The following is a 113813-nucleotide window of genomic DNA, read 5'->3' as shown; positions in this document are numbered from 1 at the left end:
TTCTCTGCGAAAAAGAGCGCGATGAGAGACAGGGGCGTTCGTCGAAAGACGGGCTGAGAAGCACCCTTCGAACCTGAACCGGATAATGCCGGCGGAGGGAGTCGCTCGGGGTCGCGGCTTAGCCCGCACGAACCGCCCCGTGCCCGCCCCCGCCTGAAAGGGGCCATATGCAGACCAGGACCACACCAGGAGCGATGCTGAAGGCGATGCGGGAAAAGCCGCCGCTCGTTCAGTGCATCACCAATTACGTCGCCATGAACATTGCCGCAAATGTTCTGCTTGCATCCGGCGCCTCGCCCGCCATGGTGCACGCCGCTGAGGAAGCCGGCGAATTCGCCGGGATCGCCAGCGCGCTGACAATCAATATCGGCACGCTGTCGACGCAATGGATCGACGGCATGCAGGCGGCGGCGAAGGCCGCGACATCAGCCGGCAAGCCCTGGGTGCTCGATCCGGTCGCGCATTATGCGACGGCTTTCCGCCGCAACGCGGTCGCCGACCTCCTGGCGCTGCGTCCGACCATCATCCGCGGCAACGCCTCCGAAATCATCGCCCTGGCTGGCGGAGAGAGCCGCGGCCAGGGCGTCGACAGCCGCGACCCGGTCGAACAGGCGGAAGGTTCTGCGCGATGGCTGGCTGAGCGTCAGCGGGCGGTCGTCGCCGTCACCGGTGCGGTGGATTTCGTCACCGACGGCGAGAAGGCCGTGCGCATCGAAGGCGGATCGGCGCTGATGCCGCAAGTCACCGCGCTCGGTTGCTCGCTCACCTGCCTCGTCGGCGCCTTTGCCGCGACGGCACCCGAAGACATCTTCGGCGCGACGGTTGCGACACTAGCAACCTTCGCCATCGCCGGCGAAGAGGCCGCACTTGGGGCGGCCGGCCCCGGTTCATTCTCATGGCGTTTCCTCGATGCGTTAGCTGCGCTCGACCCCGAAACGCTTGACGCCAGGGCGAGGATATCGGCGGCATGAAAGCTTTCGACCTTTCGCTCTATCTCGTCCTCGACCCCGATCTGTGCGCCGGGATCGGCATGGTCGAAACGGCGCGACTTGCCGTTGCCGGCGGCGCGACCATGGTGCAACTGCGTGACAAACATGCCGCCACCATCGGGATGATCGAGACCGGCCGCGCCTTGAAACAGGCATTGGAGGGGACCGGCGCCCTGCTCATCGTCAACGACGATGTCGAGGCGGCAATCGCCATCGGCGCCGACGGTCTGCATATCGGCCAGGAAGACATGGATGCACACAAAGCGCGGACGATGATCGGCCCCGACATGATCCTTGGCCTCTCGGTCGAGACCGCGCCGCTCGCCGCCGCCGTTGATCCTGGTCTGGTCGATTATACCGGCGTCGGACCGGTGTTTGCGACACCGACCAAGGCCGACCACAAGCAGCCGATCGGTTTTGACGGTCTTGCCAAGCTGGTGAAGGCCTCGCCGGTGCCATCGGTCGCGATCGGCGGGCTCAAGGCGGATCATGTCGCCCAAGTCTTCGCCGCGGGCGCGAAAGGGCTTGCCGTCGTTTCCGCCATCTGCGGCACGCCAGACCCTGAAGCTGCCACGCGCCGCATCGCCGCAGAAATCCGAAAGGCCCGTGCATGATCCGCAACGTTCTCTCGATCGCCGGCTCCGATCCCTCCGGTGGCGCCGGCATCCAGGCCGATCTCAAGGCCTTTTCCGCCCGCGGCGTCTACGGCATGGCGGTGCTGACCGCGTTGACGGCGCAGAACACGCAAGGTGTCAGCGGTGTGCATCTGGTGCCGCCGCAATTCGTCGCCGACCAGATCAATGCCGTCTTTGCCGATGTCCGCGTCGATGCCGTCAAGATCGGCATGATCGCCAATGCCGGCATCGCCGACGCCGTTGCCGGTGCGCTGACTGACCACCGCGACATTCCGATCGTCATCGATCCTGTCATGATCGCCAAGGGTGGAGCCGCCCTGCTCGCGCCTGAAGCGGTCGACGTGCTGACCCATCGGCTGCTGCCGCTTGCCACGCTGCTGACCCCGAACCTGCCCGAAGCCGCCGCGCTGCTGCACCAGCCGGTCGCGACAAATCGCGCTGACATGGCGGCGCAGGCCGAACGCCTGCGCGCGCTTGGCCCGGCCGCAGTGCTGGTCAAGGGCGGCCATCTCGACAGCGACGAGAGCCCTGACGTGCTTGCCACCGCCGCCGGCCTGCACTGGTTCGAAGCCAGGCGCGTGCCGACCAAGAACACCCACGGCACCGGCTGCACGCTCTCCAGCGCCCTGGCGGCCGAGCTCGCCAAGGGCGCCTCGGCGCGGGAGGCGGTCGCCATCGCGAAGGAATACCTTGCCGGCGCGGTCGCGGCTGCCGGACACCTCACCGTCGGCTCCGGCCACGGTCCGGTGCAGCATTTTCATGCGCTCTGGAAAGACGATATATAAGCACTCGCTCAGCGAACATGCCGCCAATCGAAAACGGCCCGGCCTCCCGGGCCTTTTTTCGTTCGGCACCTACTTTGCGTTGAAACCGCAGCGACCGCGGCGGGGCGTCCCTTTCTCTCGTTGAAAAACCTTGTTGACAAGCCCTGCCAGATGGCCAAATCTATGACACTAAAAGGGGATACATTCCGCAATAACGGAATAACTGGAGGAGTGACAGGTGCCAGACCTGCTTGTGAGCCTGTATTCCACTGAGCTCGCCGACCTGAGACAGAAGGCCGGCGATGTCGGCGTCTCCATCCGCCCGGCCCTCCCCCCGGAACTGCATCTTATCGTCAGCTGGGTTCGCGAACAGTTCAGCGAGAACTGGGCAAGCGAAGTCACAGTCTCATTCTCCCGTCAGCCCGTTGCCTGCCTGATCGCCGTCGACGGCGGCAAGCTGCTGGGCTTTGCCTGCTATGACACGACGGCGCGCGGCTTCTTCGGCCCGACCGGCGTCGACCCCGAAGCGCGTGGCAGGGGCATCGGGCTCGCCCTCTTTTCCGCCTGCCTTCAGGCCATGAAGACGCTCGGTCACGCCTATGCCTTCATCGGCGATGCCGGCCCGGTCGATTTCTACGCCAAGACGGCAGGCGCAATCGTCATCCCCGCCCCCGACAAGGGCATCTACGAAGGCATGCTGAGAAGCACGCCGAAATGACCATCTGATCCGGAGTTACAGAATTGTCCTCGACCCCGCTCGCCCTTTTCGTCGGCCTCCCGAATCCCACTATTTCCGATGATGAATTCGCCCTCTTTCGCGAAACCAATCCGCTCGGCCTGTTCGTCGGCCGGCGCAATCAGCGCGAGCCGGAACAGACGAAGCGGCTGATCGACCGCTTCCGCGAGGCCGTCGGCCGCGACGACGCGCCCGTCTTCACCGACCAGGAAGGCGGCCGCGTTCAGCATCTCGATGCCGGCCCCTGGCCGCTCTTCCGCAGTTTCGGCCAGTTTGCCGAACTTGCGCGCCGCGATTTCGATCTCGGCAAAAAAGCACTGCGCCTTTCCTCCCAGGCCATGGGCGCGATGATGACGGAACTCGGCCTTTCCAGCGGCTGCTCGCCCGTTCTCGACCTCGTCTTCGAGACGACGAGTGCGGTCATCGGCGCCCGCTCCTTCGGCCCAGATCCCGATTTCATCGCTGCCCTCGGCCGCGAGGTGGTCGATGGCCTGCTCGAGACCGGCAACATGCCCGTCATCAAGCATATTCCCGGCCATGGCCGCGCGACGCTCGACTCCCACAAGGAGCGTCCGGTGGTCGACGCCAGCCGCGAGACGCTCACCGCGACCGATTTCAAGCCCTTCGTGGCGCTGAAGGATACGCCCTGGGCCATGGTCGCCCATGTCGTCTATTCGGCCTATGACGCCGAGCTGCCGGCGTCCGTCTCGCCTGTTATGCACGACGTGATCCGCAAGGAGATGGACTATGAGGGCGTGCTGATATCAGACTGCATCTTCATGGAGTCGCTCTCCGGTACCTTGCCGGAACGCGTCAAGCAGGTGCTCGACGCAGGCTTCGACATTGCGCTCCACAGCCATGGCGACATTCCGGAAAGCGAAGCCGCCGCCAAAGCCGCCCGTCCGCTGACGGAAGCCGCCCTGCAGCGGATCGCCGCCGGCAAGGCCCGCCTCGGCAATCTCAAGGTCGATGTCCGCGCCGCCCACGCAGACGTCGAAGACATGTTTGCAAGCGCGCTGGTCTCCTGACCGGCACGTCATCTCTCACCACATAAGAAAAGGGGAATAACACATGAAAAAATATCTTCTCGCCGCCGCCGCCCTGACGCTGCTTTCGGGATCTGCCGTGGCGCAGACGATCCTGACGGCGAATATCGAGCCGGCGACGACCTGGGTTCGCAACTTCAATCCGTTCAACCAGACCTCGTCGCGCCAGTCCACGCTCGACTTCATCTACGAGCCGTTGGTCATCTTCAACCGCTTCGACAGCAACAAGCCGGTCTATCGCCTGGCCGAAAGCTTCAAACTCTCCGACGACCTGAAGAGCATCGATTTCAAGCTGCGCCCGAACCTGAAATGGTCGGACGGCAAGCCGTTGACCGCAGCCGACGTCAAGTTCACCTATGATTACCTGAAGAAGTTTCCGGCGCTCGACTTCGTCAGCATCTGGACCTTCATCACCGATATCAAGGCGGTCGACGCCCAGACGGTGCGCTTCACGCTCGCCAACCCGAGCTCGCTTGCCGCCGAGCAGATCTCGCAGCTGCCGATCGTTCCGGAACATGTCTGGAAGGATGTCGCCGATCCGGTCACCTTCGCCAACGAGACCCCTGTTGGCAGCGGCCCGCTGACGGAAGTGCCGCGTTTCACCGGCCAGACCTACGACCAGTGCCGCAACCCGAACTATTGGGATAACGAGCATCTGAAGGTCGATTGCATGCGCTTCCCGCAGCTTGCCGACAACAACCAGATGCTGACCGCAACGGCCGACGGCACGCTCGACTGGGGTGTCTCCTTCATTCCCGATATCGACAATGTCTACGTGTCCAAAGATCCGGCGCATTTCCACTACTGGTATTCGCCAAGCAGCATGGTCGCCTTCCTGTTCAACTTGGAAACGGCGAACGAGAACAACAAGAAGGCCTTCAACGACCTGAAGTTCCGCCGCGCCGTCTCGATGGCGCTCGACCGCAAGACGATGATCGACGTCGCCGGCTACGGCTATCCGACGCTGAACGAAGACCCCGGCCTGATGGGCGAGCTCTACAAGAGCTGGGCGGACCCATCCGTCAAGGCCGACTTCGGCAAGTTCGCAACCTATAATGCCGACGCCGCCAAGGCCCTGCTCGACGAGGCGGGCTACAAGGACAAGGACGGCGACGGTTTCCGCGACAATCCCGACGGTACCAAGATCTCCTTCTCGATCATCGTCCCCAGCGCCTGGACCGACTGGATCGATACCGTCAACCTCGCCGTCGAAGGCATGCAGGCGGTCGGCATCGACGCCAAGATCGAAACGCCGGAGGAAGCCGTCTGGACCGGCAACCTCATCAACGGCACCTTCGATGCGGCGATCAACAGCCTGCCGGCATCGGCCTCGCCCTATTACCCCTACAAGCGCGCCTTCAGCGCTTCGGACAAGGGCAAGACCCGCTTCACCGCGCAGCGCTGGTTCAACCCGGAGGTCGAGAAACTCGTCACCGAGTTCACCCAGACCGCCGATCTTGCCAAGCAGAAGGACGCGATGAACAAGGCGCAACGCATCGTCGCCGAAAACATGCCGATGATTCCGGTGTTCAACAATCCGAACTGGTATCAGTACAACACCAAGCGCTTCACCGGCTGGTCGACCAAGGAAAACCCCTTCGTCAATCCGTCGATCTCGCGGACCAATCCGGCACGCCTGCTGAATCTGCTCGCTCTCGAGCCGGTCAAGTAAGCATCACGATCTCCGGAAGCGGCGTAGGAAATGCCGCTTCCGTCACGACGGAGTCCCCATGGCTTTCCTGCTTCGCCGCCTCGTCTTCTACATGGCAGCCTTCATCGCGGCAGCGACGATCAATTTCTTCCTGCCGCGGCTGATGCCGGGCGATCCGGTGCAGATCATGTTCTCCAGCGCCGGCACCGAATTGCCGCCGGAAAGCCTGCAGGCGTTGAAGCTCACCTTCGGCTTCGTCGACGGTCCGCTCTGGCAACAATATCTCACCTATCTCGGCAGCATCTTCACCGGCGATCTCGGCCGCTCGATCAAGTATTTCCCGCTGCCCGTCACCTCGGTGCTCGGCCATGCGCTCATCTGGACGGTGGGGCTGATGGGCACGGCCACCATCGTGAGCTTCGCGCTCGGCACCTTCCTCGGCATCGTCGCCGCCTGGCGTCGCGGCAGCAAGTTCGATGTCGTCGTCTCCGTCGGCGCGATCTTTGCCACCTCGGTGCCGGCCGTCGTCACCTCGCTGATCGTGCTCTTCATCTTCGGCTTCACGCTCGGCTGGTTTCCGAACGGTTATGCCGCCGACCCATCACTCGATCCGGCCTTCAGCCTGCAATATATCGGCAGCCTCGCCTATCATGGCATCCTGCCGATGGTGACGCTCTGCACCGTGCTGATCGGCGGCTTCACCGTCACCATGCGCAACAACATGATCAACCTGCTCGGCGAGGACTATATCGTCATGGCCCGCGCCAAGGGCCTTTCCGACCGGCATGTGATGCTCTGGTATGCGGCGCGCAACGCCCTGCTGCCGACCGTCTCCAGCCTTGCCATCGCCATCGGCACCATCCTCGGCGGTTCGCTGGTGACGGAGGTCGTCTATAACTATCCCGGCCTCGGCAATATTCTCTATCAGGCGATCCTCGCCCGCGACTATCCCGTCATCCAGGGCCAGCTCCTCATCATGACCGCGACCATGCTGATCGCCAATTTTATCGTCGACGTCAGCTATGTGCTGCTCGACCCGCGGCTGAAGGGAGCATGAGATGAAGACCCTGCTTCAAAACCGCAAGGCGCTGATCGGCCTCGTCATCATCGCTTTCATCGTCCTCGTCGCGATCGCAGCGCCCCTCCTGACGCAATACGACCCGGCCGCCCGCACCGGACGACCGCACCAGGCGCCGTCACTCGACCATATCCTCGGCACCACGCGCATCGGCCAGGATGTCTTTGCCCGGCTGATCTACGGTGCCCGCACCTCGCTTGCCGTCGGCTTCGGCGCCGGCCTGCTAATCACGCTCGTCGGCACGGCACTCGGCATCATCTCCGGCTATCGCGGCGGCAAGACCGACGAGATCATCAGCTTCTTCACCAATATGGTGCTGGTCGTTCCGAACCTGCCGCTGCTCTTGGTGCTTGCCGCCTTCATCGGCCAGGCAAGTCCCCTCGTCATCGCGCTCATCCTCGGCGCCACCTCCTGGGCCTGGGGCGCACGCGTCACCCGTGCCGAAACGCTCTCCGTCAAGCAGAAGGATTTCGTCAAATCGGCCGAGATGATGGGCGAGCCGCAATGGCGCATCATGACATTCGAGATCTTTCCCAACGTGATTTCTATCGTCGGCATCAATTTCATCGGCAGCGTCATCTTCGCGATCATCACCGAAGCGACGCTGGAATTCCTCGGCCTCGGCGATCCGAGAGCGATCTCCTGGGGCACCATGCTCTACAACGCGCAGAAGGCCTCGGCCCTTTCGGTCGGCGCCTGGTGGGATATTCTCACCCCCTGCTTCGCGCTCGCCTTCCTCGGCATCGGCATGTCATTGCTGAACTTCGCCGTCGACGAGATCGCCAATCCACGGCTGCGCACCGGCAATCATCTGAAGCGCTGGTCCCTGCTCGTCCGTTCCGGGGAGGGCCGCCTGTGACGCAGCCGCTGCTCTCGGTGAGAAATCTCACCATCGATTATATCGGCGAGGAAAAGGATTTCCGCGCCGTCAAGGATGTCAGCTTCGATGTCGCACCCGGCGAGGTTTTCGGCCTCGCCGGCGAATCCGGCTGCGGCAAGAGCACCATCGCTTTTGCCATCAGCCGCCTGCACAAGCCACCGGCGCTGATCCGCAAGGAAAGCCGCATCCTGCTCGATGGCCGCGACGTGCTCAGCCTCGACCGGCAGGCGCTCAGTGCGTTCCGCTGGCGCGAGGTCGCCATGGTCTTCCAGAGCGCCATGAACTCGCTGAACCCGGTGCTGCGCATCGAGACGCAATTCTACGACATGCTACGCACTCACAAGAACATGAGCCGCGCGGAAGCCCGCGAGCGCACCGCCGAGATGCTGACGCTCGTCGATATCGCGCCGGATCGCATGCGAGACTATCCGCACCAGTTTTCCGGCGGCATGCGCCAGCGCATCGTCATCGCCATCTGCATGGCGCTCGATCCGAAGCTCGTCGTCATGGATGAGCCGACGACGGCGCTCGACGTCGTCGTCCAGCGCGAAATCCTGCAGCGCATCAACGAACTGCGTCGCAGCTTCGGCTTTTCCGTGCTGTTCATCACCCATGATCTCGGGCTGATGGTGCAGTTCTGCGACCGCATCGGTATCATGCTCGCCGGCAAGCTGGTGGAGCAGAACACGGCCGAGGCGATCTACAGGACGCCCAAGCATGACTACACGAAAAAGCTCTGGGCCTCCTTCCCCTCACTGCACGGAGGAGTGCTGCTATGACAGACGCCATTCTCGCACTCGACCGGGTGACGAAGACCTTCGGCCATGGTTCCGGAGCCGTGCATGCGGCACGCGCCATCTCGTTTTCGCTGCATGCCGGGCGGGCGCTGGCGCTCGTCGGCGAATCCGGCAGCGGCAAGACCACCTGCGCCCGCATGGCGATGCGCGAATATCTGCCAACATCCGGCCGGATTCTCTACAAGGGCCGGCCTGTCGAGGCGGCGAAATCCGCTGAGATCGCCCGTTACCGCCGCTCGGTGCAAATGATCTTCCAGGACCCCTTCGCCTCGCTGAACCCTGCCCACACCATCGCCCATCATCTCCGGCGGCCACTGAAGCTGCATCGTCCGGAGATCAAGGGGGCCGAGATCGACGTCGCGGTCCGCGAACTGCTGCAGCGCGTCAGGCTCGATCCCGATCTCGTCGCGCCAAAATATCCGCATGAACTCTCCGGCGGCCAGCGCCAGCGCGTCAACATCGCTCGCGCCTTGGCCGTCAAGCCGGAGGTGATCGTCGCCGACGAACCGACCTCGATGCTCGACGTCTCGGTGCGCCTCGGCGTGCTGAACCTATTGAACGAGATGAAGCAGGAGATGAATCTCGGTCTGCTCTACATCACCCATGATATCGCCACCGCCCGTTACGTCGCCGAGGACATCGCCGTGATGTATGCCGGCCAGATTGTCGAATGGGGCAGCGTCGCCAAGGTGATCGATAATCCGCTGCACCCCTATACCCGTCTGCTGCTCTCGGCCGTACCCGATCCGGATGTCCGCTTCGACGACCCGAAGGCCCGGCTGAGGCCCGACGAGGTGGAGGACATCCGCCGCCGTTCGGCCGTGCCGCAGGACGACATCGTCGAATTCGAGCAGGATCATTTCATGCGGATGATCTGAGGCCGGCTTGCTGGCCTCCTCGCGTGCCCTATGCTAGGGGACGGTCTCTTTCATATGAGGCAAAACCGCATGCTGCCCTGGATCCAGCTCGATTCCGCGACCATTCCCGGTGAAGGCGGCGAACTCAGGCTGAAGCAGCGCGGCAGCGAATTTTCGATCATGCTCGGCGCCAACGAGCTGATGAACAGTCGTCTCAGCGGCTCGGAAGAAGCGCTGGCGACGCTTTCCTGGGAACGAATCAAGCCGCACCCGAAGCCAAGGATATTGATCGGCGGGCTCGGCATGGGCTTTACCCTGCGCGCCGCCCTCACCGTCCTTCCCGAAGATGCCGGCGTCACCGTCGCCGAACTGGTGCCTGCCGTGATCGCCTGGGCACGCGGACCGATGGCCGAGGTTTTCCAGGGCTGCCTCGACGACCCGCGCGTCGGCATCCATCAGGGCGATGTCGGCGAGGCGATCCGTTCCGGTAAAGGCGCCTATGATGCGATCCTGCTCGATGTCGACAACGGCCCTGATGGCCTGACCCGCAAATCCAACGACCGGCTTTACGATTTCGCCGGCCTTCGCGCCGCCCGCGAGGCGTTGCGCGCCGGCGGCGTGCTCGCCGTCTGGTCGTCCGGTCCGGACCCCGATTTCACGCGGCGTCTCAAGGACAGCGGTTTTTCCGTCGATGCGGTCAACACACGTGCCAACGGCAAACGCGGCGGCGCCCGCCACGTCATCTGGCTGGCCGTCAAACCGGCGAAATGAAGTTCAAGCAGAAGCAATCCTCCGGGCGGCATTGATGGCACGGCGAGCGCCGGAGCGCAGCTGCGCTGTCTCGGCACCGGCAATGACCAGATCGAAGCCGAATTTCAGCAGCTCGCCGGCCCGCTCGCCGTCCCCGGCGAAGGCGCAGGCGAATTTGCCGTGGGCGCGGCAGCGCGAAACCGCATGCTGCATGGCGCTGTCGATCTCGGCGGCGTTCGGCGCAACCTGGTCGCCGTTCGACAGGGCGATCGAAAGATCGGAGGGACCGATGAAGATGCCATCGATGCCGGCAACGCCGAGAATGTCGTCGATCGCCTCGAGTGCTGCCCGGGTCTCGACCATGGCGATGGCGACGGTGAGCGCGTTGGCGTTTTTCAGATAATCATCGGCCGACAGGCCGGTATGGTTCAGCGCCAGCGACGGTCCCCAGCTGCGGTCACCAAGAGGCGGGTATTTGGTGGTCTTGACAAAGGCTTGCGCGTCTTCGGCCGAATTGATCATCGGGGCGATGATGCCGGAGGCTCCGGCATCGAGCAGGCGCGAGGCGGAAGCGAAATCACCGACCGGTATGCGGGCCAGCGCTGGTTTGCCGGCAAGCCGCACCTGGGCGACGGCGTTCGCTGCCGAGGGCATGTCCCACATGCCGTGCTGCATATCCAGCACGATGGTGTCGAAGGCCTCCTGCGCCAGGTGATTGGCGAGCGTGGCGTCGGGAATACCAATCCAGGCGGAGATCATCCCGCCCTGGTGTTGCCTGATCCGGTCCGCAAAGCCGTCGATTTCACCTGCGCTCATGCCATTCTCCTCAAGTCGACAGGCCGCCAGCGGCCAGATATTTCACCTCGGGGAACTCTTCGATGTCGAATTCCCTCAAAGCCAGGCACGGGTTGCCGGCTCATCCTCTCCGGCGCAGCCGTGAAATGATGACCGTCACGGCGAGCCCCGCGACAGCCATGATGCTTCCCCAGAGAACCCAGATGCTTTGGTTGATCATGAAGCTGGATGAGGGATAGGGAAAATAACCGCTTCCCTGCGCGATCCAGATCAGTCCCAAGAGGATCATGAGCAGTCCAACGACGTATCCGACGGTTCGCGACATGCTTCGGCCCTTCCCTATGAATCGATGCCACAATGTCGGTCGGCGTCGGTCATGACAAGACTTCTCTCCTGAACGCGAACATATTCCGGATGCAATGACGGGCCGGCCTCGGTCTGAATGTCAGGTCCTGCCGACTTCATCCACAAGCCAGGTGCTGAGCCTCTCGCTATGAATATTTGCCGATCGCGGCGGTATCAGCCAGTAACCGCGGTCGCGTGCCTCGAGCGGCGGCCCGGCTTCCACCAGCATATGTTTAGTGAGAAGCGTATCGACCAGCCCCATCCAGCCGATCGCCACGCCCTGCTCGCTGAGAGCGGCCTGGACGACTAGCGAATAGGTGTTGAAGCTGACATCGCCGCGGCCGGCATGGAGATCGCGAGTAACGGAGAATTCGGCAAGATAACTTCGCCAATCGAACCAGGGCGATGGCGTCGGCGAATCGAGATGGATCAGGATCGCCCTGGCAACCTGCTGCGGATCATCGAACGGGCCGTTGCGATCGAGAAATCCTCGAGTGCAGACGGGCACGACCTTTTCCTGCAGCAGAAGCGATCCGATGGCGCTGAATTCGGCCCGCGTGCCGAAAACCACCACCACATCTCCATCGTCACGAAAGCCAGGCTCAAGCCTCTGGGTCGCGACGATCTGTATATCCGTTTCCGGGTGAAGCTGGCGAAAGCCATGCATGCGCGGAATCAGCCAAAGCGCTGAAAAGGCATAGTCGGTTCTCAGTCTGACGACCGGCCTTTGAGCCTCAGTGCGGAAGCTGCGCGCCAGGGCATCGATGTCACCGACCGCCTTGGCGGCGACCTGGAAAAGTCGCTCGCCCTCCCCGGTCAGTTCCACGCCGCGATGCTGGCGGCGCAGCAGGTTGACGCCGAACTGCTCTTCCAGCCGCCGGATCTGATAGCTGACGGCAGGCTGCGTAAGGCCGAGAGCTGCCGCCGCGGCCGAGAAGCTGCCGAGCCTTGCGACCTCCGCGAAGATGCGCATCCACCCAAGCTCAGGCCGGCGGTCTGACATAAAAATTCCTTTAGGCAACGATCGAAAAAAGCCAGCTTTACAAGCATGATGATACTGGCTTTGATAAGATCTGCAAATAGCAAGGGGCACCTCTCAGCAGGACCTTTCCCGACCTTTGAGATCCCAGGAGACAATGTCACATGGCGCGTCCGAATATCCTCATCCTGATGGTCGATCAGTTGAATGGCACTTTCTTTCCCGATGGCCCGGCCGATTTTCTTCATGCACCGCATCTGAAATCATTGGCCGAGCGTTCCGTGCGTTTCACCAACGCCTATACGGCAAGCCCGCTCTGCGCACCGGCGCGGGCCTCCTTCATGTCCGGACAATTGCCGAGCCGAACGCGCGTCTATGACAATGCGGCGGAATTCGCCTCTGACATTCCGACCTATGCGCATCATCTGCGCGCTGCCGGATACCAGACGGCGCTTTCCGGCAAGATGCATTTCGTCGGCCCCGACCAGTTGCATGGCTTCGAGGAGCGCCTGACGACCGACATCTACCCGGCCGATTTCGGCTGGACGCCGGACTATAGCAAACCCGGCGAACGCATAGACTGGTGGTATCACAATCTGGGTTCAGTCACCGGTGCCGGGATTGCCGAGATCACCAACCAGATGGAGTATGACGACGAGGTCGCCTACCACGCCGCCCGCAAGCTGTTCGATCTCTCGCGCGGACACGACGAGCGCCCCTGGTGCCTGACCGTCAGCTTCACCCATCCGCATGACCCTTATGTCGCGCGCCGCAAATTCTGGGACCTCTATGAGGATTGCCCGGCACTTGACCCTACGGTTGCTCCGATTGCCTTCGAGCAGCAGGACCCGCACTCGCAGCGTTTGATGAAAGCCTGCGATCACGATGCTTTCGACATCAGCGATGAGCAGATCAGGCGGGCAAGGCGCGGCTATTTCGCCAATATCTCCTATGTCGACGAGAAGATCGGCGACATTCTCGGCGTCCTGGAACGGACCCGCATGGCCGAAAACACGATCATCCTGTTCGCGTCCGACCATGGCGACATGCTCGGCGATCGCGGCCTCTGGTTCAAAATGAACTTCTTCGAAGGATCGGCCCGCGTTCCGCTGATGATCGCGGCACCCGGCTGGAAGCCCAAACGGATCGACCAGCCCGTCTCCACCCTCGACGTGACGCCGACGCTGGCGGGTCTTGCCGGGATCGATATCGCCTCGCTGAAGCCATGGACCGAGGGCGAGGATCTCGCAGCGCTTGCCGAAGGCACCGGCAGCCGCAGCCCTGTGCCGATGGAATATGCCGCGGAGGGTTCCGAAGCGCCGCTCGTCTGTATCCGGGACGGACGATACAAGCTCTCGCTCTGCGAGAAGGATCCGCCGATGCTGTTCGATCTCGAGGCCGATCCCCGGGAGCTCGACAATCTGGCAGGAAAGCCGGCGCACGCCGACACCCTGGCACGGCTTATCGAACAGGCACGTCGGCGCTGGAACCTTGCTGATTTCGACGCCGCCGTGCGCGAAAGCCAGGCGCGCCGCTGGGTGGTCTATGCGGCGCTGCGCAATGGAGCCTATTATCCGTGGGACTATCAGCCGCTGCAGAAGGCCTCGGAGCGCTACATGCGCAACCACATGGATCTGAACGTGCTGGAGGAAAACCAAAGGTTCCCTCGCCAGGAATGAGCAAGAATCGCTTCTGATTTAAGCCGTCTTGCGCGCCCGCGCCTCGCCCAGGAAATCCTCGATGAACGCCTTCTGCAGCAGGATGCCATCCCATTCATCCGGGAAGAAGGGCGAGTCGTAGATCAGCGTGAAGGGACCGGCGTAACCGGCCCTCTCGCACATCTCCAGGCACGTGCGGTAATCGTCGGCATCGAGGCCGGTAGCGCCGTAATCGGCCTTGGCATGGCAGATTTCCGCCCGGCCCATGATGTCGGCAAGGCCTTCATATTTGGCCGGCGCCGGCCAGTTGCCGAGGTCGCCGTTGAGGCCGACCTTGTCGTCCAGCCGGTCCAGCAGCCAGTTCATTTCGACCGGCGACGGCAGCAGATCGAACCAGTTCTCGACGACGATGCGCACGCCGCTGCCTTCCGCCTTTCCGGCCAGCCAGTTGAGATGATGGGCGGCGCGGGCAAGATTTTCTTCCGTCGGCTTCTGCTTGCCGGCAATGACGCGCATCCTCTGCGCCCCGAGGGCTGCGGCGATGTCAATCCACTCCTCCATCCATTTGACGTCGCGTTCGGCCGTCTCCGGATGGCTCGGGTCGCCATCTTCGACGAGCAGCGTCTGGAACAGCACGTTCGAGGCCGCCATTGCGTCACGCAATTCGCTTATATAGGCGGCATCGAGGCTCGGTAGATGGAAGGAACAGACCTCCAGCCGGTTGACGCCGCGTGCCGAGAGCGCCGCCGGCACGTCGATCAGCGCCGCCGCACCGGGGCCATAGGGTTCTTTCGCCGCAGCACTTTTGTCAGGATCGGGGCTATAGGCATAAACGGCGCCGAGCAGCCGATGCAGCGACCATGTCGAAACCGCGAACCGTCCGTTTTGCAAAACCTGCACTTGCTTTCCTCCGGGATCTCCTCATGCCATCAATGGCAACTAAATCCGGCCGGTTCAATTGCCAATTCAGGCAAAATCGTCGCGGATGACCGGCTCGGCGGCAAGGGCAATCCCCAGCAGCGCTTCATCGCGATGGGCGGTGGCCGAAAGCAGCAGGCCGACCGGCATGCCAGCCTCGCCGGTGCCGCAGGGAATGGAAACGCCGCACCAGTCGAGGAAATTGCCGAGCGCAGTGTTGCGCAACGTCTTGTTGTTCGTCGCGAAGAACAGCTCGTCATCCTGCTCCAGCGGTCCGATCGGTGGAGCGACATGGGCAACAGTGGGAAAGGCGAGCAGCCGGTCGCCGACCAGGCGCTCGACATCGGCGATCAGGCGGCGGCGCGCCTCGAGGATCGCCAAGTAATCCGGCAGCGTCGTCTTGCTTCCGAGACGGGTACGCATGACGACACGATGATCCATCCTGTCCGCGTCCGGTCCGGCCAAGCGTTCGCGGTGAAGTGCGAAAGCCTCCGCCGTCACCAGCGGACCATATCTCGTCATCAGATCGAATATCTCGTTAAAGGCGGGGATGACGGTGCGGGCGACTTGGGCGCCGGCCTTTTGAAGACGTGCCAAAGCTGCCTCGAACGCAGCGGCGACGCCGGCTTCCGCTCCGTCGAAGACGACGTTTTCGGGCACGATGAGTTCCAGCCCTTGCAGGGGACGCGCAACAACATCAGGCGCCGTCAAGCCGCGCATCGCCGCATCGATCCAGACCGCGTCCCTGACGCTGCGGCAGAGCGGTCCCAGCGAATCCAGGCTCTTTGCCAGCGGATAGACGCCTGCCATCGCGTGGCGGCCGCGCGTCGCCTTATAGCCGACGATGCCGTTGAAGGCGGCGGGAATACGCACCGAGCCGCCGGTATCGGTGCCCATGGCGACCGGAACCAACCCGGCCGCGACGACGACGCCGGCACCCGAGGACGAGCCGCCCGGAATGCGTGGGAGATCGGTGCCGCGCGGATTTACGGGCGTGCCGTAATGCGGATTGATGCCGAGGCCGGAAAAGGCGAATTCGCTCATATTGGTGCGCCCGACAGCGACCATGCCCGCCTGCTTGAGCAAAGCGACAACAGCCGCATCGCGCTTGGCCGGCATGTCCTTTGCCAGAACGACGGAACCCGCCGTCGTCGGCAAGTCTTCGATGTCGAAAAGATCTTTCCAGGCGATCGGAATGCCGTCCAGCAATCCAAGCGAGCGCCCTTCCCGCAGACGACGCGAAGAAGCGCGCGCCTCCTCCATCCCCCGGCTTTCGAGCAGAGTGGTGAAAACCGCCTTGTAGGCAGGGTTTGCGATGGAATCGAAAACCGCCTCGGCCACCTCGACCGGGTCGGCCGCGCCACCTTGAATGAGGACCGAAAGTTGCGCGACCGACATCGCGCCGAAGGATTTGCTCATGGGACTATCCAGAAGAAAGATGTTCCTCTCTGGACTACCCCGGATCATTCCGGTGAACCAGAGCTTCACGATATTTTGCGTTTATTGGTACGATTTTTTGAACACTGCGTTTGAATATCGCCCCTTCAATTGCCACGATCGAAGACACACATGCTGCACGCATGCGGAAGCGGTTCGGCACGAGGGTGAGAGTTTGCTCTAGAGAGACCGGCGCCGCATGTGTTGCAGGAGTAATTAAAATGACAGATTGTGAAACTTTAAGCCGTCGCCAGGATATGGTGACCCTTCATGTAAAAGAGGACGAAACCGCCGGTTTAGGCGAGCGCGATTATGTGGAACATGTCCGCGCACAGAAACTTTCGGCCTTCGAACGCATTGTCGTGGTCGGAGCGCTGGTTCTCTTGAGCTTTGCGGGTTTTGCCGCATATTCTTCCGGCAATACAGACCCGATGACGACATCGGCCATTGCCGCCCCGGCCGGCGATAACATGCCGCAGCATCCGGCCTACGGCCATTGCCGCGACAGCAGCCCCTACGCTGAGAGGGTCTGCTAACAGGAAAGCCACCGCATAATTCCTAAAATTATGCGGTAATTTAAAGTGCTACAGCGTCCTTTGCGCGTCTCAAAAGACGCACGGCGCTGTAGATCGCCGGGCATGGAGACCTTGAGCCCAGGCTGCATTGACAGCGGGAAGGGAAAAGAACCATGGCCGGTGATGTCGATTATAATCTCGATCGCTTCATCGATGCTCAGAATGGCGTCTATGAACAGGCGCTTTCAGAGCTGAAAGCCGGGCGCAAGACCTCCCATTGGATGTGGTTCATCTTCCCGCAAATCGCCGGCCTCGGCACGTCGGCGATGGCCGAAAAATATGCGATCCGCTCGGCCGAGGAAGCCGGCGCCTATCTCGCCGATCCCATTCTCTCAAGCCGGCTGCTGCGCTGTGTCGAGGCGATTCTGTCCGTCGGCGGCCGCTCGGCGCATGAAATTCTGGGCTCACCCGACGACCTCAAGCTACGCTCGTCGATGACCTTGTTTGCCGCGATCAGCGACCATGGTTCGCCCTTCCACCGGGCGATCGAGCATTTCTATCAGGGAAAATTCGACGAGCGGACGATAGAGATCCTTGGCGCGGATTAACGGCCCGGCCTGCTCTCCAGCGTAGCAATCTCCTCGGAGATCTCGCTCAACCGCTGACGTAGATCGATGTCGGTGCCATCATCGACCTCTTCCTCGCCGAAGCAATAGCGCGCATCATGAAGCTCCAGCTTGGCTTCAAGCTCGGCGCGTTTGTCATATAGGCGCTTGAGATAGACGTAGTTCATCTCCCTGCCTCCACATCGCCCCGGTGAGGGGAAAACGGCATGGAAGCGGTAAGGTTCCCCCCGCTGATAATTCAGCGATTGAAAGTGCTACTGCGTCCTTTGCGCGTCTGAAAAGACGCGCGGCGCTGTAGAGAGGGCGGTCAGGCGAAAGAAGCGATCGCCGCGTGGCAGGCCTTGGCGAAATGACCGCAGCAGCCGGCAGCGCCCATGGCCTGGCGGCTGACGCGGGCACCCTCGAGCAGCAGCGTCAACGTATCGGCAAGAAGCTGGGGTTCGCGCGCGCCGGCCGCCGAACAGAGCGCGGCCAAGCGATCACGCTGTTCGGCCTTGTGCCGCTCGATCATTTCGTGGGCGGGATGGCCCTCGCCCTTCAGCTCGATGGCGGCATTGGCGAGATCGCAGCCGGCGGGCTCGCCGTTCAGACACTGCGCCCGCAGTTCCACCCAGGCGTCCAGCTGGGCGCGCGGATTGCCGGGATAGGCCGCATCCAGATCGCGCCAGATGGTACCCGCCTTTTCGGAGGCGCGGCGCAGCGTTTCGCAGACGAGTTCGTCCTTAGAGCCGAAATGCCGATAGAGCGTCATCTTGTTGGTCAGAGCCGCGTCGGCAATGGCGTCGACGCCGATGCCGCGGATGCCGCGCTCGCGGAAAAGCTCCGAGGCGGTCGAGACGATACGCTCCCGCGGCGGGATGCGATCTTCTGGAACGGCTGCGGAGATTTCATTCGAAGTTTCTGATTTTTTTGCGGACGTAGTCCTTGACATCAATGTGACCGATCGGTAACAAATGCATTGTTACTTACCGGTAACACCACCTAACGCGAAAGTCAATGCCGAGGGCATGGCAGCGGAAAGTGGAACACGGGCGACCGCCCACGAAAGGAGGACAACCATGACAAAGACCAGAGATGACCTGACGATATCCGAAGCCCTTCGCGACCCCCTGATTGCCATGGTGTTGCGCGCCGACGGCGTGAAGCTTGAAGATTTCAAGCAACTCCTGGAGACGGCCGCCCGCAAGCGCGAACCGCGCTCGACTTCGGTGGGCAATATGATCGGAGCACTCGCAAACCGCGCCAATCTGCCGGCCATGCCCTGCTTCGGCTGACAAGCCGCCTGAATAGCTTGGGGATCTCTCCCTGCCCCCGTCAAGGGCTGCCGTCATAACCCGACGGCGGCCCTTGCCGCTTTAGAGGATCGGCTTGCCGCCGGTGACCGCGATTGTCGTGCCGGAGACGTAGCTCGATAAGGGATCGGCCAGCATCACATAAGCCGTCGCCAGCTCGGCCGGCTGGCCGGGCCGTTTCATCGGCACCTGCTTGCCGAAATTGCTGACGCTTTCTTCGGGCAGTGTCGAAGGGATGAGCGGCGTCCAGATCGGCCCCGGCGCCACCGCATTGGCGCGAATGCCTTTATCGGCCAGAAGTTGGGCAAGGCCGGCGGTGAAATTCTGGATCGCGCCCTTGGTCGTCGCATAGGCAAGCAGCGTCGGGTTTGGACTGTCCGAATTGATCGAGGCCGTGTTGATGATGGCGCTGCCGGGTTTCATATGGGCGACGGCTGCCTTGGTCAGGTAGAACATCGAATGGATGTTGACCTTGAAGGTCAGCTCCCATTCCTCGTCGCTGATCTCGTCAATGCTCTTGAAGCTTGCCTGATGCGCGGCGTTGTTGACCAGAATGTCGATACCGCCAAGTTCCTTGACCGCCGTCTCGACGATCTGCCGGCAGTGGGCCGGATCCTGGATGTCGCCGCTGACGAGGATAGCCTTGCGTCCGGCCTGCTCGACGAGCCGTTTTGTCTCATCGGCATCCTCATCCTCGTCGAGATAGGAGATCACCAGATCGGCACCTTCCCTGGCGTAAGCGATTGCCACCGCGCGGCCGATGCCGCTATCGCCGCCGGTGATGATCGCCCGCTTGCCTTTCAACCTGTCGGCGCCGCGATAACTCTCCTCGCCGTGATCGGGAATAGGGTCCATCTGCGTGGTAAAACCAGGCATCGGCTGTTTCTGGGATGGAAAAGGGGGTGTCGGGTAATTTGGCATCATGACCTCCTGCGTTCAGGGGGCAAACTCAGGCTAAGACTTGTTGTTCCAGCGGTCTTGCGGCAGTTTTGCTTTCGGACTAAAATGACTAGAAAATTGGTCATCAAGAGGGTGTCATGGCGAGTGTTAATTTAGCGGAAGCCAAGGCCCATCTCAGCGAATTGCTCAATCGCGTCGAAGCTGGCGAAACCGTCGAGATTTTGCGCCATGGCAAGCCGGTGGCGCAACTCGTGCCCGTCAAGACGCGCAAAAAACCGGTCGATGTCGCGCGGCTGAAGGCATTGACCGCCTCGATGAAGCCGCCGGCCAAGCCGGTCGATTCCGCGACCTTCATCCGCGACATGCGCGACAATGATCGCTACTGATGCTTTATATCGACACATCAGTCCTCGTCGCCGCCTGGACGATCGAAACCCGCACGGACGACGTGCAGCAATGGCTGGCAGCGCGTCAATTCGAGGAGATCGCGGTCAGCGGCTGGACGATCACCGAATTTTCGAGCGCCATCGCGCTTAAGGCGAGAAACGGACAACTCGATCCGGACGATCGCAGCAAGGCTTTGGCGCTGTTCAAGGAGCTATGTTCGACGTCCTTCGAGCTCCTGCCCATATCGCGGTCGCACTTCATCGAAGCGGCACGAATGACCGATCAATTTAATATCGGTCTTCGCGCCGGTGATGCTCTGCATCTCGCTGTCGCGATCGGCAACGACGCCACGCTCGTCTCGCTGGACAAGGGGCTGGCAAAAGCTTGCAGCATCGTAGGTGCGCATTATCGGCTGTTATGAAGTGGACGATATCGTGGGTATCACTCAGCCTCCCATACGATCAACCTGCAAAATGTTGCGATTTGCCATAGCGACCGCTATGCCATAGTAATGTAACATGATCGCAGTTTTCATGAGGTGCGTGGAATTGGACGGAAAAACATCATCCGCAGTTTACTCCGAAGATGAGGGCGTTGCCAGCGAGGCCCATGGCAAGGGGGCACGCCGCGCGCGTGTCAGCGGCATCGACCGGGCGCTTCAGGTGATCGATCATCTTTATGAGACCGGATCGCCCGCCGGCGTCTATGCGATCGCCAAGGCTGTGAAGGCGCCGCTTTCGACCGTTTACGTCATCGTCGACGATCTCGTCGAGAAGAACATGCTGACGCGGCAGACGGACGGCTCGATCTGGCTCGGCGCGCGGCTCTACCACTACGGCCTTGCCTACGCACGGTCATTGGATTTCATGAGCATCGCCACCCACGAAATGCACGATCTCTGCCGCCAGGCCGGCGAAACCGTGCAGGTCTGCGGTCGCGACGGCGACTATATGCTGGTGCTCGCCATGGCCGACGGCCCGAGCCACTTCCAGGTCGCGTCCCGCGTTGGCACCCGGGTGCCGCTCAACTGGACGGCCTCCGGCCGCCTGCTCGTCGGCCACCTGCCCGAGCAGGAGCGCATCGAACTGTTCAAGCGCTGCGCCCGCTCTTCACCGACCGGCCGCGCCGAGATCGATCCGGGTACGCTGTCGGAAGCCGCCGGCAAAGCCTTCGAGTCGCGCTTGTCGATCCAGGCGGGGGAATCCGATTATGCGGTTGCCTGCATCGCCTCGCCGATCTGCGATCGCGATGGCCAGTGCGTCGCCACCATTTCCATCGTGCTGCCGGAACAGAAGGCCTTTTCCGACGAGAACCACTATACGGCCCATGTGCGTAGTTCAGCGGAACGGATCGAAAAGCTGATGGGCTGGCGCAACCGCTGAGCATTGCGCTTTTCAGCGGATCCTACCTGTAGGAATAGCCGTGGCTGTGGCGCACCAGCTTGCGCGCCCGCGGCACATAGCGGCTGGCGGCAAAGGCATCGGCGCCCATCACGGCATAGCGCGGCTCGAACAGCTTGGTGAGGACCGAGACGTCGCCGTTGGAATCCGTCGCCTCGAGATCGGAATCGACCAGATCGAAAACGGTGAATTCCGCTTGCGAGCCGACCGAAAGCCGGTTCTCCATCGACAGCTTGATGACGGATGCCGGCGCATGGGTGACGGCTTCCACCACCTTGTCGAAAGGCATGCCGACGCTGAGCAGCTTCGACATCGTCGTCGCCAGGTCCCAGACCGGGAAGTTCATCGAATGGCCGTGCAGGTCGGTCGAGATCGAGAACGGCAGAAGCCCGCGCGCAATCGCCGCCTCGGCGACCTTGAAGGAGAAGGAGGCGCCGCCATGGCCGATGTCGAGACGGATGCCCTCGGAGGCGCAGCGCTCGGCGAGATTGAAGAGGTCCTCGTCTTCCATGATGCTCGACCCGGCCTTGCCGTTGAAGCAGTGGGTGACGACGTCGCCGGGGCCGAGGATCTCGAGCACTTCGTCATAAAGCGCCGGCGGCTCGCCGACATGCACCATCATCGGCACTTTCAAAATCTTGGCGATCTTCTTGCCAAGCTTGACCGGCGTGACGCCCCAGGATCCGGTGATGACATGGCTGGCGCGCACCTTGATGCCGACGATGTGCTCGCTGTTTTCGGCATAAACTTCGAGGATGCGGTCGAGATCGATATCGCGGATATCCCGCAATTCCGCAACGCGGTTGCAGGCCACAAGACCGATCGAGCCGAGATTGAGGAAGGCCTTGATGCGCTCGCGCGAGGGCTCGATGATATATTCGCGGAAGCCATGAAAATTTGCCTCACCGGCCGAACCGGCATCGACCAGCGTGGTGACGCCGCGCTCGACGCCGCATTCGGACGGACGGATGGAAATATCAGTGCCGCCATGCCAGATATGCACGTGCAGGTCGACCCAGCCGGGCGAAATGAAGGCGCCCTTGCCGTCGATGCGCGTCACATCCTGCGAGACTGAAAGGGACGAACCGATCTCGGCGATCCTGCCGCCGGCATTGACGAGAATGTCGATTGCCCCCTCGGATGTGCCCGCACCGAAAGCGATCGGTTTGACATTGGTGAGGAGAAGCGGCTTCTTCGCCTGGTCGCCGGGCATGACATGCATTCCTTTCGAAGTCTCGGACCGGGATCGCTCCTCGGTCATCCGTCTGCGGGTTGCTCTGGAAGAGTAATGAGGAAGCTAGAGATGGCGCCTCAGGGCACCGCATTGCCATAATTCCATAATAATGCTATATAAGTCTTTATAATAGAATAAAGCTGAGGACGCCGCTGTCAAGAAAAATGACGTGGCCGTCACCACTGAGGAAACGTAAGCGGTGCGCTCCTTCCGAAGCACGCCCGTTTCGAAGATCCGATAAATTCGCGTTTGTTTTCAATCTCGAAGGATGGAATAGTCAAGCCGTTCCAGGTGATCCGGATCGGCGATGGCGTCGATCGCGGCGATCCTGCCATCGGCGATCGTCAGCGCCACCACCACGCGGAGCTGGCCCTGGATCTCCACGACGAATCCGAGTTCGCCGTCGACAATGGCGATTTCTGCCGCCTGCGCCCGACCCTTGAAGGCTTCAGCCACCTGAGCTGCGCCGCGCATTTGGCCAATGGTGCCGAAGCGGGCCGCCGTGGCATCCGGCCGGAAGACGACGTCAGGGGCAAGCACCGCGATTAACGCCTCCAGATCGCCGTTGCGCGACGCCGTCAGAAAGGCCTCGGCGATCGTCCGCTTGCGGCCGAGATCCACATCAGGTGCCTCGTCCAAACCCCGCACCCGGCGGCGTGCGCGGCTCGCGAGCTGGCGGGCGGCCGCGGACGAGCGACCGATGATCGGCGCGATCTCGTCGAAGGGCAGGTCGAACATGTCGTGCAGCACGAAGGCGACGCGTTCGGCGGGCGCCAGCGTCTGCAGCACGACGAGCAGTGCCAGACCGACCGAATCGGCAAAGGCGGCTTCGCGCTCGGGATCGTCCGTCGGATCGGCGATCCCGCCATGGACGGGCACCTCCAGCGGTTCCTCGCGCCGGGTCTTGCGGGCGCGCAGCATGTCGAGGCAGATGCGCGCCACCACCGTCGTCAGCCAGCCGCCGAGATTGCCGACCCCTGTCGTATCCGTGCGGCTGAGCCGCAGCCAGGCCTCCTGAACGGCATCATCAGCCTCGCTGCGTGAGCCGAGCATGCGATAGGCTGCGGCCCTCAGATGCGCTCTGTTCGCCTCGAACTCATCGGCCAGCCATTTTTTCTCGTCCATTTGTCACATTCCTCCGCTGCGTTCCGTCAAAGCCATGACGAATGAAACCCGGCCGATGTGACAGCGCCGGCGGATCGTCGAACAACAGTAAACGCATCAAGGAGACATACCATGCAGGAGAGAATGGGAAACCCCGCCCTCGTCCTTCCCGCGGCCATGCAGGCGCTCAATGCGCTCAGCAAGGTGCCGGTCGAAACCGGCCTTTCGCCGAAGCTGCTCGAACTCGTCAACCTGCGCGCCAGCCAGATCAACGGCTGCAGCGTCTGTGTCGACGGGCATCCCCGCATTGCAAAGAAGCTCGGCGAAACCGACGAAAGGCTCTTCGCCATCGGCGCCTGGCGCGACTCGCCCTATTTCAGCGACGCCGAGCGGGCAGCCCTTGCGCTGACCGAGGCAGTCACCCGTGTCAGCGACCGCGCCGACCCTGTGCCGGACGATGTCTGGGACGAAGCGACCCGGCATTATGACGGCAGGAGCCTTGCGGCACTCGTCATCGCCATCGCCAACATCAATGTCTGGAACCGGCTGAACATCGCCACCCGCCAGATCGCCGGGGCCTGGAAGCCGTAAACGGCGGGACGCCGGCAGCGCGTCACCCCTGCGCTGCCGGCAACCATCATCCCTAATCAGCATGGCTTCAGGCCATGCGAAACAATCGGTCGTTCAGATGATGCCGCCGCCGCCGGCAGCGGATGCCGGGCGCTCGGCCGCCACTTGTCTGCGATAGCCGCTGGCGCGATAGACGGCGATCGGGTCGATCGCGCCGCCGGCCCTGCGTCGGGCTTCGGCGAGGATCGGCTCGACATCGGCGCGATAGGCGCGCTTCAACGTTTCCGATGCCATCAGCGCGTCGTTGTCGTCCTGGTAACCGGAGAGCGCCTTGCGGTCGACGAGCAGCGCCTGTGCATAAGCACGGCGGATTTCGTTGGCGCTGTTGATCAGGCTTTCGATCGGGTCGGTGACATTGTGCGACTGGTCGATCATATGGGCCGGGTTGAAGTCATTGACGCCGCGCTGCTCGGCATCGACCAGTTCGTTGAAGACGAGGAACAGCCGGTAGGGATCGATCGCGCCGGCGTCGAGATCGTCGTCGCCATATTTCGAATCATTGAAGTGGAAACCGCCGAGCTTGCCGAACTGGATCAGGCGGGCGACGATCATCTCGATATTGGTGTTCGGCGCATGGTGACCGAGATCGACGAGGCAATAGGCCTTGGGGCCGAGCGTCTGGGCGATCAGATAGTTGGTGCCCCAATCCTGCACGATGGTGGAATAGAAGGCCGGCTCGTACATCTTGTGCTCGGAGAACAGCTTCCAATCATCAGGCAGCGCCTTGTAGATATCCGCCATCGAGGCGAGATAACGCTCGAAAGCCTTGGTGAAATGGCTCTGGCCGGGGAAGTTCGAACCGTCGCCGATCCACACCGTCAATGCCTTGGAGCCGAGCGCCTTGCCGATTTCGATGCATTCGAGATTGTGCTCGACCGCTTGCGCCCGTGTTGCCGCATCGGTGTGGCTGAGCGAGCCGTATTTATAGGAATGGGCCTGGCCGGGCGCATCGGAAAAGGTGTTGGAATTCATCGCATCGAAGCCGAGGCCGAGCGCATCACCCTTGGCCTTCAACTCCCTGGCGTCTGCCTTGTCCCAGGGAATATGCAGCGAGACATTCGGCGTCGCCTGCGTCAGTTGGTTGATGACGGCGCAATCGTCGAGCTTGTCGAAGATGCCGCGCGGCTCGCCGGTGCCGGGGAAACGGGCAAAACGCGTGCCACCGGTGCCGACGCCCCAAGAGGGAACGGCGACGAAGAATTCCGCAACCTTCCGGGTGACTGCTGCGATATCGACGCCACGGCGGACAAGCGTCGCGCCCAGTGCCTCGTAATCGGCTTTCAGCGCTGTTGCCCGCTTGTCATTATCCGTCGCAACCAGATCCTGCGCGATCCTGAATTCGGCCATTTCTTCCTCCCGATTGTTTCTTTCTCCCCTTCTCCCCAGCGGGGAGAAGGTGGCCCGAAGGGTCGGATGAGGGGGCGGCCGGGTAGGACATTAATGGTCCTTCGCTGCCCTGCCCGGAACACGCATCGCTTCGCTCTGCGCCCCCCTTCATCTGCCTGCCGGCATCTTCCCCCCGCCGGGGAGAAGAGCGTCCCTCTTACCGCGTAAAACTCTGCACATTGCCGGCATCGACATTGATGATGTTGCCGGTCGATTTTGCAGAAAGGTCCGATGCGAGGAAATAGATCGCCTCGGCGATATCTTCCGGAAACACGTTGAGTTTCAGCATCGACCGCTTGCGGTAATGTTCCTCGAGATCGTCCACCTCGATCTTGGACGAGGCGGCGCGCTGCTCGCGCCATTCTCCGCTCCAGATCTTCGAGCCGCGCAGGACGGCATCCGGATTGACGGTGTTGACGCGGATGCCGGCATCCGCGCCTTCGAGCGCCAGGCAGCGGGCGAGATGGATTTCGGCAGCCTTGGCGGTGCAATAGGCAGCCGCATTCGGCGAAGCGGCAAGACCGTTCTTCGAAGCGACGAAGACGACGTTGCCACCGAGCGCCTGGCGGCGGAACAGGCGGAAGGCTTCGCGCGAGACGAGGAAATAGCCGGTCGCCAGAATATCGATATTGCGGTTCCACGTCGACAGCTCGGTGGCTTCGATCGGCGCGGACGAGGCAATGCCGGCGTTCGAGACGAGGATATCGATGCCGCCGAATTCAACGCAGGCTTCCGCGAAGGAGGCGATCACGGCATCTTCCTTGGTGACGTCAAGCCGGACGCTGCGTACGGCGTCAGCGCCATATCTCTTGACGAAATCGGCTTCGGTGCCCTCGAGTGCTGCCTGGTCAATATCGGCAAGCACCACGCAGGCGCCTTCACCGACGAGGCGCGCGGCCGTCGCCCGGCCGATGCCGCCGGCGCCGCCGGTGACGAAGGCGACGCGGCCGGCAAGGCTCTTCGGCTTCGGCATGCGCTGCAGCTTGGCCTCTTCGAGCAGCCAGTATTCGATGTCGAAGGCTTCCTGCTCGGGCAGGCCCTGATATTCCGAGACCGTCGAGGCGCCGCGCATGACGTTGATTGCGTTGACGTAGAATTCGCTGGCAATACGAGCCGTCGCCTTGTCGCGGGCAAAGGACAGCATGCCGACGCCAGGAACGAGGAAGATGACGGGATTGGCATCGCGGATGGCAGGCGAATTGTCATGCTTGCAGTCGTTGTAATAGCGGGCGTAATCGGCGCGGTAATCCTCCAGCGCCTTGTCGAGACCGGCAACGATCGCGTCGACATCCGGCTTGGCCGGGTCGAAATCGACGATCAGCGGGCGGATCTTGGTGCGCAGGAAATGATCCGGGCAGCTGGTGCCGAGCGCGCCGAGCGGGCGCAAATCCCGGGAATTGACGAATTCGAGCACCGCGCCCTGATCGTCGAAATGTCCGAGCTTGCGCTCCTGCTTGCCGATGCGGCCCCGGATCTCCGGCATCAGCCGGGCGGCGATGGCGCGGCGTTCGGCGGCGGCCAGGCTCTCAGTGAGCGCACCGCCGAAAATCGTCTTTCCCTCGGTCTTTTCGGCAAACCAGACGATCGCCTTGTTGATGATATCGAGCGTCAGCTCGTAGCAGGCCTTGGCGTCATCAGCCCAGGTAAAGAGGCCGTGGCTTTCGAGCACGACACCCTTGGCATTCGGGTTTGCGGCGACGAAAGCACCGAGGTCGAGGCCGAGCTGGAAGCCCGGACGACGCCAGGGCAGCCAGCCTATCTCGTCGCCGAAGATCTGCTGCGTCAATTCCTTCGAATTCTTCGACGCGGCGATCGCGATGATCGCATCAGGATGCATGTGGTCGACATGGGTGAAAGGCACGAAACCGTGCAGCGGCGTATCGATCGAGGCGGCGCGGGCGTTCAGGTTGAAGGTGCAGTGCGGCAGGAAGCCGACCATGCGGTCCTCGTCCTCGACGCCCTTGTAGATGCTCTTCAGCGATTCCAGCTTGTCCTGGTAGAGCGTCGCGAAACCGTCGAGCTTGATCGTGCCGACATCGCCGCCCGATCCCTTGACCCAGAGTACCTTGACCTTGCCGCCGGTCAGCGGATCGGTTTCCAGCACCTTCGCCGAGGTGTTGCCGCCGCCATAATTGGTGATGCGCTTGTCGGCGCCGAGCAGGTTGGAGCGATAGAGCAGCTTGCCAGGCTCATCGAGGCCTGCCGCGTAAGCATCATCCCACCGGTTTTCCAGAAGCCGGACGTTCGCCGCCATGTCATCCTCCCATATGAAATCTTCATCGGGACGCAAAGTTCGCGCCCTTTTCGCTGACGGTATCGCTCATCAAAACGCAGCTTGTCAATCGAAAACGATCAAATTCGATTATTGTGCAGCGCAATATGAAAATTTATGATCGTTTTTGATTGACACATTGTCATATGTGCGAAATAAACGATTAAAGGAGGAGCCCCATGCACGAACGCGAACGCCATCGCATCATTCTGAGCGCCGTTCAGGAAAAGTCCGTCGTGACGGTTCAGGATATTTCCGAACTGACCGAGGCTTCCGAGGCGACGATCCGGCGCGACATCGCGGCTCTTCATGTTCAGGGCAAGATCCGGCGCGTGCGCGGCGGCGCCGAGGCGGTGCATCCGCCGCAGCTCGGCAATCTCGCCGGGCGTCCCTTCCGGGTGTCGGAATCGGTCAATATCGACAAGAAACGCGCAATCGCCCGCCAGGCAGTCGAGCTTTGCGATCCCGGCGACGCGATCATCATCAACGGTGGCACGACCACCTTCCAGATGGTGCATTTCATGGCGGCCCACCGCCTGCAGGTGATGACCAATTCCTTCGCGATTGCCGAACATCTGGTCAAGCATTCGAAGAACACGGTGACGGTGCCGGGCGGCGCGATCTATCGCGAGCAGAGCCTGATCCTCTCCCCCTTCGACAACGACGCGATCCGCAATTTCTACGCCCGCCGTTTCTTCATCGGTGCGCAGGGCGTCGGCCCGCTCGGCATCATGGAAGCCGACGCGCTGATCATCCAGAGCGAGCAGAAGCTGATGCATCAGGCCGACGAACTGGTCGTCATGGCCGATTCCAGCAAGTTCCATCGCCGCTCGAGCCTCATTCTGTGCCCGCTCGAGCGTGTGTCTACGATCATCACCGATGACGGCATTCCAGAGGAAGCCGTCAGGATGATCGAGAATGCCGGCATCAGGCTCATTGTCGCGAGCCCGGTCGCCCAGGCAATCAAGGAGGATTCCTCGTCGGTCGCATAAGGCGCCGGCCAGGTGTGAAGAGTGTCAATCAAGTGGGAGGATGAAAGCATGAAACTCGCAAAGAAACTCGCAATCGGCGTGGCATTTGCCGTCGCCATGATGGCCGGCACGGCAAGTGCCGCCGACATCAAGATCGGTCTCGTCGTCAAGTCGCTCGGCAACGGCTTCTTCGATGCTGCCAACAAGGGCGCGCAGGAAGCGGCCAAGGAACTCGGCGGCGTCGAGGTCATCTATACGGGTCCGACGACGACGACGGCCGAAGGCCAGATCGAAGTCATCAACTCGCTGATCGCCCAGGGCGTCAGCGCCATCGCCGTTTCGGCCAACGATCCCGACGCGCTCGTTCCGGCGCTGAAGAAGGCTACACAGCGCGGCATCAAGGTCATCTCCTGGGATTCCGGCGTCGCGCCTGAAGGCCGTATCCTTCAGCTCAACCCGTCGTCCAACGAGTTGATCGGCAAAATGTGCCTGACCCTCGTCAAGGACCATCTCGACGGCGGCAAGGGTGACTTCGCGATCCTGTCGGCAACGACCACCTCGACCAACCAGAACATCTGGATCGACCAGATGAAGAAGCAGCTCAAGGATTTCCCGGGCCTCAACCTCGTCACCACGGTCTATGGCGACGACCTCTCGGACAAGTCCTACCGTGAAGCCGAGGGCCTGCTGAAGGCGAACCCGAACATCAAGGTCATCGTCGCTCCGACGACGGTCGGCGTTCTCGCCGCGTCGAAGGTCGTCGAAGACAAGGGCCTTGTCGGCAAGGTCTACGTCACCGGTCTTGGCCTGCCGTCCGAAATGGCCGGCGCGATCAAGTCGGGCGCGACGAAGGAATTCGCCATCTGGAACCCGATCGATCTCGGCTACTCCGCAACGCAGATCGCCTATCGCCTCGTCAAGGGCGAGACCGACGGCAAGCCGGGCAGCGAGATCGAGGCCGGCCGCATGGGCAAGATCAAGGTCGGCGACAACGGCGAAGCCGCCATGGCCGATCCCTTCGTCTACAACGCTACGAACATCGACCAGTTCTCCAAGGTCTTCTGATCCAAGCCGACGCATAAAAGCCCGGCGGCCTGATGGCCGCCGGGATTCTCATTCGACACTGGTAGAAGCTCGATGAACGCTGCCTTTCAACAAACCGCCACGGACAGCAAAACCGGTGATGCGCCCGCCATTCTGGAAATGCGCGGCATCTCCCAGATCTTCCCGGGCGTGAAGGCGCTCGACAATGTCAGCATCGCGCTGCATCCCGGCACGGTGACCGCGCTGATCGGCGAAAACGGCGCCGGCAAATCGACGCTGGTCAAGATCCTGACCGGCATCTACAGGCCGAATGAAGGCGAGATCCTCGTCGACGGCCAGCCGGTGACCTTTGCCAGCGCCCAAGCCGCAATCGATGCCGGCGTCACCGCCATCCATCAGGAAACCGTGCTGTTCGACGAGCTGACGGTTGCCGAAAACATTTTCCTCGGCCATGCGCCGCGCACGCGTTTGCGCACCATCGACTGGCAGGCGATGAACAGCCGCGCGAAGGCGCTGTTGACCGCGCTCGAAAGCAATATCGATCCGACGATCCGGCTGAAGGACCTCTCGATCGCGCAGCGCCATCTGGTGGCGATTGCGCGCGCTCTGTCGATCGAGGCCCGCATCGTCATCATGGACGAACCGACGGCAGCCCTTTCCCGCAAGGAGATCGACGATCTCTTCCGCATCGTCCGGGGCCTGAAGGAAAAGGGCAAGGCGATCCTCTTCATCAGCCACAAGTTCGACGAGGTGTACGAGATCGCCGACGATTTCGTCGTCTTCCGCGACGGCCGCGCCGTCGGCCAGGGCCGGCTCAAGGAAACGCCGCAGGACGAGATCGTCCGCATGATGGTCGGCCGCGACGTCGAGAATGCCTTTCCGAAGGTCGATGTCGCCATCGGCGGCCCGGTTCTCGAGATCCGCAATTACAGCCACCGCACCGAATTCCGCGACATCTCCTTCACCCTGCGCCAGGGCGAGATTCTCGGCATTTACGGCCTGATCGGCGCCGGGCGTTCGGAACTGTCCCAATCGCTCTTCGGCATCACCAGGCCGCTCTCGGGCACCATGATGCTCGAGGGCCGCGAGATCACCATCCATTCGCCGCAGGATGCGATCCGGGCCGGCATCGTCTATGTGCCGGAGGAACGCGGCCGCCACGGGCTGGCGCTGCCGATGCCGATCTTCCAGAACATGACGCTGCCCTCGCTCGCCCGCACCTCGCGCCGAGGCTTCCTTAGGGCGGCCAACGAATTCGCGCTCGCGCGCAAATATGCCGAGCGGCTGGACTTACGCGCCGCTGCCCTTTCCGTCCCGGTCGGCACGCTCTCCGGCGGCAATCAGCAGAAGGTCGTCATCGGCAAATGGCTGGCGACGGCGCCGAAGGTCATCATCCTCGATGAACCCACAAAAGGCATCGACATCGGTTCGAAGGCGGCCGTGCACGGCTTCATCAGCGAACTCGCCGCCGAGGGCCTGTCGATCATCATGGTCTCGTCCGAACTGCCCGAAATCATCGGGATGTCGGATCGCGTCCTGGTGATGAAGGAAGGTCTCGCCGCCGGAATTTTCGACCGCGCCGAGCTGTCGCCGGAAGCGCTGGTGCGCGCCGCCACCGGCAATACATGAGGCCCGCAATGCATAAGGCCCAGCAATTCATAAGGTAAGAGCATGGTAAGACTGATCAGAAAACGCGAAACCCTGCTGTTCCTCATCATCGTCGTGATGATCGCGATCTTTTCGACGCGCGCTGCCGATTTCGCAACGCCGGAGAATCTCGCCGGCATTTTCAACGATACCTCCATCCTGATCATCCTGGCGCTCGCGCAGATGACGGTCATCCTGACGAAATCGATCGACCTGTCGGTTGCCGCCAACCTCGCCTTCACCGGCATGGCGATCGCGATGATGAATGCCGCCTATCCCAATCTGCCGCTCGTCGTGCTCATCCTTGCCGCGATCGTCATCGGCGCCTGCCTCGGCGCCATCAACGGCCTTCTCGTCTGGGCGCTCGAAATTCCGCCGATCGTCGTGACACTCGGCACGCTCACCATCTATCGCGGCATGGCCTTCGTGCTGTCGGGCGGGGCGTGGGTCAACGCCCACCAGATGACGCCGGTCTTTCTGTCGGTGCCGCGCACGCCGATCCTCGGCCTGCCCGTTCTCGGCTGGGTGGGCATCATAATCGTGCTCCTGATGTATGTCCTGCTCCGATACACCCAGTTCGGCCGCTCGGCCTATGCGACCGGCGGCAATCCGACCGCGGCCGTCTATGCCGGCATCGATACGGGCTGGACGAAATTCCTGGCCTTCGCCCTGTCGGGCGCGCTCGCCGGCCTTGCGAGCTATCTCTGGGTGTCGCGTTATGCTGTTGCCTATGTCGATATCGCCAACGGCTTCGAACTCGACAGCGTCGCGGCCTGCGTCATCGGCGGCATCTCGATTGCCGGCGGCGTCGGCTCGGTCGCCGGCACCGTGCTCGGCGCGCTCTTCCTCGGCGTCATCAAGAATGCATTGCCGGTGATCGGCATTTCACCCTTCACGCAGATGGCGATCTCCGGAACCGTCATCATTCTCGCCGTCGCCTTCAACGCCAGGCGCGAGCGCAACCGCGGCCGCATCATCCTGCGCGACCGCGCCGCGGCCGAGATCAGAACGGAGGCCGCAGCATGAGCACCGTGTCCACACACGAAAAGCGGGTCATTCCCGACCGCCTCGGCACACCCTTCCGCCGCATCCTCGCGAGCTGGGAAGTGCTGCTCTTTGCCGTCGCCGTGCTGATCTTCATCTTCAATTCGCTCGCCTCGCCCTATTTCCTCGATGCCTGGAATCTCTCGGACGCCACCTTTAACTTCACCGAAAAGGCAATGATCGCCTTTGCCATGGCGCTGCTCGTCATATCAGGCGAGATCGACCTCTCGGTCGCTGCGATCATCGCGCTCGCCTCGACGGCAATGGGCGCGGCAGCGCAGGTCGGCATCGGCACACCGGGCCTGGTCGCGATCGGCATCGGCACCGGCCTTGCCTGCGGCATCTTCAACGGCGTTCTGGTCTCGGTGCTGAAACTGCCGTCGATCGTCGTCACCATCGGCACGATGAGCCTTTTCCGCGGCATTTCCTATATCGTCCTCGGTGATCAGGCCTATGGCAAATACCCGGCTGATTTCGCCTATTTCGGCCAGGGCTATGTCGTCTGGGTATTCTCCTTCGAATTCGTGCTCTTCATCGTGCTGGCGATCCTCTTCGCCATCCTCCTGCATGCGACGAATTTCGGCCGGCAGGTCTATGCGATCGGCAACAACGACTTCGCCGCCCGCTTCTCCGGCATTCCGGTCGAGCGCGTCAAATTCATCCTCTTCCTGTTGACCGGCGTCATGAGCGGCGTTGCCGCCGTCTGCTTGACCTCACGCCTCGGCTCGACCCGGCCGTCAATCGCCCAGGGCTGGGAACTTGAGGTCGTCACCATGGTCGTGCTCGGCGGCATCTCGATCCTCGGCGGCTCCGGCACCATCGTCGGCGTCGTCATCGCCGCCTTCGTCATGGGTCTCGTCACCTTCGGCCTCGGCCTGCTGAACGTGCCAGGCATCGTCATGTCGATCTTCATCGGCCTGCTTCTGATCATCACCATCGCCATCCCGATCATCGCCCGCCGCATCAAGGTCATGAGCTCCCGATGACTTTAGAAAAACACGCCTTCAAAATGCAGCTCAATCCGGGCATGGAAGCCGAATACCGCAAGCGGCATGACGAGATCTGGCCGGAACTGGTCGATCTCCTGCACAAGTCAGGCGCCAGCGACTATTCCATTCATCTCGACCGCGAGACCAACACGCTGTTCGGCGTGTTGACGCGGCCCGCCGACCATAGGATGGCAAGCCTGCCGGACCATCCGGTCATGAAAAAATGGTGGGCGCACATGGCCGATATCATGGCGACCAATCCCGATAATTCGCCGGTCCAGAGCGACCTGGTCACCGTCTTCCATATGCCATGAACGCCACCTCTTATCGCCGCATCGCCGTCCTCGACATCGGCAAGACCAATGCCAAGGTGGTCGTGCTCGACAGCGAGACGGGCGCCGAGGTCGCCGTCCTGAAACGGCCGAATATCGCGATCAAAACCGGTCTCTATCCGCATTACGACGTAGAGGCCCTCTGGTCCTTTGCGCGCGATGCGCTGAAGAGCCTTGCGCGCGAGCCCGGCTTCGACGCCATTTCGATCACCACCCATGGCGCCTCCGCAGCACTCCTTGCCCGGGACGGCACGCTTGCCATGCCTGTCATCGACTATGAACATGAATATCCGCAGGAAATCCGCGACGCCTATACGCGGCTGCGCCCCTCCTTCGACGAAACCTTCTCGCCGCACCTCGCGATGGGCCTCAACGTCGGCGCGCAGCTGCACTACCAGAAGACCGCCTTTCCCGAGGAATTCGCCGAGGTTGCGACCATCCTCACATATGCGCAATATTGGACGGCGCGGCTGACGGGTGTTGCCGCCAATGAGCTGACCTCGCTCGGCTGTCATACCGACCTCTGGAACCCGAGGGCCGGCAGCTATTCCTCGCTCGTCGACAGGCTTGGCATTCGCGACCTCATGGCGCCGATCCGATCCGCCTTCGATGCGCTTGGCCCGGTTCTTCCCGACATCGCCGCAGAGCTCGGCCTTACCGCACCCGTGCCGGTCTATTGCGGCATTCACGATTCCAATGCCTCGCTGCTGCCGCATCTGGTGCGTCGCGAAGCGCCCTTTGCGGTCGTCTCCACCGGCACATGGGTCATCAATTTTGGCGTCGGCGGCGATCTCGATCATCTCGACCCGAAACGCGATGCGCTCGCCAATGTCGATGCCTATGGCCGGGCCGTCCCCTCCTCGCGTTTCATGGGCGGGCGGGAATTCGAAATTCTTTCTGCCGAGATCGGCCCTATCGACGAAAAAGCCGTCGAGGCGGCAATCGGCCCGGTCATCGACAAAGGCATGATGCTCCTGCCGAATATCGCGCCGGGTTCCGGGCCTTTTCCCGGAAAGGTAAGCCGCTGGATCGGTGCTGAAGAGGCAAGCCGCGAGGAGCGCTCTGCCGCTGCCTGCCTCTATCTCGCCTTGATGACCGATGCCTGCCTCGGACTGATCGGCGCCAAAGGCCCTGTTATCGTCGAAGGCCCATTTGCCCTGAATGGGACCTATCTCACGCTGCTGGCCGCCCTAACCGGCCGCGAGGTCATGGCCCTTCCTGGCACAACCGGCACCAGCCAGGGGGCCGCTCTTCTCACCGGCATCCGGCCGGTGTCGGGTGCCGAGACGCATGTTCCGCCGACTGATATCCCGGGGCTGGCCGCCTATCGCACCCGCTGGTACGCGGCGATGGAATAGGAGTCTTTCCAAAAGCGGCCTTGTTCGTCCCTGCCTTCTCGCTAGAACAGGATGATTTTAGGCCGGGTCGGCCTAAAATCTGAATCCTGTTCTACATTATATAGTTAGAGCATGATGTCGTCCGAAAACCGCTCACACTTTTCGGCATCATGCTCTAGTGTGGCACCTCGAAAATCAGGTCGAGGAGATAGCATGACAGAGACATTCGATCCGCGCACGGTTGCAGCCACGCTTCACAGCCTGCGCCAGGCCGGCAGGCAGGAGGCAACGGACACTTTCCCGCTGCCAGCCGATCTCCATCAGGCGATGGAGGCGCAGAAGTTGCTCACCGCTGCAGACAGTATTTCAAGCAACGCCTGGAAGGTGACGGTCTCGCCGCAGGGCCAGGCGGTCACCGCTCCGCTGCATCCCTATGCCGAAGCCGTCTCGGGCGCTGACATTCCCTGGTATCCGGGCCTGAAATTCGAAACCGAGATCGCCGTCCGTCTCGGCAGTGATCTGCCGGTCCGCACAGGCGTTCCCTACAGCCGCGCCGACGTGGTCAAGGCGATCTCCGCTGTCCATCTCGGCGCCGAGCTGCTGGTGAGCGCGGTTAGGGAAAGCGGCAGCGTTTCCTTTCTACTGTTCGTCGCCGACCGCCTCGGCAATAGCGGCTATGTGCTCGGTCCGAAGCTCGAAAAAAGCGTTGTCGACACCGTCGGGGGAACGCCGCTCAAGGTCACTCATGCCGGCCGCACGATCTATGATGGTCCGGCACAGCATCCGAAGGGCGACGTTCTCACCTGGCTCGTCGATTACGCCAATGATGGCTTGCGCCCCGAGACATCGCTGAAGACGGGTGCGCTCATCACCACAGGCACGTTGAGCGGCGCGATCGAACTGACCGAACCCGGCGAGATCGACATCGAACTCGGCAATAGCAGGCTCAGCTTCTCGGTATCGAAGGGTTGACTTGACCCCGTGGCGCTTAAGCCTTCTCGCGGAACATCTCGATGATGGCGGAAAAGTCCCTTCCGCCATTACCCTGCTTCTCGAAGAGCGCGAAAAGCTGCGCTGCTTCCGCGCCGAGCGGCGTGGACGCGCCACTCGCCAGCGCCGCCTCCTGCGAAAGCCTGAGATCCTTCAGCATCAGGGCTGCGGCAAAGCCCGGCCTGTAGTCATTATTCGCAGGCGAAGTCGGCACTGGTCCGGGCACCGGGCAATAGGTATTGATCGACCAGCACTGGCCCGACGAGGTCGAGGCAACGTCGAACAGCGCCTGATGCGAGAGCCCAAGTTTCTCGGCGAGTACGAAGGCCTCGCAGACGCCGATCATCGAAATGCCGAGGATCATGTTGTTGCAGATCTTCGCCGCCTGGCCGGCGCCGGCCTCGCCGCAATGGACGATCTTCTTTCCCATCGCCTCGAGGATCGGTTTTGCCTTGGCGAAGGCCTCTTCCGAGCCGCCGGCCATGAAGGTCAGCGTGCCCGCGGTTGCCCCGCCCGTGCCGCCGGAGACGGGGGCGTCGAGCGACAGGCAGCTCGCGGCCTTGGCCATCTCATGCGCCTTGCGGCTGCTGTCGACATCGATGGTCGAACAATCGATGACCAGCGTGCCTTGCGCGGCCGACTGCAGGATATCGGTCCAGGCCGTCAGCACGTGCCTGCCCTGCGGCAGCATGGTAATGATGATCTCCGCGTCCTTGACCGCCTGGCTGGCATGACTTGCCGGTTTGACGCCGCTCTCCTCGGCCGCCTTCAGCACCGAAGCCGCAAGATCGAAGCCAAAGACTTCATGACCTGATTTGACCAGATTGGCCGCCATCGGCCCGCCCATATTGCCAAGCCCGATGAATGCGATCCTTGCCATGGTCTTCTCCAATGAAAGAACGCAAGGGGCAGAACACCAGCATTTGGCGGCTTTTCCTTGGGTTCGGTTAAGTTTTGACCGGCATTCGTACCGATCGGCAAAGTCTCTCTTTCCGCCGGACAGATCGCTTTGCTGTCCTTCGGTTCTTGAACCAGTCTCCAATGCGTGACCTGATGCCTGGGGCTTCGGTCACAGAGTGGCGTTCGGCTCCCGGTTTCCCATTCTCCTAGAGGAGCGCAGCCCAGTCCTGCCGAGCTCGCTAAACGACCATCAGGACAACCGGGATATCGTCGACGCGCCTTCCATGGTGGCGGTGCCGCGCGGCTCGTAGGCGCGCTGGTCACGCAGGATCTGGAAGGCGATCGTCAGAAGCTTGCGCGCGATGGCAACCCGCGCCTTGTTTATTCCTTTGATCTTCAGATGCTCGTATTGGGCGCGCAGCTGTGGATCGCTGGCGATGGCAGGTGTTACCGCCTCGACGAAGGCCCAGCGCAGCCACTTGTTGCCCTGCTTGATGATCTTGCCGTGGAAGGTCTTGCCGCCGGAGGAATAGGTCGAGGGCACAAGCCCGGCATAGGCGGCAAGCTTCTTCGGTTGGCGGAACCGCGATATGTCGTCGATCTCCGCATCGATCAGCCGGGCGAAGAACTCGCCGATGCCGGGGATCGTCTTCAACAGCTTGACGTTGGCATTGGCCTTGGTCATCGCCCGGATCGTTGCTTCCGACTGTTTGATCCGCATGTCGATGTCGCCGATGAAGGCGAGACCACGATCAATCTGGATGCGGTCGATCTCAGAGACGTTCACTTGAGCCAGCTGGACGCGGCCGGCCTTGCCAAACAGGTCGCCAAGCTTCTTCAATTGCGCCGTCTGCTCCGGATAGCGGTCGAACACCGTGACGATGCGGTTCTTGGTCATCGTGCGCAGCCGCACGTAAAACATCCGTTCGCGTAGCGCGACGCGAAGGTCCCGCGATCTCTCGCTTGGCGCCCAGGCTTCGGGTACCAGATCGGCTCTGAGCAGATGTGCCAGCACCGTCGCGTCGATCTTGTCGGTCTTGATCTTGGCGTCGGCGATCGCCTTAACCTTCAGCGGATGGGCGAGAACGACATCATCACAAATGTCGTCGAGCCAGTCGTAGATCACCATCCAGTTGCGCGTCGCCTCGACAACCGCATGCGAGTTCTCCCGATAGCGTTCGAGAAACCCGCCGAGCGACTGTCGGTCGTTCTTCACCCGGCCGGATCTCAGCGTCTTGCCGCTGCTGTCCTGAACCACCAGGTGGCTGTAGGATTTGTGGTAGTCGACCCCGATATGGTATTCATAAGAGGCAGTCATGCTTCCAACTCCCTTATTGAGATCTTCGAAACCCCAATAAGATAAGCCGAAAGGCTGGAAGTGTGACTGTCCCTCGATCATCATCTGCATCTCAGTGATCCGTTCTCTCAACGGCCGCGGCCTCTTTCATGCCACCTCCTATCGATTGTCTTCGAGGATCATTGCTGCCGCCTTTTCGGCGATCATGATCGTCGGCGAATTGGTGTTGCCCGAGGTGATCAACGGCATCACCGAGGCGTCGGCGATCCTCAGCTTGCCGAGCGCCCGGAATCTCAGCCTGGGATCGACGACGCTGTCCCTGTCGGCGCCCATGCGGCAGGTGCCGACGGGATGGAAGATCGTCGTGCCGATATCGCCCGCCACCCGCTCCAGATCGGCCTCCGTCTGATAGGCGGGTCCCGGCTTGAATTCCTCCGGCTTGAAACGGGCAAAGGAAGGCTGCGCGACGATCTTGCGCGTCAATCGTATTGAACGGACAGCTATGTCACGATCGCGCTGCGTCGAGAGGTATTTCGGGCTGATCGTCGGCTGGGCGGCAAAATCCGGGCTCGACAGGTGCACCGAACCCCGGCTTTCCGGCCTGAGATTGCAGACGCTCGCCGTGATCGCCGGGAAAGGATGGACGGGATCGCCGAACTTCTCCAGCGATACCGGTTGCACGTGATATTGCAGATCAGGCGTTTCCCGGTCCGGGCCTGAGCGGGTGAAGATGCCGAGCTGGCTCGGCGCCATTGCCATCGGCCCGGAGCGGCGGACGAGATATTCGAGCCCGATCGCCGCCTTGCCGATCAGCTTCGTCGCCTTCTCGTTCAGCGTCGGAACGCCTGTGACCTTATAGGCCAGACGCAGCTGCAGATGGTCCTGCAGGTTCTCGCCGACACCCTTCACCTCGGTGACGACATCGACACCCGCCCGCTGGAGAACCTCGCCCCTGCCGATGCCTGACAGTTCCAGGATATGCGGCGAGCCGATCGAACCGGCCGAAAGGACGGTTTCTTTCGCAGCATAGGCGCGTTTCGCCACGCCACCATGCTGGAATTCGACGCCGGCAACGGCGCCCTCCTCCACCAGCAGCCGCCGGACCTGCGCTTTGGTCAGGACGGTCAGGTTGGAGCGCTTCATCGCCGGGCGCAGGAAGGCCTTCGAGGTGTTCCAGCGAATGCCGGAACGCTGGTTGACGTCGAAATAGCCGGAACCTTCGTTGCTGCCGCGGTTGAAATCCGCGGTCTCAGGGATGCCTGCTTCCCTGGCCGCCTGCTGAAAGGCATCGAGCACGGCCCAGCGCACACGCGCCTTCTCAATGCGCCATTCGCCGCCGGCACCATGCATCTCGTCTTCGCCGCGATAAAAATCCTCGGACTTGCGGAAGAAGGGCAGAACATCGTCCCAACCCCAGCCGGTGCAGCCCATCTGCCGCCAGAGGTCGTAATCGCGCGCCTGGCCGCGCATGTAGATCATGCCGTTGATCGACGAACAGCCGCCAAGCACCTTGCCGCGCGGATAGCTCAACGCCCGGCCGTTCAATCCCGCTTCCGGCGCTGTGGTGAAGCACCAGTCGGTGCGCGGATTGTTGATGCAATAGAGATAACCGACCGGAATATGGATCCAGTGATAATTGTCGCTGCCGCCAGCCTCGAGCAGCAGCACGCGGCTCCTGCCATCGGCGGACAGCCGGTTGGCAAGCACGCAGCCGGCGCTGCCTGCCCCGATGATGATGTAGTCGTAACGATCCATGCCCCGCACGAGACTCCAGATGCTTGCCGCTTCCCTCTCCCCGCAGCACGGGGAGAGGAAGAGTCGCAGCGCCGCCGCCCGTCTCTTTTCCCGGGAAAGAGGGATTCTTTCCGGAAAGAGAGAGGTCCGCCCGTTCAGCGGCGATAGACGAAGCCCAGTTTCCGCCCCAGCCGCGAGGCGTAGAATTCGCCGATGATGCCCCGGCGGAAGATCAGCACGCAGACCATGAAGACGATGCCGGTGATGATCGTCACCGGGAATTCCGAGGTGGCGAGGTAGTTTTCCAGCGCCACCACCAGCCCGGCTCCGAAGAGCGGGCCGATCAGCGTGCCGATGCCGCCGAGCAGCGTCATCAGGATCACTTCGCCCGACATCTGCCAGGCGACGTCGGTCAGCGTCGCAAACTGGAAAACGATCGATTTCACAGCACCCGCGAGCCCGGCAAGCGCGGCCGACATGACGAAAGCGCCGAGCTTGTAGCGGGCTACGGAATAACCGAGCGAGATTGCCCGCTGCTCATTTTCGCGGATCGATTTCAGGATCATGCCGAAGGGCGAATTGATGAAGCGCCAGATGATCAGCACGCCGATGATGAAAACAGCCAGCACGAAATAATACATGTTGGTCGAGCTGTTCAGATCGATAAAGCCGAAGAGATGGCCGCGCGGCACCGACTGGATGCCGTCCTCGCCTTCGGTGAACTCCGCCTGCAGGCAGAAGAAGAAGAACATCTGCGACAGCGCCAGCGTGATCATCGCGAAATAGATGCCCTGACGGCGGATGGCGAAGAAACCCATGACGAGGCCGAGAAACGCCGCGCCCACCACCCCAATCAGGATGCCGAGTTCCGGCGGCAGGCCCCATGCCTTCACCGTGTAGGCGGTGAAATAGGCCGCTCCACCGAAGAAGGTGGCATGGCCGAAGGAAAGCAAGCCGGTATAGCCGAGCAGCAGGTTGAAGGCGCAGGCAAAGAGCGCGAAGCAGAGCAGCTTCATCAGGAAGATTGGATAGAAGAAAAACGGCGCCAGCAGCAGGAGCAGCAGCCCCGCCAGCAGAAAACCCGCCTGCACCGAAAGGGCGGTTCGGCTTTTTTCCGTTTGGATGGTTTCGGTGATGTCAGCCATGTCACGCATCCCGTCCGAAGAGGCCCGCGGGCCTGATAAGAAGCACGATCGCCATGATGACGAAGATCACGATGTTGGAAGCCTCGGGATAGAAGACCTTGGTCAGGCCCTCGGCGATGCCGAGCACATAACCGGTGATGATCGCGCCCATGATCGATCCCATGCCGCCGACGACGACCACGGCGAAGACGACGATGATCATGTTCGAGCCCATCAGCGGCGAGACCTGGTAGATCGGCGCCGCCAGCACACCGGCAAAGGCGGCGAGACCCGCCCCGAGCGCGTAAGTGAGCGTCAAGAGCACCGGCACGTTGACGCCGAAGACCTGCACCAGCACGGCGTTTTCCGTGGCAGCGCGCAGATAAGCGCCGAGCTTGGTCTTCTCGATCAGCAGCCAGGTGCCGAGGCAGACGACGAGCGACACGACGACCACCCAGCCGCGATAGATCGGCAGGAACATGAAGCCGAGGTTGGCGCCGCCGGCAAGCGCAGCCGGCGTCGCATAGGGCTGGCCGGAAGAGCCGTAGAGATAGCGGAAGGTGCCCTCGACCGCGAGCGCCAGGCCGAAGGTGAAGAGCAGGCCGTAGAGCGGATCGAGATCGTAGAGCCGGCGCAGGAACAGCCGCTCGATGATAGCGCCGGCAAGGCCGACGATCACGGGCGCCAGGATCAGCGTCGGCCAGTAGCCGATGCCGGCATAGGTCAGCAGCAGGTAGGCGACGAAGGCGCCGAGCATATATTGCGCGCCATGGGCGAAGTTGATCACCCGGAGCAGGCCGAAGATGATGGCGAGGCCGAGGCTGAGCAGCGCATAGAACGAACCGTTGATCAGGCCGATCAGCAGCTGGCCGAACAGCGCCTGCAGGGGAATGCCGAAGATCATCGTCATCTGGTCACACTCCCAGAACTTTGTGCAGCGTATCCATGCGCTGCGGCAGTTCACCGACCGGGAATTCCGACACCATCTGCCCATGATCCATCAGATAGAAGCGATCGGCAATACGGCTGGCGAAACGGAAATTCTGCTCGACGAGCAGGATTGTCATGCCGCGCTCCTTCAGTGTCTTCAGCACCTCGCCGATGCGCTGGACGATCACGGGGGCAAGCCCTTCCGTCGGTTCGTCGAGAATGAGCAGCCTGACGCCGGTGCGCAGGATTCGGGCGATCGCCAACATCTGCTGCTCGCCGCCGGAAAGCTTGGTGCCCGGGCTACCGCGGCGCTCGTAGAGATTGGGGAAGAGCTCGTAGATCTCGTCGAGAGTCATCCCACCTCCTGCCACGACCGGCGGCAGCAGCAGGTTTTCCGAAACCGTGAGCGTCGAGAAGATGCCGCGCTCCTCCGGGACGAAGCCGATGCCACGATGCGCCGTCTTGTGCAGCGGCACCTGCATCATGTCGCTGCCGGCAAAGCTGATCTTGCCCTTCCGGGACCGCACGATGCCGGTGATGGTGCGTAGCGTCGTCGTCTTGCCGACGCCATTGCGGCCGAGAATGGTGATCGTCTCGCCTTCACCGACGCGCATATCGACGCCGTGCAGGACATGGCTTTCGCCGTACCAGGCATTGAGCCCCTGGACCTCGAGGAGAGCGGCCATCAATGCTCCTCCGTACCCATATAGGCCACGCGTACGCGCTCGTCCTGGCTGACGGTGGCATAATCGCCCTCGGCGAGGATCTCGCCACGCTGCAGCACCGTGACATGCTGGCAGATATTGGCGACGACGGAGAGATTGTGCTCGACCATCAGCACCGCCCGCTCGCGGGCGACCTCGCGGATGATCGATGAGACGACGCCGACATCCTCCAGCCCCATGCCGGCCATCGGTTCGTCCAGTAGGAGCACCTTCGGATCCAGCGCCAGTGTGGTGGCGATCTCCAGCACGCGCTTGCGGCCATAGGAAAGATCGGCGGCGATATGATCGCGCTCCTTGGAAAGCCCAACGCTGGCCAGCAGTTGCTCGGCGCGCTCGTTCAGCCGGTCGAGCGCCGAGAGCGGCCGCCAGAACTGCGTGGAAAGATTGTTCGGCCGCTGCAGCGCCACACGCACATTGTCGAGAACGCTCAGGTGCGGGAAGACCGCGGAGATCTGGAAAGAGCGCACCAGTCCCATGCGCGCCACCTTGTCGGGCGGCGTCTTCGTGATGTCAACGCCCATCAGGGTGATCGTGCCCGCCGTCGGCTGCAGGAACTTGGTCAGCAGGTTGAAGACTGTCGTCTTGCCGGCGCCGTTCGGGCCGATCAGTGCATGCACGCTTGCGTCATGCACATCGAGATCGACGTTCTTGACGGCGGTGAAGCCGCCGAAATCGCGACGCAGTCCGCGGGCGGACAATACCACCCGCGGCTTTTCCTGAGTTTCAATTGCGGAAACCGCCATCGTGCTTACTTCACCAGATCGCAGCCGCTCTTGGCGGGATCGATATAGGCTTCCTTGCCGGGAATGGTGGCGAGCACATTGAAGTAATCCCACGGCTCCTTGCTTTCGGAAGGCTTCTTGACCTGCAGCAGGTACATGTCATGGATCATGCGGCCATTGGCGCCGACCGTGCCGCCGCGGCCGAAGACGTCATCGACCGGCATTTCATGCAGCTGCTTGGCGACGGCTTCCGTCTCGTCGGTGCCGGCCTTCTCCACCGCCTTCAGATATTGCGTCACTGCCGAATAGGTGCCGGTGTGGATCATGTTCGGCATCTTGCCGGTGCGAGCGAAGAACTTCTTGGCGAAGGCGCGGCTTTCGTCGTCGCGATTCCAGTAAAAACCTTCCGTCAGGGTCAACCCTTGAGCCGCTTCGAGGCCGAGGCCGTGGACTTCGGCGAGCGTGAAGAGCAGCGCAGCCAGATGCTGGCCGCCCTGGGTGATCCCGAATTCGGCCGCCTGCTTGATGGCATTCGAGGTGTCGAGGCCGGCATTGGCAAGGCCGATCACCTTGGCGCCGGATGATTGCGCCTGCAGCAGGAAGGACGAGAAATCCTGGGTCGAGAGCGGATGGCGGACAGCGCCGACGACCTTGCCGCCGCTTGCCTTGACATAATCGCTGGTCTGCTGTTCCAGCGAATAGCCGAAGGCATAGTCAGCGGTGAGGAAGAACCAGCTGTCGCCGCCCTGCTTGACGAGTGCGCCGCCGGTGCCGACGGCCAGTGCATGTGTGTCATAGGCCCAATGGAAGCCGTAGGGCGAGCAGGCCTTGCCGGTGAGATCCGTCGTCGCCGCACCGGTGACGATGTCGATCTTCTTCTTTTCCTTGCCGATCGCCTGCACGGCGAGCGCCACCGACGAGGTCGTCAGTTCCATGATCGCATCCACCTGCTCGGTGTCATACCACTGGCGAGCGATGTTGGAGGCGATATCAGGCTTGTTCTGGTGGTCGGCATCGACGATCTCGACTGGAACACCCAGGACCTTGCCGCCGAAATCCTCGACCGCCATCTTGGCAGCTTCGACGGAGGACTTGCCGCCAAAATCGGCATAGACACCCGACTGGTCGTTCAGGATGCCGATCTTGACCTTGCCGTCGGTCGCGCTCTGCGCGAGCACCGCTGTGCTGCTTGCAAGCAGAAATGCAACTGATGCAATGAGATTCTTTCGCATATGATCTCCTCCCAGAGATTGGCCAGATTGCGGATCTGTTCAAATTTGGCCAGCCGCACTCCTCAGAACGACGGACCCTCACCTTACGATCACGGAAATTCCGCCCTGAGGCAACGGGTGATTTACAACTAATTCCAAACAGTATCTGTTCGTTTTTGAACAGAGGGGATCGCGATGAACAATCCACCGCAGTTTACTTGGGACGATCTGCAGTTTTTTCTAGCCGTCGCCCGCACTGGACAGCTGTCGACGGCAGCGCGCCAGATGCGCTCGAGCCATGCCACCGTCTCGCGCCGCATCGACCGGCTGGAGTTCACCCTCAAGGTCAAGCTGTTCGAGCGCAATCCGCGCGGCTACGTGCTGACTGCCATGGGCACGCGCTTCGTCGAGACCGCCGAAAGGATGGAGCAGGAGACCGAGCGGCTGCGAGCCGACCTCGCCGACGGCTCGATGGCGCAACGCGGCCTCGTGCGGCTCAGCGCGCCGGAGGGTTTTGCCAATTTCTTCTTCGCGACCGTGCTGCCGCAGTTCGCCGCCCAGCATCCGCATCTGGCGCTCGAACTCGTGACGATCCAGCAGATCATGTCGCTGTCGCGCAAGGAGGCCGATCTCTCCGTCGTGCTCGATGAACCGAAGGGCGGCCCGTATTTCGCCGAGAAGCTGACCGACTACCATCTGCAGATCTATGGCTCGCGCGACTATCTGGCAAAGGCGCCTGCCATCACCTGCCGTGAAGACCTGCTTGAGCATCCCTTCGTCAGCTATATCGAGGAAATGATCTTTGCGCCGGGCTTGGACTATCTGGGCGATGTGCACCCGCGCATCAAGCCGCAGTTCCAGAGCTCCAGCATCTTCGCGCAGCTGACCGCCACGAGAAACGGCCTCGGCCTCTGCATCCTGCCCTATTTCTTCGCCAGCCGTTATCCCGAACTCGTGCGCGTGCTGCCCGAGGAGATCGACCTCAAGCGCCATTACTGGATCACCTGTCATCGCGACCTGAAACAGGCGCCGCGCGTGCGCGCCGTCATCGATTTCCTGCGCGAGGCGGTGCGCGGCGAGGATGCTCGTTTCGTGCCGCCCTATGTCACCGCCGCCGGCCCGGCGCGCCGGACAAGGGCGGATGTTTGATTAGAGCATGATGTCGTCCGAAAACCGCTGACAGTTTTCGGCATCATGCTCTGGTTACTTCAGGAATTCGGCGCGGTGCGGGGTGAATGCATCGATCAGCCGGCCCTTTTCCAGCGCCTTGACGCCGTGGATCAGATTGGGGGGCACGATGAAACTGCCGCCCTGCTTGAGCACCTCGGTCCGGCCGTCGATCGTCACTTCGAAACTGCCTTCGGCGACGTAGCTGGCCTGGATGTGCGGATGCGAATGGGCCGCACCCACGGCGCCGCTTTCGAAAGCCACTTCCACCATCATCATCTCGGGCAGATAGGTCATGATGCGCCTGACAACGCCGGGCTCGGGATTGATCCATTCGGCGCCTTCGGCCGATACGAACAGCTCGCTTGACGACATTTCCGCCTCCTCGTTCCAGAATCGATCGCGGGCAAAGTGGATCATCCCGACGCTTTTGAAAAGATGGCGCGGCCGGTCTTTTCGAGACTGCCGCCTTCTGTTGACGCGGTGAGCTGGCGGGTCTATGGCCAACTTGAGTGAGGCAAGCCAGAACCGGGATGAGGAGACGCCGCCATGCAGCATACGCGCGAAGTTTTCGACTGGGCCGATCCGTTTCGGCTGGTGGAGCAACTGACCAGCGAAGAGCGCATGGTGCAGGACACCGCCCATGCCTATGCGCAGGAAAAGCTCGCTCCCCGCGTTCTCGACGCCTTCCGCAATGAAAAAACCGATCCCGAGATCTTCCGCGAAATGGGCGAACTCGGCCTGCTCGGCCCGACGATCTCGCCGGATTATGGCGGCGCCGGCCTCGGTTACGTCGCCTACGGCCTGATCGCCCGCGAGGTCGAACGGGTCGACAGCGGTTACCGCTCGATGATGAGCGTCCAGTCCTCACTCGTGATGGTGCCGATCGACACCTTCGGCTCCGAGGCGCAGAAGCTGAAATACTTGCCGAAACTTGCCACCGGCGAATGGATCGGCTGCTTCGGCCTGACCGAACCCGATCACGGCTCCGACCCCGGCTCGATGGCGACACGCGCCAAAAAGGTCGACGGCGGCTACAGCCTGACCGGCTCGAAGACCTGGATCTCCAACGCGCCGATCGCCGATGTCTTCGTCGTCTGGGCAAAGACCGAGGATGGCCTCATCCGCGGCTTCATCCTCGAAAAGGGCTGGAAAGGGCTTTCGGCGCCTGCCATCCACGGCAAGGTGGGACTGCGCGCCTCGATCACCGGCGAAGTGGTGATGGACGGGGTCTTCGTGCCTGAGGAAAACCTTCTGCCTGGTGTCACCGGCCTCAAGGGACCGTTTACCTGCCTCAACTCGGCCCGTTTCGGCATCGCCTGGGGCGCGCTCGGTGCTGCCGAGGATTGTTATGCGAGAGCCCGGCAATACACGCTCGAGCGCAAGCAGTTCAGCCGGCCGCTCGCCGCCAACCAGTTGATCCAGAAGAAGCTCGCCGACATGACGGCGGAGATCTCGCTCGGTCTTCAGGGCTGCCTGCGGCTCGGCCGCATGAAGGAGGAAGGCCATCCGCCGGTGGAGCTGACCTCGATCCTCAAGCGCAACAGCTGCGGCAAAGCGCTGGAGATTGCGCGGGCGGCCCGCGACATGCTCGGCGGTAACGGCATCTCCGACGAATTCGGCATCGCCCGTCATCTCGTCAACCTCGAAGTGGTCAACACCTATGAGGGCACACACGACATCCACGCGTTGATCATCGGCCGGGCGATTACCGGCATTGCCGCCTTTGCAAACTAGATTCTGTCCAAGGCGGTCATGCGTGATCCACACCGTCCATAGGCTTGCAAAGACGCTTCTTACGCTTCACGATTAGCTCACACTTCTAGACCGTGTCAGCAAACCGTGTTTCAAATGATATACAATCGCGCGATGGAATTTCACTGGGACGATGAACAGAAGACTGGCATCCTCTTGTGGAAAGGCCGAACGTTCATAATTGAAGGCTACATCGATCCTTTCAATGCCCGGAAGCGCGCAGAGCAGATGGCAGAGCAGCGAGGATGGAAAAGGCCACGCGACAAGATCTACAATAGGACCTCCAACTAATCCGGGTATCTCGTCAAGGAAGCTCCGCTCATAACGTTTTTTCTGCGGGCGCAGGGTTGCGGGTCGGGGCATCGGAGAAACGTGCTTCCATCGGCGACAAGCCGTGCGGATTGGGTTCTGTCAAGCAGCCGTAGAGTTCCGGGCGACGGCCACGAATCCAGCGTTGGCCCGTACATTTGTCGAGCAATGCCAGATCGAGTTCTGTGCTGACGATTGCGTCGGCAGCCTGCCAGGTCTCCACCAGAATCCGGCCATAGGGGTCGAGAATCATCGCGTTGCCGGTGCGCACTTCATCCTCGTCCTGACCGACGCCGTTGCTGAATACCAGAAACATGCCATTGTCATGCGCGCGAGACGGCAGCCAACGCAGAAACCATTCGCGACCATTGGGACCTCTGATTTCGGCTTCAATAGCCTCAGGATCTTCATGGCGGCGGATCCATTTTTCGACAGGTATCCGCTTCATTCCATGTGGACTGACGGACGCCCCTCCTCCCGCCTGATGGGGGGCGATCAGGATTTCCGCGCCCAACAAGGCGGTTGCCCGCGCGTTTTCGATCAGGTTGTTGTCCCAGCAGATCAAAATGCCTGCGCGGATTCCCCAAGGCGTATCGAAGACCGTAAAACTATCGCCGCTGGAGATGAGGCGATGTTCCCACGCATGCAGCTTGCGATGGCAATGAACCTGTCCGTCCGGCATGCACACGGCGTAGGAGTTATAGAGGGCGCCGTTTTCCGCGAGCTCCAGAAATCCGGCGCCGATGGCAATGCTATGCTCCCGCGCCAGCCGGGCAACATACGAGACGGATGGGCCTGACAAGGGCTCGGCAAGAGCGTGCAGCGCTGCACCGTCCAGCTTCGGGACGTGCCAGTAGCCGCAGAGGCACATCTCAGGGAAGGCCACAAGTTGGCTGCCGGCCTGGACGGCTTGCAGTGTGAGGGATTCGATGCGCCCAAGATTATAGGCTTTGTCGTTTGCCCGATGCTGAAACTGTACGGAGGAAACCTTGAACGCCATGACTATTGCTCCTGATGCCTTGAACAATTTGACATGCGAGCATTATTTCGTAAAATGACATTTTTGATGAAAATAAGTCGGATTTTGAATGGAAATCAGGTTGCTGCGCTCCTTTGTCGAGCTGACCGACACTGGCCATTACGGCAAGGCCGCGTCAAAGTTGTTCGTCACCCAGTCGACCCTGTCCAAGCAAATTCAGGCGTTGGAGGCGATGGTCGGCGGACCGCTATTTGAACGTGGCCGACATGGAGCAAGGCTGACGCCGCTGGGGAATCTGCTGCAGCAGGAAGCACGCGTGCTCTTGCGGCTGAGCGATGAAATCGACGTCAAGATGCATCGTGCAAATGCCGGCCTGACCGGTCAGCTCGACATCGGATTTGGCATCTCGGCGCTCATCACCGCGCCCCAAATAGTCGCGACCTTCCGGGTGACGACTCCCGATAGCCAGATTACGCTTAACGACCTGCCATCAAGAGAGCAGCACCAACGACTGCTTGGCGGCCGGCTCGATGTCGGCTTTTGCCGGGCGCCTGAGGAGACCGATGAGCTATCCTTCATGCCAGTCATCGAGGAGCGGCTGGCGCTGGTACTTCCCTCCGGCATGGAGATTCCGCCCATGAACCGATTGTCGACATTGAACCGTCTGGGCTTTGTCGCCCTTTCGTCATCGCGCGGGCCGGGACTGGATGCGCAGATCAGCCAATGGTGCACATCGGCCCGCTTCAAGCCGCGCATCGTCCAGCACGCTGACGACATCTTGACCGTTCATGCCGTTGTTGCTGCCGGGTTGGGGGCCGCATTCCTGCCGTGGCACGGCGTTGAGGCGCTCGGCGATCGCACGCACCAAAAGCCCTTATCGGGTTCGGCGTCAAAGTGGGCCGTTGGAATTTGCTGGCGGAGCGCCGACAGCAATCCCCTTCTGCTGCGGTTCATCGACTACGTTTCGAAGCATCGACGCGCACCCACGTCCTCAAGGCCGCTGGCGCACCACGACGAATTGCCACGCGCCTGACAATGTGCAACCTTCCCTGACGACGGCAAGAGCCGGCAAAAAGGGGATCATGCATGTTTCTGCTTCTTGCATTGCTGATTGGTGTCATATCAGGGCTTCGCGCCATGACCGCGCCGGCCGCCGTCGCCTGGGGCGCAGCGCTCGGCTGGTTCGATGTCTCGCAGACGCCGCTTGCCTTCATGGGTTACCAGTGGACGCCGTGGATCTTCACGCTTCTCGCCGTCGTCGAACTGATCACCGACCAGCTGCCGTCCACGCCGTCGCGCAAGGTGCCGGTGCAATTCGGCGCCCGCATCGTCATGGGCGCGCTGGCCGGCACCACGATCGGTGCCGCCAGCGGCCTGCTCTTCGGCGGGCTGATTGCCGGGGTGATCGGCGCCGTCATCGGCACATATGGTGGCGCCGCCGTCCGCGGCAGGCTTGCCGCCTCCTTCGGTAAGGATCTGCCGGCCGCTCTCATCGAAGATGCCGTCGCCGTCATCGGCGCGCTGCTGATCGTGGTCGTGTCATGAAGAGCTTCGACGCCATCGTCATCGGGGGCGGCCAGGCCGGCCCCTTCCTCGCCGCCCGCATGGTCGAAAAGGGCATGAAGGTGGCGCTGATCGAGCGCAAATTCCTCGGCGGCACCTGCGTCAATGCCGGCTGCATGCCGACGAAGACGCTTGTCGCCAGCGCCCGCGCCGCCTATGTCGCGAGAAACAGCGCCGTTTACGGCGTCAATATTCCGGGCGAGATCGCCATCGACATGAAGGTGGTCAGGGCCCGTGCCGAAACCGTGACCATGAATGCCCGCAACGGCCTGATCGGCTGGTTCGCCGGGATGGACGGCATGACCGTGATCTACGGCCATGCCCGTTTCGAGGACCCGAAGACCGTCAGCGTCAACGGCGAGACGCTGACCGCACCGCGCATCTTCCTCAACGTCGGCGCGCGCCCCGTCATCCCCGACCTGCCCGGCATCAACGATATCGACTATCTCACCAGCACCTCGATCATCCATCTCGACACGCTGCCACGGCATCTGGCCGTGATCGGCGGCAGTTATATCGGGCTGGAATTCGCGCAGATGTATCGCCGCTTCGGCACCGAAGTCAGCGTCATCGAGCATGGCCCGAAGCTCGCGTCGCGCGAGGACGAGGATATATCCGACGCGATCGCCGATGTCCTGCGCTCGGAGGGCATCGACATTCATACCGGTGTCAGCGACATCGCCTTCGCCAGGAGCAGCGACGGAATAACGGTCGCCACCGATTCAGCGAGGATCGATGCGAGCCATGTGCTGATCGCCACCGGCCGCAAGCCGAACACAGACGATCTCGGCCTCGATGCCGCCGGCGTCATCAGCGACAAGCACGGCTACATCACCGTCGACGACAGGCTTGCCACCAATGTCGACGGCATCTGGGCGCTCGGCGATTGCAACGGCCACGGCGCCTTCACCCACACCTCCTACAATGATTTCGAGATCGCCGCCGCCAATCTTCTCGACGGCGCCGATCGCAAGCTCTCGAGCCGCATCCTGGCCTATGCGCTTTATATCGACCCGCCGCTCGGCCGTGTCGGCATGACGGAAAAGCAGGCGCGCGCCTCGGGACGCAAGATCATGATCTCGACCCGGCCGATGAGCCGCGTCGGCCGCGCCAACGAGCGCGGCGAGACCAAGGGCTTCATGAAGGTGATCGCCGACGCCGAGACCAAAAAAATTCTCGGCGCGGCGATCCTGGGCATCGAAGGTGACGAGGTGATCCACGGCATCATAGACGCGATGAATGCAGGAACGACCTATCCCGCATTGCAATGGTCGGTGCCGATCCATCCGACGGTGTCGGAGCTGATCCCGACGGTGCTTGGGGATTTGAAGCCGGTTTAGCTATCGAAACCCCGGGCCGAGGACAGCTGAGTGTCTATCGAACTGCTGATCGAGCACTACGGACTATTGGCGATATTTCTGGGTGCAGCCTTCGAGGGCGAAACAGCCGCCTTCCTCGGCGGCGTCATTTCCCACCGCGGGCTGCTGACCTATTGGTCGGCGTCGCTAGCGGCAACGGCAGGATCCTTCGCCGGCGATCAGTTCTGGTTCTTCGCCGGCCGTTATGCGGCTCGATGGGGTCTCGTCCGCCGGCTGATGGAAAGACCGGCGCTGGCGCGCGCAACCCGACTTCTGGAAAGATATCCGACCGGCTTCATCCTTGCGTTTCGTTTTCTGGTGGGGTTGCGGACAATCAGCCCGATCGTCATCGGGACAACACGCATAGCGACCGGTAAATTCATCATCCTGAATGCTGTGGCCGCGCTGGTGTGGGGGCAGCTTTTCACGGCGCTCGGTTACGTGTTCGGGCACGGCATCCAACAGACATTGGGCCACCTTCCGCTTCATCGCCATCTGCTGATCGCAGCCGGAGCCGCGGCGGTCGTGGCGGCCGCGGCTCTTGCCTTTCGCAGGATGAAACTGAGCGCCAGGCACTCGTAGCGGTATGGCGCCCTATTCCATCACGATCTGCAGCTTCACGTCGCTCGGCCGCGCCTCGACGGCGCGATCAAACGCCTTGATCGAATCTTCGAATGTGAAGGTCTCAGAAATCAGTGGCTTCAGATCGACGCGACCCGAGCCGAGCAGCGCGATCGACCGCTCATACTGGTGCGCGTAGCGGAACACCGTTTCGATGCGGATTTCCTTGGTGGATGCCGTCGAGACGTCGAAACCGATCGGGTTGACCGGCAGGCCGACGACGACAATGACGCCACCCGGGCGCGGCAGCGCCATAATCGTCTCCCAGGCCTTCGGCGAACCGGAGCATTCGAAGACGACATCGGCGCCCCAGCCGTCGGTCAGCCGGCCGACCTCTTCGACCAGGTTCTTCTCGCGAATATTGACCGGAATGACACCCTGGTACTGCGCGGCGATATCGAGCTTCGGCTGGGCGAGATCGGCGACGATCGCGCGGGCGCAGCCGCCGGCAAGGGCCGCGATCGCCACCATCGTGCCGATCGGCCCGGCGCCGAGGACGACGGCAGTGTCGCCCGGCGTAATCTTCGCCTTGGCGGCCGCCTGCATGCCGACGGCGAAGGGCTCGACCATCGCGCCTTCGGCAAAGCTGACATTGTCGGGTAGCTTGAAGGTGTAATTGGCGGGATGCACGACCTCTGGCGTCAGCACGCCGTGGATCGGCGGGGTCGCCCAGAAGGTCACGGCCGGGTCGATATTGTACAGGCCAAGCCGGCTTGCCTTGGAATTCGGATTGGGGATGCCGGGCTCCATGCAGACGCGGTCGCCGACTTTCAGATGCGTGACGCCAGCGCCGACCTCGACCACCGTGCCCGCCGCCTCATGGCCGAGCACCATCGGCGCGTTGACGACGAAGGGGCCGATCTTGCCATGGGTGTAATAATGCACGTCCGAACCGCAGACGCCGACGGTGTGGATCCTGATCTTCACCTCGCCGGGGCGAGTTTCAAGCGGCAGATCGATATCGCGAAGCGCAAGCTCATGCTGGCGCTCGAGGACAAGCGCGCGGACTTTGGTCATCGTCGGTTTCCTTCCCTTATGGCTTGCCCATGACTCCATCGGGCAGCGTCGAAGGCGACTATAAGGCCCGAAGCCCTCCCAATTCAACCAGATTGCGAAGGCTTTTGCTCAACAAATGAAAAAATGCTCACTCGGACTTGCCGAGGCTCCGTACCGGCTGCGGCCCGTCGGGAAACTGCGCCAGCCTGGTCCGATGGCGAGCGGCCTCGGAAGGGCATTTATAAGATTTTTATATAGATGGCCTGTCGTCCGTCTCGAACCTTTATGCGCTTCGGCTCCATATTGATGCCGAGAGATCGAAAAGATTATCTCCACGCCAGAAAGCATGAAAGGCGGCCTCCCAGCGCCCTTTGTCTTGTCTGACTCCAAGAAGAACAACAGGAGTCACGATCATGATGGATATCATTCTACTCGGCACCGCGATCATATTCTTCGCGCTGTGCTTTGCCTACACCCGAGCCTGCGACAGGCTTTGACAGGAGAAGCGACGATGACCCTCGATTATGTCTTGAGCGGTGCCGTAACCGTGTTTCTCACCGTTTACCTCACCTACGCTCTCCTTCGCCCAGAACGCTTTTAAAGAGAACTGGCGCTTCTGAGGTCGCGCATGCGCGCCCAGAAGCAGCCGGGTATTGAAAGTTTACCTCCATGACCCTCAACGGATGGCTTCAGATCCTGCTTTACTGCGGGATCGTCCTCGTGCTCGTCAAACCGCTCGGCGGCTATATGACGCGTGTCTTCAGCGGCGAGCGCACTTTCCTGTCACCGGTCCTCGTTCCGATCGAACGGGGACTTTACCGCATTGCCGGCACCAGCGAACGCGAGGAACAGCATTGGACCTCCTATGCCTTCGCCATGCTAATGTTCAACCTGCTCGGCGTCATCGTGCTTTACGCGCTGCAGCGCCTGCAGGCCGGTCTTCCCTATAATCCGGCCGGCATGGCAGCCATCCCGCCGGAGCTTTCCTTCAACACGGCCGTCAGCTTCGTCAGCAACACCAACTGGCAGAACTACGGCGGCGAAAGCACGATGTCGTATCTGACGCAGATGGCCGGCTTCACCGTCCAGAACTTCGTCTCGGCGGCGACCGGCATTGCCATCGCGCTCGCCTTCATCCGCGCCTTCTCGCGCGCCTCGGGCAAGGCGATCGGCAATTTCTGGGTCGATATGACGAGGGCCACTTTCTATGTGCTCTTGCCGATCTGCATCGTCCTGACGCTGGTCTTTGTCTATCTCGGCGTGCCGCAGACGCTCGGCTACTACGTCAATGCGACGACGCTCGAAGGCGCACAGCAGACGATCGCCGTCGGCCCCGTCGCCTCGCAGCTGGCCATCAAGATGCTTGGCACCAACGGCGGCGGCTTCTTCAACGCCAACTCCGCCCATCCGTTCGAAAACCCCGATGCGATCTCCAACCTCATCCAGATGGTGTCGATCTTCGCGATCGGCGCGGCACTGACCAACGTCTTCGGCCGCATGGTCGGCAATCAGCGCCAGGGCTGGGCGATCCTCGCCACGATGGGCGTCCTGTTCGTCGCCGGCGTCATCGTCACCTATTGGGCGGAAGCCGCCGGCAATCCGCTGATGCATGCCTTCGGTCTTGGCGGCGGCAACATGGAAGGCAAGGAAGTCCGCTTCGGCGTCGCCCTATCCTCGCTCTTTGCGGTCATCACCACGGCGGCCTCCTGCGGCGCGGTCAATGCCATGCATGGCAGCTTCACGGCACTCGGTGGCCTCGTTCCGCTGATCAACATGCAGCTCGGCGAAGTCATTGTCGGCGGTGTCGGCGCTGGCTTTTACGGCATCCTGCTCTTCATCATCGTCGCCGTCTTCGTCGCCGGCCTGATGGTCGGCCGCACGCCGGAATATCTCGGCAAGAAGATCGAGGCGAAGGAAATGAAGATGGCCGTTCTCGCCATTCTCTGCCTGCCGCTCGCCATGCTGGTCTTCACCGCAATTGCAAGCGTCCTTCCGAGTGCGGTTGCATCGGTCGGGACCGCCGGCCCGCACGGCTTCTCCGAAATCCTCTATGCCTATACATCAGCGGCAGCGAACAACGGCTCGGCTTTCGGCGGCCTGACGGGCAATACGCCCTGGTACAACATAACCCTTGGCCTCGGTATGCTGATGGGCCGCTTCCTGGTCATCATCCCGGCGCTTGCAATCGCCGGCTCGCTGATCGCCAAGAAGTCGGTTCCGGCCTCGGCGGGCACCTTCCCGACGGATGGTCCGCTCTTCGTCGGCCTGCTCGTCGGCACGATCCTGATCGTCGGCGGCCTGACCTTCTTCCCGGCGTTGGCCCTTGGCCCCGTCGTCGAGCACCTGGTCATGATCGCCGGCCAGACCTTTTGAGGTGATGCCATGATCCTCCGACACAGGCTTCGCAACGCCTACCACTCACGTCCTGGTGCGCCGGGACGTGGGAATGGCCCGAGACCCCAAGCCTCCGACATCATTCTGGTGATGATGGCAGGCCTCCTCGTCATCGCCGCCATATTCAAAATCTTACAGGGCTGACCGGCTTCCGGTTCGCCATCCTCGTTTCAAAGCTGGAGTCTCTTATGAGCCAGGCAAAATCCGCGAGCATCATGGATTCTCGCATCCTCATTCCGGCCGTGGGTGCCGCTTTCAAGAAGCTCAACCCCCGGGCACTCGCCAGAAACCCGGTCATGTTCGTCGTGGCCACGGTCTCGGTGCTGACCACCATCCTCTTCCTGCGCGATCTCGTGGCGGGCAACGGCAACCTCGGCTTCTCGTTCCAGATCAATCTTTGGCTCTGGTTCACCGTGCTGTTTGCCAATTTCGCCGAGGCCGTTGCCGAAGGTCGCGGCAAGGCGCAGGCGGATTCGCTGCGCAAGGCGCGCACCGAAACCCAGGCGAAGCTGCTCACCGCCAATAATGGCAGCGGCTACCGCATGGTGCCGGGCACCAGCCTCAAGGTCGGCGACCTCGTGCTCGTCGAGGCCGGCGACATCATCCCGTCGGACGGTGAAGTCATCGAAGGTGTGGCCTCCGTCAACGAAGCGGCGATCACAGGCGAATCCGCGCCGGTCATCCGCGAATCCGGCGGCGACCGCTCGGCGGTAACAGGCGGCACGCAGGTGCTGTCCGACTGGATCCGCGTCCGCATCACCGCCGCTGCCGGCTCAACCTTCCTCGACCGGATGATCGCGCTCGTCGAAGGTGCCGAACGCCAGAAGACTCCGAACGAGATCGCGCTCAACATCCTGCTTGCCGGTATGACGCTGATCTTCGTGCTCGCCACCGCGACGATCCCGAGCTTTGCCATCTATGCCGGCGGCTCGATCCCGATCATCGTGCTCGTCGCCCTTTTCGTTACGCTGATCCCGACGACGATCGGTGCGCTGCTGTCGGCGATCGGCATCGCCGGCATGGACCGCCTCGTCCGCTTCAACGTGCTCGCCATGTCCGGCCGTGCGGTCGAAGCCGCCGGCGACGTCGATACGCTACTGCTCGACAAGACCGGCACGATCACCCTCGGCAATCGACAGGCGACAACCTTCCGCCCGGTTCGCGGCGTTTCCGAACAGGATCTCGCCGACGCCGCCCAGCTCGCCTCGCTTGCCGACGAAACCCCGGAAGGCCGCTCCATCGTCGTGCTCGCCAAGGAAAAATATGCGATCCGCGGCCGCGACATGGCGAGCCTGAAGGCGACCTTCGTGCCCTTCACGGCCCAGACCCGCATGAGCGGCGTCGATCTCGAAGGCGCTTCGATCCGCAAAGGCGCAGTCGATGCCGTGCTGGCCTATGTCAACGGGGACGCATCCTCGAAGAACGGCAGCGAGGTCGTGCGCGAACTGCAGTCGATATCAGACGAGGTCGCCAAGGCTGGCGGCACGCCGCTCGCCGTTGCCCGCGACGGCAAGCTGCTTGGCGTCATCCAGCTGAAGGACATCGTCAAGGGCGGCATCCGCGAACGCTTCACCGAGCTGCGCCGCATGGGCATCCGCACCGTGATGATCACTGGCGACAACCCGCTGACGGCAGCCGCCATCGCCGCCGAAGCCGGCGTCGACGACTTCCTCGCCCAGGCAACGCCGGAGATGAAGCTGGCGCTGATGCGCGAGGAACAGTCGAAGGGCAAGCTCGTCGCCATGTGCGGCGACGGCACCAACGATGCGCCGGCGCTCGCCCAGGCCGATGTCGGCGTCGCCATGAACACCGGCACGGTCGCCGCCCGCGAGGCCGGCAACATGGTCGACCTCGACAGCGACCCGACGAAGCTCATCGAGATCGTCGAAATCGGCAAACAGCTGTTGATGACGCGCGGCGCGCTGACGACCTTCTCGATCGCCAATGACATCGCCAAGTACTTCGCCATCATCCCGGCGATGTTCCTGACCTTTTACCCGCAGCTCGGCGTCCTGAACATCATGGGGCTTTCGACGCCGCAAAGCGCCATCCTTTCGGCGATCATCTTCAACGCGCTGATCATCATCGCACTGATCCCGCTGTCGCTGAAAGGTGTCCGCTACCGTCCGATCGGCGCCGGCGCGCTGCTGTCGCGCAACCTGCTGATCTACGGCGCCGGCGGCATCATCGTTCCCTTCATCGGCATCAAGGCGATCGACATGGCTGTCGCAGCCCTCGGCCTCGCCTAACGGATCCCGTCTGAACACTCGAAGGAGTAAGACAATGTTGAAAGAACTTCGTCCGGCGGTCGTCATGATCGTCGCCACCACCGCCATCACCGGCCTGCTTTATCCGCTCGCCATGACGGGTGCTGCCCAGGCCCTGTTCCCGGCTCAGGCGAACGGCAGCCTGATCGAGAAGAACGGCCAGGTGATCGGCTCGACGCTGATCGGCCAGGCCTTCACCAGCGACAAGTATTTCCACGGCCGTCCCTCGGCCGCCGGCGACGGCTACAATGCGGCCGCCTCCAGCGGCTCGAACCTCGGCCCGACCAGCCAGAAGCTGATCGACCGCGTCAAGGGCGACTACGACGCGGCCAAGGCGGCAAACCCGAATGCGGAGGTGCCCGCCGACCTGGTCACCGCTTCGGGCAGCGGCCTCGATCCCCATATCTCGCCGGAGGCCGCTTACTTCCAGGTGCAGCGCGTCGCCAAAGCGCGTGCTATCGACGAGGCCAAGGTCAAGGCGTTGGTCGACGGTGCCGTTCAAGGCCGCGAACTCGGCATTCTCGGCGAACCTACAGTCAATGTTCTGGCGTTGAACCAGAGCCTTGATGCTTCTATGACTCAGTGACCCTGGCAGGCTGGGCGCCCCTTTCCTTCCCTCATCCCTGCGCTCGTCACAGGGGCGAGGGATAGGGTGATGTAGCCCGCCCTCGCCAGCCATCTGCAGAAAGACCATACGCATGCCAGACGACAATCGCGACCAGGCCGGCAGGCCCTCGCCCGATGCGCTTCTCGAAAAAGCCCGGGCGGAGACACGCGGCCGTCTGAAGATCTTTCTGGGTGCCGCGCCCGGCGTCGGCAAGACCTACGAGATGCTCGTCTCCGGCCGTGCCAAGATCGCCGACAGTCTCGATGTCGTCATCGGCGTCGTCGAGACCCACGGCCGCAAGGAGACCGAGGCGCTCCTTGCCGGCTTCGAGATCATCCCCCGCGTCGAAATCAGCTACAAGGGCCGGCCGCTCGAGGAAATGGATCTCGACGGCATCCTCGCCCGCCGGCCTGATCTGGTGCTGGTCGACGAACTCGCCCATACCAATGCCGAGGGCAGCCGTCATCCGAAGCGCTATCTCGACGTCAAGGAATTGCTCGATCGCGGCATCGATGTCTATACGACGCTGAACATCCAGCATGTCGAGAGCCTGAACGACGTCGTCTCGCAGATCACCCGCATCCGTGTGCGCGAGACAGTGCCGGACTCGATCATCGACCTCGCTGACGACATCGAGATCATCGACCTGACGCCGGATGATCTGATCAAGCGCCTGCATGACGGCAAGGTCTACATGCCGCGGACGGCCGAGCGGGCGCTGACCAACTACTTCACCCCGGGCAACCTGACGGCGCTGCGAGAGCTTGCGCTGCGTAAGACCGCACAGCGCGTCGACGACCAGTTGCTCACGCATATGCAGGCCCATGCCATATCCGGCCCCTGGGCGGCGGGCGAACGCGTTCTCGTCTCGGTTGACCACCATCCGCGCTCCGCCTCGCTGGTGCGTTATGCTGCCCGTATGGCCTCGCGGCTGCGCGCGCCCTGGGCTGCCGTCTATATCGAGACCAACCGATCGATCAATCTGAACGAAGCCGAGCGCGATACCGTCGCCGCCACGCTGCGACTTGCCGAGCAGCTCGGCGGCGAAGCGATCACCCTTCCCGGCCGCGAAGTCGCCGAAGAACTTGTCCGCCACGCCACCGCCAACAACGTCACCCATATCGTCATCGGCGCCCCGAAGAAGCCGACATGGCGCGACTGGTGGAGCCGCTCGATCACCGACGAGCTGATCCGCAAGACCGGCGAGATCAGCGTCCATGTGATTTCAGGCAGTGAGAAGGACGGCACCACCGCGCGCGGCGTCAGAGCGGCGGCCACCGCGCCGCAACTGGATTTCAGGGCCTACCTGCTGGCAACCTTTTATGTTGCCATCGCGCTCGGCGTCAGCGTCGTGCTCGACCAGGTGCTCGACGTACGCAACCTCGCCCTCGTCTTCCTGATGGCCGTGCTGACCTCAGCCGTCCTCCACGGCCTGCGGCCGGCCCTTTACAGCTGCATCCTCAGCGCGCTGTCCTTCAATTTCTTCTTCCTGCCGCCGCGCTACACGCTGACGATCAGCGATCCGGAAAGCGTGCTTGCGCTCTTCTTCTTCCTGGGCGTCGCCATCATCGCCAGCAACCTGACCGCGACCGTACAGCGCCAGGCCGCCGCTGCCCGCCAGCGGGCGCGGACGACGGAAGATCTCTATCTCTTCTCGAAAAAGCTCGCCGGCACCGGCACGCTCGACGACGTGCTCTGGGCGACCGCCTTCCAGCTCGCCTCGATGCTGAAGGTCCGCGTCGTGCTGCTGCTGCCGGAAGACGGTACCATCGCCGTCAAGGCCGGTTATCCGCCCGACGACACGCTCGACTACGCCGATATCGCCGCCGCCCGCTGGGCCTGGGAGCACAATCACGCCGCCGGCCGCGGCGCCGACACACTGCCCGGCGCCAAGCGCCTCTATGTGCCGCTGAGAACCGGGCGCACCGCCGTTGGTGTCATCGGCCTCGACAGTGACCGCCGCGACGGACCGTTGCTGACGCCCGAACAGCAGCGGCTGCTCGATGCGCTGGCCGACCAGGCGGCCCTTGCCATCGAACGCGTCCAGCTCGTCGCTGATGTCGACCGGGCAAGACTTGGGGCCGAAGCAGACCGGCTGCGCTCGGCCCTACTGACTTCGATCTCGCACGACCTGAAGACACCGCTTGCCGCCATCCTCGGCGCCGCCGGCACGCTGCGCGACTATTTCGCCTCGATGCCGGAGGAGGACCGCAGCGACCTGCTGTCGACCGTCGTCGACGAATCCGAACGCCTCAACCGCTTCATCGCCAACCTGCTCGACATGACCAAGATCGAATCCGGTGCGATGGAGCCGAACTATGCGCTGCATTATGCCGGCGATATCGTCGGCAGCGCGCTGCGCCGTGCCGCCAAGATCCTCGACGGCCACAAGACCGAGATGAACATTCCCGCCGACCTGCCGATGGTGCGCGTCGATCCTGTCCTGTTCGAGCAGGTGATCTTCAACCTGCTCGACAATGCCGCGAAATACGCGCCCGAGGGATCGGTGATCCATATCGAGGGCTGGGCCGATGCCGACAACGTCGTCGTGCAGATTTCGGACGAAGGCCCAGGCATTCCGCCGGCCGATCTTAACCGCGTCTTCGATACCTTCTACCGCGTGCGCAAGGGCGATCAGGTGCGCGCCGGCACCGGGCTTGGCCTTTCCATCTGCCGCGGCTTCATCGAGGCGATGGGTGGCACGATCACCGCCGGCAACCGGACGGGCCGTCCGGGCGCCGTCTTCACCATCCGCCTGCCGAAACCCAACGACATTCCGAAACTGGATGAACTCCGATGACCGGTTCAGCCGTTAAAATCCTCGTCGTCGACGACGAGCCTCCGATCCGCAAGCTGCTCCGCGTCGGCCTGACCGCGCAGGGCTACGAGGTGCGTGAGGCGCCAAACGCCAGCGCCGCCCGGCAGTCGGTCGCCGATGACATGCCCGATCTCATCGTGCTCGACCTCGGCCTCCCCGACACCCCCGGCCATGACCTTCTACAGGCGTGGCGCGACGAAGGGCTTTCCATGCCGGTGGTCATTCTGTCCAGCCGCACCGACGAGGCCGGTATCGTCAAGGCGCTGGAAAGCGGCGCCGACGATTACGTCACCAAGCCCTTCGGCATCAACGAGCTCGGCGCCCGCATCCGCGTGGCGCTGCGCCACCGCCTGCAGCAGCAGGGCGAAAAGGCGATCTTCCAGACCGGCGGGCTGTCGATCGATCTCGTCAAGCGCATCGTCAAGGTCGACGGCCAGGAAATAAAACTGTCGCCGAAGGAATATGACATCCTGCGCGTGCTCGCCCAGCATGCCGGCAAGGTGCTGACACACCAGTTTCTTCTAAAGCAGGTATGGGGGCCGGCGGCGGATGTGCAGTATCTGCGCGTCTACGTCCGGCAACTGCGGCAAAAGGTCGAACAGATTCCGGACCAGCCGCACTATATCACCACGGAGACCGGCGTCGGCTACCGGCTCAGGGAACCGGATTGACCTCCCTTCCCTCCCGCTGCCCGAACAGTATCGAGAATGACATGAACCTTCCCAACATCATCCGGCCGGAACACACCTTCATCGGCGTGTCGGCGCCGACCAAATGGCGCGCGCTGCAGACCATAGCCGACAAGGCCGCCAAGGCTTTCTCCGTCGATGGCCAGACCATCCTGAAGGCGCTCGAAGCGCGTGAGAAGCTCGGCTCCACCGGCATTGGCAACGGCATTGCCATCCCGCATGCGGCGATCGACGGCATGACCAGCCCGCGCGGCCTTCTCCTCCGCTTCGCCCAACCATTGGATTTCGAGGCGATCGACGATATCCCGACTGACATCGCCTTCGTGCTGCTCTTCGGAGAAAATAATCGTGGCGAATATCTGAACGTGCTATCGGCCATTGCCAGGCGGCTGCAAACGGACGGCGCGCTCGCCGCCATGCGCAAGGCAAGAACGGTCGACGAATTTTATTCCGATTTCATCGCCGATTCACGGGTGTGATGACATTGTTCTAAATTAAAAAAGGCGCGGCCTGAAGGTCGCGCCCACTCGTCTGCAAAGAGACGATCTTAGAAATCGCGCTGGAAGCGCAGGAAGCCGAACACTTCGTCGTCGCCTTCGTCCTCATCGTGATATTGCACGCTGAGCTTCGTACGCAGATCCTCGACGATGCGGTAGTCGATGGTGACACCGGTCGTGTAGGCGCTGCCGCCGGTGAAGCCGTTACCGTCAGCCTCGAGAGCGATGTTTTCGAAGTACTGGAAGCCGGGGGTGACCGACCACTTGTCGTTGATCTTCAAGGCATACTCTGCTGCGATCGTCCATTCGGACTCTTCGTAGTAGTAGTTGGCGCCGCTTGCCCATACGCCGGCAATGCCGAGCGTGCCCGGGCCGATGTCGGCATAAACGATGCCGCGGACCGCGACTTCGCTGGTGTCGGTGTCATAACCGGCAAGCAGGTAAGCGCTGATGGCGCCGGCCTTGTAGGAAACCTGGCCTGCGACACCGAAGTTGTTCGGGCCGTCGCCCGGCTTGGTGGCGTAGTCTTCTTCCAGCTCGTCGACCGAAATGCCGGCCGCGAAAGCGCCATTCTCGTACTGATAACGGATCGAGTTGTGGGTCGTCTCGTTGCTGGCGAGCGTATCGGTCTCGCCGCTCATGTCGTCATCCCACCAGCTATACAGCTTACCGACGCGGAAACCGGCAATGTCGATGTAGCCTTCATCGAGCAATGCTTCCTGGTCAGAAGCGTTGTCGACATTGTAACGCAGCGTGATGACGCCGGTGAGCGTGCCGTACTCGGTGTCGTTCTTGGCCTGGAAGGTGACCTGACCGCGGGTCCAGAAGTCTACGTCGGAGTCGCCGGAAATATGGTCACCGAAACGCACTTCGGTACGGATGTAACCGCCGATCGAAAGGCATGTTTCCGTCCCCGGAATATAAAAATAGCCGGTTCCGTAGGCGTCGCAAACGCGAACATATTCCACGGGCTCGGGTTCCGCCGCCACGATGGCGTCGGCTGCGCGGGCTCCGGAGGCCGCGGCAAGGGCGGCAACGGAGGCAAAAAGGATAGTTCTGATATTCATTTTGAATGGCCCTAAACAGGTTTGGAATGCGAGGCGCACTTCAAGGGTTGCCCCCGCGCAGCGGTCGGCGAATACGACCGCAACGGAGGCCATATAGGAATCCACAAGTGCCATCGCGGCAAAATCTTGGCAAAAATCTGCATCACCATGTCGTATTCGTGGAGGAACTGTGGCCAAAAAAACACGGCCCTGCGGCGGGCAGCGCCCGGCGACCAATTGGCCGCGGCCAACTTCGGCACGTCCATTTCCAAATTACCCCTTAAATGGAATGACATTCTAACGGTAGCGCCGGAACCGGAAGAACCTTTGTTTCATTATACGACTGACTTGATAGTGTTTAGGCACAAACACGGAGGGTTCCCCAATGCAGACACAACGGCTCACCCGGCTCATCGCAGCCGCGGTCATGGCAGGCAGCTTCGCGATCGGGAGCATCGCTCCCGCATTCGCGGATCAGACGCTTCTTAACGTTTCCTACGATCCGACTCGCGAATTGTATAAGGATTTCAATGCTGCTTTTGCCGCCAAGTGGCAGAAGGACACCGGTGAAACCGTAACGATCCAGGCGTCGCATGGCGGCTCCGGTGCGCAGGCGCGCTCCGTCATCGACGGTCTCGACGCCGACGTCGTCACGCTGGCGCTCGAAGGTGATATCGACGCCATCGCCAAGAAGACCGGCAAGATCCCGGCCGACTGGAAGACCAAGTTCCCCAACAATTCGACACCCTATACGTCGACGATCGTCTTCCTGGTCCGTAAGGGCAACCCGAAGGGAATCAAGGATTGGGGCGACCTGGTCAAGGACGACGTGCAGGTCATCACCCCAAACCCGAAGACCTCGGGCGGCGCCCGCTGGAACTTCCTGGCCGCCTGGGCATGGGCCAAGCAGGCGAATGGCGGCGACGAAGCCAAGGCGCAGGATTACGTGACGAAACTGCTGCAGCACGTTCCGGTTCTCGATACAGGCGCGCGCGGCGCCACGACCACCTTCGTCCAGCGCGGCCTCGGCGACGTGCTGCTTGCCTGGGAAAACGAAGCCTATCTTTCACTTGAAGAGCTCGGTCCCGATCAGTTCGAGATCGTGACGCCGGCCTTCTCCATCCGTGCCGACCCGCCAGTCGCCATCGTCGACGGCAATGTCGACAAGAAGGGCACGCGCAAGGTCGCCGAAGCCTATCTCAACTACCTCTATTCGGACGAAGGCCAGAAGATCGCCGCCAAGCACTTCTACCGCCCGATCAAGCCGGAAGCTGCCGATCCGGCTGACATCGCCCGCTTCCCGAAGCTGACGCTGGCGACCATCGACGATTTCGGCGGCTGGAAAGACGCACAGCCGAAATTCTTCGGCGACGGCGGGGTATTTGACCAAATCTACAAGCCGGCCCAATAATAGACTTCATGAAAGCACATAGCCCCACGCGGTGGCGGTTCAAGCGGCCGAGTGTCATTCCGGGTTTCGGAATGGCGCTCGGCCTTACCTTGACCTGGCTCACCCTTCTGATCCTCATCCCGCTCTCGGGCCTCGCCGTCCGGTCGAGCGCGCTCGGCTGGGAAACATTCTGGTCGATCGCACTCGATCCGCGCACGCTGAACGCGCTGCGCATCAGCTTCGGCAGCGCCTTCATCGCTGCGATCGTCAATGCTGTCTTCGGCATCATCCTCGCCTGGGTGCTGGTGCGTTACCGCTTTCCCGGCAAGCGTGTCATCGATGCCATGGTCGACCTGCCTTTCGCGCTGCCGACTGCCGTTGCCGGCATCGCGCTGACGACGCTCTACGCGCCGAACGGCTGGATCGGCCAGTTCCTGACGCCGCTCGGCATCAAGATCGCCTTTACGCCAGCCGGTATCGTCGTTGCGCTGATCTTCGTCGGCCTGCCCTTCGTGGTGCGCACCGTGCAGCCCGTCATGGAGGAAATCGACAAGGAAGTGGAGGAGGCTGCGGCAACGCTCGGCGCCAATCGCTTCCAGACGATTTTCCGCGTGCTGCTGCCAGGGCTGGCGCCCGCCGTGCTCACCGGCTTTGCGCTCGCCTTTGCCCGCGGCGTCGGCGAATACGGCTCGGTCATCTTCATCGCCGGCAACCTGCCGTTCAAATCGGAGATCGCGCCGCTGCTGATCATCATCAAACTCGAAGAGTATAATTACGCGGCAGCGACCGGTATTGCGGCGATCATGCTGGTCATCTCGTTCGCCATGCTGCTCGTTATCAATCTCATCCAGAGCTGGAGCAGGCGGAGGTACGGCTATGGCGCTTGATGCGACCGTTCAACCGGTGAAGCTGCGTTCGGTGACCACCGAAAACAGGATCGCTCGCTTCACGCTGATCATTCTTTCGCTCGTCTTTCTGCTGCTGATCCTGCTTCTGCCGCTCGCTGCAGTTTTCGTCGAGGCTTTCCGCAAAGGGCCCGCCCCCTTCTTCGTGGCGCTCGCCGACGCCGAGACCTTGTCGGCAATCCGCCTGACGCTGATCGTCGCCGGCGTCAGCGTGCCTCTCAACCTCGTCTTCGGGGTCGCCGCCGCCTGGGCGATCGCCAAGTTCGAGTTCAAGGGCAAGGCCTTCCTGACGACACTGATCGACCTGCCCTTCTCGGTCTCACCCGTCATATCGGGCCTGGTCTTCGTTCTGCTGTTCGGCTCCAGTACCTGGCTCGGCCAGTGGTTCAGCGCTCACGACATCAAGATCCTGTTCGCCGTGCCGGGGTTGATCCTCGCCACCATGTTCGTCACCTTCCCCTTCGTCGCCCGCGAGCTGATCCCGCTGATGCAGGAACAGGGAACCGCCGACGAGGAGGCAGCCCTTTCGCTCGGCGCCAGCGGCTGGCAGACCTTCTGGTACGTGACGCTGCCGAACATCAAATGGGGTCTGCTCTACGGTGTGCTGCTCTGCAACGCTCGCGCCATGGGTGAATTCGGCGCCGTCTCGGTGGTCTCTGGCCACATCCGCGGCCAGACGAACACCATGCCGCTGCAGGTGGAAATTCTCTATAACGAGTATAATTTCACCGGCGCTTTTGCCGTCGCTACACTTTTGGCCTTGCTCGCGCTCGTGACTCTTGTTTTGAAGACGCTGCTGGAAATGCGCTATAGCGCGGAAATCGCCGCCAGCCGGCGGCACTGAAGGATTTGGAATGGAAGTACGCGTTCAAAACATTCGCAAGGAATTCGATCGTTTTCCGGCACTGCACGATGTCTCGCTCGACATCCGCTCCGGCGAGCTGATCGCACTGCTAGGCCCTTCGGGCTCCGGCAAGACGACATTGCTGCGCCTGATCGCCGGCCTCGAAAGCCCGACGGAGGGGCTGATCTTCTTCGGCGACGAGGATGCCTCGAAGAAATCAGTGCAGCAGCGCAATATCGGCTTCGTCTTCCAGCACTATGCTCTCTTCCGCTACATGACGGTGCTCGAAAACGTCTCCTTCGGCCTCAAGGTCAGAAACAGCGCGCGGCGGCCGCCCAAGGCCGACATCCGCAGGCGGGCGCTCGAACTGCTCGAGCTCGTCCAGCTTTCCGGTCTCGAAAAACGCTACCCGGCCCAGCTTTCGGGCGGCCAGCGCCAGCGTGTGGCGCTCGCCCGCGCGATGGCCGTCGAGCCGAACGTGCTGCTGCTCGACGAACCCTTCGGCGCGCTCGACGCCCAGGTGCGCAAGGACCTGCGCAAATGGCTGCGTGATATCCACGACCGCACCGGACATACCACCGTCTTCGTCACCCACGACCAGGATGAAGCGCTGGAGCTTGCCGACCGCGTCGTGGTCATGAGCCAGGGCGCGATCGAACAGGTCGGCACGCCGGACCAGGTCTACGACAATCCGAATTCTCCCTTCGTCTTCGGCTTCATCGGCCAGTCGAACTGCCTGCAGGTCGAGATTACTGACGGCGACATTCGCTTCGAAGGCCGCTCGCTCGGCCTCAATGCCGAGGGCGAGCCGGATGGCACGGCGCAGCTCTATTTCCGCCCGCACGACGTCAGGCTCTGCGAATCAGCCGAAAACTGCATCGCCGGCCATCCGGTCTCCAGCCGCCGCGTGGCCGGCACCCGCCATATCGAGTTGGATATCGGCAATGATCGCCCGCATATCGAGATCGAATTGCCGCCGAGCGAGGCCGACAGGCTTGACCGCAACCGGGTAGCCTTCAAGCCGACCCGCTGGAAACTGTTCCGCAGCTGATGGAGATTGAGGGCCTGTCGCCCACAGAGTCGTGCGTCTTTTCAAACGCGCGACTCTGCAACACATTGAATTTCTTCATAATTTTATGCTGGAATCGATTCCGATTTCAGGAATTACGCGATAGCTTATCGCCGGAATCGTATTTGGCGAGAGTCCCTTAAGGTTTTTGTTATCTAAGGTTGTTTGTATTTCAGTCATATGACGAGTAAAACGTTTTCGCTTAATCATTAAGGGCTGGACTAATCCCATAGGAGGCACCTGGCGTTGAGGGCGGAGATTTCCTTTGGAAAATCCCTGATCGGGATTTTGTTCGTAGGACTGGCAGCGGCAAGCTGCACGACGACATCGAAACCGGCGGCAACGGCGGCGAACACCAAGACGAAGCAGGGCCAAGCGACGAAAGTCACGTTCAATTATACGGCCAAAGACCGCGAGTGCCTGCAGCGCGCGATGTATTTCGAATCGCAGCATTCGGACGAGGACGGCTACATGGCGGTCGGGACCGTTGTCATGAACCGGCTCACCTCCGGCGCCTATCCCCCGTCGATCTGCGGCGTTGTGGCCCAGAAAAGGCAGTTCGCGCCCGGCGTGATGACGCGCGAAGTCAAGCCGCAGGCGGAAACTGAGCTTGCTACCGCAGCGGATGCGATCCTTATTAAGGGCGCACGCCATCCCGCGGTGAAGGACGCGATGTTCTTCCACACCGATGGGCTGAAATTCCCTTACGACAACATGCACTATGTGACGGTCGCCGGCGGCAACGCCTTCTACGAGAAGCGCGACGCCAACGGCACGCTTGAAACGCCGCCGCCGCTGCCCTCCTACGAGGTGGCGATGAACTATGTGCCCGGCGAAAGCATGCTGCCGCCGCAGTTCGAGGCACTGATCCCCTCGGCGGTTCCCGTTCCTCTGCCGGCGCCGGACCCCATGGCGACGGCGAGCACGGGGCAGATGCGGATAACTGCGCCGGTGACCGCGCCGGAAACATTGCCGGTAACATCGGTCGAGCCCGAGCCGGGAATGCCCATTGCGATCCCTATTCCCCGCCCCGCCTATGACAGCGTGATGCTGCGTGAAAGCCTTCCGGCGAACGGCGGTTAAACCGCCCTTTCGGTCTAAGAGTTAGGTGGAAGCGCGCCTAGGCGCGCTCTTCCCAGACCTTTGCCAGTTCCACGATCGTTTTGACCGCCTTTTCCATGTCCTGGCGGCTCACCCATTCGAGCGGCGAGTGGAAGGCATGGCCGCCGGCGAAGATGTTCGGGCACGGCAGTCCCATGAAGGAAAGGCGCGAGCCATCCGTGCCGCCGCGGATGCTGCCGCGCACCGGCGTCATGCCAGCCCGGCGCACCGCCTCGATAGCGTTCTCGACGATCTCCGGGTGACGATCGAGCACCACCTTCATGTTGCGATACTGTTCCTTCACCTGGAAATGATAGGTCGAGCCGGGATAGGCAGCCATCACGTCCTTGACGATGGCTTCGAGCATGATCTCCTTTTCCGTGAGCCCCTTTTCGGTGAAGTCACGGATGATGAAGCTCAGCGACGCCTTCTCCATCGAGCCGGTCACGCCGGTGGGATGGATGAAACCCTGCTGGCCTTCCGTGGTCTCGGGGGCAATATCCCTCGGCAGCCGGTCGATGATGGCGCCTGCGATCTTGATGGCGTTTTCCATGCGGTCCTTGGCGAAGCCAGGATGGATTGCCACACCTGAAATGCTGATCTCGACGCCGTCGGCCGAGAAAGTCTCGTCCTCGATATGGCCGGCCGTCTCTCCGTCCATCGTATAGGCGAAGTCGGCACCGAGTTTCTTCAGGTCGACCTTGTTGACGCCGCGCCCGACTTCCTCATCGGGCGTGAACAGGATCTTGATCGTCCCGTGCTTGATATCAGGATTGTCGACGAGGATTTGGGCCGCGGTCATGATCTCAGCCAATCCCGCCTTGTCGTCGGCACCGAGCAATGTCGTTCCATCGGTCGTGACGATATCGTTGCCGATCTGGTTCTGCAGTTCAGGATGATCGCTGACGCGGATCACCCGGCCCGTGTCGCCGGCAAGCTTGATATCCCCGCCGGCATAATTCCCGACGATCTGCGGCTTGACATTCGTGCCGCTGAAATCGGGCGCCGTATCCATGTGCGAGCAGAAACAGATGACCGGCACCGTCTTGTCGCTATTGGCCGGAATGGTCGCGTAGACATAGCCGTGTTCATCGAGACGTGCGTCCGCAAGACCGATCTTCAGCAGTTCATCGACCAGAACCCGTCCGAGATCCTTCTGCTTGCCGGTGGTCGGTTGCGTCGACGAGGCGGGGTCGGATTGCGTATCGATAACGACATAACGGAGAAAGCGGTCGAGAACAGTGTCGGTCATAGCATCCATTCCAGCAGCAGGATCACGCAGAGGATATAGCCCTCATGGGCGATGCGACAAAAGATTTTTCCGCTCGCAGTTCGGGAGGGTTTCCCATTCAATCCATTTCATGCGCCGCCATCGGATGCCGGAATCGATACCACATGGGAAACCAGGCCGCCGTCGCTAACTTGGTGCACAAGGAAGGACGGAGCGTCGATCACCGGAAGATCGGCCCGTCCTTCCAACAGAAGCGGATTGGGTGGGCAGAGGGAGCCGCAGGTCTGGACAGGGATCATTCCCAGCCGACCAAATGCAGGTCGGTGGACATGGCCGCAGAGAATCGCCAACGGCAGCCTATGCATCGTCTCCAGGGTACTGAGAAGCGCACTGTCGTTCCGGCATCCGACCTGGTCCAGCGCCTCGATGCCGATCCTGAATGGTGGCTGATGCATGAACAGAAGGGCGGGCGTCGTCAGGTCGGCAAGCGCGCTCATCAGCCACGGCAGATGCGGCAGGACGTCACCGTAGCTCTGACCGGCGACGGTCACATCGACACCGAGGAGGGTCAGCCCATCGACAGCTGTCCGGAAATGCATCGGTCCCGTCGCATTGATCCATGTGCCGACGGCGGCAAGTTCGGAGCGCATCAATTGCACATCGTCACCGTTGCCCGGCAACAGGTGGACAGGGCAGTCCAGCGACCGCAGGCTTTCGGCGACCAGGCGATAGCCTTGCCGCCATCCGTCGTCCACCAGATCTCCCGTGAGAACAAGCGCATCCGGGCGGAACGTCTTCAGCCAGCCTATCGCCAGCTCCAGCGTCTGGAGCGACGAAAGATCCGGCCCCGCATGGATATCGGATATCTGCGCAACGAGCATGTTATGCCTCCCCGCCCCCGCTGAAGAGAGTATGCCAAAACCGACAGCAACGGGCCACCGGCTCTGCTGTTCAATCGACGCGTTTTCCCTCGGCGTCGAACACATGCAAATACTGGGCCGGGAAGGCGACATTGACCTTCGGCCCTGCCTTCAGCGCGTCGCGGGTCAGCGTGAAGATCTTGAACGGCAGACCATGCAGGGCAAGGTGCAGGATGATGCCGAAGCCTGTCGGTTCGACGAGTTCCACGTCCGCGGCAAGCCCGGCCCCGCCGTCGCTCATCAACACATGCTCCGGCCGGATGCCGAGCGTCACCTTTGCGCCGTCGACAAGCGGCAGAGGCTTTGCAAGCGGCACGATCGTGCCGTCCTTCAGCCTCACGCCGCCGGCATCATAGCTGGCCTCGAGGAAATTCATCCCCGGCGAGCCGATGAAGCCGGCAACGAAGAGATTGGCGGGGCGGTCGTAGAGTTCCAGGGGACTGCCGACCTGCTGGACCACGCCGCCATGCATGGCAACGATCCGGTCCGCCAGCGTCATTGCCTCGATCTGGTCGTGGGTCACGTAGATCGAGGTCGCCTTCAGGTCGCCATGCAGTTTCTTGATTTCGGCGCGCATCTGTTCGCGCAGGCGCGCATCGAGGTTCGACAGCGGTTCGTCGAACAGGAAGGCCTTCGGCTGGCGGACGATGGCGCGGCCCATGGCGACGCGCTGGCGCTGGCCGCCGGAAAGCGCCTTCGGCCTTCGTTCGAGCAGTGGATCGAGGCCGAGCTTGGCGGCGGCCGCGGCGACCGCGCTTGCAATCTTCTCCTTCGCCACCTTCCGGAGCCTGAGGCTGTAGCTCATGTTGCCGGCGACGTTCATATGCGGGTAAAGCGCATAGGACTGGAACACCATGGCGATATCGCGGTCCTTGGGATGCAGCTCATTGACCCTGACCCCGGCGATGCGGATCTCACCTGATGTGACCTCCTCCAACCCGGCGATCATGCGCAGCAGTGTGGACTTGCCGCAGCCGGACGGGCCAACGAGCACTACGAATTCGCCGTCATGGATTTCGAGGTCGACGCCGTGCAGCACCTGCACATGGCCATAGGCTTTGCGGATATTCTGGATATCGATCGATGCCATGTGTTTAACCCTTGACCGCGCCGGCCGTCAGGCCCTGGACGAGATAGCGCTGGATGAGCAGGAAGAAGAGGCCGGCCGGAATGAGCGCCATGACGCCCGCCGCCATCATCTGCCCGAAATCCACCGAGAATTTCGAAACGAAAGTGAGAAGGCCGACGGGGAAGGTCGCCGCGTCATTGCCGTTGATCAGCATCAGCGCGAAGAGCAGCTCGCTCCAGGCGGCAGTGAAAACGAAACCGAGGGTAGCAGCGATCCCCGGCAGCGTCAGCGGCAGGATGATCTGGCGAAACGCCGTGAACTGCGTCGCACCGTCGATCTTCGCCGCCTCTTCGAGATCCCTCGGAATGCCGTCGAAGAAGGACTGCATCAGGAAAGTGGCGAAAGGTACGTTGAAGGCGGTGTAGACGATGACGAGCCCGGTCAGGCTGTTGGTCAGATGCAGCGGCGACAGGATCTTGAAGATCGGCGCGACCAGCATGACCAGCGGGAACATCTGGGTCAGCAGCATCAGGGCGACGATCCAGTATTTTGCCCGGAAATTGAAGCGCGACAGCGCGTAGCCGGACAGCGAGGCGCAGATCGTCACAGTCACTGCCGTCGACGCCGAGACGATCAGGCTGTTCTTGAAGAAGGTCGGAAAGGCGCTGTGCCGCAGCACGAAGGCATAGTGATCCCATGTCGTGCGCGACGGCCACATGCGCACGCCTTCGCTATAGAGCAGGTCGTTCGGCGTCACCGACACCTTGAGCAGCCAGAACAGCGGAAAGAGCGCGAAAGCGACGTAGCAGAGGATCGCCAGACGGTGTGCGATGGTGGGAATGACGGATCGTCTCATGATCTCAATCCTTGTTCAGCAGCGTCTGCCGGAGCAGGATGATCAGCATCGAATAGGCAAGCAGCAGCACGAGCAGCACCAGCGCGATCGCCGAGGCATAACCGAAATCGAGCCGCCTGAAGGCTGTCGTGAAGATGTAGCTGGCGACGATCTGCGTCCGGTCCGCCGGCCCGCCATTGGTCATGACGACGATGAGATCGGCGAAATTGGAAATCCACACGGTGCGCAGCAGCACGGTGATGGCGATCGTTGGCGCCAGAAACGGCAGGGTAATCGAGCGGAAACGCTGGAACCAGCCGGCGCCGTCGATCGACGCCGCCTCATAGAGATCGCGTGGGATCGCCTGCAACGCGGCAAGCAGCGTGATGGCGAAGAACGGAATGCCCCACCAGGCATTGGCAACGATCGGCCCCCACATCGCATAGTTGGGATCAGAAAGGATATTACCAGGCTCATGCATCAGCCCGAGGGCGAAGAGCCAGTGCGGGATCGGCCCGATGACGGGGTTGAACAGCCAGGCCCAGTTGAGGCCGGCAAGAAAGGACGGCACGGCCCAGGGCAGGAAGACCAGCGCCTGCGCGATTGCCCTGCCCTTGAACGGCTTGTCGAGCAGCAACGCCAGAATGAGCCCGAAGACGAACTGCAGGACGACGGAGGCGCCCGTCCACCAGAGCGTGTTCCTCAGCGCGCCGTAGAAGGCGGCATCGCCGGCAAGCTCGCGGAAGTGATCGAGCCCGATGAAGCCGCCGGAAAACGGATTGAGCAGCTGAATATCGCGGAAGGCGTAGGAAATGCCGACCGTCAGCGGCACCAGCATCACCGCAATGATCAGGATCAGTGACGGTGCGCTGTAGAGATAGGGCTCCGAAGCATCGGCAACGCGACGCAGCCATGGCCTGCGGTCGCGACGCATGTCGAGCGTATCGGCGGAAATGGTCATCAGCCAGAAGTTCCCATTCGCGGCGTTGATGCGCCGTCTGTGTCATCAAAGAAGTGACGGCGGCCCCGTCTCCAAAGGCCGCCGCCGTCAGTCCGTTGCTTATTTCTTGGCGAGGAACTTCTGCTGCGCCTTGGTGAGGTATTCCGCCCACTGGTCGGCCAGATCCTTTGCCGAGATATCGCCGAGCAATGCCTGCTGCGAGGTCTTGATCGCCAGCGAATCCTTGAAGAAGGCGAATTCCTCGAGATAGGTCGGCATGACTGTTGGTACCGTGTTCGGGTCCGCCAGTTCCTCGAACCAGCCCTTGAACTGGTCACCGGCATAGAAGGGATCCTTCTCGGCCGCCGTATAGGCCGGTAGGGCGCCGATGCGCTTGTTCCACTCGATATTGCCTTCCGGCCCTTCGAGGGTGGCGATCAGCTTCCAGGAGAGATCCTTGTTGCCACTGGTCGTGAACATCGACCAGCCGCCATAGCCGATCGTCGGGAAGGACTTGCCGTCGGGACCCTTCGGCAGCGGCATGACGCCGAAATCGTCCTTGTTCATGCGTTCGGCGATGGCGATCAGCGCATCCGGATCCTGGTCCAGGAAAGCGCAGGTGCCGGAATAGAAGCCGGCGACGACTTCGTTGAAGCCCCAGTTGACGCTGTCTTTCGGCGCATAGCCCTTCTTGTAGAGATCGACCATCCATTCGATGCCCTTGGCCCAGCCGGGGCTGTTCATCGTCGAGGTGCCGTCTTCGTTGAAGTATTTGTTCGAGCCGGCCATCGAGGCGGCAAATATCATCCAGCCGTTGAGGCCGCCCGGTCCGCCGCGCATGCAGTAGCCGTATTTGCCGGACAGTTTGGAAACCTTCTCCGAAGCCGCGGTGAATTCTTCCATCGTCTTCGGCGGTGCGGCGACGCCGGCTTCCGACAGCAGTTTCTTGTTGTAGAACATCGCCCTGAGATAGAAGCCGTAGGGCAGCATATAGGCGGTGTTCTTGACGTCGCGGCCAAGTTCGAGCGCGCGCGGTGTCAGCTCCTTGGTGTGCTCCCACTTTTCCAGGTAGGGCTCCAGGCTCTCGAGCATGCCGTTATTGGCATAGAGCGACAGCCAGGTGTCGGGCATTTCCATCACATCGGGCACGTCGCCGGCGGACACCATTGTCGCGAACTTCTGGAACGCTTCGTTCCAGGGCAGCGAGATGATGTCGACCTTGGTGCCGGGATTGGCGGCCTCGAACTTGCCGACGATCGATTTCAGCGTTTCGGTGCGCTCCGGGCTGGTAATGACTTCGACAAGCTTGAGCGTGGTATCGGCAAAGGCCGTGCCCGCCATCATCGAAGCAAAGAGCGTCGAGATTATTAGTTTTTTCATGGCTCAGTTCCCCCTTATTAGGTTTCTCTCGGGTTTCCGGATTGTGAGGCGGCGGCGAGCGCCTCCTCGATGTCTCTCCACAGAGCCTCGGTTCCTTCGAGGCCGACATGGAGACGTACGGATCGCGCATGGATGCCGAAGGCATGTGCGGAATTTGGCTGTGCCTTCTGCTGAAGCACCACCTCGCCCGGTACGATCAGGCTTTCATGTCCACCCCAGCTTACGCCCAGTTTGAAGAGCTTGAGGTGATCGGCGAAGGCGCGGATATCGACGCCCTCGCGGAAGATGAACGAAAACAGGCCCGAGGTGCCGTTGAGCCCGGCGGGCAGACGGTTGGCGAGCCCCGGATGGCAGACCGTCTCCACCACGTCGAGCTTCTGCAGGCGCCTGGCGATTTCGAGAGCGGATGCCTCGTGGGCTCGCATGCGCAGCGGCAGCGTGCGCAGGCCGCGGATCAGGAGCCAGGCGTCGAACGGCGAAAGCTTACCGCCGAGATAAGGATAGGCCTCGGCCTTGACGCGCGCAATCATCGCCTTCGAGCCGGCGATGACGCCCGCCACCACATCGCTGTGGCCACCGAGATATTTCGAGGCCGAATGAATGACGAGGTCGACGCCGAGCGTCAGCGGCCGCTGGAAGAACGGACTTGCCCAGCTGTTGTCGATCATCGAGACGACGCCGTGTTGTCTGGCGAGTGTTGCGAGCGCGCCGACATCATGCGCCTCCATCACCCAGCTCGTCGGGCTTTCCATGTAGAAGAGCTTGGCGCCGGGCAGCGCCTGGGCAATCGCTTCCTCGTCGCGCCCGTCGACATAGGTCACCTCGATCTTCATCCGTTTCAGGATGGTGCCGAACAGGCGGAAGGCATCGGGATAGACATGTTTGACGGCAACGATGCGGTCGCCCGGCTCGACGAAGCTCAGCACCGCCGACGAGATCGCCGCCATGCCGCTTGCAAAACCCAGCGCATCCTCGGCACCTTCGAGCTTGGCCAGCATTTCCTCGAAAGCGCGCACCGTCGGGTTCAGGCCGCGCGTATAGATCGGCCGCACCTTCTCGCCGCGATAGGAGGCGATCATGTCGTCGTAATCGGAAAAGGTGAAAAGCGAGGTCTGGAAAATCGGCGGCACAACGGCGTCTGCGAAGTTGCCTTCGTCATGAGCCGTGATGAGGGAAGCAAGATCGAACGGTTCTGCGCCGTTGCTCATTTGGACATTTCCTTGATGTCTTCCTCGACGATATCGAGAATTTTCAATGTTTCCGCGCGCGCCGCCTCGGGATCCCCGGCAGCGATCGCGTTGAAAAGGGTGCGGTGAAAGGGAAAGGACCGGCGGGCGAAATCCTGCCGGTCGAACGGATGTTCCCAGAAGCGCTCGAAGGTCTCGCGCATCTGCTCGAGAAGCTGGCGAAACAACGGATTGTGGGTGGCGTCGTAGACAGCGAGGTGAAAGGCCAGATCCTCCGGGCCGGAGGTGCCTTTCTCGATATGCACTCGCTCCATCTCGTTCAACTTTTCCTCGATGACGACGAGATCCGTGTTCGTACGCCGCCGCGCCGCGACCATGCCGGCCTCGCATTCGATGCCACGGCGAACCTCCAGCGTCTGCAGCAGCACGTCGCGCAGATGAACCGTGTCGAGCGACAGCGGCATGTGAATCGTCGCCCTGGAAACCGGCTTCAGCAGATAGGTGCCGCTGCCCTTGCGCGTCTCGATGACGCCGAGCGCCTGGAAGTGGCGGATCGCCTCGCGGATGGTCGAGCGGCCGACGGCAAGGGCTGCCATCAGCTCGCGCTCGGCCGGCAGCCGGTCACCCGCCTTCAACCTGGCTTCCTCGACATAATCCGCCAGCGCATCAGTCACCTGACGCGCGCGGTCCATGGCCGGAAGCGGCCGGATCACCGGCCTGTCGCTGCTATTTGCCTTCATGGTTCCCCATTTTTCTTCTCAGGCAGCCGACCTTGGAATTGGTCTGACATCTTAGCATTTCTCAAAGAGCGAAAGACGTCAAGTCGCCTTCGCTGCTCGTCGCGCTGGTTTTGCTCGCCAGCCAGGCCAAGTCGTTGGGATGGCCGTAGTCGGGACATTATGTTCGCTTCAGTGGCGCTAGTCCGGCCAAGACAGTCGTCGCCACGCGCGAGGCGTTGGTCTGAACTTCCCAACGGGGGGTTCATGCCCACGCCGCTACGATCCATACCGAGGCGACCAATTCAACCCTGGACGGATCACCAAGACCCGCGAGTGCTTCTCGCAATTTGGGCTAGACTGCCGCCTTGATCGAGGGGGTCTCGCGAGCGATTTTGCCAAGCGGGCCGATGCTCAACAGCACTCGCGTCATCGCATCAACGTCACCGCTCGTAACCGCTTCGTCGTGAGGCGCGATGACGATGTCTTTGAACCCGGCGGACGTAAGAACAGTGCGGACGTATTCGGCGTCTGAAAAGCTAAAGGGGGTTCCGCGTTGGCAATAGATGCCCCGCCGAGATACCTGCGCTCGATCTCAGCAAGGTAGGCGGGTCTGTAAAATGATCCTGTAACCTGTACTCGATGTCGGACGTTTCGTAACCGTCCAATCCCATGGCCGTTGGAAGTAGTTGGCGAGCGTCCGCGCGGCGAAGCGACTGAGTACTGACTACCCCAGGTCAGGGTGCTGTGCTATTGTGGATCGAAATTCCGAGGTGAGGCTATGCGCCGGCTGTTTGCATCGGTAGCGTTGTTTTTATCGGCGACAGTGGCGACCGCGGGTGATCCCTTGTTCGATGCCGTTTCAGCGGGAGACGCCCTCGCCGTCGAGCAGTCCCTTACCGCGGGTGCCGATGTCGACAGCCGCACTCGCGACCAGTCAACGCCACTTATCAATGCAGCCCTCGCAAATCAGATCGCCATCGTTGAGCTGCTGATCGGCAAGCATGCCGACGTCATGGCTCGGAACTCTGGCGGCTTCACTGCGCTTCATGCAGCTGCGTATTCGGGAAGCGTACCCATCAGCAAACTGCTCCTCGACCACGGAGCAATTCTCGACGATGCGTCCAATAAAGCGGGTGTTACCCCGCTCATGGTTGCGGGTGAAGAGAACCACGTCGCTCTTGCTGATTTCTTGTTGGCTAACGGAGCTGATGTGGGCCACGTAGAGGTTCACGGCTACGCGCCAATCGCGAGGGCCATCTGGAAGGGCAATTTCGATATCGTCCGGCTGTTCAAGCAGCATGGCGTGACGTGTCCTCCGCTCAGCGTCCTCGGCGAGGAGGAATTTTACGCGAAGTGCATGGAAATTCACGAATGAACAGGAGGCGAAGATGCACTCTGGAAGCAGAACACATTGCACTGGTCGCTATTTGGTGATGATCGGTCTCGCTGTCGCATCGGCTGTCGGTGGATCGCAGGCAGTGGCCAACGACTCAGTAAATACGGGGTACTTTGGCGGTGTCGCTATCATGGGGTACGACACGGTCGCCTATTTTACCGAAGGCAAAGCGACGAAAGGTTCGGATAAAATCTCCTACGAATGGATGGGGACACCCTGGCATTTCGCCAATAACAAACACCGCGAGATGTTTATGAGCGAACCGCTTAAATACGCGCCTCAGTACGGCGGCTATTGTGCGGGCGAGGTGAGCGGCGGGTCTGTCACGGTCAACATCGATCCTGAAGCCTTCAAGATCGTCGAGGGCAAGCTTTATCTGATGTATGACAAGGCGGACGCGGAGGGGTTTGCCGCCCATCCGGCGGACACCGTGGCCAAGGCCGATGCCAAATGGCCGAAGGTCGCCGCCGATCTCGAACTGGATCAGTATCACTGACCGCGAACGGCTTCTATTCGGCAGCCGAAAAATAGAAGACCTTGGACGAGTTCACATAAGTGTAGCCGGTTTCGTCGGTCGGCGTTGCATGTCTGTAGACCGGACCGCAATCGGGCTGGCCAAATGCGTTTTCGCTCTGCTCGCAAAGGAGGTCGCCTTTGACAGAAACCGTCTCGGTCATCATCTGGGTTGCCGAGCGGAAGGCAGCCTTGCCGTCCATTTGGACCTGCATGATCGCAAGGCTTTCGGTGGGCTCGGTTTTTCCCCGCAGAAGTTTGCCCATGACGATGGCCGCGATCTCGGCACCCTTCAGGCGATATTGCTCGTCCCCGTGGAAGCCGAATGGCCACTCTGGCAGGCCGGCCTCGCGCAGCGCGTCTAGAATAAATGCCAAATCCTCTTCCCGGAAATCGCCATTGAGGAGCCGCCACGCCGCCAGGCAATCGCGCCCCCCGAGAAGGCGTCCTGCCTCGGCCACGGTGGCACGAGCCTCATCGATGCGACCGACACGGACATAGGCCATGGCGAGTGCGGTAACAAACTCGCCGTTGCCTTGAGAGCCGTAGCCAGCGCGCTTGAAACTGTCTATCGCCCTGCCGTAGTCGTGCTGCAGATAGAAAACCATGCCAGCTGTGTATCGGTCGATGGCGGAGGGGTTCGGGTCGTACCTGAGCGCCGTCTCGACAGCCGCGGCGGCGTCGGCGTGATTGCCCCAGACCAATTGAACATATGCGACCGCCATATGGGCTTCGGCATTGGCGGCACCAAGCGACACGGCCTTTTGTGCCGAGGCGATTGCCTGCTCATAACGTCGGTCTACAGCCTGCATGATGGCGAGGACCGCGTAGGGTGACGGAAGTGCGGGGTCGAGGGCAAGGGCGCGACTTGCCTTCTCGTAGGCTCTTTTTCGCGCCAGCGCACTCTGGAGGACGTCGTCATATGTGCTGCGCCAGACAAAGGACGTCGCATGCGCATCGGCCGCGAATGCTTCGGCAAAGCCGCCGTCCAGTGCCTCCGCCTTGTCAAACAGCGCCAATGCCTCGAGCATCCGGGAACGGCGTCCTGTACGGGCCGCCTGCTCGGCACGCAGATAATAATCATATGCCTCGAGATTAGTGGTCGGAGGACGGGCGATGCGCTCGGTCTCGCTTCGAGTCAGTTTCAGACCAAGCGCATCGGCAATCTGTCTGCCCATCGCGTCCTGCACGGCAAACACCTCCGCCGCGCTGCGGTCAAATCGATTGGCCCACAGATGGTCGCCGCTCGAGGTATCGATCAGTTGCGCGTTGACGCGGATCAGATCGCCGCTCCGCTGCACGCTGCCCTCAACGACGAAGCGCACGCCGAGGTCACGTCGTATTTCCTCCAGGACGTGGGGCTTGCCTTTGTACGTAAACACGGAATTCTGGGAGATGACGTCAAGGTTCGAAAGCCTGGCGAGATCGGTAATTAGGTCGTCGGTAATGCCATCGGCGAAATAATCCTGGGATTGATCTTCACTCAAGTTGGCGAAGGGTAGCACCGCGATCGATGGGCGGTGCGTATAAGGCCATTGCCATACGATGACCGCCGCTGTGATCGCGATCAATAGCGCTGTGAGCGCTAATAGCGTCATACCTCGCCACCATGCACGAGGGGCAAAGACGACCTTGCCAGTCTTGGCTGGGTCAATCAGAACGCGATAGACGCGAACCGGGTCGGCTATATTCTTCAGCCGCTGCTCGCCGAGAGCCACGAAGCCAACATCGACCTTATGCGCAACCTGGTCGAACGCGGTGCCGGATATGAAAATTCCGCCAGGCTTTGCAATCCCCTGTAGGCGGGCGGCTATGTTGACGCCGTCGCCATAGATGTCGTCGCCTTCAACGATGATGTCACCAAGATTGACACCGATGCGAAACCGAATGCGTTGTTCGTCCGAGACCCCCTGGTCTCTGCTGGACATCCTCCGCTGGATTATGGCCGCGCATTGGACTGCATCCACGACGCTGGCGAATTCGACGAGTGCGCCATCGCCCATGAGCTTGATGATCCGGCCATGGTATTCCTCGATGGTGGAATCGATCAGCTCCCGGCGGCAGGCTTTCAGCCGTTCCAACGTTCCGGCCTCGTCCGCGCCCATGAGGCGGCTATAGCCGACCACGTCAGCGGAAAGTATCGCGGCGAGACGTCTCTCCATTGCTCTGTCCACCCTTTCGATACAGGGAGCTGGGCATCTTACCACGGCCGAGGGCGCGCAGGCACCGCAGCCCCGGTCTTTTGCGGCTTAACTTGGGGATGGTCTGCTCGTGGACCTTTGCTCATTGTGGGTAGGCGAAAGTCGTTTCGATACCGTTCAACGTCGAACGGTTCAGAGTTATCGAAGACACTAGAGCGCCAGTCGACTCGCGGCCAATGTCGTCGTTCACCTCGGCCTCCGAGGTGTCTGTAGGGGCGGATGGCCTCGCGTCCGTCCTTGATCAGTTTCGAGTGGCACCCACTGACGACCTAGCCGATTTGCCCATCGCCGATCGCCACGCGTTTCAGACGAAGATGGTTTCGGTGTCAAAAGCAATTGGCGGCCGTCTCCCGGATGCGCCTCGAGGTTTTCCTGGCCAACAGAGTGCCGACGGTTTCGCCAGATACTTCGAGGGCGCGTTATCAGCAAGCCGAGGTGACGTCTCGGAGATATCAGCCGTTGGCGCTGCGACCACGGCGGACCTTCTATTCAACGCCGCCTCGATCGGTCCGATGGTCGTTTCCGCAGCGGACTTCTCAAGAATCGAGGACATCAGCGACATATTCAAGTTCGGACAGTTCGCAGATCGTATTGCCTCTATGACTGGCGCGGCAGCTGTTGGAGCGGGCAACAACCTTCGAGGATATGTTTCAGAACAGATCGTAGCTGCGCGGCGGGGTCGACGTGAGGTTGATCGAGTCAAGGCTAGGATCGTCTACGTCGCCAAATACTGGGAGGCTCTGAAGCTATTTCTGGCTGACGGGCGCATCGAGATCGACAACAACAGCATCGAGAGAACCATCGCAAGAATGCGCTCTTTGCCGTAGCCGGGGCAAAAGCTACGATGGCCCTATTGCTGCCATCCAAATCAACTCAAAATTTGGAGCAAAATTCTCGGCGAGCTTCGAAAACCACCTATAATCAACCCACAGAACCCGAGAGCTATAGCTCCGATCAGGCCGTAATTTTCCCATCCGTGAACAGCGCCAACAATTACGGCGAGACCCACGATACCTGTGGTCCAAATAATTTGTAAGACGCTCCAGGTGCGACGGAACATTAACTTCACCAGTTGCCGGACGAACAAGCCGCTTCAACTTAACCAGGATATAGGGACTTGCCTTCCAGCCAATAAGGGAAATCAATAATTTTTTACGCGGTGGGCATCAACAGTCTAACTCTATGGCGGGCAGTCAAAGATTTGTCGGCAAGGGCCGCGCGCTCCCCTACCACGATGAATTGGCTGTCATGGACGCGGTGGAGCTATCCGAAAAGCTCGATGTTCCTCTCCCCGTCATTTCAGCTCTGGTTTGGGACGGGTATCTGTCCGCGATCCACGTCCTTCGTGCCCGAAGGATTCTAATGAGCAAAGTGCAGGCCGAAAAATTCGCGAGCCAGCATAGTATCCGTCCCCAGCATAAAGGCGATGTTCCGGTCATCACCGAATACGAAGTCGGCGTGAATTTCTACCAACTATAGCAGCTCTAAATCATTCTTTCGTCATCATCTGCGGGCCGGGAATTTCCCGGCCTTTTTTCGTCCTGCAGCGTCGGACACACCAGGGTTCGGTTTGAGGCGATCAGGGTTACTTTCCGGACCTGGAAACCGGGCGGTTCCCGGGACTTTGGGCCAAGCGAGAGTTCCTTCTCACAATACGACGTGAGATGATGCCCAATCGGCATCGCTCTGGCCGGAGTCGGGGACTGTTGATCAATAACTGAATCGCGTCTTCGAATGCTTATGTGATCATAAATCGCGGTGCAGTTTATCGAACACGCATGCGCGAGAGGATCACGTTACGCTCGACCAATAAATTAGAGATATATTAAAAGTAGACTGCTATTCCTCGCGCTCTATGCACGCCAGCACGCACCGGGTGGAGAAAAAGCGTTGAAGACCTCATATAATGCACTACGCGCATTGCTTATTATTGCCAACATTGCATCACCATTGACCGGATATTCCGCCGCCTATGCTGCGGCGCCGCCGACGCATGGGCTTCCTTCGCCTCAAATTTCCAAGGCCCTCGATGCACTGCTGTTGCCTGTCAACAAGGCGGTCATAAAGAAGTTCAAGCTTGCCAAGGGCGAACACGGCGTATTGGTGCTCTCGGTCAAGAAGGGCGGCGTCGCCGACAAGCAGGGAATCAAGCCGGGCGATGTGCTGTCAGAAGTTCACGGGCACAAGGTTCACAAACCTGTCGACGTCGACATTGCCGTCAGCCGCGACCTGAAAGCGGGCAAATCGGATATCGCCTTTGCAGTGCTTCGGGATGGTGCGCCGGTGGCTGTCGCCGCCGTCATCACACTTGAGGAGTACAACGAGGCCATCTCGGTCACGGAAGTTTCGAGCTGGGAGAGCGACACCTCGGAGACCTCTTTCTCCTATTCCGAATATGCGTCCGAGGAAACGCAGACAATCGAGTCCTCCTATGAAAGCGAAGAGACGACCGTCGAGGAAGCGATGACGCAGGAAGAATCTTCCAGCGACGAGGAGACGAGCGACGACAGTTCCGAGGATGACGGCGACGACGGTGCCGGTGACAATGACGGTGACGATGACGGCGGTGAGGACTCGGACGGCGATTCCGAAGAATAGCGATAGCGTACCGAAGATCTGCGGCGTGTGACCCGTCTGCCGCAACGCATCGGCCACCACGTTGTGGCCGATGCGATGATCGGCGCGAAATCGTTCGGCTGTCGGTGGACCGCAGCCTCACTCACGTCCTTACTTTCGAGCTTCCACGGAAAGGTTGCCAAAGGATCTTCATTGGTGGCGGGAGGTTATCTCAATACCGAATTGCTTCGCCCCCAGGCTACGCAAGGGATGGCTGCACGCAGTCAAGCTCTAACGGCGACTCCGCACCATCCGGCCGCCAACATGAGCAAGGCCGGGATGTCCAAGCCAGACCAGTGCGAGCCGCTCGCCTGTCTGCTTGGCGAGATACATGTAGCCGTCGGCGCGCTTCACGAATGAAGTGACGTCGTCGTCCGGCTGCAGCATCGTCACCCCGACTGCGGCACCGAGTTCGACCACAGCACCTTCAATCGCAATTGGTTTGAAAATGCGATCCATCGCTTCGATGAGTGTCGGCTCGACATCATTCAGATGGGCTGGATCGACCTCAAGCAGGACAACAAACTCGTCACCGCCAATGCGTGCGATGAAGTCGTTGGTTCGGAAGCTCTCCCTTAGACGACTGGCAATTGTTCTCAACACTTCATCGCCGGCTGCATGTCCCATCGTGTCGTTGATGGCTTTGAACCCATTGAAATCGATGAATGCCAGCACCAGGAGCTTTTCGCTCTCGTGCATCCGCTCCACATGCCCGGCAATCACTTCATCGAAACAGGCTCGGTTTGGAAGTCCCGAGAGGGCATCCGTTCGTGCAGACCCACGCAACGCAAGTTCGATTTCGTGCTGGTGTCGAACACGCGCGGAGACATCGAGAAGGACTTCGACGTCGAAAGAAACATCATCCACAATCGTGCGCTGTGCGGAAATCAGTGTCGGAATGATCGTGCCGTCGGCGTGCCTGATATCGACCTCCTCCAACACATAGCCTCCATCCTCCGCGAGCATGCGATGTCTGCGATCACGTGCCGGGCTGCTGATGGTAGCCCCTTGGACGTCAGCGTCCTGCCGCGAATATCATCCCACTTCAGGCCCGTCAGGCGCAGAACTTGGCGTCTCGGCGTCGCTAGTCGAGATCGCCATCGCTATCGGCGCAAACTCGAACATTCGCATCAATATCGCAGTCAGAACATCTGGTGGAAGTATTTCTTCGTCGGCCATCCGTTTATCACCAAAAGGACAACGGGCACCTCCCTGACCACGGCCGCCAATCACGACAATATGCGACCGCAGTCCCGAACGCCCTTTGGGGCGACCTGAAAAAGCCTTCTTGTCCGAACTTCAATCGGTTCGAGCATGTGATAATAATTTGCCGTGGCTCGTTGACCGGGGATCAGCATGCGAGGTGCATTTCTGACATTCGTCATTGCTCTTTCTGGCGGTGCCGCCTGCGCAGCAGGGCTCAAGGATAGCTTCGATTCAGACAGGCTGAATACGGCAAATTGGACGACGCAACAGATTCTGTCGCGTCAATACCAGTTCCAGAAACCCGGACGCTGCGGAAGCGCTGCCATCGACATCGTCACGACGGACGGCGACAACGGTCTCGAATGCGAAGACGACTGCCAGCGTGCCGAGTTGAGAACCACTAAGAAAACCTGGCCGGTTTTCGGTGACGAGGTCTGGTACGGTTTCAGCTTCAAGATAACGGGCGACGTACCATCGACAGGGAGCGCCCGTTCAGTGATTGGTCAGTGGAAGGGGCCGGGGGACGGCAGCCCGATGATTGCTCAGCGGTTTGACAACGGAGTCTTCCACATTACCGTGCAGGACAACAACGTCCGGCGCGTGGTCGCAAGGGCGGAAGGCGATCCGGATGCCTCGCTTTCGGCCCAAGCCTTGCTCGGAAATCTCCACCGCGACGAGCGGACGGTCAACGCGATCAATTCACTGCAGTCTCTTGACCTCTTCACCAAAACGCAGCCCGACCTTTCGCAGCAGTTCTTCAAGCAGAACCTGATGGACAGTCTGGGACCCGAGGCGCAGCCATCCGACTCCCAGCAGTTGTCGCAGGCGCTCGGACTAGGCGACCCCGCCCTGGTAGGGCAATTCAGCGCTCTTTCCTTTGTGGCGGAACCTGGAAAATACATCGGCAGGGCCGATATCGACATAGAAACGGAAGACAACCGCTCGCTTCCGGATCCACGCAAGGACTGGGTCGACATGGTCTACCGCATCAAGCCAGGACGCACCGACAACGAGTACGGACCGCGGCGTCCCGGCGAGATCGATATCTGGGCGAATGGCCAGAAAATCGTGTCCGTCAGAGGCAATATCGGCGCCACGCTAAGGAAGAACGATCCCCGGCCGCTGGTCGGTCCATATTTCAAGTTTGGAACCTACAGGCTGCGTATACCCGGCACGTTCCATTTCCAATTCGACGAATTCTCCCAGGCTTCGACGCGAGCGGGTCTGGGTCAAATCTGCGCGGCCCGCTGACGTGATACGCTCTTCTTCAATCCTGAGTTCGCGATCGCTCAGCCCCTCATGCGTCAAGATGAATGCACAACAGGCGGAGGCCGGGCGAAGAAGTCTCGGCTCTGCCCGACATTTTTAAATGCTTGTCGATCTTGGGAATCTATTTAGATCATAACTTCGCAGCGAACGAATGGAGCAGACAATTCTCTTGTCATCATTTGCCAATCCGGAGCCTGTGCAAATCAAGACCGGCTCTGTCGGCAAACTCGTGGAGCAAGTGCGTACGCTCGCCACATGCGCAGGACAGACCGTTACCCCATCACCCGATATATGGGTTTTCCGGACGGACTCGCCCATCTCCTATGTCCGCAGCTATTCCTCGATGATGAATATCGCAGTCGCGGTGTCCGGGCGAAAGACCGTTCGGATAGGCAATCATATCAAAGTCAACGATCCGAAAAACTACCTTTTGATGCATGGAAGCACGCATTATCAGGCAAGCGTTGAAGCCAGCCCGGATACCCCTTACATCGCACTGAAACTGCAACTTTCCCCCGGTATTCTTGGTCCCACCCTGCTCGAACTTGCCGATCTGGGAGGACTTCGAGACGGCACCCTTGAACCACCGCCACCGGTGTTCATGGGTCCGGTTGAAGAAACTTTCGCCGAGCCGCTCTGCAGGTTACTCACATGTCTCGACAATCCGCTGGAGCGACGCATGCTCGTGCCCTTATACCTGCGGGAAATTGCATTCCGGCTGCTGCGTTCGGATGCTGCCAGCCTCTTGCGGGCTTCCATCACGCGTGAACATACAAGTGTCTTGCGAGCCATCCGCTTCATCGAAGAAAACGTCGATGCCGGAACAACAGTCCAGGCGATGGCCGAGTCGGTTGCGATGAGCGGATCACATTTCGCGCATCGTTTTCGTGAGATTACCGGTGTCTCGCCCATTCAGTATTTGAAGAGAATTCGCCTGGAAAAAGCTCGGCTGCTCCTGCTTGAAGGCGACTTGCCGGTGAGCATTGCCGCGGAAGAGACAGGCTATGCCAGCACGTCCCATTTCTCACGTGATTTCCGGCGACAATTCGGCCTCAGCCCAACATCCTACGTGCAGTCATTCAAAGAGCACGTCGCAGTACCTCATGAAGAGCGCTAGAGCATGCCCCAAAAGTGTGCGGCGGTTTTGCGATAACGACATGCGTAAAAACAAAGACTTAAAGCACGAGGAGCGAATCTGAAAGATCGCGACGCGCTTTAGATATTCCGCAGGATTGAGCAGCTCTTTCGTCGTTCTCGGCATGGCTTCATCGTCGTTGGTTTGAGAGAACCGATCCAGAAGACAAACCCACTGGAGAAACGACATGAGCATACTACTGACCATCGCATTCGAGGCAAAGCCCGATAGGCTGACGGCATTTTTGGAGCTTCTTGCAGCAGTGAAGTCAGAGCTTCCGGGAACCGCCGGCTGCGAGGATATTCGCATCCTTCGGAATGTTGACGAGCCAACGTCCATCTCGCTCATAGAGACGTGGGGATCGAGGGTCGAACACCAAGCACATGTCGAGGCCATCGTGGCGACCGGCGGATGGGATCATGTTATGTCCCACCTCGCGCCCGCCGGTGAGTCGCTGTTTTCAGGAGGCCTAGCGCCGTCATGCGACGGCGGCCGGGAAATGAACTGTCGGACTTCCCGGTCGCACCACAGGGATAGCCGATCTTCGCCGATAATGCATGTCGCCCAATAACGACATGCATAAATCAAAGACGTAAAGCGCGTCGCCTGAATCCGGTTGACGCGACGCGCTTTAGCGGCCGCCTTCAAGACACTTCGATCCGAGACCTGATCCAGCGAACGAAGAGCGAGGCGGGCGGGGTCAGCCGGTCGAACCGGCGCGCGACGAGCCAGTAGGCGCCGAGAGGAATGGCGAGATCGAAGAGGCGAAGCAGCCGACCCGCTTTGATCTCATCCTCGGCGAAGATCTCGTCCATCAGCGCTATGCCCTGCCCGCGCAGGACCGCCTGCATCACCAGTCCGCCATCGGCATAGACCGGTCCTCGCGCCGTTTCCGGCATGGCCATGCCAGCCGCTTCGAACCAGCGCGACCACACGTCCCGATTTTCCTCATGCAGCAGCGTATGGCGCAGAATGTCGTCCGGCCGCTTGATTGCCGGCCCGGCCTCGAGCAAGGCGGACGCTGCCACCGCTATCATGCTGACATCGGCGAGATGTTCGCTCTCCGTCCTCGGCCAGGCGGTCACGCTGGCGCTGTGGCGGATGGCGATCTCGGCCCGGCCGCTGCGAAACTCGACGAGGCGCGGATCGGAGTCGATCGTCACGTCGATCTCGGGATGCAGTTCCCGAAACTCCGGCAGGCGGGAAACGAGCCAGCACGCCGCGAAGGAAGGTTCCGCGCTGATCGTCACCGCCGCCGTCGCCGGTCGGCTGCGGATTTCTTCCAGGCATTCGTCGATCCGGTCGAAGGATAACGTCAAGATCGCCAGCAGCTTGTTGCCGGAAGCGGTCAGATGGACGCCGCGATGGCGACGCTCGAAGAGCGCCTCGCCCAGCAACGTCTCCAGCTCGCGGATCTGCCGGCTGACCGCCGCCTGCGAGATGAACAGCTCCTGCGCCGCCAGCGTGAAGTTTTCGAGACGGCCGGCGACCTCGAATGTGCGCAAAGCCGTCAGTGGCAGGCGTCCGCGTTTCATCCATAACCTCAAGTCATTCGAGATCGACGATAAGCTCGTTTGAAGGCGCCAGGCAAGAGGCGGCATATGATCGCAAAGGAGAGATATCGATGCGTAAGCGGATATTCGAGATCATATTGGCGGTTATCCGGCTGGTGACGTTTCAGCCGCCGAGTGCCGACGATTGACGACCCGTCCTTCTCCGTGATTTTCTGCGAAATCGACAACCGAGGTAGCAGATCAAGCTGTTTACCGCCGCGCGTCCAGATTTACTCATCAATCGGACAATCTCCGCTTGTAGTTCAGGAGCGAATGCCCTTCTGAGGGCGCGACGCAATCTGACTGCCGTCGCGCCCTCAGAAGAACAGGCAAAAGAAGCAAGACTAAGCTTATGGAGCCCTCCTCGGTTGGTCTCAGAGTTCGATGCCACGGCCACGACTGGCAGCCCGCTGGCGCCGTTCCGAGATGATCTGTTCGCTGCTTTCCATGCGCACCGTCCGCTGCAGGACCTTCAACCTGTCCTGCATCGCCTCGAAGGCGCTGCGCTGCGCTTGTGGCACACGGTTGATGAGATCCTTTTCGCCGCGAATGATGGCATTGCGACCAAAGCGCTCGTCGAGTGCCCGGCTGACGGCGGCGAACTCCCGGCGAATGCTGGGATCGAGAGGGGCAGCGGAAGCCGTCAGCTTGCGGTCGTTGTTCTTCGCCTCGGCAGTCAGTCGCAGGAGCACGTCTTCCGCCGCCGTCGACAGGCCAGGAACGGCAACCGCCATGCGCCGTCGCTCTTCGGCAATAGCCTGGCGTTCGGCATCGAGCACATTGACGTAGGCCGAACCGAGCGATCGCAAACGGGCGGCGGCTTCAGGCACGGCCTGCACCGCCTCTTTCCGCTCCCGGCCGGCGGCCAGCACCCGGTCCATCAGGCGATCGGAACCGCGCAATGCGCCGTAGGCGGCCGGATCGTTGGTCACCGCGGCCGCGATGCGCTCGCCAGCAAAACCTTTCTGAAGCAGCTCTTCGATCTTGCCGACGGCGCCGACCGGATCGCGCCAGATCGCGCTTGCCACCGCCGCCAGCGCTGCTCGCTGCTGGCGATAGAGAGGATCTGAGAGCACACGCGAGCGCGCCTCCTCGTCGATCGCGGTCCTGAACTCGGTGACGGCGGCAAGCATGGGGACATTCTCCATCCCTTGATCGGCACTGGCGCCGGCAACAATCTTCGAACGATCCCGCCGCTCGGCGAGATGCTGCTCGTCGGCAAAGCGCTTCACGGCCTCGAACAGCCGGGTCAGCTTCTCGCCTCTGATACTGGCGAGGTCTTCCGGCATACGCTCGACCATGTTGCGTTCGCCAACCGCGTCGGCCTTCGAGGTAAACGCGCGCCAGCCGAAGCGAGCGGTCAGCGCCTCGCTGACCGCCTTGACCTCCTGGACGATCGAGCGGTCTTTGGCGGCAAGCGCAAAGGCGGTCTTGTAGGCGTCGTCACCACCTTGCCTGCGCACCGCCTCGATCTCGGTAAGACGTGCCATCGCCTTTTCGGAGAGCGCCGGGATCGGCAATGCCATATGGGCGCGGCGTTGCTGCTCGTGGCTTTCGAAGCGTTCGGCATTCCGGCGGAACTGGATGGCATGGGCGCGGACGAGCGGCAGCAAGTCCGTCAAGGCAGTGATCGCGGCGTTTCGTTCGTCGCGTGCCGCACGACCGTCGACGATCAGGTCGGAACCCCGCAGGCGGCCGAGCCGCTCGGGTGCTTTGGCAAGATCATCGGCAAGCCTGCGCGGATCGACGCTTGTATCCGATGAAAGCGCGTTCAAGGCGACAAGGGCTGCATCCGGGTCACGATAGATCTTCTCCAGCACCGGCCGGAGGATGGCTTCCCGTTCCTTCCAGGCAGGAGACGAAAGTTGTGCCAGCCGCGCATCTTCCTCGGCACTCCTGGCAAAGCCCGTGGTGGGTGGGATCAGATATCGGCCGCGAGCAACATCCGCCTCCAAGACGGTTTGGGGTTCAGCCCGTTCCTCGTTGTAGGCGATGCGCCGTTCCCGCTCGATCGTGAAGCCGAGCGCAACGCTTGCCCGCTCCCACAGCTTCGCCAGCTGCTCGCGCCTCTCGGCAATCCCGGCCCACCGCCGGGAAAGGCTTTCCTCCACCCCGGCTGCGGCAAGCGAAAGGTGATCGAGACCACGGCGGCGCGCGAAGTCGTCGGCATGGGCGCGATAACCGGCCTCGCTTTCAAAATCGAGCGTCGTCGTCTTGGCGCCGGAACGCGACAGGCGCTCTACCAGCTGCTTGAACACATCCGGTCGATGGCTTTCCCGCTCGATCCGTTGCTGACGTTCTGCGGCGGTTTCGATCCGCCTGGCGGTCCAGACGTTGCGGTCGACCTCTCTTTCCTCGAACCGCTTCTGGCCGGTTTGTTCGTCGACGATGGCAACCTTGATCGTCACCCGCTCGACGCCGTCCTTGCGCAACATGACGGTATCGCCTTCTGAGACGCCACCCTCCTCGAGCGCCTTCGGCAGGCTGACGCCCCATAGACGATGGAGGGTGCCGTCATCCGTCTTGACATCGGCATAGGGACTGTCGTCGGCATCCTCGTCATTCGGCCGGAACTTGGCTTGTCCTGTTTCCACGAGCGCGCCGGTGACGCCGGCAGCATGATCGACATGCGGCTTTCGTCCCCATTCCGGCTTCGCTTCAAAATCGTCCTTCGCCGCATAGAGATCGACGCGGTCTCTGTGTCTCGTCATCGACACATAGGTCAGGTGCTGGTCCATCATGCCGGTGGCGAGCACGAAGGTTCGCTCGACAGTGGCGCCTTGAGACTTGTGAATGGTCGCGGCGTAGCCATGATCGACATTGCGATAGCTGCTCTCGCTGATGACGACATCACGGCCACTGTCGAGACGGACCGAAAGCACTGCGTCGCCACGTTTGTCGCCGGTGGAAACGACCGTGCCGAGCATGCCGTTCTTCACATGTTGCGGGCCGAGACGAGTTGCGCGCGGTTCAACGAAGCGGGCATTCTCCAGGAAGATGATGCGGTCGCCGGCAGCAAATGCCCGCGCGCCGCGCTCGGTCCGGAAAGCGCGGTCCTCACCAAGTGCGCCCTCTCCCACCATCACCGATCGCAGCGCCTCGTTCAGATACTTGACGTCCTCGTTGGTGTGGGCGAGCACCAGCAGTTCGTCACCACGAAGACGACCGTCATTGCCTGCCGTGGTTGAGTTCTGGATTGCCTGTTTGCGCGCTTGGCTCCAATCGGCGACGATCCGATCGATCGTTTCCGCCCGTGTCCCTGCCTCGATCAGATGCCCCTGCTGGGCATAGGCATCGAGACCTTTCCCGGTCTCGCCGCGCGCAAAAAGCCGCGACGCCTCGCGCGCCCATGGCTGGCGCTGGCGGCGCACACCGGCAAGTTCGGCAAAACCGATCCGCTCAGTGATCGCCCGGAATGCCGCCCCCGCCTGGATCGGCTGCAGCTGCATCGCGTCACCAACCAGCACGACCTTCGCCTCGGCTTGCTCGGCGATGTCAAGCAGGCGGGCCATCTGCTGCGACGACACCATGCCGGCCTCGTCGATGACGAGCACATTGCCACGTTCGAGCAATTCGCGTCCGCTGGCCCAGGCGAGTTCCCAGGCGGCGAGTGTCCGCGACCTGATGCCGGAACTGTCTTCCAGCCCTTCGGCGGCTTTCCCGGCAAGGGCAGCACCGATCACCCGGCGACCATCGCTCTCCCAGGCAACGCGTGCAGCGGCAAGCAAGGTCGACTTGCCGGCGCCGGCAAGGCCGACCACGGCGGCGATACCTTTGTCGCGGGTGATATGGTGGATGGCGTCCACCTGTTCCGGATCGAGCCGGAATGACGTGTCCGGATCCTGCGTTTCGACCTGCCTGATCGCCGCTGCAACCACCCGATCGGAAACGGTAAAACCGCGGCGCTCCGCCAAAACCCGCGCCGACCGCCCCATGTCATATTCGATGCGCAGCATCTCCCGCGTGGTGAAGACGGCGGGTTCGCTCGCCTTTCCCATTTCGGCATCGATCTGCTGCGGTTTCAGCATGATGAGATCGTCCGACGCCATCAGTCGCGCGCGGATATTGGCGAAGTCCGCGGGATCGTCGACAGTGCGATGCAGCGCCTTGGCGATATCGCGCTCATCGAAGGTGGAGCGTTCATTGCTCAACTGCTTCAGCAGGAGCGCAGGATCGGCAAGCAGCCGGTCGGCCATATCCTGGCGACGGGCAAGGTCGGCTGGAGCAAAATACATCTCCGCGTCCCTGCGGGAGAGTGCTGCCTTCTCCGGACCGAGATGTCTTTGCGCGATGCCATCAAGCCCCTGTTCGGCATAGGAGCGGCCATCGAGCCGGATCTCGTGACCGGCAAGCGCCAGGTGCCGGCTGGCCGTCTCCGCCCAGGCGATCTTCCATCCCTTCATGGTTTCCTTGTCGCCAGCCCAGAGCTTGTAGACGACCTTGCCATTCGGGCGATCCGGCGTGACGACCCGCAGCGGTTTTCCGTCCTCGCCACGGACAGGAACCTTCTTTGGCCCGAAGCCCTCCTCCGCCAGCGGCCTGAGCGTCGTCATCAGATGGATATGCGGGTTGCCGTCCTTGTCGTGATAGACCCAATCGGCGACCATCCCTTTCGCAGTCAGATTGTCGAGCACGAACTCCCGCACCAGCGCGATGTTCTCAGCCCGCGTCAGCTCTTCCGGCAACGCGATGATCAACTCGCGCGCCAGCTGCGCGTCAGCGCGTTTCTCGAAAGCATCGACGGCATTCCACAGCGCTTCGCTCGCCTTGGCGACGGATTGACCAGAAATCGCCGACCGCAGCCAGGCCGGTATTTGGTCCGGAAGGGCCAGCTCCTCATGCACCAGTTCGGAAGCTCCGCCGCGATAGCTGAACGATGTGCCGGCCTGTTCGTCCATCATCCGGGCGCGATGGCGATAGGCGGCGGCCGAGACGACGCTGCGTCCCGCGCCCCTGCCGATCACCTGTGCTCTGACGAACATGATCGCCACTGTCGTCTCCACCTCGCCCGAGCACGTCGCGACAGCGACGTATATTGCGCCCTCAAACCAATCGGAACGCAGGGCCGATGCCGCTTTTGCCGCTGCAGGTTAACGTATTTTACTACTTTATTCTAGTTAGTATGTTGGCTGGCATCGCTCATCGAAAACAAAAGGAACAGTAGGATGGTGAGGTCTTCCATGGTCAGGGTGAAGGCTTCTCGCGCCATCTAGGCTGGGGCAACCGAAACGGTCGAACGCGGGAAAGCGGGCGCGTCAGATTGCAGCGTCGACCGCTGATCGGGCCGCACGACTACCCAGTCGAAAATATTGGGTCGAGCAGATCATCACCCAGGATCTTAGTCGATCGCTACGCATGAGCGGACTACGTCTGGCAAAAAGATACTGATGGTTTTGCTTGGGTCTAGCCGGAAGGCTAACTGCACCGGCAGTCGAGCACACCACGGTCTGGAGGGGAAGCGCCAGGAGTCGGGACGCTGCTTATGGCAGCTTGTCATCAACTGCTCCTCGGCCATAAACGACACGGGCGGCATCAACCGGAATTCCGGTTTGCTCCCGGATGCCCTTTGTTGACTTCGACGACGACGCCAGTGTCCGCGGTCAGCGTGGTGATTCAGTCGCCGCAGTTGACGCAATATTCATGCGTATCGAAATCGATCTCGAGACCGTCCAGCAGATTGATGCTGAAGCGCCTGATCTCTTTCTCGCCGGCTGGATGATCGTGAAGCTCTTGCGAAGCGGTTTCAGAGACGACGAGCCGAAGCAGCAAGCTTGGTATAGGGCATCAGGCTTAGATCGGTTGTCATAATGTGACATCCTTCGTTGATGGCGGAGATTGGCCACTCCGTTGCAGAGAGGGTCAAGGACCGCGGACGCGGCTCGCAAGCGGGAGAACCCATTTTTCTAAGAAGCGCAGCTGCGGAAAAATGCGGGAGCCCGGGCCGTCCTTGACGCCGGATTTGCTGGAGTAGAATAGGACGCCAGAGAGAGAAGAGACCCGCGTCCCTGAAGGGAACGCGACCCTATCCGGCGCGAGGTGGCGGGAGTGTCGAGGGGTGGAAACCCCTGACAGCCTGGCGGCCGGTCGATCTGGCCGGTCAGGCTCATGGACACGGCGATGAGCCTCCGTCAGAACGGAGGCTCGACGTCGATGCGGCCATCCTGTTCGGCCTCGATGATTTCCCGCTCGGCCAGTGCCAGTTCGAGTTCGCTCTCGATCTGCCGGCGCTCGACAGGATCGGCATTCCCGAGTTCGGCGCGCAGCAGCTCGATGACTTCGTCGATGCAAATGGTCATTGTCGTCTCCTTGACGTTGTGAAAGACGAGCGTCCCGGTCATGGCGGGATGGAGGGTCAAGGATCGCGTCAGCGACCGGCGGAGCCGGCGAGTGGGGGAGCCGATTTTGTCGGAGTGTAGGGAACCGCAGCGGAGGCAAAATTGGGGGAACCACGAAGTGCTTGAGGCCTTTATGCCGCCATGGCACCCTCGGATCGACTGAGCAGACTTTCCCTCTCCGTATGGCACCAGAATAGCCGTCAATGGGCTCGACGCCCTTGACGGCTCGAACAACAACAAGGCTCGCGGCAGAGACACGGTCGGAGCCGGCCCCGCTTTCGGGGCCGGCCTGTAGGCCTCAGGCGGGGCTGTTCCAGAGGATAACCTTGCGGTTCGGCTCGCCGCCGGGGGCTTGTGCGACATTGCCGAAGATTACGCCGATCTCCGGAGCCTCCAGCTTGACCGAGAGGTATTCCTCGCCGGTCAGGCGAGCGATGCGGTTCCAGCCCGCGCCGATCTCGAAGCCGGTCTTACGGTGGATGATGCGGTAGTCGGGTGCTTCATCGTTCGCCTTGCTGGCGTTCGGGACGATGGCGATCGGGGCGTTGACCCGGATGGTGGCGAAGATGCCTTCGAGGCTGCCGTCGGTCTTCTGCGTCAGGGTTGCGATCGTGGTGGCCATGATATTGTCTCCTTCGGTTGCTCGGGACCATTCCCGATGGCGCCCGAAGAAGGGGCCGAGCCGCAGGCGTCACCGGAGCGCCAGCGCAGGGGAACCCCTTGCGGGTTGACGCTGATGGCGGCCGGTCCCTTAGAAAGGCGACATGGAGAACGGGAATGGTCCTGAACAGCGACCGTAAACGGAGACAGCAATCCATGGCTATCCGATTGCCGTCTCGTGCGGGAGCCCTGCCCCGGATGTCCACACGAGCTGGATGGGTCTTCCTTCCGCGTATCTGCGTCGGGCAGCAAGCCATCTCGCGCGCAACAGCCGGCTGCGATCGGTAAGATCGGTTCTCTCATCGCCATCGTCGGCAAGAGCTCTTCACCGGGTGTTGAAGAAACCGTCAGGCGGTAGCGTGCATCAAGAACATGAATCGATCCGCCACGACCGATTCAGGAAACTCGTTGGACGGCCAATTGGTGAGCGCGCATGATCCGATCATGGATACAACGGCTGACATTATGCTGCTCTATCGGATCGATCCGTCCCGAAATATGGCGCGTTTCTATCGTCTGTCGATCCAGCCGACGTTGCTCGGAGGCAGCTCTCTCGTGCGCAATTGGGGCCAGATCGGTACCGATGGCCGGCTAATTGTGGAACTGTACGATATGCCCGAAGAGGCTGATACTGCCTTTGAGCGCGTGATCGGCCGCAAGCTACGTCGGAGCTATCGGTACGACGATGCACCACGCTGCGCCCAGGAGATCGTCACGCCGAAAGGTGCGAAGACTGCTTCAGCAGGTTTCGTAGCTACGGCGACGGCGACGCCGGCGGAATGGAGCCCTGTCCGGACGATATGCTCCCAGCGGGCCTGGAAATTCCTGAGAGTAAACCAGGGCAGCCCCAGTGCCTCGGCGAACCTTAAGCCTGCGTCGGCAGGGCCGACTAAAGTGCACTTATTCCGACGCGAACCTAGGGTCGTACAATGTGAAATCTGCGGCTGGACGGTGCAGGATCTTTCGCCTATCGATTGCTCATGAAGTCGTCGCTCGATCATATGCCGCTTCGCAAGCAGCGAGAAATAGGCCGGGTCCTCGAAATCCTCCACGAGGAGTTCGAGGATGCGCTGAAGGAAGGCACGGCCGATTTCAAGAAGCGCGGCAGGATCTTGAAGATCATCCTCTTCGGCTCCTACGCCAAGGGCGGATGGGTCGATGAACCTTTCACCATGAAAGGTTATCGGTCGGATTTCGATCTCTTGATCATCGTCAACAACCGCAAGCTCTGCGAGTTTGCCGAATATTGGCACAAGGCGGCAGACCGGCTGATCCACGAAGCCTCGATCGAAACGCCGGTGAGCTTCATCGTCCACTCGAGGCGGGAGGTGAACACCTATCTCAAGGAAGGGCAGTATTTCTTCTCCGATATCCGCAAGGAAGGTATCGTCCTATATGAGCTCGACGATGAGCCGCTTACGGAACCGCAGCCGCTCTCGCCGGTAGATCAGCTTCGCGTCGCAAACGAGCACTTTGAGGAACGCTATCCTACCGCGGACGGATTTCTTGATACTGCACGGTATGCGCTTAGCCAAGGTCGAGGCAAGGAAGCCGCCTTCCAAACTCATCAATCCCTCGAACAAGCCTATTCCTGCGTTCTGCTCACTCTGACCAATTACGGCCCGCCATCGCACAACATCAAGTTCCTGCGCTCACTCGCCGAGGAGCAGGACCGTCGTCTGGCCGAAGCCTTTCCGCGTGATCAGCACAAGGAACGCGCGTGGTTCAACACGTTGAACGAGGCATATGTGAAGGCGCGCTATTCGAAACATTACGAGATCAGCGAGGAGGCGTTAGGTTGGCTTCACGAGCGAACGACAGTGCTTCTCGAGCTGGTGAAAATGGTGTGCCGCGAGCACCTGGAACTGCTTGAGCGGAATAGCGGTTAGCGCGGTCGCCAAACGGAGCTCTCGCCCATAGAGGCCGAGCCGGTCCATTCGTTGATCCATGAGAGGGGATCACAGCCCAAACCGTGGGCGACCTGATTAGGATCGTTATCGGTGCTAAAGTTCATCGGCATGGCTTGGCTCGGACTCCGAAACCTTCGGAGCAGCCGCCGACGTAGAACTGAATAGCTTGAGCGGGGCACGGCCCATCGAACCTTACCATCTCGCGGGCGAAAGTAAGGCGAGTTTTGTCCAGTTCTAACCAGTTATTGGCTCCAGATCGACCAGCGCCTTGATCGGCAGGTGATCGGAGGCGATGCGCGCCAGTGGCGTATCATGCGCTTCCACCTGCGAAATGATCCCCTTGCGGTTGGCGATGATCCGGTCGAGGGCCAGGAGCGGCAGGCCGGCGGGGAAACTCGGCACGGCCGGCGGCAGCGGTCCGAAGGCGGATTGGAAGGTGTTGAGTGAAGAACGGTCGCCGAGCCGCCATTCGTTGAGGTCGCCGAGCAGGATGGTCGGCATCTCGTGCCTGTCGTTGATGAGTTCGACCAGGGTGCGAGCCTGCTGGGCCCTGCTATGGCGCAGCAATCCGAAATGCGCGGCGATGATGCGCAGCACTCCGCCCTGCTCGAGCTCGATCTCGGCTACCAGCGCGCCGCGCGGCTCCAGTCCCGGCAGCTTGACCTGATGCACGTCATGCACCAGCCCCTTCTTGAAGAGCACGACATTGCCGTGCCAGCCATGCGCCTTCGCCATGCCGGCGACCGGCACCGGGATCAGCCCCGTCTCCCGCTCCAACCGGCCGAGATCGAGAATGCCGGTGCGTTCGCCGAAGCGCGTATCAGCCTCCTGCAGCGCGATCACGTCGGCGCCGATTTCATGGATCACCCGGCTGGTGCGCTCCGGATCGAAGCGGCGGTCGGTGCCGATGCACTTATGCACGTTGTAGGAGGCGATGAGCGTTCCCGCACTGCGCGGCCTTGCCTCGGCATAGGCTGCGTCGAGCCGCTTTTTCCTGCTCCTGATCGAGGCGAGAATGCTGGCGGGAAGGCTGTCTTTTCTGGCGTGCATCGGCAGGCGCACTTGTTCCGTTGATCGAAAGGCTTCTCTCCGCAGTATAGGCAGGCAAGCCGGACTTGCCACGTCCGATCACAAAAAATCCTTCAGAGATAGGGCGACCCTAGCCATAGCACCTTCTCGAGCAGCCGCACCGCGAAGGGTCGCGCCTGCAGCCCGTCAAGTGTCACCGGCGTTGCCGTTTTCAAGGTTTCCTCGATGTGCTCGTCGATCTCGGTGGCGAAGCCCTCGTTCAGCACTTCGAGATCGACCTCGAAATTCAGCCGCAGCGAACGCGGGTCGAGATTGGAAGAGCCGACATAGGCCCAGGTGCCGTCGATCGTCAGCAGCTTCGAATGGCTGAAGCTGCCGGTGGAACGCCAGATGCGGCAATAATTCTTGAGGATCTGATCGAATTGCCCCGTCATCGCCCGGTCGACCAGCACGAGGTTGTTGACCGCAGGCACGACGATATCGACTTCGACGCCGCGCCGCGCCGCTGTCACCAGCGCGCTGATGAGTTCGCGGTCCGGCAGGAAATAAGGCGACATGATGCGGATCGATTGGCGCGCCACGGAAAAGGCGCCCATCAGCATCTTGTGGTTGGTCTCGACGCTGCGGTCCGGGCCGGAGGCGACGACTCGCATCAGGATGGGATCGCCGGGGCTGCGCTCTGGCGGTTCGATGTGCCAGGGCTCGTCGTTCAACAACTCCTGTGTGGAGAAGCGCCAGTCTTCGGCGGCGAGGTCGAAAAGGTCGGCAACGACAGGGCCGGTGACGCTGAAATGCGTGTCGTGAGCAAAGCTCTCGCCCGTCGCCTCCTCGCTGAAGCCCGCCCTGATGTTCATTCCGCCCGTCAGCGCAATTTTCCCGTCGACGATCAGGATCTTGCGGTGGGTGCGCAGATTGGCATAGGGCAGCCTCAAGCCCATGATGACGTTGCCGTTGAAGACGGCAACGGTGACGCCGCCTTCCCTGAGATGGCCGAGAATGCTCGGCACCGAATAACGCGCACCGACCGCGTCGATCAGCACCCGGACCTCGACACCGCGGCTGACCGCCGCAATCAGCGCATCGGCGATGCGAAGGCCGACAGCGTCACGGTCGAAAATATAGGTTTCGAGCAGAATGCTGCGTGTCGCCTCGTCGATATTTGATTTCATCGCCGCATAGGCCTCGTCGCCGGTCTCCAGCACATCGATCGAATTGCCTGTCGTCAGCGGATTGCGCGTCACCCGGTCGCCCAGCGTCTGCAGTGCGGCAAAACGGCGGCCGAACTGGCTGATCACCGTCTCGGCCTCGGCATCGAATGTCTCCAGTTCGTCGAATTCGGCCGCAAGCAGCAGCGCGTCGCGACGGACGCTCAGCGATTTGCGGCGGATGCGGTTGATGCCGGCAATTGCATAGAGCAGCGCACCGATAATCGGAGACAGAATGATGACGCCGACCCAGCCGATCGCCGCGCGCACTTCCTCCTTGGTCATGGCGGCATGGATCGCCGCCGCGGCCCCCATGGCGATCGAAACGACAAAGAGGATATGCGGCCAGTAGGTCGACAGAAGATAGAACATCGCTGGCGAATATAGCCGCGAAATGGCGACGTTCAATCACGCCGCCGCTCTCCCATGACGCGAAATTTCTTACCGTGATCATTTTGCCGGCCCGGGATCGATCGCGAAAAGTTCAGAAAGGGGGGCCTGCGATTTCGAAAGCGCGCTGCCCATTCCCGAATGGGAACAATGCCGGCACAGATCGATTGATCCCGAGGAGATGAGGATCGCCATCATGAACATAGCCGCAAGTGTCGGCCCTGCCTTGGCGCTCGAAGTCGCGGATGCCGCAAGCATTGCCGAACTCCGGCATCAGGCGGAAGGCTGCACCCGTTGTGATCTCTATAGGAATGCCACGCAAATCGTCTTCGGCGAAGGTTCTGTGAAAGCCGAGATCGTCCTCATCGGAGAGCAGCCGGGCGATCAGGAGGATCTGACCGGCAGGCCCTTCGTCGGTCCCGCCGGCCAACTGCTCGATCGCTGCCTGGAAGAGGCCGGTCTCGACCGGCAGCGTTGCTATGTCACCAATGCCGTCAAGCACTTCAAGTTCACGCCGCGCGGCAAACGGCGGCTGCATTCAAAACCGAATGCCGGCGAGATCAGGCGTTGCGCCTGGTGGCTCGGCGCCGAACTCAACATCCTGCAGCCGAAACTCGTCGTGACGCTCGGCGCAAGCGCACTTTATGCGGTGCTCGGGCCAAAGGTGAAGCTGACGCCGCAGCGCGGCCATATCCTGCATCCGACAAACTGTCCACCCGTTCTGGTCACCATCCACCCCTCCTATCTCTTGCGCATCCGCGACGAGGCGGAGCGGCGCCGGCAGCTCCGGGATTTCGTGTCAGATCTGCACAACGCGGCAGAGTTTCGGCCCCAATGAAAGGTCGATTCTCAACCCTAATATGCTGCAACGCGAAATATTCGCGGGTGCAGCGCGATTTCGCTTGAAAGAGTTCCCCTCCTCTGGAACCATCCAAGCAGTATCGCGTTCGAACGACGGCATCATGTGACTGGAGATCAGCGATGGCAGAAACTCGGGAAGAGTGGATCAAAAAACGTGCATACGCCCTCTGGGAAGAAGAGGGCTATCCGACAGGGCGAGATTCCATCCATTGGGAACAGGCACGACACGAGCGCGACACGCTCGAGGGTTCTGCTGCGTCTTCCGACGGCAAGGAAGTCAAGCCCAAGGCGAAGCGCAGCGTGACGGGCAGCAAGACGAACGGCGTCGTGACACCGGCACCGAAACGGACTGCGAGCCGCAAGACGGCGTCCTGAACACCGAAATACCGAGCACGTCGAGAAAAAAGGGCGTCGTCGCGACGCCCTTTGGTCCCCGTTTGTCATATGCCTGAATTAGTTGTGCTTTATGGAATTTCAGAGGTGGGGCTTCCATGCGGGGGTGAACAGAGGCCGGATGACGCTGCAAGCTTTGAGGCTTCCGAAAAAAGTTGAACCTTCGCCCGATAACCGGGAACAAGAAGATACGATGACTGTTTATGGCGGAACGGGGGAAGCTGCCATGAACGACGGTCATACCGAAATCCTCTTTTTAGCCAGCAACCACGCTTCGACCGCGATCGTGTGAGGGATGGAGATGTCGCTCCTCGTCATCGCCGCGCTGCTCTACCTCGGTCTCGCGCTCGGGTTCATCCTTGTCGTCGATAACCTCGTCGGACTGGTTTTCCGCGATCCGCGCGCGCCGGTGCAGTTGGTCTCCGTTTATATCGGCCGAGCCTTCGCGGCATCGCAAAAACTCTATCGAAAATAACAGCCCGCAGGCGCCATCCGTAGACGGCTAAAAGTGTTGAACGCCCTGGCGCATCGAGCTTTGCGCGTGCGAAAGGACGCACAAAGCTCTGGGTTAAGGATATTTCGACCGCGCCCTTTCCCTCCTATCGGAAGCCTCTATGTTGACGGTTTGGAATGGCTGAACCCGAGGTGGCCAACACTCCGGCGCAGCGGACGACAAGGAAGCGATTTTGAATGGGAAGCGTCGGGAACGGCTGGCCGAGAGGCGGCGGCGAAATCGGCGAATTGTTACGGCATCCGGCTTTCCACGCCGTCGGTCTCGGTCCGGTCGAAAGCTGGCCCGCTTCCCTCAAACATATCGCCGAAATGGTGTTGAATTCCCGCCAACCCAAATTCGTAGCCTGGGGTCCGGATCTCGCCTTTCTCTACAATGACGCCTACGTGCCTGTTTTCCCGCAGCGCCATCCCGACGCACTCGGAAGACCTTTCCGCGAGATCTGGGCGGATATTTGGGAACAGTTCTCGCCGATCGTCGCCAGCACGCTCGACGGCAGTTCGCAGCTGTTCAAAGAGCTGCTCATCCCGATGCGCCGCGACGGCCGCACCGAGGACACCTGGTTCACCTTCTCATACACGCCGCTGCGCGACGATGACGGCACAGTCGCCGGCATCCTCTGTGCGGCCCTTGACGTCACCGACCAGGTGTCGGCCAAGCGCGGCGAAGAGACGGCGCTGGAAGAGCTGCGCGTGAAATCGGAGGCGCTTGCGGTCGTCAACCGGGCGGGAGCCGCCATCACCGCCGAGCCCAGTGTCGAACGCCTTACCCAGATTGTCGTCGATGCCGGCGTGACGCTGACCGGCGCGGAATTCGGCGCCTTCTTCTACAATGTCGACGATGGCGAGGGCGGCAGCTATATGCTCTATGCGCTATCCGGTGTCGATCGGAAGAACTTCGAGAAATTCCCGATGCCGCGCAATACCAAGGTCTTCGCGCCGACCTTCGACGGCGAAGGCATCGTGCGCTCCGACGACATCCTGCTCGACCCGCGCTACGGGCAGAATGCGCCACATACAGGCATGCCCAAGGGGCATCTGCCGGTCAGGAGCTATCTTGCCGTGCCGGTGAAATCACGCGACGGCAGCGTCATCGGCGGCTTGTTCTTCGGCCACGGCCAGCCCGGCCGTTTTTCCCAAGCGGCCGAGTCGAGCCTCGTCAGTCTCGCCGGCCAATCAGCCGTCGCGATCGACAATATCCGGCTCTTCCGTGCTGCCAAAGTCGAAATCGACCAGCGCCGCGGCATGGAAGATCAGCTGCGAAAACTCAATGAAATGCTCGAGGTCCGCGTCGCGGCCGAGATTGCCGAGCGTCAGCAGGCCGAAGCAGCACTCCAGCAATCGCAGAAGATGGAATCGATCGGCAAGCTTACCGGCGGCGTCGCCCATGATTTCAACAATCTGCTGCAAGTGATCTCAGGCAACCTACAGCTTCTCGGCAAGGACGTGGCAGAGAGCGGCCGGGCCAGGGAACGCATTTCCAACGCGCTTGCCGCCGTCGAACGCGGCTCGCGGCTGGCAAGCCAACTGCTCGCCTTCGGCCGTCGCCAACCGTTGGAACCGAAGGTCGTCAATATCGGCCGTCTCGTCACCGGCATGGACGACATGCTGCGCCGCGCGCTCGGCGAGGAGATCGAAGTTGAGACCATGGTTTCCGGCGGTCTCTGGAACAGCTTTGCCGATCCCACCCAGATCGAGAACGCCCTGCTCAACCTTGCGATCAACTCCCGCGACGCGATGGATGGCGCCGGCAAGCTGACGATCGAGGTCGGCAACGCCTTCCTCGACGATTCCTACAGCCGCACCCATCCCGAAGTCACCGCCGGCCAATATGTCGTGCTGGCGGTCACCGATACCGGTTCCGGCATGATGCAGGAGGTAATAGAACAGGCATTCGAGCCCTTCTTCTCGACCAAGCCGGAAGGCAAGGGTACCGGTCTTGGCCTGTCGATGGTCTATGGCTTCGTCAAGCAGTCCGGCGGCCACGTGAAGATCTACAGCGAGATCGGCGAAGGCACGACCGTCAAGCTCTATCTGCCCCGCTCGTTCCAGAGCGAAGATCGCATCACCAATATCGACAGTGTGCCGGCAACCGGGGGCACGGAAACAATCCTCGTCGCCGAGGATGACGAGGGTGTGCGCACGACTGTCATCGAGATGCTGACGGATCTCGGCTACCACGTGCTGAAGGCAAAGGATGCGCAAAGCGCGCTCACCGTTATCGAAAGCGGTGCCCATATCGACCTGCTCTTTACCGATGTCGTCATGCCCGGCCCATTGAGAAGCCCGGAGCTTGCGCGCATGGCGCGCGAGCGCCTGCCTGATATCGCCGTGCTCTACACATCGGGCTATACCGAAAATTCGATCGTCCATGGCGGCAGGCTCGATCCTGGTCTGGAACTGCTCTCCAAGCCCTATACGCGCGAGGAACTCGCCCGCAAGATCCGCCACGTGCTTGCCAGCCGGACGCAACGTCGCCAGGGGATGAGCGATGCCGCAGCGCCCGTTCCCAAACATCCCGATATCACCGATGAAAAGTTGAAGCTGCTGCTTGTGGAAGACGACGCCTTCATCCGCATGGATACTGCCGAGATTCTCCAGGATCTCGGTTATGACGTCATCGAGGCTGATAGCGGCGAACGGGGCGTGGAAATCCTCGGACACACCATCGTCGACATCATCGTCGCCGATGTCAGCCTGCCCGGCATGTCGGGTCCGGTCTTTGCCGCCAAGGCGCGCGAGGCCTTTCCATCGGTCGGCCTGGTGTTTGCGACCGGCCACAGCAGCCTGCCGGATGCAAGCCGCCTGTCCGGCTCGGTGCTGCTGTCAAAACCGTTCAGCAGCACCGCGCTCGAACGGGCGGTGAAGACCGCCGTCCAGCAACGGCCTGTTGGCTAGAGCAATTCCAGCAAGAGTGCGCAGCAGTTTTGCGTCCGGAATTGCGTGGAAAAAAGAGATAGAGCATTTCCGTGATTCGGAGAAAAACGGAAATGCGCTAGCCGTCGAACTCGGGATATTTGCGCATCAGATCCACCTCGCTGGTGCAGCTGTCGTCGCGCGCCGCCAGTTCGATCGAGATGGTGTCGGCAGGATCGAGCCGGCCGTCGTCGTGATGACTGTCATCATCGTGATGTCTGCCATTATCGTGATAGACGGGAATGCGCGCGCCGCTCTGGCTGACCAGCACAGCATCCCGCTCGAAACCCCTCTGCAGCAGCCAGTCGCGCCGCGCCATCAGGCGGATGTCAACCTCGTAGGAGTGCCCCTTCCCTTGCTTGAGGCTGACGGTATAGGTGACCGGCGACACCTGGCCGTTCACGTCGATCGCGCCGTTTCCATCGGCTTTGACGATGTGTTTTCCCATGTTCTCGGCTCCTTCTCATGTGCGGCCTGTGCGCAGGCTTTCCCATCGGGAACCTGACAAAACCGGCTTTTGTTCCGAATCCGGGCTTGCAAGCCATGCCCGCAGCCGGAACTTTTGGGCGCCGTACCGGTTCAATCCCTTTGAAAACCAGAGGAGGCTGAGATGCCGAAAGGTGACAAATCCGACTATACCGACAAGCAGAAGCGCAAAGCCGAGCACATCGAGGAAAGCTACGAAGAGCGCGGCGTCTCCGACAAGGAGGCCGAACGGCGTGCCTGGGCGACCGTCAACAAGGAAAGCGGCGGCGGCAATAAATCCGGTTCCGGCCGCGGCAAGAAGGACACGCATGAATCCTCCGAAAAGGGCGGCCGCATCGGCGGCGCGGCGTCCGCCGCACGCTCGAAGGAGGAGCGGTCCGCCTCTGCGACGCGCAAGCGCAACGAACACCATACCCACCACTGATTGGAAATAGGACAGGCGGTGACTTGCCGCCCACCGCATCCAGCAATAGGATTTTCGACATGGCCAAATCGAACAAGAAATGGTCGCAGGACGTTACCGAACACAGCGATGCGATGGACCTGAAGGAAGGCGTGTTCAAATCGGACGATCCGAAGAAGATTGCCCGTTCCGTCAAGCACTCCGCCGAAGAGAGCGATCGCCGCAAGTCGAGCCCTTATCGCACCGCCATGTCGATGCTGACCTTCTACATCAACCGCGCTGGCGACCAACTGACGAAAAAGCGACGCGGCACCCTTGAAAAAGCCAAGGACGAATTGCGAAAAGACTTCGGTCGTCAGCCGAAGGATTGAGCAGCCATGGCATACGAGCTTTATTATTGGGACGGCATTCAAGGTCGCGGCGAATTCGTGCGGTTAGCTCTGGAAGAAGCCGGCGCCGACTATATCGATATCACCCGCCAGCTTGGGCGTGGTACCAGCGCCATGATCGACGTCATGGAGAGTGAAAGCGAACCGCATATTCCTTTTGCACCACCCTTCCTGAAGGACGGCGACCTCATCATCCCGCATGTCGCCAACATATTATTTTCCTCGGTCCGAAGCTCGGCCTTGCGCCTGAGGACGAAGGCCTTCGCCATGTCGTCAACGGCCTGCAACTGACCGTCGCCGATTTCGTCGCCGAAGTGCACGACACGCACCATCCGATCGACATGTCGCTCTATTACGAGGACCAGAAGGACGAGGCGAAGGCTCGCTCAGCCGCCTTCATCCGCGAACGCATTCCGAAATTCCTCGGCTATTTCGAGCGTGTGCTGCGGCAGAACCCGAAGGGTCGCAATCATATAGTCGGCGATGCGCTGACCTATGTCGACCTCTCGCTCTTCCAGGTGATCGAGGGGCTGACCTATGCCTTTCCGAAAGCCATGGCAAACCGCAAGGCGGAATATCCCGCCCTGCTGGCTCTGCATGATGCGGTGGCGAAACGTCCGAACATTGCCCGCTATCTCGCCTCCCCCCGCCGCCTCGCCTTCAACGAGGAAGGGATTTTCAGGCATTATCCTGAGCTGGACAGTGCGGGATGAGGCAAGAGCAATTCCAGGAAAAGTGCGAAGCGGTTTTCCCAGGTAAAGCGCGAAGCGGTTTTGCCGGGAATTGCGTAAAGCAAAAGGATAGAGCCGTTCATTCGAGTGGCACGGCCGCATCAAAGAAATTCCCCCATGGGTCCTTCGGCCGGGTCTCCAGCCGATGCGGCACGTTGCCGAGTGTAAAAGCGGCCGGACCGCTGACCTCGTCCAAATCGGGCCAATCGAGCGGCATCGAAACCGGCGCACCCGATCGTGCCCGCGTCGAATAGGCCGCGACCGCCGTGTTGCCGCGGCCGTTGCGGAGATAGTCGATGTAGATATGCCCGCTGCGTTTTGCCTTCGTCGCGGTTGCCAGATATTTCTCAGGCGCATCGGCCGACATGCTTTTCGCCAGCGAATGGGCGAAATCCTTCACCTCCGCCCAGCCGGCCTTCGGCGCAAGCGGGGTCACCACATGCAGCCCCTTGCCACCTGATGTCTTGACGAAGGCCGCCAGGCCACGGGCTTCCAGCCGCGCCTTCAATTCAAGCGCTGCTGTTATGACAGCGCTCCAGGCTACGTCCTCGCCAGGATCGAGGTCCATGGTGATCATATCGGGTTTTTCCCAATTGTCGGTCGTTACACCCCAGGGATGAATTTCGAGCACGGCCGATTGCACCAGCGCCACGAGACCGTTGAAATCAGCGATGCGCAGCAGCTTTTCGCCGTCCGCATCCTGCGGGTCGGCGATCTCCTCGATATGCGAATTCATGCCCTTCCAGGCATGTTTCTGGAAAAACCGCTGTTGGCTTTTTATCCCGTCCGGCAGACGCAGCAATGCTAACGGCCGATTGACGACATAAGGCGCCATGAATGGCCAGACCGCGGCGTAATAATCCGCCAGCGCCTGCTTGGTTACGCCCTCATCCGGCCAGTAGAGCCGGTCGGGATGAGTCAGCGATACATCTGCTGCCGGCGGATTTCTGGGGCTCATTCTTCGATCTCGCTTGTGAGGAAATCAAGTAGCCTGTTTTCCTCGGCCCGCAAGCCCCGCAGCGGCCCGCTGCCATTCTCGATCAGCGGATGATCGTTGCCCGCGAGCGCGATGATCGCGGGATGGATATAGCTCGAGCGCGAGATCGCCGGTGTGTTGTGCAGCGCCTCGGCTGCGGCTTCTGACATCTGCTTTACCGTCGGCCGGCCGCCGCCGACAATCGTCTCGCGCGCCGCTCCGAAGGCCGCCAGTGATCCGGCCCAGGTGCGGAAGGTCTTTGCCGAAATGGGAATCCCCGATATCTCGGCCAGATAGGTGTTCAACCGGCCGGAATCGATTGGCTTCAGCGCCCCGCTTTCATCCTTCCAGACGAAGAGCTGGCGGCCGGGCAGATCCGCGATCTCCTCCAGGATCTTCTGCAGCCTGGGATGTTTGAGACTGCGCTGGACACGCTTGCCACCCTTGGCGCGGAATTTCAGCTCTATCTGCCCGTCGACGATCTTCAGGTGGCGCTTCAGCAGCGTCGTTGCGCCATAGGTGCCGTTCTCCCTCACATAGGCCTGGTTGCCGACTCGTAGGTGTGCCTCGTCGAGCAGGGTCGTCAAAGCCGCAAGCACGCCGTTGACATCCTCCGCACCGGTGTCGAGATGGCGCAACACGGTGCGGCGTATCCGAGGCAGCGCCTGGCCGAACTCGATCAGCTGATGGAATTTCCCTGCACTTCGGAAGGATTGCCATTCCTTGTGGTAGCGGTATTGCTTGCGCCCGCGCGCATCGAAGCCCGTCGCCTGAAGATGGCCGTTCTCGTAGAGGCAGATCCAGACATTTTCATAGGCCGGCGGCAGACCGAGCGCGCCGATGCGCGCCCGCTGCAATTCGTCAGCAAGCGTCGTGCCGTCGGGCATCACATAGCTGAAGCCCTTGCCCTTCCTTCGTCTGCGGATGCCTGGTTCAGTATCGCTGACATAGACGAGACCAAGGTCGGTGATGGCTTCGGCATTCATGGTCTCTGCTACTTGCTCCTGCGGCCGAACTGGAACCAGCGGCGGCGCTCGGCTTTTGTCGCGCCCTTCGGCGGCTCGGTCTGTCCCTTCGGTGCAAAGACCGCCACGCTCTGGGCATAGACGATGACCGGATTCTCCGGCTCGTGCACCTCGAAGGCATCCGTCTCCGTCCCCGTGTCGAGAACCCTCGACCACTGCTTCAGCCCATTCACGACAGGCAGGTGCACCTCGCAATCGCCGCCGGCATTGAAGATGAGGAAGAGGTCGTCCATCGTCTCGGTGTCTGGGGCATTCACGCTCCTCGAGACATAGACCCCGAGCACCTGCAATCCTTCGTCGTTCCAGGCCCCATCGTCCATGAAATTGCCGTCCGGCTTGTACCAGGCGATCTCGATGCGGCCGTCCTCGGCGGTCTCGCCGGTCAGGAACCGCTCTTGCCGCAGGACGGGATGGGCTTTGCGGAAGGCGACGGCCTGCCGGCAGAAATCGAGGAAGGGGTCGTCGAGCCCCGACCAATCCGTCCAGCCGATCTCGTTATCCTGGCAATAGGCGTTGTTATTGCCGCCCTGGCTGTTGCCCACCTCGTCACCGGCAAGGATCATCGGAACGCCCTGGGAGAGCATCAGCGTCGCCATCATGTTGCGCCGCCGCCGTGCCCGAAGGCTGTTGATGTCCTCGTTATCCGTCACACCTTCGGCACCCATATTGTCCGAATGATTGTCCGAATGTCCGTCCCTGTTATCCTCGCCGTTCGCGTCATTGTGCTTGTCGTTGAAGGAGACCGTGTCCATCAGGGTGAAGCCGTCATGGGCCGACAGCAGATTGATCGATGAGGTCGCGCCGCGATCCGAGTGGTTGAACTGTACCGCCGAGCCGGTGATGCGCTGCGAGATCTCCGACACCATGCCGCCGTCGCCCTTCCAAAAGCGGCGCACGTCGTCACGAAATTTGTCGTTCCACTCGCGGAAGGGATGGGGAAAACCGCCAACCTGATAGCCGCCATCGCCCACGTCCCAGGGCTCGGCGATCAGCTTCACACCGGCGAGGATCGGATCCTGGCGGATGGCGCCGAAGAACAGGCCCTGCCGGTCGAATTCCATATCCTGGCGGCCGAGCGTGCTGGCAAGGTCGAAACGAAAGCCGTCGATATGCATGACGCCGACCCAATAGCGCAGGCTGTCGAGCACCATACGCATCACCATAGGATTGGCGGCATTCAGCGTATTGCCGGTGCCCGTCGTATCGAAGGTGTGGCGTGGATCATCAGGGGAGAGGATGTAGTAGCTGGCATTGTCGAGCCCGCGGAAGGAGAGCGTCGGGCCTTTTTCGCTGCCTTCGGCGGTGTGGTTGTAGACCACGTCCATGATGACTTCGATGCCGGCGGCATGGAACTTCTTCACCATGGTCTTGATCTCGGTGATCTTGTCGCCGGACATGTAGCGCGATTGCGGCGCGAAGAAGCCGAGTGTCTGGTAGCCCCAATAATTGCGTAGGTTGTTTTCCAGGAGATAGCGATCGTCGAGGAAATATTGGATGGGCAGAAGCTCGATCGCCGAGATGCCGAGCTTGACGAGATGGTCGATGATCGGATCGCTGCACATGCCGAGAAAGGTGCCGCGCAGCCGGTCCGGCACCTTCGGATGCGTCATCGTCAGGCCGCGCACATGCGCCTCATAGATGATCGTGTCGGGCCAGGGACGGCGGATCGCCTCTTCACCCGCCCAATCGAAATCCGGATCCTGCACCACGCCCTTGACCGTGAAGGGTGCACTGTCACGCTCGTCGAAGGACAGATCGTCTTCGCCGATCTGATAACCGAACAGCGCGTCATGCCATGTCAGCTCGCCCGTGACCTGCTTGGCATAGGGGTCGAGCAGCAGCTTGTTCGCATTGAAGCGATGGCCGGCGTTGGGATCATAGGGACCGTGAGCGCGATAGCCGTAGACGGTGCCCGGTCCAACGCCGGCGATATAGCCGGACCAGATATCGCCTTCGCGCTTCGGCAGCGGCAATCGCGCCACCTCCTTCTTGCCATCAGGCGAGAAGAGGCAGAGCTCCATCTGTTCTGCATGCGCTGAGAATACCGCGAAATGGGTGCCCGAACCCGTATATTCCGCCCCGAGCTCCGGTTTGAGGAAGTCGAGTTCCGAAAATGAATAGCTCATAATGCCCCGCTCGATAAAAAGACCATGCGGGAAACGTAATGGCGGCTCGAAAGTTCCCTTGGCTCGCAAGGGAAGATCTCTTGAGGAGTCGGAGATTAAGGCATCAACTGTCCGCCATTGACCTCGATAATCTGGCCGGTGATGTAACCCGACAGCGTCGGCGAGGCGAGGAAGAGATAGGCCCCGACGCAATCCTCCGATGTGCCGACGAAGCCCATCGGGATCGATTTGCGCTGCAGTTCCATCTGCTCGTCATTGGTATAACGCTCATGGAAGGGTGTTGCGATAACGCCCGGCGCCACCGCGTTGACACGGATCCTGTCGGCGACGAATTCCTTGGCATGGCCGCGGGTGATCGTCGAGACGAAGCCCTTGGACGCCGCATAAAGGATCGCACCATTGCCGCCGCCATTGCGCGCGGCGATCGAGGTGGTGTTGATGATGAAGCCGCCCTGCTTTTTCAGCCAGGTATGCGCCGCACGCGTGGCCGCCAGCACCGAGCGGGCGTTGAGGTCCATGACCGCGGCATAATGCGCGTCGGTATATTCCGAAGTCGGCTTACGCCCGAGCATGCCGCCGGCATTGTTGATGAGCCCGTCGAGATGACCGAAGGTCTTCGCCGTCTCCTCGACGACACGCTCGGTCTCGCCTTCCCTCGACACGTCGCCCTGGATCAGATGCACCGTGCCGCCGGCAGCCCGGATCTCCTCCGTAAGCTTCTCCGCCGGTTCGCGGCTGGCATTGTAATGCACACCGACCTTGGCTCCTTGAGCCGCAAAGGCGCGGGCGAGTGCCGCGCCGATGCCGGTCGAGGCGCCGGTGATCAGCACAGCCTTGCCGGACAGGTCCGGCAGCTTGATGGATGCGAGCGATTGCGCAAGTTCGACCATGGCGACGATAGCCTCCCGAAAAACCAAGGACATAGGTGATGAAACGAATAGGAGAAGTATCTAGGGGAAATCGACGCAGGGCAATGCACGAAAGAGCGAGATTGCATCGCCATAGAAGCACTACGCGGTCTGCATGCAAGCGGCCATCGTCACCGACGGCCGCCTGAGCTTGCCTGCGAGCACCGGAAGGGGTCTCGCTACGGCGCCACGCCAAAGGCCGGCTGTGGTTTCTGGTGGACGACAGGCGGGAATGCCAGCGCTATTGCCGCAGCCCCCAACCCGACCATTGCGGAGCCAATGAACAGCCAGGAATAATTGCCGAAAGTGTCGAATATCCAGCCGCCGATCAGAGGGCCGAAGGCCATGCCGAGGCTGGAGAGCATCGTTGCAGCACCGAAGACGGTGCCGATGATGCGCGGCCCGAAATATTCCCGCGCCAACACGGCGTAGAGCGGCATCACACCGCCATAGGCGCTGCCGAAGACGATGGCGAGCGCATAGAATTCGCCGAGTTGGCTGACCAAGAGATAGGTGGCAAGTGCTGCCGCCTGCACCAGCAGGCCGGCGACCAGCACCGGCTTCACCCCGATCCTGTCGGCAAGGCTGCCATAGAGAAGCCGGCCGCCCAGTCCCGCCAGGCCCTCGACGCTGTAGATGCTGACGGCCGCCATAGGTGCTACGCCGCAGATGGTCGCATAGTTGACCATGTGGAAGATCGGCCCGGAATGCGCTGCGCAGCAGGCTGAAAAGGTCAGGCCAAGCACGATGAATTGCGGCGATCGAAATACTTTCGACAGCTGCGGCCGGGCGCCGTCGGCTGCGAACTCGGTTCCGGTATCGGCGGTCTCGGCAGGCGGACGCCTGACAAGAAGCGCGGCCGGCACCAGCAGCACCCAGGCCGCGACGCCGATGATCAGCATGGCCGGCCGCCATTCATAGGCCGAGATCAGCCAGCGCGCGAAGGGTGAGATGGTC

At 61.3% G+C, this 113813-nt stretch carries 108 protein-coding genes, 2 pseudogenes and 1 riboswitch (1 of these 111 cut by a window edge); of the genes and pseudogenes, 64 read left to right on the top strand and 46 right to left on the bottom strand.

Features of this window, described 5'->3' with window-relative positions; translation table 11 throughout:
* Positions 1-20 precede the first annotated feature (20 nt).
* Positions 21-117: riboswitch (TPP riboswitch) on the top strand.
* A gap of 50 nt (positions 118-167) precedes the next feature.
* The 11 genes from thiM (at position 168) to AB8B31_RS30660 (ending at position 10204) form a co-directional block, all read left to right on the top strand.
* Positions 168-971, top strand: a complete 804-nt coding sequence (gene thiM, locus AB8B31_RS30710; RefSeq protein ID WP_018246564.1) for a hydroxyethylthiazole kinase — start codon at positions 168-170, stop codon at positions 969-971.
* Positions 968-1603 carry a thiamine phosphate synthase gene (gene thiE / locus AB8B31_RS30705; RefSeq protein ID WP_018246563.1) on the top strand — a complete coding sequence of 212 codons (636 nt, stop codon included), beginning with the start codon at positions 968-970 and terminating at the stop codon, positions 1601-1603. Before thiM ends, thiE begins: the two co-directional genes overlap by 4 nt.
* Positions 1600-2409: a bifunctional hydroxymethylpyrimidine kinase/phosphomethylpyrimidine kinase gene (gene thiD, locus AB8B31_RS30700; RefSeq protein ID WP_018246562.1), complete on the top strand. Its 810-nt coding sequence runs from the start codon at positions 1600-1602 to the stop codon at positions 2407-2409. The genes thiE and thiD overlap by 4 nt, the downstream gene beginning before the upstream one ends.
* A 217-nt stretch (positions 2410-2626) precedes the next feature.
* The gene (locus tag AB8B31_RS30695; RefSeq protein ID WP_018246561.1) at positions 2627-3106 is read left to right on the top strand and encodes a GNAT family N-acetyltransferase; all 480 of its coding nucleotides are present in this window, start codon (positions 2627-2629) and stop codon (positions 3104-3106) included.
* Positions 3107-3129: 23 nt separating this feature from the next.
* Positions 3130-4152: a glycoside hydrolase family 3 N-terminal domain-containing protein gene (locus AB8B31_RS30690; protein WP_018246560.1), complete on the top strand. Its 1023-nt coding sequence runs from the start codon at positions 3130-3132 to the stop codon at positions 4150-4152.
* Between the two features lie 43 nt (positions 4153-4195).
* Positions 4196-5842: an ABC transporter substrate-binding protein gene (locus AB8B31_RS30685; protein ID WP_018246559.1), complete on the top strand. Its 1647-nt coding sequence runs from the start codon at positions 4196-4198 to the stop codon at positions 5840-5842.
* A gap of 58 nt (positions 5843-5900) precedes the next feature.
* Positions 5901-6878, top strand: a complete 978-nt coding sequence (locus AB8B31_RS30680) for an ABC transporter permease (protein WP_018246558.1) — start codon at positions 5901-5903, stop codon at positions 6876-6878.
* Between the two features lies 1 nt (position 6879).
* Complete coding sequence (locus AB8B31_RS30675) at positions 6880-7758, top strand: ABC transporter permease (protein WP_018246557.1); 879 nt, start codon at positions 6880-6882, stop codon at positions 7756-7758.
* Entirely contained in the window at positions 7755-8558 is an 804-nt protein-coding gene (locus AB8B31_RS30670) for an ABC transporter ATP-binding protein (protein ID WP_018246556.1), read from the top strand. Before AB8B31_RS30675 ends, AB8B31_RS30670 begins: the two co-directional genes overlap by 4 nt.
* Entirely contained in the window at positions 8555-9454 is a 900-nt protein-coding gene (locus tag AB8B31_RS30665) for an ABC transporter ATP-binding protein (protein ID WP_018246555.1), read from the top strand. The genes AB8B31_RS30670 and AB8B31_RS30665 overlap by 4 nt, the downstream gene beginning before the upstream one ends.
* A gap of 69 nt (positions 9455-9523) precedes the next feature.
* Positions 9524-10204 carry a spermidine synthase gene (locus AB8B31_RS30660; protein ID WP_018246554.1) on the top strand — a complete coding sequence of 227 codons (681 nt, stop codon included), beginning with the start codon at positions 9524-9526 and terminating at the stop codon, positions 10202-10204.
* 3 nt (positions 10205-10207) lie between these two features.
* Here AB8B31_RS30660 and AB8B31_RS30655 read toward each other — a convergent pair whose 3' ends face one another.
* From AB8B31_RS30655 to AB8B31_RS30645, 3 genes are all read right to left on the bottom strand, one after another.
* The gene (locus tag AB8B31_RS30655) at positions 10208-10999 is read right to left on the bottom strand and encodes an HpcH/HpaI aldolase family protein (RefSeq protein ID WP_018246553.1); all 792 of its coding nucleotides are present in this window, start codon (positions 10997-10999) and stop codon (positions 10208-10210) included.
* A 100-nt stretch (positions 11000-11099) separates the two neighbouring features.
* Complete coding sequence (locus AB8B31_RS30650; protein WP_018448564.1) at positions 11100-11303, bottom strand: hypothetical protein; 204 nt, start codon at positions 11301-11303, stop codon at positions 11100-11102.
* Between the two features lie 120 nt (positions 11304-11423).
* Positions 11424-12326 carry a choline sulfate utilization transcriptional regulator gene (locus AB8B31_RS30645; RefSeq protein WP_018246551.1) on the bottom strand — a complete coding sequence of 301 codons (903 nt, stop codon included), beginning with the start codon at positions 12324-12326 and terminating at the stop codon, positions 11424-11426.
* 140 nt (positions 12327-12466) lie between these two features.
* On the opposite strand from AB8B31_RS30645, the gene betC reads away from it, so the two are divergent.
* Positions 12467-13981, top strand: a complete 1515-nt coding sequence (betC, locus tag AB8B31_RS30640) for a choline-sulfatase (RefSeq protein ID WP_439007648.1) — start codon at positions 12467-12469, stop codon at positions 13979-13981.
* A gap of 18 nt (positions 13982-13999) precedes the next feature.
* Here betC and AB8B31_RS30635 read toward each other — a convergent pair whose 3' ends face one another.
* Together AB8B31_RS30635 and AB8B31_RS30630 are read right to left on the bottom strand one after the other, a co-directional pair.
* Positions 14000-14860, bottom strand: coding sequence for a sugar phosphate isomerase/epimerase family protein (locus AB8B31_RS30635; RefSeq protein WP_018246549.1), 861 nt, complete (start codon positions 14858-14860; stop codon positions 14000-14002).
* A 66-nt stretch (positions 14861-14926) separates the two neighbouring features.
* The gene (locus tag AB8B31_RS30630; protein WP_018246548.1) at positions 14927-16297 is read right to left on the bottom strand and encodes an amidase; all 1371 of its coding nucleotides are present in this window, start codon (positions 16295-16297) and stop codon (positions 14927-14929) included.
* A 275-nt stretch (positions 16298-16572) separates the two neighbouring features.
* Here AB8B31_RS30630 and AB8B31_RS30625 point away from each other — a divergent pair, with 275 nt between their 5' ends.
* A complete protein-coding gene (locus AB8B31_RS30625) occupies positions 16573-16851 on the top strand; it encodes a hypothetical protein (RefSeq protein ID WP_018246547.1) in 279 nt (92 codons plus the stop codon).
* Positions 16852-17003: 152 nt separating this feature from the next.
* Entirely contained in the window at positions 17004-17438 is a 435-nt protein-coding gene (locus AB8B31_RS30620) for a DUF1810 domain-containing protein (RefSeq protein WP_018246546.1), read from the top strand.
* Here AB8B31_RS30620 and AB8B31_RS30615 read toward each other — a convergent pair.
* Complete coding sequence (locus AB8B31_RS30615) at positions 17435-17623, bottom strand: hypothetical protein (RefSeq protein ID WP_018246545.1); 189 nt, start codon at positions 17621-17623, stop codon at positions 17435-17437. The two genes, AB8B31_RS30620 and AB8B31_RS30615, sit on opposite strands and share 4 nt — an antisense overlap.
* Before the next feature lie 140 nt (positions 17624-17763).
* The gene (locus AB8B31_RS30610) at positions 17764-18387 is read right to left on the bottom strand and encodes a TetR/AcrR family transcriptional regulator (RefSeq protein ID WP_018246544.1); all 624 of its coding nucleotides are present in this window, start codon (positions 18385-18387) and stop codon (positions 17764-17766) included.
* Between the two features lie 127 nt (positions 18388-18514).
* Between AB8B31_RS30610 and AB8B31_RS30605 the strand changes: the two genes are divergently transcribed.
* Positions 18515-18730: a hypothetical protein gene (locus AB8B31_RS30605; protein ID WP_018448558.1), complete on the top strand. Its 216-nt coding sequence runs from the start codon at positions 18515-18517 to the stop codon at positions 18728-18730.
* A gap of 81 nt (positions 18731-18811) precedes the next feature.
* On the opposite strand, the gene AB8B31_RS30600 is transcribed toward AB8B31_RS30605, so the two are convergent.
* Positions 18812-19669 (bottom strand): SDR family oxidoreductase, encoded by an 858-nt coding sequence (locus AB8B31_RS30600; RefSeq protein WP_026188778.1) that lies wholly within the window; start codon positions 19667-19669, stop codon positions 18812-18814.
* 116 nt (positions 19670-19785) lie between these two features.
* Here AB8B31_RS30600 and AB8B31_RS30595 point away from each other — a divergent pair, with 116 nt between their 5' ends.
* The 3 genes from AB8B31_RS30595 (at position 19786) to AB8B31_RS30585 (ending at position 21417) form a co-directional block, all read left to right on the top strand.
* Complete coding sequence (locus AB8B31_RS30595; protein WP_018246541.1) at positions 19786-20034, top strand: type II toxin-antitoxin system Phd/YefM family antitoxin; 249 nt, start codon at positions 19786-19788, stop codon at positions 20032-20034.
* Positions 20034-20456, top strand: coding sequence for a type II toxin-antitoxin system VapC family toxin (locus tag AB8B31_RS30590; protein WP_018246540.1), 423 nt, complete (start codon positions 20034-20036; stop codon positions 20454-20456). The genes AB8B31_RS30595 and AB8B31_RS30590 overlap by 1 nt, the downstream gene beginning before the upstream one ends.
* A gap of 112 nt (positions 20457-20568) precedes the next feature.
* Positions 20569-21417, top strand: coding sequence for an IclR family transcriptional regulator (locus AB8B31_RS30585; protein WP_032980995.1), 849 nt, complete (start codon positions 20569-20571; stop codon positions 21415-21417).
* A 22-nt stretch (positions 21418-21439) separates the two neighbouring features.
* Here the strand turns inward: AB8B31_RS30585 and AB8B31_RS30580 are convergent, their stop codons facing one another.
* Both AB8B31_RS30580 and AB8B31_RS30575 read right to left on the bottom strand, forming a co-directional pair.
* The gene (locus AB8B31_RS30580) at positions 21440-22648 is read right to left on the bottom strand and encodes an amidohydrolase/deacetylase family metallohydrolase (RefSeq protein WP_032980994.1); all 1209 of its coding nucleotides are present in this window, start codon (positions 22646-22648) and stop codon (positions 21440-21442) included.
* A gap of 276 nt (positions 22649-22924) precedes the next feature.
* The gene (locus AB8B31_RS30575) at positions 22925-23794 is read right to left on the bottom strand and encodes a sigma-70 family RNA polymerase sigma factor (protein ID WP_018246537.1); all 870 of its coding nucleotides are present in this window, start codon (positions 23792-23794) and stop codon (positions 22925-22927) included.
* 111 nt (positions 23795-23905) lie between these two features.
* Between AB8B31_RS30575 and AB8B31_RS30570 the strand changes: the two genes are divergently transcribed.
* Positions 23906-24364, top strand: coding sequence for a carboxymuconolactone decarboxylase family protein (locus AB8B31_RS30570; protein ID WP_018246536.1), 459 nt, complete (start codon positions 23906-23908; stop codon positions 24362-24364).
* Positions 24365-24457: 93 nt separating this feature from the next.
* Here AB8B31_RS30570 and rhaI read toward each other — a convergent pair whose 3' ends face one another.
* Positions 24458-25750 (bottom strand): L-rhamnose catabolism isomerase, encoded by a 1293-nt coding sequence (rhaI, locus tag AB8B31_RS30565; protein ID WP_018246535.1) that lies wholly within the window; start codon positions 25748-25750, stop codon positions 24458-24460.
* Between the two features lie 196 nt (positions 25751-25946).
* Complete coding sequence (locus AB8B31_RS30560) at positions 25947-28043, bottom strand: bifunctional rhamnulose-1-phosphate aldolase/short-chain dehydrogenase (protein WP_018246534.1); 2097 nt, start codon at positions 28041-28043, stop codon at positions 25947-25949.
* A gap of 197 nt (positions 28044-28240) precedes the next feature.
* Between AB8B31_RS30560 and AB8B31_RS30555 the strand changes: the two genes are divergently transcribed.
* From AB8B31_RS30555 to AB8B31_RS30520, 8 genes are all read left to right on the top strand, one after another.
* Complete coding sequence (locus AB8B31_RS30555; protein WP_018246533.1) at positions 28241-29053, top strand: DeoR/GlpR family DNA-binding transcription regulator; 813 nt, start codon at positions 28241-28243, stop codon at positions 29051-29053.
* Between the two features lie 48 nt (positions 29054-29101).
* On the top strand, positions 29102-30097 hold the full coding sequence (gene rhaS / locus AB8B31_RS30550) for a rhamnose ABC transporter substrate-binding protein (RefSeq protein WP_018448549.1): 996 nt from the start codon (positions 29102-29104) through the stop codon (positions 30095-30097).
* Positions 30098-30169: 72 nt separating this feature from the next.
* Entirely contained in the window at positions 30170-31705 is a 1536-nt protein-coding gene (locus tag AB8B31_RS30545; protein ID WP_018246532.1) for a sugar ABC transporter ATP-binding protein, read from the top strand.
* Between the two features lie 42 nt (positions 31706-31747).
* Positions 31748-32749 carry an ABC transporter permease gene (locus AB8B31_RS30540; protein WP_018246531.1) on the top strand — a complete coding sequence of 334 codons (1002 nt, stop codon included), beginning with the start codon at positions 31748-31750 and terminating at the stop codon, positions 32747-32749.
* A complete protein-coding gene (locus tag AB8B31_RS30535; RefSeq protein WP_018246530.1) occupies positions 32746-33753 on the top strand; it encodes an ABC transporter permease in 1008 nt (335 codons plus the stop codon). The genes AB8B31_RS30540 and AB8B31_RS30535 overlap by 4 nt, the downstream gene beginning before the upstream one ends.
* On the top strand, positions 33750-34070 hold the full coding sequence (rhaM, locus tag AB8B31_RS30530; protein WP_018246529.1) for an L-rhamnose mutarotase: 321 nt from the start codon (positions 33750-33752) through the stop codon (positions 34068-34070). Before AB8B31_RS30535 ends, rhaM begins: the two co-directional genes overlap by 4 nt.
* Positions 34067-35446 (top strand): FGGY-family carbohydrate kinase, encoded by a 1380-nt coding sequence (locus tag AB8B31_RS30525; RefSeq protein WP_018246528.1) that lies wholly within the window; start codon positions 34067-34069, stop codon positions 35444-35446. The genes rhaM and AB8B31_RS30525 overlap by 4 nt, the downstream gene beginning before the upstream one ends.
* Positions 35447-35638: 192 nt before the next feature.
* On the top strand, positions 35639-36397 hold the full coding sequence (locus AB8B31_RS30520; protein ID WP_018246527.1) for a fumarylacetoacetate hydrolase family protein: 759 nt from the start codon (positions 35639-35641) through the stop codon (positions 36395-36397).
* Positions 36398-36413: 16 nt separating this feature from the next.
* On the opposite strand, the gene mmsB is transcribed toward AB8B31_RS30520, so the two are convergent.
* The 8 genes from mmsB to AB8B31_RS30480 all read right to left on the bottom strand — a co-directional run bounded on the left by mmsB (position 36414) and on the right by AB8B31_RS30480 (position 45079).
* Complete coding sequence (gene mmsB / locus AB8B31_RS30515; protein WP_018246526.1) at positions 36414-37295, bottom strand: 3-hydroxyisobutyrate dehydrogenase; 882 nt, start codon at positions 37293-37295, stop codon at positions 36414-36416.
* A 270-nt stretch (positions 37296-37565) separates the two neighbouring features.
* Entirely contained in the window at positions 37566-38633 is a 1068-nt protein-coding gene (locus tag AB8B31_RS30510) for an IS110 family transposase (RefSeq protein WP_026188612.1), read from the bottom strand.
* Between the two features lie 138 nt (positions 38634-38771).
* Positions 38772-40367: a GMC family oxidoreductase gene (locus AB8B31_RS30505; protein ID WP_026188776.1), complete on the bottom strand. Its 1596-nt coding sequence runs from the start codon at positions 40365-40367 to the stop codon at positions 38772-38774.
* A gap of 134 nt (positions 40368-40501) precedes the next feature.
* Positions 40502-41491, bottom strand: coding sequence for a branched-chain amino acid ABC transporter permease (locus AB8B31_RS30500; protein WP_018246524.1), 990 nt, complete (start codon positions 41489-41491; stop codon positions 40502-40504).
* A gap of 1 nt (position 41492) precedes the next feature.
* Positions 41493-42380, bottom strand: a complete 888-nt coding sequence (locus tag AB8B31_RS30495) for a branched-chain amino acid ABC transporter permease (RefSeq protein ID WP_018246523.1) — start codon at positions 42378-42380, stop codon at positions 41493-41495.
* 4 nt (positions 42381-42384) lie between these two features.
* Complete coding sequence (locus AB8B31_RS30490) at positions 42385-43086, bottom strand: ABC transporter ATP-binding protein (RefSeq protein WP_020493450.1); 702 nt, start codon at positions 43084-43086, stop codon at positions 42385-42387.
* Entirely contained in the window at positions 43086-43868 is a 783-nt protein-coding gene (locus AB8B31_RS30485) for an ABC transporter ATP-binding protein (protein ID WP_018246521.1), read from the bottom strand. Before AB8B31_RS30485 ends, AB8B31_RS30490 begins: the two co-directional genes overlap by 1 nt.
* Before the next feature lie 5 nt (positions 43869-43873).
* Positions 43874-45079, bottom strand: coding sequence for an ABC transporter substrate-binding protein (locus tag AB8B31_RS30480; protein ID WP_018246520.1), 1206 nt, complete (start codon positions 45077-45079; stop codon positions 43874-43876).
* A 174-nt stretch (positions 45080-45253) separates the two neighbouring features.
* Here AB8B31_RS30480 and AB8B31_RS30475 point away from each other — a divergent pair, with 174 nt between their 5' ends.
* Positions 45254-46207 (top strand): LysR family transcriptional regulator, encoded by a 954-nt coding sequence (locus tag AB8B31_RS30475; protein ID WP_018246519.1) that lies wholly within the window; start codon positions 45254-45256, stop codon positions 46205-46207.
* 54 nt (positions 46208-46261) lie between these two features.
* Here AB8B31_RS30475 and AB8B31_RS30470 read toward each other — a convergent pair whose 3' ends face one another.
* Entirely contained in the window at positions 46262-46600 is a 339-nt protein-coding gene (locus AB8B31_RS30470; RefSeq protein ID WP_026188775.1) for a cupin domain-containing protein, read from the bottom strand.
* A gap of 174 nt (positions 46601-46774) precedes the next feature.
* On the opposite strand from AB8B31_RS30470, the gene AB8B31_RS30465 reads away from it, so the two are divergent.
* On the top strand, positions 46775-47962 hold the full coding sequence (locus AB8B31_RS30465) for an acyl-CoA dehydrogenase (protein ID WP_439007646.1): 1188 nt from the start codon (positions 46775-46777) through the stop codon (positions 47960-47962).
* Positions 47963-48299: 337 nt separating this feature from the next.
* Here AB8B31_RS30465 and AB8B31_RS30460 read toward each other — a convergent pair whose 3' ends face one another.
* Positions 48300-49289 (bottom strand): nitrilase family protein, encoded by a 990-nt coding sequence (locus tag AB8B31_RS30460; protein WP_028732628.1) that lies wholly within the window; start codon positions 49287-49289, stop codon positions 48300-48302.
* Positions 49290-49377: 88 nt separating this feature from the next.
* Between AB8B31_RS30460 and AB8B31_RS30455 the strand changes: the two genes are divergently transcribed.
* From AB8B31_RS30455 to AB8B31_RS30440, 4 genes are read left to right on the top strand one after another with little or no spacing between them, the layout of a single operon-like run.
* Complete coding sequence (locus tag AB8B31_RS30455; RefSeq protein WP_018246514.1) at positions 49378-50301, top strand: LysR substrate-binding domain-containing protein; 924 nt, start codon at positions 49378-49380, stop codon at positions 50299-50301.
* A gap of 53 nt (positions 50302-50354) precedes the next feature.
* Entirely contained in the window at positions 50355-50813 is a 459-nt protein-coding gene (locus tag AB8B31_RS30450; protein ID WP_018448533.1) for a membrane protein, read from the top strand.
* Positions 50810-52171: an FAD-containing oxidoreductase gene (locus tag AB8B31_RS30445; protein ID WP_439007644.1), complete on the top strand. Its 1362-nt coding sequence runs from the start codon at positions 50810-50812 to the stop codon at positions 52169-52171. The genes AB8B31_RS30450 and AB8B31_RS30445 overlap by 4 nt, the downstream gene beginning before the upstream one ends.
* A 30-nt stretch (positions 52172-52201) precedes the next feature.
* The gene (locus tag AB8B31_RS30440; protein WP_439007643.1) at positions 52202-52771 is read left to right on the top strand and encodes a DedA family protein; all 570 of its coding nucleotides are present in this window, start codon (positions 52202-52204) and stop codon (positions 52769-52771) included.
* 12 nt (positions 52772-52783) lie between these two features.
* On the opposite strand, the gene AB8B31_RS30435 is transcribed toward AB8B31_RS30440, so the two are convergent.
* The gene (locus tag AB8B31_RS30435; protein WP_018448530.1) at positions 52784-53827 is read right to left on the bottom strand and encodes an NAD(P)-dependent alcohol dehydrogenase; all 1044 of its coding nucleotides are present in this window, start codon (positions 53825-53827) and stop codon (positions 52784-52786) included.
* 490 nt (positions 53828-54317) lie between these two features.
* Between AB8B31_RS30435 and AB8B31_RS30430 the strand changes: the two genes are divergently transcribed.
* The 7 genes from AB8B31_RS30430 to AB8B31_RS30400 all read left to right on the top strand — a co-directional run bounded on the left by AB8B31_RS30430 (position 54318) and on the right by AB8B31_RS30400 (position 63060).
* Positions 54318-54407, top strand: coding sequence for a K(+)-transporting ATPase subunit F (locus AB8B31_RS30430; protein WP_003547774.1), 90 nt, complete (start codon positions 54318-54320; stop codon positions 54405-54407).
* A 68-nt stretch (positions 54408-54475) separates the two neighbouring features.
* Positions 54476-56179, top strand: a complete 1704-nt coding sequence (kdpA, locus tag AB8B31_RS30425) for a potassium-transporting ATPase subunit KdpA (protein WP_018448529.1) — start codon at positions 54476-54478, stop codon at positions 56177-56179.
* Positions 56180-56388: 209 nt separating this feature from the next.
* On the top strand, positions 56389-58449 hold the full coding sequence (gene kdpB, locus AB8B31_RS30420) for a potassium-transporting ATPase subunit KdpB (protein ID WP_018448527.1): 2061 nt from the start codon (positions 56389-56391) through the stop codon (positions 58447-58449).
* 34 nt (positions 58450-58483) lie between these two features.
* Positions 58484-59053: a potassium-transporting ATPase subunit KdpC gene (gene kdpC / locus AB8B31_RS30415; RefSeq protein ID WP_018246506.1), complete on the top strand. Its 570-nt coding sequence runs from the start codon at positions 58484-58486 to the stop codon at positions 59051-59053.
* Between the two features lie 112 nt (positions 59054-59165).
* Positions 59166-61874: a sensor histidine kinase gene (locus tag AB8B31_RS30410; RefSeq protein ID WP_018448526.1), complete on the top strand. Its 2709-nt coding sequence runs from the start codon at positions 59166-59168 to the stop codon at positions 61872-61874.
* Positions 61871-62563, top strand: a complete 693-nt coding sequence (locus AB8B31_RS30405) for a response regulator transcription factor (protein WP_018246504.1) — start codon at positions 61871-61873, stop codon at positions 62561-62563. Before AB8B31_RS30410 ends, AB8B31_RS30405 begins: the two co-directional genes overlap by 4 nt.
* Positions 62564-62604: 41 nt before the next feature.
* Positions 62605-63060, top strand: a complete 456-nt coding sequence (locus AB8B31_RS30400) for a PTS sugar transporter subunit IIA (RefSeq protein WP_018246503.1) — start codon at positions 62605-62607, stop codon at positions 63058-63060.
* A 68-nt stretch (positions 63061-63128) separates the two neighbouring features.
* Here the strand turns inward: AB8B31_RS30400 and AB8B31_RS30395 are convergent, their stop codons facing one another.
* Positions 63129-64145, bottom strand: coding sequence for a porin (locus AB8B31_RS30395; protein WP_026188774.1), 1017 nt, complete (start codon positions 64143-64145; stop codon positions 63129-63131).
* A gap of 364 nt (positions 64146-64509) precedes the next feature.
* On the opposite strand from AB8B31_RS30395, the gene AB8B31_RS30390 reads away from it, so the two are divergent.
* The 5 genes from AB8B31_RS30390 (at position 64510) to AB8B31_RS30370 (ending at position 69415) form a co-directional block, all read left to right on the top strand.
* Positions 64510-65535, top strand: a complete 1026-nt coding sequence (locus AB8B31_RS30390; protein ID WP_018246501.1) for a sulfate ABC transporter substrate-binding protein — start codon at positions 64510-64512, stop codon at positions 65533-65535.
* Positions 65536-65543: 8 nt separating this feature from the next.
* The gene (gene cysT / locus AB8B31_RS30385) at positions 65544-66401 is read left to right on the top strand and encodes a sulfate ABC transporter permease subunit CysT (RefSeq protein ID WP_018246500.1); all 858 of its coding nucleotides are present in this window, start codon (positions 65544-65546) and stop codon (positions 66399-66401) included.
* Positions 66391-67263 carry a sulfate ABC transporter permease subunit CysW gene (gene cysW, locus AB8B31_RS30380; RefSeq protein WP_018246499.1) on the top strand — a complete coding sequence of 291 codons (873 nt, stop codon included), beginning with the start codon at positions 66391-66393 and terminating at the stop codon, positions 67261-67263. The genes cysT and cysW overlap by 11 nt, the downstream gene beginning before the upstream one ends.
* Before the next feature lie 10 nt (positions 67264-67273).
* A complete protein-coding gene (locus AB8B31_RS30375; protein WP_018246498.1) occupies positions 67274-68314 on the top strand; it encodes a sulfate/molybdate ABC transporter ATP-binding protein in 1041 nt (346 codons plus the stop codon).
* Positions 68315-68578: 264 nt separating this feature from the next.
* Entirely contained in the window at positions 68579-69415 is an 837-nt protein-coding gene (locus tag AB8B31_RS30370) for a cell wall hydrolase (protein ID WP_018448523.1), read from the top strand.
* Between the two features lie 37 nt (positions 69416-69452).
* Here the strand turns inward: AB8B31_RS30370 and pepT are convergent, their stop codons facing one another.
* The 8 genes from pepT to AB8B31_RS30330 all read right to left on the bottom strand — a co-directional run bounded on the left by pepT (position 69453) and on the right by AB8B31_RS30330 (position 77735).
* Positions 69453-70685: a peptidase T gene (gene pepT, locus AB8B31_RS30365; RefSeq protein ID WP_018448522.1), complete on the bottom strand. Its 1233-nt coding sequence runs from the start codon at positions 70683-70685 to the stop codon at positions 69453-69455.
* Positions 70686-70792: 107 nt separating this feature from the next.
* Entirely contained in the window at positions 70793-71545 is a 753-nt protein-coding gene (locus AB8B31_RS30360) for a metallophosphoesterase (RefSeq protein ID WP_018246495.1), read from the bottom strand.
* Between the two features lie 70 nt (positions 71546-71615).
* Complete coding sequence (locus tag AB8B31_RS30355) at positions 71616-72674, bottom strand: ABC transporter ATP-binding protein (RefSeq protein ID WP_018246494.1); 1059 nt, start codon at positions 72672-72674, stop codon at positions 71616-71618.
* 4 nt (positions 72675-72678) lie between these two features.
* On the bottom strand, positions 72679-73509 hold the full coding sequence (locus AB8B31_RS30350) for a carbohydrate ABC transporter permease (protein ID WP_168279230.1): 831 nt from the start codon (positions 73507-73509) through the stop codon (positions 72679-72681).
* A gap of 4 nt (positions 73510-73513) precedes the next feature.
* Positions 73514-74449, bottom strand: coding sequence for a carbohydrate ABC transporter permease (locus AB8B31_RS30345; RefSeq protein ID WP_439007642.1), 936 nt, complete (start codon positions 74447-74449; stop codon positions 73514-73516).
* A 99-nt stretch (positions 74450-74548) separates the two neighbouring features.
* Positions 74549-75808, bottom strand: coding sequence for an ABC transporter substrate-binding protein (locus tag AB8B31_RS30340; protein ID WP_168300285.1), 1260 nt, complete (start codon positions 75806-75808; stop codon positions 74549-74551).
* A gap of 17 nt (positions 75809-75825) precedes the next feature.
* On the bottom strand, positions 75826-77016 hold the full coding sequence (locus AB8B31_RS30335) for a PLP-dependent transferase (RefSeq protein ID WP_439007641.1): 1191 nt from the start codon (positions 77014-77016) through the stop codon (positions 75826-75828).
* The gene (locus AB8B31_RS30330; protein WP_115156795.1) at positions 77013-77735 is read right to left on the bottom strand and encodes a FadR/GntR family transcriptional regulator; all 723 of its coding nucleotides are present in this window, start codon (positions 77733-77735) and stop codon (positions 77013-77015) included. The genes AB8B31_RS30335 and AB8B31_RS30330 overlap by 4 nt, the downstream gene beginning before the upstream one ends.
* 757 nt (positions 77736-78492) lie before the next feature.
* On the opposite strand from AB8B31_RS30330, the gene AB8B31_RS30325 reads away from it, so the two are divergent.
* Both AB8B31_RS30325 and AB8B31_RS30320 read left to right on the top strand, forming a co-directional pair.
* Positions 78493-79089: an ankyrin repeat domain-containing protein gene (locus tag AB8B31_RS30325; protein ID WP_439007640.1), complete on the top strand. Its 597-nt coding sequence runs from the start codon at positions 78493-78495 to the stop codon at positions 79087-79089.
* 13 nt (positions 79090-79102) lie between these two features.
* Positions 79103-79606, top strand: a complete 504-nt coding sequence (locus AB8B31_RS30320) for a YHS domain-containing (seleno)protein (RefSeq protein WP_281410965.1) — start codon at positions 79103-79105, stop codon at positions 79604-79606.
* A 13-nt stretch (positions 79607-79619) separates the two neighbouring features.
* On the opposite strand, the gene AB8B31_RS30315 is transcribed toward AB8B31_RS30320, so the two are convergent.
* On the bottom strand, positions 79620-81785 hold the full coding sequence (locus tag AB8B31_RS30315; RefSeq protein ID WP_222285950.1) for an adenylate/guanylate cyclase domain-containing protein: 2166 nt from the start codon (positions 81783-81785) through the stop codon (positions 79620-79622).
* Between the two features lie 215 nt (positions 81786-82000).
* Here AB8B31_RS30315 and AB8B31_RS30310 point away from each other — a divergent pair.
* The 3 genes and pseudogenes from AB8B31_RS30310 to AB8B31_RS30300 all read left to right on the top strand — a co-directional run.
* Positions 82001-82627, top strand: a pseudogene (locus AB8B31_RS30310) (IS66 family transposase); the annotation flags it as partial.
* A 379-nt stretch (positions 82628-83006) separates the two neighbouring features.
* Entirely contained in the window at positions 83007-83303 is a 297-nt protein-coding gene (locus tag AB8B31_RS30305) for a hypothetical protein (RefSeq protein ID WP_439007639.1), read from the top strand.
* A 411-nt stretch (positions 83304-83714) separates the two neighbouring features.
* Positions 83715-84422, top strand: a complete 708-nt coding sequence (locus AB8B31_RS30300; RefSeq protein WP_168279243.1) for a PDZ domain-containing protein — start codon at positions 83715-83717, stop codon at positions 84420-84422.
* 249 nt (positions 84423-84671) lie between these two features.
* On the opposite strand, the gene AB8B31_RS30295 is transcribed toward AB8B31_RS30300, so the two are convergent.
* A complete protein-coding gene (locus tag AB8B31_RS30295) occupies positions 84672-85379 on the bottom strand; it encodes a GGDEF domain-containing protein (RefSeq protein WP_439007638.1) in 708 nt (235 codons plus the stop codon).
* 417 nt (positions 85380-85796) lie between these two features.
* Between AB8B31_RS30295 and AB8B31_RS30290 the strand changes: the two genes are divergently transcribed.
* The 3 genes from AB8B31_RS30290 to AB8B31_RS30280 all read left to right on the top strand — a co-directional run bounded on the left by AB8B31_RS30290 (position 85797) and on the right by AB8B31_RS30280 (position 88621).
* Positions 85797-86897, top strand: coding sequence for a heparin lyase I family protein (locus AB8B31_RS30290; RefSeq protein WP_168279245.1), 1101 nt, complete (start codon positions 85797-85799; stop codon positions 86895-86897).
* Between the two features lie 169 nt (positions 86898-87066).
* The gene (locus tag AB8B31_RS30285; protein WP_168279247.1) at positions 87067-88032 is read left to right on the top strand and encodes an AraC family transcriptional regulator; all 966 of its coding nucleotides are present in this window, start codon (positions 87067-87069) and stop codon (positions 88030-88032) included.
* Between the two features lie 205 nt (positions 88033-88237).
* Complete coding sequence (locus AB8B31_RS30280; RefSeq protein WP_222285956.1) at positions 88238-88621, top strand: putative quinol monooxygenase; 384 nt, start codon at positions 88238-88240, stop codon at positions 88619-88621.
* A 73-nt stretch (positions 88622-88694) separates the two neighbouring features.
* On the opposite strand, the gene AB8B31_RS30275 is transcribed toward AB8B31_RS30280, so the two are convergent.
* Both AB8B31_RS30275 and traA read right to left on the bottom strand, forming a co-directional pair.
* Positions 88695-89585: a LysR substrate-binding domain-containing protein gene (locus AB8B31_RS30275; RefSeq protein WP_168279251.1), complete on the bottom strand. Its 891-nt coding sequence runs from the start codon at positions 89583-89585 to the stop codon at positions 88695-88697.
* A 392-nt stretch (positions 89586-89977) separates the two neighbouring features.
* Positions 89978-94594, bottom strand: a complete 4617-nt coding sequence (traA, locus tag AB8B31_RS30270) for a Ti-type conjugative transfer relaxase TraA (RefSeq protein ID WP_439007637.1) — start codon at positions 94592-94594, stop codon at positions 89978-89980.
* Positions 94595-95243: 649 nt separating this feature from the next.
* On the opposite strand from traA, the gene AB8B31_RS30265 reads away from it, so the two are divergent.
* Positions 95244-95411: a hypothetical protein gene (locus AB8B31_RS30265; RefSeq protein WP_165505704.1), complete on the top strand. Its 168-nt coding sequence runs from the start codon at positions 95244-95246 to the stop codon at positions 95409-95411.
* 320 nt (positions 95412-95731) lie between these two features.
* Here the strand turns inward: AB8B31_RS30265 and AB8B31_RS30260 are convergent, their stop codons facing one another.
* Both AB8B31_RS30260 and AB8B31_RS30255 read right to left on the bottom strand, forming a co-directional pair.
* Positions 95732-95899, bottom strand: a complete 168-nt coding sequence (locus tag AB8B31_RS30260) for a hypothetical protein (protein WP_164903098.1) — start codon at positions 95897-95899, stop codon at positions 95732-95734.
* A 337-nt stretch (positions 95900-96236) separates the two neighbouring features.
* Positions 96237-96560, bottom strand: a complete 324-nt coding sequence (locus AB8B31_RS30255) for a DUF736 domain-containing protein (RefSeq protein WP_168277746.1) — start codon at positions 96558-96560, stop codon at positions 96237-96239.
* 446 nt (positions 96561-97006) lie between these two features.
* Between AB8B31_RS30255 and AB8B31_RS30250 the strand changes: the two genes are divergently transcribed.
* Together AB8B31_RS30250 and AB8B31_RS30245 are read left to right on the top strand one after the other, a co-directional pair.
* Entirely contained in the window at positions 97007-97582 is a 576-nt protein-coding gene (locus AB8B31_RS30250; RefSeq protein ID WP_246791090.1) for a WGR domain-containing protein, read from the top strand.
* Positions 97579-98487 carry a nucleotidyltransferase and HEPN domain-containing protein gene (locus tag AB8B31_RS30245; RefSeq protein WP_439007636.1) on the top strand — a complete coding sequence of 303 codons (909 nt, stop codon included), beginning with the start codon at positions 97579-97581 and terminating at the stop codon, positions 98485-98487. Before AB8B31_RS30250 ends, AB8B31_RS30245 begins: the two co-directional genes overlap by 4 nt.
* A 255-nt stretch (positions 98488-98742) precedes the next feature.
* Here the strand turns inward: AB8B31_RS30245 and AB8B31_RS30240 are convergent, their stop codons facing one another.
* Complete coding sequence (locus AB8B31_RS30240; protein ID WP_168277750.1) at positions 98743-99558, bottom strand: endonuclease/exonuclease/phosphatase family protein; 816 nt, start codon at positions 99556-99558, stop codon at positions 98743-98745.
* A 92-nt stretch (positions 99559-99650) separates the two neighbouring features.
* Positions 99651-101114 carry a phospholipase D-like domain-containing protein gene (locus AB8B31_RS30235; RefSeq protein ID WP_439007665.1) on the bottom strand — a complete coding sequence of 488 codons (1464 nt, stop codon included), beginning with the start codon at positions 101112-101114 and terminating at the stop codon, positions 99651-99653.
* Between the two features lie 214 nt (positions 101115-101328).
* Between AB8B31_RS30235 and AB8B31_RS30230 the strand changes: the two genes are divergently transcribed.
* The 5 genes from AB8B31_RS30230 (at position 101329) to AB8B31_RS30210 (ending at position 105794) form a co-directional block, all read left to right on the top strand.
* Positions 101329-101970 carry a UdgX family uracil-DNA binding protein gene (locus AB8B31_RS30230; RefSeq protein ID WP_222286409.1) on the top strand — a complete coding sequence of 214 codons (642 nt, stop codon included), beginning with the start codon at positions 101329-101331 and terminating at the stop codon, positions 101968-101970.
* Between the two features lie 143 nt (positions 101971-102113).
* Positions 102114-102368 carry a DUF2934 domain-containing protein gene (locus AB8B31_RS30225; protein WP_018448499.1) on the top strand — a complete coding sequence of 85 codons (255 nt, stop codon included), beginning with the start codon at positions 102114-102116 and terminating at the stop codon, positions 102366-102368.
* A 139-nt stretch (positions 102369-102507) separates the two neighbouring features.
* Positions 102508-102678 carry a hypothetical protein gene (locus AB8B31_RS30220; protein WP_439007635.1) on the top strand — a complete coding sequence of 57 codons (171 nt, stop codon included), beginning with the start codon at positions 102508-102510 and terminating at the stop codon, positions 102676-102678.
* 9 nt (positions 102679-102687) lie between these two features.
* Positions 102688-102861, top strand: a complete 174-nt coding sequence (locus AB8B31_RS30215) for a hypothetical protein (protein ID WP_003548963.1) — start codon at positions 102688-102690, stop codon at positions 102859-102861.
* Positions 102862-103076: 215 nt separating this feature from the next.
* Positions 103077-105794: a response regulator gene (locus tag AB8B31_RS30210; protein ID WP_439007634.1), complete on the top strand. Its 2718-nt coding sequence runs from the start codon at positions 103077-103079 to the stop codon at positions 105792-105794.
* A 97-nt stretch (positions 105795-105891) separates the two neighbouring features.
* Here AB8B31_RS30210 and AB8B31_RS30205 read toward each other — a convergent pair whose 3' ends face one another.
* Entirely contained in the window at positions 105892-106260 is a 369-nt protein-coding gene (locus AB8B31_RS30205) for a hypothetical protein (protein ID WP_439007633.1), read from the bottom strand.
* A gap of 162 nt (positions 106261-106422) precedes the next feature.
* Here AB8B31_RS30205 and AB8B31_RS30200 point away from each other — a divergent pair, with 162 nt between their 5' ends.
* The 3 genes and pseudogenes from AB8B31_RS30200 (at position 106423) to AB8B31_RS30190 (ending at position 107803) form a co-directional block, all read left to right on the top strand.
* Positions 106423-106722 carry a plasmid stabilization protein gene (locus AB8B31_RS30200; protein ID WP_439007632.1) on the top strand — a complete coding sequence of 100 codons (300 nt, stop codon included), beginning with the start codon at positions 106423-106425 and terminating at the stop codon, positions 106720-106722.
* Positions 106723-106781: 59 nt separating this feature from the next.
* Entirely contained in the window at positions 106782-107072 is a 291-nt protein-coding gene (locus tag AB8B31_RS30195; protein ID WP_439007631.1) for a DUF3175 domain-containing protein, read from the top strand.
* Between the two features lie 6 nt (positions 107073-107078).
* A pseudogene (locus AB8B31_RS30190) lies at positions 107079-107803 on the top strand (glutathione S-transferase).
* Positions 107804-107900: 97 nt separating this feature from the next.
* Here AB8B31_RS30190 and ligD read toward each other — a convergent pair.
* The 5 genes from ligD to AB8B31_RS30165 all read right to left on the bottom strand — a co-directional run.
* Positions 107901-108779, bottom strand: coding sequence for a non-homologous end-joining DNA ligase (gene ligD / locus AB8B31_RS30185; protein WP_439007630.1), 879 nt, complete (start codon positions 108777-108779; stop codon positions 107901-107903).
* Entirely contained in the window at positions 108776-109783 is a 1008-nt protein-coding gene (locus AB8B31_RS30180) for a DNA topoisomerase IB (RefSeq protein WP_439007629.1), read from the bottom strand. Before AB8B31_RS30180 ends, ligD begins: the two co-directional genes overlap by 4 nt.
* Positions 109784-109791: 8 nt before the next feature.
* Positions 109792-111948 (bottom strand): glycogen debranching protein GlgX, encoded by a 2157-nt coding sequence (gene glgX / locus AB8B31_RS30175; RefSeq protein ID WP_222286392.1) that lies wholly within the window; start codon positions 111946-111948, stop codon positions 109792-109794.
* 95 nt (positions 111949-112043) lie between these two features.
* Positions 112044-112838, bottom strand: coding sequence for an SDR family NAD(P)-dependent oxidoreductase (locus AB8B31_RS30170; protein ID WP_439007628.1), 795 nt, complete (start codon positions 112836-112838; stop codon positions 112044-112046).
* 197 nt (positions 112839-113035) lie between these two features.
* Positions 113036-113813, bottom strand: the 3' portion of a protein-coding gene (locus tag AB8B31_RS30165; protein WP_247265264.1) for an MFS transporter. It continues 437 nt past the right edge of the window; 778 of the gene's 1215 nt are visible here — the last part of the coding sequence; its start codon lies off the right edge, out of view — the gene reads right to left on this strand; it ends in the stop codon at positions 113036-113038.

The organism is Rhizobium sp. 62_C5_N11_2, assembly GCF_051811185.1.
GTDB lineage: Bacteria > Pseudomonadota > Alphaproteobacteria > Rhizobiales > Rhizobiaceae > Rhizobium > Rhizobium leguminosarum.
This window is presented reverse-complemented; position numbering and strand designations above follow the sequence as displayed.

Coding starts and splice junctions, on each gene's coding strand:
- AB8B31_RS30245 (WP_439007636.1), top strand. CDS start 97,579: ATGAAGTCGTCGCTCGATCATATGCCGCTTCGCAAGCAGCGAGAAATA.
- AB8B31_RS30325 (WP_439007640.1), top strand. CDS start 78,493: ATGCGCCGGCTGTTTGCATCGGTAGCGTTGTTTTTATCGGCGACAGTG.
- AB8B31_RS30595 (WP_018246541.1), top strand. CDS start 19,786: ATGGCGAGTGTTAATTTAGCGGAAGCCAAGGCCCATCTCAGCGAATTG.
- AB8B31_RS30170 (WP_439007628.1), bottom strand. CDS start 112,838: ATGGTCGAACTTGCGCAATCGCTCGCATCCATCAAGCTGCCGGACCTG.
- rhaI (WP_018246535.1), bottom strand. CDS start 25,750: ATGGCCGAATTCAGGATCGCGCAGGATCTGGTTGCGACGGATAATGAC.
- AB8B31_RS30475 (WP_018246519.1), top strand. CDS start 45,254: ATGAACAATCCACCGCAGTTTACTTGGGACGATCTGCAGTTTTTTCTA.
- AB8B31_RS30460 (WP_028732628.1), bottom strand. CDS start 49,289: ATGGCGTTCAAGGTTTCCTCCGTACAGTTTCAGCATCGGGCAAACGAC.
- thiE (WP_018246563.1), top strand. CDS start 968: ATGAAAGCTTTCGACCTTTCGCTCTATCTCGTCCTCGACCCCGATCTG.
- pepT (WP_018448522.1), bottom strand. CDS start 70,685: ATGACCGACACTGTTCTCGACCGCTTTCTCCGTTATGTCGTTATCGAT.
- AB8B31_RS30395 (WP_026188774.1), bottom strand. CDS start 64,145: ATGAATATCAGAACTATCCTTTTTGCCTCCGTTGCCGCCCTTGCCGCG.
- AB8B31_RS30410 (WP_018448526.1), top strand. CDS start 59,166: ATGCCAGACGACAATCGCGACCAGGCCGGCAGGCCCTCGCCCGATGCG.
- AB8B31_RS30235 (WP_439007665.1), bottom strand. CDS start 101,114: ATGTTCTATCTTCTGTCGACCTACTGGCCGCATATCCTCTTTGTCGTT.
- AB8B31_RS30375 (WP_018246498.1), top strand. CDS start 67,274: ATGGAAGTACGCGTTCAAAACATTCGCAAGGAATTCGATCGTTTTCCG.
- AB8B31_RS30335 (WP_439007641.1), bottom strand. CDS start 77,016: ATGAGCAACGGCGCAGAACCGTTCGATCTTGCTTCCCTCATCACGGCT.
- glgX (WP_222286392.1), bottom strand. CDS start 111,948: ATGAGCTATTCATTTTCGGAACTCGACTTCCTCAAACCGGAGCTCGGG.
- AB8B31_RS30305 (WP_439007639.1), top strand. CDS start 83,007: ATGGCGGGCAGTCAAAGATTTGTCGGCAAGGGCCGCGCGCTCCCCTAC.
- cysW (WP_018246499.1), top strand. CDS start 66,391: ATGGCGCTTGATGCGACCGTTCAACCGGTGAAGCTGCGTTCGGTGACC.
- AB8B31_RS30680 (WP_018246558.1), top strand. CDS start 5,901: ATGGCTTTCCTGCTTCGCCGCCTCGTCTTCTACATGGCAGCCTTCATC.
- betC (WP_439007648.1), top strand. CDS start 12,467: ATGGCGCGTCCGAATATCCTCATCCTGATGGTCGATCAGTTGAATGGC.
- AB8B31_RS30570 (WP_018246536.1), top strand. CDS start 23,906: ATGCAGGAGAGAATGGGAAACCCCGCCCTCGTCCTTCCCGCGGCCATG.
- AB8B31_RS30215 (WP_003548963.1), top strand. CDS start 102,688: ATGTCGCTCCTCGTCATCGCCGCGCTGCTCTACCTCGGTCTCGCGCTC.
- AB8B31_RS30280 (WP_222285956.1), top strand. CDS start 88,238: ATGAGCATACTACTGACCATCGCATTCGAGGCAAAGCCCGATAGGCTG.
- AB8B31_RS30590 (WP_018246540.1), top strand. CDS start 20,034: ATGCTTTATATCGACACATCAGTCCTCGTCGCCGCCTGGACGATCGAA.
- AB8B31_RS30320 (WP_281410965.1), top strand. CDS start 79,103: ATGCACTCTGGAAGCAGAACACATTGCACTGGTCGCTATTTGGTGATG.
- AB8B31_RS30620 (WP_018246546.1), top strand. CDS start 17,004: ATGGCCGGTGATGTCGATTATAATCTCGATCGCTTCATCGATGCTCAG.
- AB8B31_RS30490 (WP_020493450.1), bottom strand. CDS start 43,086: ATGGCCGCTCTCCTCGAGGTCCAGGGGCTCAATGCCTGGTACGGCGAA.
- AB8B31_RS30390 (WP_018246501.1), top strand. CDS start 64,510: ATGCAGACACAACGGCTCACCCGGCTCATCGCAGCCGCGGTCATGGCA.
- kdpB (WP_018448527.1), top strand. CDS start 56,389: ATGAGCCAGGCAAAATCCGCGAGCATCATGGATTCTCGCATCCTCATT.
- AB8B31_RS30630 (WP_018246548.1), bottom strand. CDS start 16,297: ATGAGCAAATCCTTCGGCGCGATGTCGGTCGCGCAACTTTCGGTCCTC.
- AB8B31_RS30655 (WP_018246553.1), bottom strand. CDS start 10,999: ATGAGCGCAGGTGAAATCGACGGCTTTGCGGACCGGATCAGGCAACAC.
- cysT (WP_018246500.1), top strand. CDS start 65,544: ATGAAAGCACATAGCCCCACGCGGTGGCGGTTCAAGCGGCCGAGTGTC.
- AB8B31_RS30290 (WP_168279245.1), top strand. CDS start 85,797: ATGCGAGGTGCATTTCTGACATTCGTCATTGCTCTTTCTGGCGGTGCC.
- AB8B31_RS30355 (WP_018246494.1), bottom strand. CDS start 72,674: ATGGCATCGATCGATATCCAGAATATCCGCAAAGCCTATGGCCATGTG.
- AB8B31_RS30240 (WP_168277750.1), bottom strand. CDS start 99,558: ATGCACGCCAGAAAAGACAGCCTTCCCGCCAGCATTCTCGCCTCGATC.
- AB8B31_RS30580 (WP_032980994.1), bottom strand. CDS start 22,648: ATGCCCGGCGACCAGGCGAAGAAGCCGCTTCTCCTCACCAATGTCAAA.
- AB8B31_RS30285 (WP_168279247.1), top strand. CDS start 87,067: ATGGAGCAGACAATTCTCTTGTCATCATTTGCCAATCCGGAGCCTGTG.
- AB8B31_RS30265 (WP_165505704.1), top strand. CDS start 95,244: ATGCGTATCGAAATCGATCTCGAGACCGTCCAGCAGATTGATGCTGAA.
- AB8B31_RS30260 (WP_164903098.1), bottom strand. CDS start 95,899: ATGACCATTTGCATCGACGAAGTCATCGAGCTGCTGCGCGCCGAACTC.
- AB8B31_RS30645 (WP_018246551.1), bottom strand. CDS start 12,326: ATGTCAGACCGCCGGCCTGAGCTTGGGTGGATGCGCATCTTCGCGGAG.
- AB8B31_RS30430 (WP_003547774.1), top strand. CDS start 54,318: ATGACCCTCGATTATGTCTTGAGCGGTGCCGTAACCGTGTTTCTCACC.
- ligD (WP_439007630.1), bottom strand. CDS start 108,779: ATGAGCCCCAGAAATCCGCCGGCAGCAGATGTATCGCTGACTCATCCC.
- AB8B31_RS30575 (WP_018246537.1), bottom strand. CDS start 23,794: ATGGACGAGAAAAAATGGCTGGCCGATGAGTTCGAGGCGAACAGAGCG.
- AB8B31_RS30405 (WP_018246504.1), top strand. CDS start 61,871: ATGACCGGTTCAGCCGTTAAAATCCTCGTCGTCGACGACGAGCCTCCG.
- AB8B31_RS30525 (WP_018246528.1), top strand. CDS start 34,067: ATGAACGCCACCTCTTATCGCCGCATCGCCGTCCTCGACATCGGCAAG.
- AB8B31_RS30485 (WP_018246521.1), bottom strand. CDS start 43,868: ATGGCGGTTTCCGCAATTGAAACTCAGGAAAAGCCGCGGGTGGTATTG.
- kdpC (WP_018246506.1), top strand. CDS start 58,484: ATGTTGAAAGAACTTCGTCCGGCGGTCGTCATGATCGTCGCCACCACC.
- AB8B31_RS30345 (WP_439007642.1), bottom strand. CDS start 74,449: ATGACCATTTCCGCCGATACGCTCGACATGCGTCGCGACCGCAGGCCA.
- AB8B31_RS30360 (WP_018246495.1), bottom strand. CDS start 71,545: ATGCTCGTTGCGCAGATATCCGATATCCATGCGGGGCCGGATCTTTCG.
- AB8B31_RS30660 (WP_018246554.1), top strand. CDS start 9,524: ATGCTGCCCTGGATCCAGCTCGATTCCGCGACCATTCCCGGTGAAGGC.
- AB8B31_RS30220 (WP_439007635.1), top strand. CDS start 102,508: ATGACGCTGCAAGCTTTGAGGCTTCCGAAAAAAGTTGAACCTTCGCCC.
- AB8B31_RS30495 (WP_018246523.1), bottom strand. CDS start 42,380: ATGACGATGATCTTCGGCATTCCCCTGCAGGCGCTGTTCGGCCAGCTG.
- rhaM (WP_018246529.1), top strand. CDS start 33,750: ATGACTTTAGAAAAACACGCCTTCAAAATGCAGCTCAATCCGGGCATG.
- AB8B31_RS30330 (WP_115156795.1), bottom strand. CDS start 77,735: ATGAAGGCAAATAGCAGCGACAGGCCGGTGATCCGGCCGCTTCCGGCC.
- AB8B31_RS30500 (WP_018246524.1), bottom strand. CDS start 41,491: ATGGCTGACATCACCGAAACCATCCAAACGGAAAAAAGCCGAACCGCC.
- AB8B31_RS30650 (WP_018448564.1), bottom strand. CDS start 11,303: ATGTCGCGAACCGTCGGATACGTCGTTGGACTGCTCATGATCCTCTTG.
- AB8B31_RS30615 (WP_018246545.1), bottom strand. CDS start 17,623: ATGAACTACGTCTATCTCAAGCGCCTATATGACAAACGCGCCGAGCTT.
- AB8B31_RS30350 (WP_168279230.1), bottom strand. CDS start 73,509: ATGAGACGATCCGTCATTCCCACCATCGCACACCGTCTGGCGATCCTC.
- AB8B31_RS30625 (WP_018246547.1), top strand. CDS start 16,573: ATGGTGACCCTTCATGTAAAAGAGGACGAAACCGCCGGTTTAGGCGAG.
- AB8B31_RS30180 (WP_439007629.1), bottom strand. CDS start 109,783: ATGAATGCCGAAGCCATCACCGACCTTGGTCTCGTCTATGTCAGCGAT.
- AB8B31_RS30435 (WP_018448530.1), bottom strand. CDS start 53,827: ATGACCAAAGTCCGCGCGCTTGTCCTCGAGCGCCAGCATGAGCTTGCG.
- kdpA (WP_018448529.1), top strand. CDS start 54,476: ATGACCCTCAACGGATGGCTTCAGATCCTGCTTTACTGCGGGATCGTC.
- AB8B31_RS30585 (WP_032980995.1), top strand. CDS start 20,569: ATGAGGTGCGTGGAATTGGACGGAAAAACATCATCCGCAGTTTACTCC.
- AB8B31_RS30555 (WP_018246533.1), top strand. CDS start 28,241: ATGCACGAACGCGAACGCCATCGCATCATTCTGAGCGCCGTTCAGGAA.
- AB8B31_RS30675 (WP_018246557.1), top strand. CDS start 6,880: ATGAAGACCCTGCTTCAAAACCGCAAGGCGCTGATCGGCCTCGTCATC.
- AB8B31_RS30340 (WP_168300285.1), bottom strand. CDS start 75,808: ATGAAAAAACTAATAATCTCGACGCTCTTTGCTTCGATGATGGCGGGC.
- AB8B31_RS30445 (WP_439007644.1), top strand. CDS start 50,810: ATGAAGAGCTTCGACGCCATCGTCATCGGGGGCGGCCAGGCCGGCCCC.
- mmsB (WP_018246526.1), bottom strand. CDS start 37,295: ATGGCAAGGATCGCATTCATCGGGCTTGGCAATATGGGCGGGCCGATG.
- AB8B31_RS30255 (WP_168277746.1), bottom strand. CDS start 96,560: ATGGCCACCACGATCGCAACCCTGACGCAGAAGACCGACGGCAGCCTC.
- AB8B31_RS30535 (WP_018246530.1), top strand. CDS start 32,746: ATGAGCACCGTGTCCACACACGAAAAGCGGGTCATTCCCGACCGCCTC.
- AB8B31_RS30195 (WP_439007631.1), top strand. CDS start 106,782: ATGGCCAAATCGAACAAGAAATGGTCGCAGGACGTTACCGAACACAGC.
- AB8B31_RS30540 (WP_018246531.1), top strand. CDS start 31,748: ATGGTAAGACTGATCAGAAAACGCGAAACCCTGCTGTTCCTCATCATC.
- AB8B31_RS30450 (WP_018448533.1), top strand. CDS start 50,355: ATGTTTCTGCTTCTTGCATTGCTGATTGGTGTCATATCAGGGCTTCGC.
- thiM (WP_018246564.1), top strand. CDS start 168: ATGCAGACCAGGACCACACCAGGAGCGATGCTGAAGGCGATGCGGGAA.
- AB8B31_RS30205 (WP_439007633.1), bottom strand. CDS start 106,260: ATGGGAAAACACATCGTCAAAGCCGATGGAAACGGCGCGATCGACGTG.
- AB8B31_RS30230 (WP_222286409.1), top strand. CDS start 101,329: ATGAACATAGCCGCAAGTGTCGGCCCTGCCTTGGCGCTCGAAGTCGCG.
- AB8B31_RS30610 (WP_018246544.1), bottom strand. CDS start 18,387: ATGTCAAGGACTACGTCCGCAAAAAAATCAGAAACTTCGAATGAAATC.
- AB8B31_RS30665 (WP_018246555.1), top strand. CDS start 8,555: ATGACAGACGCCATTCTCGCACTCGACCGGGTGACGAAGACCTTCGGC.
- AB8B31_RS30600 (WP_026188778.1), bottom strand. CDS start 19,669: ATGCCAAATTACCCGACACCCCCTTTTCCATCCCAGAAACAGCCGATG.
- AB8B31_RS30545 (WP_018246532.1), top strand. CDS start 30,170: ATGAACGCTGCCTTTCAACAAACCGCCACGGACAGCAAAACCGGTGAT.
- AB8B31_RS30210 (WP_439007634.1), top strand. CDS start 103,077: ATGGGAAGCGTCGGGAACGGCTGGCCGAGAGGCGGCGGCGAAATCGGC.
- thiD (WP_018246562.1), top strand. CDS start 1,600: ATGATCCGCAACGTTCTCTCGATCGCCGGCTCCGATCCCTCCGGTGGC.
- AB8B31_RS30470 (WP_026188775.1), bottom strand. CDS start 46,600: ATGTCGTCAAGCGAGCTGTTCGTATCGGCCGAAGGCGCCGAATGGATC.
- AB8B31_RS30520 (WP_018246527.1), top strand. CDS start 35,639: ATGACAGAGACATTCGATCCGCGCACGGTTGCAGCCACGCTTCACAGC.
- AB8B31_RS30480 (WP_018246520.1), bottom strand. CDS start 45,079: ATGCGAAAGAATCTCATTGCATCAGTTGCATTTCTGCTTGCAAGCAGC.
- AB8B31_RS30685 (WP_018246559.1), top strand. CDS start 4,196: ATGAAAAAATATCTTCTCGCCGCCGCCGCCCTGACGCTGCTTTCGGGA.
- AB8B31_RS30605 (WP_018448558.1), top strand. CDS start 18,515: ATGACAAAGACCAGAGATGACCTGACGATATCCGAAGCCCTTCGCGAC.
- AB8B31_RS30400 (WP_018246503.1), top strand. CDS start 62,605: ATGAACCTTCCCAACATCATCCGGCCGGAACACACCTTCATCGGCGTG.
- AB8B31_RS30465 (WP_439007646.1), top strand. CDS start 46,775: ATGCAGCATACGCGCGAAGTTTTCGACTGGGCCGATCCGTTTCGGCTG.
- AB8B31_RS30560 (WP_018246534.1), bottom strand. CDS start 28,043: ATGGCGGCGAACGTCCGGCTTCTGGAAAACCGGTGGGATGATGCTTAC.
- AB8B31_RS30510 (WP_026188612.1), bottom strand. CDS start 38,633: ATGACTGCCTCTTATGAATACCATATCGGGGTCGACTACCACAAATCC.
- AB8B31_RS30200 (WP_439007632.1), top strand. CDS start 106,423: ATGCCGAAAGGTGACAAATCCGACTATACCGACAAGCAGAAGCGCAAA.
- AB8B31_RS30225 (WP_018448499.1), top strand. CDS start 102,114: ATGGCAGAAACTCGGGAAGAGTGGATCAAAAAACGTGCATACGCCCTC.
- AB8B31_RS30455 (WP_018246514.1), top strand. CDS start 49,378: ATGGAAATCAGGTTGCTGCGCTCCTTTGTCGAGCTGACCGACACTGGC.
- AB8B31_RS30505 (WP_026188776.1), bottom strand. CDS start 40,367: ATGGATCGTTACGACTACATCATCATCGGGGCAGGCAGCGCCGGCTGC.
- AB8B31_RS30315 (WP_222285950.1), bottom strand. CDS start 81,785: ATGGAGAGACGTCTCGCCGCGATACTTTCCGCTGACGTGGTCGGCTAT.
- rhaS (WP_018448549.1), top strand. CDS start 29,102: ATGAAACTCGCAAAGAAACTCGCAATCGGCGTGGCATTTGCCGTCGCC.
- AB8B31_RS30275 (WP_168279251.1), bottom strand. CDS start 89,585: ATGAAACGCGGACGCCTGCCACTGACGGCTTTGCGCACATTCGAGGTC.